General features: G+C 67.2%; 95 protein-coding genes (2 of these 95 cut by a window edge). 39 read left to right on the top strand and 56 right to left on the bottom strand.

The genetic code is table 11. From position 1 onward, the window contains the following. Together ACY34H_RS22090 and ACY34H_RS22085 are read left to right on the top strand one after the other, a co-directional pair. On the top strand, positions 1-465 hold the 3' portion of the coding sequence (locus tag ACY34H_RS22090; RefSeq protein ID WP_464979619.1) for an Lnb N-terminal periplasmic domain-containing protein. 573 nt of this gene lie to the left of the window's left edge; the window shows 465 of its 1038 coding nt (coding positions 574-1038); its start codon lies off the left edge, out of view; its stop codon occupies positions 463-465. 283 nt (positions 466-748) lie between these two features. Further along, complete coding sequence (locus tag ACY34H_RS22085) at positions 749-3499, top strand: sensor domain-containing protein (protein ID WP_464979618.1); 2751 nt, start codon at positions 749-751, stop codon at positions 3497-3499. Positions 3500-3583: 84 nt separating this feature from the next. Here the strand turns inward: ACY34H_RS22085 and ACY34H_RS22080 are convergent, their stop codons facing one another. The 8 genes from ACY34H_RS22080 to nhaR all read right to left on the bottom strand — a co-directional run bounded on the left by ACY34H_RS22080 (position 3584) and on the right by nhaR (position 10241). Next, a complete protein-coding gene (locus ACY34H_RS22080) occupies positions 3584-4276 on the bottom strand; it encodes a GNAT family N-acetyltransferase (RefSeq protein ID WP_464979617.1) in 693 nt (230 codons plus the stop codon). A gap of 12 nt (positions 4277-4288) precedes the next feature. Next, complete coding sequence (locus ACY34H_RS22075; RefSeq protein WP_464979616.1) at positions 4289-5533, bottom strand: sensor histidine kinase; 1245 nt, start codon at positions 5531-5533, stop codon at positions 4289-4291. Beyond that, on the bottom strand, positions 5530-7089 hold the full coding sequence (locus ACY34H_RS22070; RefSeq protein WP_464979615.1) for an ATPase domain-containing protein: 1560 nt from the start codon (positions 7087-7089) through the stop codon (positions 5530-5532). The genes ACY34H_RS22075 and ACY34H_RS22070 overlap by 4 nt, the downstream gene beginning before the upstream one ends. Positions 7090-7283: 194 nt before the next feature. Then, positions 7284-7823, bottom strand: a complete 540-nt coding sequence (locus ACY34H_RS22065; protein ID WP_464979614.1) for a hypothetical protein — start codon at positions 7821-7823, stop codon at positions 7284-7286. A gap of 102 nt (positions 7824-7925) precedes the next feature. Then, entirely contained in the window at positions 7926-8180 is a 255-nt protein-coding gene (locus ACY34H_RS22060; RefSeq protein WP_464979613.1) for a helix-turn-helix transcriptional regulator, read from the bottom strand. Next, positions 8177-8779, bottom strand: coding sequence for a hypothetical protein (locus ACY34H_RS22055; RefSeq protein WP_464979612.1), 603 nt, complete (start codon positions 8777-8779; stop codon positions 8177-8179). The genes ACY34H_RS22060 and ACY34H_RS22055 overlap by 4 nt, the downstream gene beginning before the upstream one ends. 91 nt (positions 8780-8870) lie before the next feature. Beyond that, entirely contained in the window at positions 8871-9221 is a 351-nt protein-coding gene (locus tag ACY34H_RS22050) for a hypothetical protein (protein ID WP_464979611.1), read from the bottom strand. 123 nt (positions 9222-9344) lie between these two features. Beyond that, positions 9345-10241 (bottom strand): transcriptional activator NhaR, encoded by an 897-nt coding sequence (nhaR, locus tag ACY34H_RS22045; RefSeq protein ID WP_464979610.1) that lies wholly within the window; start codon positions 10239-10241, stop codon positions 9345-9347. A 155-nt stretch (positions 10242-10396) separates the two neighbouring features. Between nhaR and ACY34H_RS22040 the strand changes: the two genes are divergently transcribed. From ACY34H_RS22040 to ACY34H_RS22025, 4 genes are all read left to right on the top strand, one after another. Further along, a complete protein-coding gene (locus tag ACY34H_RS22040; protein ID WP_464979609.1) occupies positions 10397-11362 on the top strand; it encodes a TerC family protein in 966 nt (321 codons plus the stop codon). 46 nt (positions 11363-11408) lie between these two features. Then, on the top strand, positions 11409-11816 hold the full coding sequence (locus tag ACY34H_RS22035; protein ID WP_464979608.1) for a tellurite resistance TerB family protein: 408 nt from the start codon (positions 11409-11411) through the stop codon (positions 11814-11816). A 213-nt stretch (positions 11817-12029) separates the two neighbouring features. Then, positions 12030-13361 carry a TrkH family potassium uptake protein gene (locus tag ACY34H_RS22030; protein WP_464979607.1) on the top strand — a complete coding sequence of 444 codons (1332 nt, stop codon included), beginning with the start codon at positions 12030-12032 and terminating at the stop codon, positions 13359-13361. Then, complete coding sequence (locus tag ACY34H_RS22025; protein ID WP_464979606.1) at positions 13351-14067, top strand: potassium channel family protein; 717 nt, start codon at positions 13351-13353, stop codon at positions 14065-14067. The genes ACY34H_RS22030 and ACY34H_RS22025 overlap by 11 nt, the downstream gene beginning before the upstream one ends. Before the next feature lie 84 nt (positions 14068-14151). Here the strand turns inward: ACY34H_RS22025 and ACY34H_RS22020 are convergent, their stop codons facing one another. Next, entirely contained in the window at positions 14152-14952 is an 801-nt protein-coding gene (locus ACY34H_RS22020) for a hypothetical protein (protein ID WP_464979605.1), read from the bottom strand. 131 nt (positions 14953-15083) lie between these two features. Here ACY34H_RS22020 and ACY34H_RS22015 point away from each other — a divergent pair, with 131 nt between their 5' ends. After that, positions 15084-15794 (top strand): hypothetical protein, encoded by a 711-nt coding sequence (locus tag ACY34H_RS22015; RefSeq protein ID WP_464979604.1) that lies wholly within the window; start codon positions 15084-15086, stop codon positions 15792-15794. Position 15795: 1 nt separating this feature from the next. On the opposite strand, the gene ACY34H_RS22010 is transcribed toward ACY34H_RS22015, so the two are convergent. Beyond that, on the bottom strand, positions 15796-17181 hold the full coding sequence (locus ACY34H_RS22010; RefSeq protein WP_464979603.1) for an MBL fold metallo-hydrolase: 1386 nt from the start codon (positions 17179-17181) through the stop codon (positions 15796-15798). 124 nt (positions 17182-17305) lie between these two features. Here ACY34H_RS22010 and ACY34H_RS22005 point away from each other — a divergent pair, with 124 nt between their 5' ends. Beyond that, a complete protein-coding gene (locus tag ACY34H_RS22005; RefSeq protein WP_464979602.1) occupies positions 17306-18484 on the top strand; it encodes a pyridoxal phosphate-dependent aminotransferase in 1179 nt (392 codons plus the stop codon). 200 nt (positions 18485-18684) lie between these two features. Further along, the gene (gene gudD / locus ACY34H_RS22000) at positions 18685-20025 is read left to right on the top strand and encodes a glucarate dehydratase (protein ID WP_464979601.1); all 1341 of its coding nucleotides are present in this window, start codon (positions 18685-18687) and stop codon (positions 20023-20025) included. A gap of 12 nt (positions 20026-20037) precedes the next feature. Here gudD and ACY34H_RS21995 read toward each other — a convergent pair whose 3' ends face one another. From ACY34H_RS21995 to ACY34H_RS21965, 7 genes are all read right to left on the bottom strand, one after another. Beyond that, the gene (locus ACY34H_RS21995; protein WP_464979600.1) at positions 20038-21513 is read right to left on the bottom strand and encodes an acetate kinase; all 1476 of its coding nucleotides are present in this window, start codon (positions 21511-21513) and stop codon (positions 20038-20040) included. Positions 21514-21537: 24 nt separating this feature from the next. Further along, positions 21538-22008, bottom strand: coding sequence for a hypothetical protein (locus tag ACY34H_RS21990; protein ID WP_464979599.1), 471 nt, complete (start codon positions 22006-22008; stop codon positions 21538-21540). Positions 22009-22039: 31 nt separating this feature from the next. Beyond that, positions 22040-22717, bottom strand: coding sequence for a C39 family peptidase (locus ACY34H_RS21985; protein WP_464979598.1), 678 nt, complete (start codon positions 22715-22717; stop codon positions 22040-22042). A 14-nt stretch (positions 22718-22731) separates the two neighbouring features. Then, complete coding sequence (locus tag ACY34H_RS21980; RefSeq protein WP_464979597.1) at positions 22732-23190, bottom strand: hypothetical protein; 459 nt, start codon at positions 23188-23190, stop codon at positions 22732-22734. A gap of 89 nt (positions 23191-23279) precedes the next feature. Next, complete coding sequence (locus ACY34H_RS21975) at positions 23280-25442, bottom strand: hypothetical protein (protein ID WP_464979596.1); 2163 nt, start codon at positions 25440-25442, stop codon at positions 23280-23282. A 294-nt stretch (positions 25443-25736) separates the two neighbouring features. Beyond that, complete coding sequence (locus ACY34H_RS21970) at positions 25737-27089, bottom strand: sigma-54 dependent transcriptional regulator (protein WP_464979595.1); 1353 nt, start codon at positions 27087-27089, stop codon at positions 25737-25739. A gap of 377 nt (positions 27090-27466) precedes the next feature. Further along, positions 27467-29074, bottom strand: coding sequence for a methyl-accepting chemotaxis protein (locus tag ACY34H_RS21965; protein ID WP_464979594.1), 1608 nt, complete (start codon positions 29072-29074; stop codon positions 27467-27469). 379 nt (positions 29075-29453) lie between these two features. Between ACY34H_RS21965 and ACY34H_RS21960 the strand changes: the two genes are divergently transcribed. The 4 genes from ACY34H_RS21960 to pulA all read left to right on the top strand — a co-directional run bounded on the left by ACY34H_RS21960 (position 29454) and on the right by pulA (position 36447). Next, positions 29454-30503, top strand: a complete 1050-nt coding sequence (locus tag ACY34H_RS21960) for a glycosyltransferase family 9 protein (RefSeq protein ID WP_464979593.1) — start codon at positions 29454-29456, stop codon at positions 30501-30503. Beyond that, positions 30500-31558, top strand: a complete 1059-nt coding sequence (locus ACY34H_RS21955) for a glycosyltransferase family 4 protein (RefSeq protein ID WP_464979592.1) — start codon at positions 30500-30502, stop codon at positions 31556-31558. The genes ACY34H_RS21960 and ACY34H_RS21955 overlap by 4 nt, the downstream gene beginning before the upstream one ends. Positions 31559-31719: 161 nt before the next feature. Continuing rightward, positions 31720-32853: an FMN-dependent L-lactate dehydrogenase LldD gene (gene lldD, locus ACY34H_RS21950; protein WP_464979591.1), complete on the top strand. Its 1134-nt coding sequence runs from the start codon at positions 31720-31722 to the stop codon at positions 32851-32853. Positions 32854-33291: 438 nt separating this feature from the next. After that, a complete protein-coding gene (gene pulA / locus ACY34H_RS21945; RefSeq protein WP_464979590.1) occupies positions 33292-36447 on the top strand; it encodes a pullulanase-type alpha-1,6-glucosidase in 3156 nt (1051 codons plus the stop codon). Here the strand turns inward: pulA and ACY34H_RS21940 are convergent. From ACY34H_RS21940 to ACY34H_RS21930, 3 genes are all read right to left on the bottom strand, one after another. Further along, positions 36441-37376 carry an MBL fold metallo-hydrolase gene (locus ACY34H_RS21940; protein WP_464979589.1) on the bottom strand — a complete coding sequence of 312 codons (936 nt, stop codon included), beginning with the start codon at positions 37374-37376 and terminating at the stop codon, positions 36441-36443. The genes pulA and ACY34H_RS21940 overlap by 7 nt on opposite strands. Positions 37377-37468: 92 nt before the next feature. Next, positions 37469-37654, bottom strand: coding sequence for a hypothetical protein (locus ACY34H_RS21935; RefSeq protein WP_464979588.1), 186 nt, complete (start codon positions 37652-37654; stop codon positions 37469-37471). A 14-nt stretch (positions 37655-37668) separates the two neighbouring features. Then, on the bottom strand, positions 37669-37896 hold the full coding sequence (locus ACY34H_RS21930; protein ID WP_464979587.1) for a hypothetical protein: 228 nt from the start codon (positions 37894-37896) through the stop codon (positions 37669-37671). Positions 37897-38400: 504 nt separating this feature from the next. Between ACY34H_RS21930 and ppc the strand changes: the two genes are divergently transcribed. Together ppc and ACY34H_RS21920 are read left to right on the top strand one after the other, a co-directional pair. Continuing rightward, positions 38401-41238, top strand: a complete 2838-nt coding sequence (ppc, locus tag ACY34H_RS21925; protein ID WP_464979586.1) for a phosphoenolpyruvate carboxylase — start codon at positions 38401-38403, stop codon at positions 41236-41238. A gap of 150 nt (positions 41239-41388) precedes the next feature. Further along, entirely contained in the window at positions 41389-42594 is a 1206-nt protein-coding gene (locus ACY34H_RS21920; RefSeq protein ID WP_464979585.1) for an extracellular catalytic domain type 2 short-chain-length polyhydroxyalkanoate depolymerase, read from the top strand. Here the strand turns inward: ACY34H_RS21920 and ACY34H_RS21915 are convergent. From ACY34H_RS21915 to ACY34H_RS21905, 3 genes are read right to left on the bottom strand one after another with little or no spacing between them, the layout of a single operon-like run. After that, the gene (locus tag ACY34H_RS21915) at positions 42591-43253 is read right to left on the bottom strand and encodes an FMN-dependent NADH-azoreductase (protein WP_464979584.1); all 663 of its coding nucleotides are present in this window, start codon (positions 43251-43253) and stop codon (positions 42591-42593) included. The genes ACY34H_RS21920 and ACY34H_RS21915 overlap by 4 nt on opposite strands. Beyond that, positions 43250-43684 carry a carboxymuconolactone decarboxylase family protein gene (locus ACY34H_RS21910; RefSeq protein WP_464979583.1) on the bottom strand — a complete coding sequence of 145 codons (435 nt, stop codon included), beginning with the start codon at positions 43682-43684 and terminating at the stop codon, positions 43250-43252. Before ACY34H_RS21910 ends, ACY34H_RS21915 begins: the two co-directional genes overlap by 4 nt. 58 nt (positions 43685-43742) lie before the next feature. Then, positions 43743-44177: a GNAT family N-acetyltransferase gene (locus ACY34H_RS21905; RefSeq protein WP_464979582.1), complete on the bottom strand. Its 435-nt coding sequence runs from the start codon at positions 44175-44177 to the stop codon at positions 43743-43745. A gap of 99 nt (positions 44178-44276) precedes the next feature. Here ACY34H_RS21905 and pdxR point away from each other — a divergent pair, with 99 nt between their 5' ends. Continuing rightward, positions 44277-45704: a MocR-like pyridoxine biosynthesis transcription factor PdxR gene (gene pdxR, locus ACY34H_RS21900; protein WP_464979581.1), complete on the top strand. Its 1428-nt coding sequence runs from the start codon at positions 44277-44279 to the stop codon at positions 45702-45704. Positions 45705-45737: 33 nt separating this feature from the next. Here the strand turns inward: pdxR and ACY34H_RS21895 are convergent, their stop codons facing one another. Beyond that, on the bottom strand, positions 45738-46625 hold the full coding sequence (locus ACY34H_RS21895; protein WP_464979580.1) for a serine hydrolase: 888 nt from the start codon (positions 46623-46625) through the stop codon (positions 45738-45740). Between the two features lie 301 nt (positions 46626-46926). Between ACY34H_RS21895 and ACY34H_RS21890 the strand changes: the two genes are divergently transcribed. Then, positions 46927-47802 carry an NmrA family NAD(P)-binding protein gene (locus ACY34H_RS21890; RefSeq protein WP_464979579.1) on the top strand — a complete coding sequence of 292 codons (876 nt, stop codon included), beginning with the start codon at positions 46927-46929 and terminating at the stop codon, positions 47800-47802. Between the two features lie 213 nt (positions 47803-48015). Further along, positions 48016-48561 (top strand): hypothetical protein, encoded by a 546-nt coding sequence (locus ACY34H_RS21885; protein ID WP_464979578.1) that lies wholly within the window; start codon positions 48016-48018, stop codon positions 48559-48561. Between the two features lie 94 nt (positions 48562-48655). Here the strand turns inward: ACY34H_RS21885 and ACY34H_RS21880 are convergent, their stop codons facing one another. The 8 genes from ACY34H_RS21880 to ACY34H_RS21845 form a co-directional block, all read right to left on the bottom strand. After that, entirely contained in the window at positions 48656-49993 is a 1338-nt protein-coding gene (locus ACY34H_RS21880; RefSeq protein WP_464979577.1) for an acyltransferase family protein, read from the bottom strand. 48 nt (positions 49994-50041) lie between these two features. Continuing rightward, a complete protein-coding gene (locus tag ACY34H_RS21875; protein WP_464979576.1) occupies positions 50042-51085 on the bottom strand; it encodes a cation diffusion facilitator family transporter in 1044 nt (347 codons plus the stop codon). A gap of 108 nt (positions 51086-51193) precedes the next feature. Next, positions 51194-52174, bottom strand: a complete 981-nt coding sequence (locus ACY34H_RS21870) for an extracellular catalytic domain type 1 short-chain-length polyhydroxyalkanoate depolymerase (RefSeq protein ID WP_464979575.1) — start codon at positions 52172-52174, stop codon at positions 51194-51196. Positions 52175-52267: 93 nt separating this feature from the next. Next, positions 52268-52621 carry a hypothetical protein gene (locus tag ACY34H_RS21865; RefSeq protein WP_464979574.1) on the bottom strand — a complete coding sequence of 118 codons (354 nt, stop codon included), beginning with the start codon at positions 52619-52621 and terminating at the stop codon, positions 52268-52270. Between the two features lie 207 nt (positions 52622-52828). Further along, positions 52829-55003: a TonB-dependent receptor gene (locus ACY34H_RS21860; RefSeq protein ID WP_464979573.1), complete on the bottom strand. Its 2175-nt coding sequence runs from the start codon at positions 55001-55003 to the stop codon at positions 52829-52831. 34 nt (positions 55004-55037) lie between these two features. Beyond that, entirely contained in the window at positions 55038-56504 is a 1467-nt protein-coding gene (locus ACY34H_RS21855; RefSeq protein WP_464979572.1) for an ABC transporter permease subunit, read from the bottom strand. Position 56505: 1 nt separating this feature from the next. Then, a complete protein-coding gene (locus tag ACY34H_RS21850; RefSeq protein WP_464979571.1) occupies positions 56506-57903 on the bottom strand; it encodes an ABC transporter permease subunit in 1398 nt (465 codons plus the stop codon). 4 nt (positions 57904-57907) lie between these two features. Then, positions 57908-58612: an ABC transporter ATP-binding protein gene (locus tag ACY34H_RS21845; RefSeq protein WP_464979570.1), complete on the bottom strand. Its 705-nt coding sequence runs from the start codon at positions 58610-58612 to the stop codon at positions 57908-57910. Between the two features lie 177 nt (positions 58613-58789). Here ACY34H_RS21845 and ACY34H_RS21840 point away from each other — a divergent pair, with 177 nt between their 5' ends. Both ACY34H_RS21840 and ACY34H_RS21835 read left to right on the top strand, forming a co-directional pair. Further along, positions 58790-59242, top strand: a complete 453-nt coding sequence (locus tag ACY34H_RS21840) for a Fur family transcriptional regulator (protein WP_464979569.1) — start codon at positions 58790-58792, stop codon at positions 59240-59242. A gap of 30 nt (positions 59243-59272) precedes the next feature. Further along, positions 59273-59881, top strand: coding sequence for a cyclase family protein (locus tag ACY34H_RS21835; protein ID WP_464979568.1), 609 nt, complete (start codon positions 59273-59275; stop codon positions 59879-59881). Here the strand turns inward: ACY34H_RS21835 and ACY34H_RS21830 are convergent. From ACY34H_RS21830 to ACY34H_RS21800, 7 genes are all read right to left on the bottom strand, one after another. Beyond that, positions 59857-62316 (bottom strand): glycoside hydrolase family 95 protein, encoded by a 2460-nt coding sequence (locus tag ACY34H_RS21830; protein WP_464979567.1) that lies wholly within the window; start codon positions 62314-62316, stop codon positions 59857-59859. The genes ACY34H_RS21835 and ACY34H_RS21830 overlap by 25 nt on opposite strands. Before the next feature lie 94 nt (positions 62317-62410). Continuing rightward, positions 62411-63535, bottom strand: coding sequence for a mannitol dehydrogenase family protein (locus ACY34H_RS21825; RefSeq protein ID WP_464979566.1), 1125 nt, complete (start codon positions 63533-63535; stop codon positions 62411-62413). Next, positions 63536-64546: a zinc-binding alcohol dehydrogenase family protein gene (locus ACY34H_RS21820; RefSeq protein WP_464979565.1), complete on the bottom strand. Its 1011-nt coding sequence runs from the start codon at positions 64544-64546 to the stop codon at positions 63536-63538. Between the two features lie 162 nt (positions 64547-64708). Then, positions 64709-65173: a GMC family oxidoreductase N-terminal domain-containing protein gene (locus ACY34H_RS21815; protein WP_464979564.1), complete on the bottom strand. Its 465-nt coding sequence runs from the start codon at positions 65171-65173 to the stop codon at positions 64709-64711. 14 nt (positions 65174-65187) lie between these two features. Beyond that, positions 65188-66162 (bottom strand): LysR family transcriptional regulator, encoded by a 975-nt coding sequence (locus ACY34H_RS21810; RefSeq protein ID WP_464979563.1) that lies wholly within the window; start codon positions 66160-66162, stop codon positions 65188-65190. A 44-nt stretch (positions 66163-66206) separates the two neighbouring features. Beyond that, complete coding sequence (locus tag ACY34H_RS21805; protein WP_464979562.1) at positions 66207-66986, bottom strand: SDR family oxidoreductase; 780 nt, start codon at positions 66984-66986, stop codon at positions 66207-66209. Further along, on the bottom strand, positions 66983-67309 hold the full coding sequence (locus tag ACY34H_RS21800) for a nuclear transport factor 2 family protein (protein WP_464979561.1): 327 nt from the start codon (positions 67307-67309) through the stop codon (positions 66983-66985). The genes ACY34H_RS21805 and ACY34H_RS21800 overlap by 4 nt, the downstream gene beginning before the upstream one ends. 111 nt (positions 67310-67420) lie before the next feature. Here ACY34H_RS21800 and ACY34H_RS21795 point away from each other — a divergent pair, with 111 nt between their 5' ends. Next, a complete protein-coding gene (locus ACY34H_RS21795; protein ID WP_464979560.1) occupies positions 67421-68347 on the top strand; it encodes a LysR family transcriptional regulator in 927 nt (308 codons plus the stop codon). Between the two features lie 22 nt (positions 68348-68369). Here the strand turns inward: ACY34H_RS21795 and ACY34H_RS21790 are convergent, their stop codons facing one another. After that, positions 68370-69143 carry an alpha/beta fold hydrolase gene (locus tag ACY34H_RS21790; RefSeq protein WP_464979559.1) on the bottom strand — a complete coding sequence of 258 codons (774 nt, stop codon included), beginning with the start codon at positions 69141-69143 and terminating at the stop codon, positions 68370-68372. A 359-nt stretch (positions 69144-69502) separates the two neighbouring features. Between ACY34H_RS21790 and ACY34H_RS21785 the strand changes: the two genes are divergently transcribed. The 5 genes from ACY34H_RS21785 (at position 69503) to ACY34H_RS21765 (ending at position 73426) form a co-directional block, all read left to right on the top strand. Beyond that, a complete protein-coding gene (locus ACY34H_RS21785) occupies positions 69503-70597 on the top strand; it encodes a GAF domain-containing protein (protein WP_464979558.1) in 1095 nt (364 codons plus the stop codon). 148 nt (positions 70598-70745) lie between these two features. After that, positions 70746-71567: an alpha/beta fold hydrolase gene (locus ACY34H_RS21780; RefSeq protein ID WP_464979557.1), complete on the top strand. Its 822-nt coding sequence runs from the start codon at positions 70746-70748 to the stop codon at positions 71565-71567. After that, positions 71524-72039 (top strand): sigma factor-like helix-turn-helix DNA-binding protein, encoded by a 516-nt coding sequence (locus ACY34H_RS21775; RefSeq protein ID WP_464979556.1) that lies wholly within the window; start codon positions 71524-71526, stop codon positions 72037-72039. The genes ACY34H_RS21780 and ACY34H_RS21775 overlap by 44 nt, the downstream gene beginning before the upstream one ends. An 8-nt stretch (positions 72040-72047) precedes the next feature. Continuing rightward, the gene (locus tag ACY34H_RS21770) at positions 72048-72434 is read left to right on the top strand and encodes a DoxX family protein (RefSeq protein WP_464979555.1); all 387 of its coding nucleotides are present in this window, start codon (positions 72048-72050) and stop codon (positions 72432-72434) included. 335 nt (positions 72435-72769) lie between these two features. After that, entirely contained in the window at positions 72770-73426 is a 657-nt protein-coding gene (locus tag ACY34H_RS21765) for a PEP-CTERM sorting domain-containing protein (RefSeq protein WP_464979554.1), read from the top strand. 50 nt (positions 73427-73476) lie between these two features. Here ACY34H_RS21765 and proX read toward each other — a convergent pair whose 3' ends face one another. The 5 genes from proX to ACY34H_RS21740 form a co-directional block, all read right to left on the bottom strand. Then, the gene (proX, locus tag ACY34H_RS21760) at positions 73477-74526 is read right to left on the bottom strand and encodes a glycine betaine/L-proline ABC transporter substrate-binding protein ProX (protein ID WP_464979553.1); all 1050 of its coding nucleotides are present in this window, start codon (positions 74524-74526) and stop codon (positions 73477-73479) included. Positions 74527-74540: 14 nt separating this feature from the next. Then, positions 74541-75665 carry a glycine betaine/L-proline ABC transporter permease ProW gene (gene proW / locus ACY34H_RS21755; RefSeq protein WP_464979552.1) on the bottom strand — a complete coding sequence of 375 codons (1125 nt, stop codon included), beginning with the start codon at positions 75663-75665 and terminating at the stop codon, positions 74541-74543. Next, positions 75662-76927 (bottom strand): glycine betaine/L-proline ABC transporter ATP-binding protein ProV, encoded by a 1266-nt coding sequence (gene proV, locus ACY34H_RS21750; protein WP_464979551.1) that lies wholly within the window; start codon positions 76925-76927, stop codon positions 75662-75664. Before proV ends, proW begins: the two co-directional genes overlap by 4 nt. Before the next feature lie 584 nt (positions 76928-77511). After that, positions 77512-78270: a 3-hydroxyacyl-CoA dehydrogenase NAD-binding domain-containing protein gene (locus ACY34H_RS21745; protein WP_464979550.1), complete on the bottom strand. Its 759-nt coding sequence runs from the start codon at positions 78268-78270 to the stop codon at positions 77512-77514. A 335-nt stretch (positions 78271-78605) separates the two neighbouring features. Continuing rightward, on the bottom strand, positions 78606-79037 hold the full coding sequence (locus ACY34H_RS21740; protein ID WP_464979549.1) for a PACE efflux transporter: 432 nt from the start codon (positions 79035-79037) through the stop codon (positions 78606-78608). Positions 79038-79154: 117 nt separating this feature from the next. On the opposite strand from ACY34H_RS21740, the gene ACY34H_RS21735 reads away from it, so the two are divergent. Continuing rightward, on the top strand, positions 79155-80048 hold the full coding sequence (locus ACY34H_RS21735) for a LysR family transcriptional regulator (protein WP_464979548.1): 894 nt from the start codon (positions 79155-79157) through the stop codon (positions 80046-80048). A gap of 28 nt (positions 80049-80076) precedes the next feature. On the opposite strand, the gene ACY34H_RS21730 is transcribed toward ACY34H_RS21735, so the two are convergent. Beyond that, positions 80077-81864 (bottom strand): PLL family lectin, encoded by a 1788-nt coding sequence (locus ACY34H_RS21730; RefSeq protein WP_464979547.1) that lies wholly within the window; start codon positions 81862-81864, stop codon positions 80077-80079. Positions 81865-82200: 336 nt separating this feature from the next. Between ACY34H_RS21730 and ACY34H_RS21725 the strand changes: the two genes are divergently transcribed. Further along, positions 82201-83808 (top strand): EAL domain-containing protein, encoded by a 1608-nt coding sequence (locus tag ACY34H_RS21725; protein ID WP_464979546.1) that lies wholly within the window; start codon positions 82201-82203, stop codon positions 83806-83808. Between the two features lie 81 nt (positions 83809-83889). Here the strand turns inward: ACY34H_RS21725 and ACY34H_RS21720 are convergent, their stop codons facing one another. Then, the gene (locus ACY34H_RS21720) at positions 83890-85641 is read right to left on the bottom strand and encodes a glycoside hydrolase family 43 protein (protein ID WP_464979545.1); all 1752 of its coding nucleotides are present in this window, start codon (positions 85639-85641) and stop codon (positions 83890-83892) included. A 388-nt stretch (positions 85642-86029) separates the two neighbouring features. On the opposite strand from ACY34H_RS21720, the gene ACY34H_RS21715 reads away from it, so the two are divergent. Beyond that, positions 86030-86878 carry a hypothetical protein gene (locus ACY34H_RS21715; protein WP_464979544.1) on the top strand — a complete coding sequence of 283 codons (849 nt, stop codon included), beginning with the start codon at positions 86030-86032 and terminating at the stop codon, positions 86876-86878. Between the two features lie 66 nt (positions 86879-86944). Here ACY34H_RS21715 and ACY34H_RS21710 read toward each other — a convergent pair whose 3' ends face one another. Next, positions 86945-88369, bottom strand: coding sequence for a glycosyl hydrolase family 28 protein (locus tag ACY34H_RS21710; protein ID WP_464979651.1), 1425 nt, complete (start codon positions 88367-88369; stop codon positions 86945-86947). A 265-nt stretch (positions 88370-88634) separates the two neighbouring features. On the opposite strand from ACY34H_RS21710, the gene kduI reads away from it, so the two are divergent. The 9 genes from kduI to ACY34H_RS21665 all read left to right on the top strand — a co-directional run bounded on the left by kduI (position 88635) and on the right by ACY34H_RS21665 (position 98895). After that, a complete protein-coding gene (kduI, locus tag ACY34H_RS21705) occupies positions 88635-89483 on the top strand; it encodes a 5-dehydro-4-deoxy-D-glucuronate isomerase (RefSeq protein ID WP_464979543.1) in 849 nt (282 codons plus the stop codon). A 9-nt stretch (positions 89484-89492) separates the two neighbouring features. Then, positions 89493-90248: a 2-dehydro-3-deoxy-D-gluconate 5-dehydrogenase KduD gene (gene kduD / locus ACY34H_RS21700; protein WP_464979542.1), complete on the top strand. Its 756-nt coding sequence runs from the start codon at positions 89493-89495 to the stop codon at positions 90246-90248. A 36-nt stretch (positions 90249-90284) separates the two neighbouring features. Further along, entirely contained in the window at positions 90285-91379 is a 1095-nt protein-coding gene (locus ACY34H_RS21695; RefSeq protein WP_464979541.1) for a hypothetical protein, read from the top strand. Then, entirely contained in the window at positions 91369-92580 is a 1212-nt protein-coding gene (locus tag ACY34H_RS21690; protein ID WP_464979540.1) for an AGE family epimerase/isomerase, read from the top strand. Before ACY34H_RS21695 ends, ACY34H_RS21690 begins: the two co-directional genes overlap by 11 nt. Further along, positions 92577-93503 carry a carbohydrate kinase family protein gene (locus tag ACY34H_RS21685; RefSeq protein ID WP_464979539.1) on the top strand — a complete coding sequence of 309 codons (927 nt, stop codon included), beginning with the start codon at positions 92577-92579 and terminating at the stop codon, positions 93501-93503. The genes ACY34H_RS21690 and ACY34H_RS21685 overlap by 4 nt, the downstream gene beginning before the upstream one ends. A gap of 16 nt (positions 93504-93519) precedes the next feature. Then, positions 93520-95421, top strand: a complete 1902-nt coding sequence (locus ACY34H_RS21680) for a glycoside hydrolase family 97 protein (protein WP_464979538.1) — start codon at positions 93520-93522, stop codon at positions 95419-95421. A 139-nt stretch (positions 95422-95560) separates the two neighbouring features. Continuing rightward, positions 95561-96829, top strand: a complete 1269-nt coding sequence (locus tag ACY34H_RS21675) for an oligosaccharide MFS transporter (RefSeq protein WP_464979537.1) — start codon at positions 95561-95563, stop codon at positions 96827-96829. 16 nt (positions 96830-96845) lie between these two features. Next, a complete protein-coding gene (locus tag ACY34H_RS21670) occupies positions 96846-98045 on the top strand; it encodes a glycoside hydrolase family 88 protein (RefSeq protein ID WP_464979536.1) in 1200 nt (399 codons plus the stop codon). A 7-nt stretch (positions 98046-98052) separates the two neighbouring features. Continuing rightward, positions 98053-98895, top strand: coding sequence for a hypothetical protein (locus tag ACY34H_RS21665; protein ID WP_464979535.1), 843 nt, complete (start codon positions 98053-98055; stop codon positions 98893-98895). A gap of 25 nt (positions 98896-98920) precedes the next feature. On the opposite strand, the gene ACY34H_RS21660 is transcribed toward ACY34H_RS21665, so the two are convergent. From ACY34H_RS21660 to ACY34H_RS21645, 4 genes are all read right to left on the bottom strand, one after another. After that, positions 98921-99970 carry a LacI family DNA-binding transcriptional regulator gene (locus tag ACY34H_RS21660; RefSeq protein WP_464979534.1) on the bottom strand — a complete coding sequence of 350 codons (1050 nt, stop codon included), beginning with the start codon at positions 99968-99970 and terminating at the stop codon, positions 98921-98923. 232 nt (positions 99971-100202) lie between these two features. Beyond that, positions 100203-103175: a TonB-dependent receptor gene (locus tag ACY34H_RS21655; RefSeq protein WP_464979533.1), complete on the bottom strand. Its 2973-nt coding sequence runs from the start codon at positions 103173-103175 to the stop codon at positions 100203-100205. Between the two features lie 379 nt (positions 103176-103554). Then, positions 103555-104148: an NF038129 family PEP-CTERM protein gene (locus ACY34H_RS21650; protein ID WP_464979532.1), complete on the bottom strand. Its 594-nt coding sequence runs from the start codon at positions 104146-104148 to the stop codon at positions 103555-103557. 9 nt (positions 104149-104157) lie between these two features. Beyond that, positions 104158-107226 (bottom strand): putative Ig domain-containing protein, encoded by a 3069-nt coding sequence (locus ACY34H_RS21645; RefSeq protein WP_464979531.1) that lies wholly within the window; start codon positions 107224-107226, stop codon positions 104158-104160. A gap of 93 nt (positions 107227-107319) precedes the next feature. On the opposite strand from ACY34H_RS21645, the gene ACY34H_RS21640 reads away from it, so the two are divergent. Further along, positions 107320-107637: a hypothetical protein gene (locus ACY34H_RS21640; protein WP_464979530.1), complete on the top strand. Its 318-nt coding sequence runs from the start codon at positions 107320-107322 to the stop codon at positions 107635-107637. Positions 107638-107728: 91 nt separating this feature from the next. On the opposite strand, the gene ACY34H_RS21635 is transcribed toward ACY34H_RS21640, so the two are convergent. From ACY34H_RS21635 to ACY34H_RS21620, 4 genes are all read right to left on the bottom strand, one after another. Beyond that, positions 107729-110758: a TonB-dependent receptor plug domain-containing protein gene (locus ACY34H_RS21635; RefSeq protein ID WP_464979529.1), complete on the bottom strand. Its 3030-nt coding sequence runs from the start codon at positions 110756-110758 to the stop codon at positions 107729-107731. Positions 110759-111374: 616 nt separating this feature from the next. Continuing rightward, positions 111375-112406, bottom strand: coding sequence for a glucokinase (locus ACY34H_RS21630; protein ID WP_464979528.1), 1032 nt, complete (start codon positions 112404-112406; stop codon positions 111375-111377). Between the two features lie 123 nt (positions 112407-112529). Further along, positions 112530-113801 (bottom strand): glycoside hydrolase family 6 protein, encoded by a 1272-nt coding sequence (locus tag ACY34H_RS21625; protein ID WP_464979527.1) that lies wholly within the window; start codon positions 113799-113801, stop codon positions 112530-112532. Between the two features lie 76 nt (positions 113802-113877). Continuing rightward, positions 113878-115343, bottom strand: the end of a protein-coding gene (locus tag ACY34H_RS21620) for a TonB-dependent receptor (protein WP_464979526.1). 1558 nt of this gene lie beyond the right edge of the window; only the last 1466 of its 3024 coding nucleotides appear in the window; its start codon lies off the right edge, out of view; the stop codon is at positions 113878-113880.

Below are 115343 nucleotides of genomic sequence, written 5' to 3'. Positions count from 1 at the left end.
TTCTTCCGGCAATTCGAAGAGGTACTGGTCGCGTCGGACGAACGCGACATCGTGCGCACCCGCAGCAACGCGCGCGGCGAACAGGTCTACCTGTACCGGCTGCGCGCCACGCCGACGCAACTGCGCGCCGTCTTCCTTGCCTACCTGGCCGAAGCGGCGCAACTGCGCCACACGCCGGCGTTCTACAACACGCTGACCAGCAACTGCACCACCGTCGTCTTCGACCTGGCCCGGCAGATCGCCCCCGCCCTGCCGATCGACTACCGGCTGCTGGCTTCCGGCCATTTCGCCGAATACGCCTACGACCAGGGCGCGCTGGTGCCGGGCTATCCGTACCACGAGCTGCAGCGGCGCGGCTTCATCAACCCGCGCGCACTGCGGGCCGATACCGATGGCAGCGATTTCTCGCGGGCGATCCGGGCCGGCGTGCCGGGCATGCAGGCCGGCGAAAAAGCTGGACAATAAGCCGCGCCGGAGCGCGCCCGCTACACCTGGACAGGCAAGAGTTGCCCCGGCGCCACAAGCACGCCGCCAGCAAGCCGCAAGTCTGCGAGTATGTTGCCGCATGGAACTATTTGTGGTACAGTCGCGATTCTGCTCCCGCCGCGGCCCTACTCCCTGCCCGCCCGCCATCCAGGCACCGTGAGCTGCCGGCCCCATCTTTCACTGGCCTGGCCATTCTTCCGATCGAACATCCAGCATGTGAGCGAGGCCCGGCGCCCGGTTCACGAGACGAGGCCGCCCCACCATGATTCGCGAACCCAGCACGATCCGAGAACCGCTTCTCCACCTGGCATGGTCCACCGATGCCGAAGGTGTGTGCGCGGCCCCGCTGGCGTGGTGCCCCGGACTGCTGCCGGAAATGGCCGGCATGCCGCTGGCGGACTGGATGGCGGCGGTCGCGGTGCGCGACGGCGCGGCCATGGCGCGCGAGCTCGCCGGCGTGCTGGCCCGGCAGCAGCCTTTCGAATGCGAGCTGGAGGTCGCCTGCAGCGACGGCCGGCGCCGCCACGTGCTGGTCACCGGCCTGCCCCGGCCACAGGGCGGCGGCTTCGCGGGCGCGCTGGTGGACGTGACGGCACGGCGCGATGCGCTGGACGATGCCGTGCGCGGTGCGGCAACGCTGCGGCTCATGGTCGACAACGCAACCGACCTGGTGGCGTTCTGCGGCCTGGACGGGCGCTATATCGACATTTCATCGTCCTTCACGCGCAGCCTCGGCTGGACAAGGGAACAGTTGATCGGACAACCGGCGATCGACTTCGTGCATCCGGACGACCACGCCCATGCCAACGACGACATGCGGCGCATCCTGGCCGGCGAAGCGCGCCCGAACGCCATCGAAATCCGCAAGCGCGATACCGCCGGCCGCTATCTCGAACTGGCATCGAAAACACGCATGGTCATCGATCCGGAGACGGGCGACTGCCTGGGCGCGGTATTCGTGTCGCGCCAGATCGCGCGGGAAAAGGAAATGCTGGGGCGCCTGGAACACATGGCCGAGCAAAACCGTACCCTGCTCGAGAGCATCAACGACGGCTTTTTCTCGGTCAACACGGATTGGGAAATCGTGTACGCGAACAATCGCGCGGCGGCGTTCGTCGGCGTGGAGCGCGACGAGGCGATCGGCAAGGTGGTGTGGGACGTGGCGGCGGGACTGGCGGAATCGGTCGTCGGCCAGCACCTGCGCACGGCCATGGCACGCCGCCAAAGCGACAGTTTCGAAGCGTTCTACGAACCGGTGGGGGTCTGGGTCAGCGAGCGCATCTATGCACACGAGGAAGGCCTGTCGGTGTTCTTCCACGATATCTCCGAGCGTGTGGCGCACGAACAGCGGATCCGCGACAGCGAGCGGCGCTTCCGCGAAACGATCCGCATCACGCCGGCCGGCTATCTGCTGGTCAACGGCGACGGCATCATCGAGGACCTCAATCCCGCACTGTGCCAGCTGTCCGGCTACTCGCGCGACGAACTGGTCGGCAAGCCGGTGGCGGCGATCCTGGTCGACGGCGATGCCAGCGCGGCGCTGAACGTTCGCCACACCGGTCACCGCGAACATGCACTGGAAACGGTGCTGCTGCACCGCCGGGGTCGGCAGGTGGTGGCCCTCGTGAACCAGACCATCGAGCTGGACGCGCACGGCCGGGCACGCTCGCTGACGGCCTTCATCACCGACATCACCGAGCGCAAGCGCGCCGAGGCGCGGCTGGAAGAACTGGCCAACCGGGACGCGCTGACAGGCTTGCCGAACCGCAGCTGGATCAACCGGCGCGTGTCGGACATGCTGGTCCAGGGCCACGGCACGACGACGGTGTTCTTCATCGACCTGAACCGCTTCAAGGAGGTCAACGATTCGATGGGGCATGCCACCGGCGACCGCCTGCTCCGGCAGGTGGGCAAGCGCCTGCAATCGTGCATGCGGCCGGGCGACGCGGTGGCCCGGCTGGGCGGCGACGAATTCGTCGTCGCGGCGAACTGCGCGGGCCGCGATGCGGCGGCCGCCATCGCCCGGCGCCTGCTGGCCACGATAACGCGGCCATTCGAGGCCGACGGCATCGAGATGCGCGTGGGCGCATCGATCGGCATCAGCCTGGCCGGGATCGGCGTGACGTCGACCGAGGAGCTGTTCCAGAAGGCGGATACGGCAATGTACAAGGCCAAGGCGCTGGGCGATGGCGCGTTCCAGTTCTTCGAACCGGAAATGTGCCTGGAAGCCAGGCGCCGCCTGCAGCTTGAAGCAGCACTGCACCGTGCGCTGGAGCACCGCCAGTTCTCGCTGCACTACCAGCCGCGCGTCGACCTGCGCTCGCTGCGCACGCTGGGCGTCGAAGCGCTGCTGCGCTGGGACCATCCGGAGTTCGGCCGCGTGCCGCCGCTGGAGTTCATTCCGCTGGCCGAGGAACGGGGCCAGATCGGCACCATCGGCCGCTGGGTGCTGGGCCAGGCATGCCGCGACGTGAAGGACATCAATGAACGGCTAGGCCTGGCGCTGCACGTATCGGTCAATGTCTCGGCGCGCCAGCTGCGCTCGCCCGACCTGATCGGCCAGGTGCGCACCGTGCTTGCCGAGTCGGGCCTGGCGGCAGGATCTCTGGAACTGGAACTGACGGAGAGCGCGCTGATCGAGGATCTCGACCAGTCCGTGCAGGTGCTGCAAGGCCTGAAGGCGCTCGGCGTGCGGCTGTCGATCGACGATTTCGGCACCGGCTATTCCAGCCTCTCCTACCTGAAGCGCCTGCCGATCGACGTGCTGAAGCTGGACCGCTCGTTCGTGGCCGGCAACCCGGCCGGCGATGGCTTCGTGCGGGCGCTGATCGACATGGCGCACGTGCTCGACCTGTCGGTGGTGGCGGAAGGCATCGAGTGCGGCACGGCGATGGAGGCATTGCGCGACGCCTCGTGCGACGAGGGCCAGGGCTACCTGTTCGCGCGGCCGATGCCGCTGGCCGAGCTGGAGGCGTTCCTGGTGCATGAAAATGAACGGTGCGCCAGCAGCTAGCCGGTATCCGGAAGTGGCGCCCCTGCAGGGTCTACCGGCCGTGCCAGCGCTTCGGTGTCATCCGGTACTCAACAGCGCCCGGGTTCAGCCTTGACGCGTACGGGAATAGCTTCCGACAGGTTTGCCGTACAGCTCAGTGTCCATTTCATGCGCCATCCCCAGGCGCTCGGCGACACGGCGCGACGATTCGTTGGCGGGAGCAATCAGCGCATACACCTTCGGCTCGCCCCGAATGTCGAATGCGTAACGCAAGACGGCCGCCGCCGCTTCATTGGCGATTCCCTGCCCCCAGAAAGCCCGATAAGTGTTCCAGCCCAGTTCCATCACTGTCGATTGCTCGCGAAAGAACGCGCCGACACTGCCGACGAGCTGGCCGGTCTGCCTGTTCTCCACAGCCCACCAGCCAGCGCCGTGCAGCAGCCAGAGCCCGGCCTGTGAACTGAAGAGCCGCCAGGCCGTCTGGCGATCGCACGTCCCCAGGTGGACCGAACTTTCGGGATGTGCCAGATGCGCCGCAAAGGCGTCGAAGTCTTCGCGCCGGTATTCACGGAGCCTGAATCGCTGCGTCAGCAGGTGAGGAATGGAAGTGCTGAATGTGTCACTCATAAAACGATTCATCCCTTTGATGTAATGATGGCGACGGTCGCTCCGGCAGCCGGGAGCCTCGCGGAAGCCGGTTTGATCGCTGGTGGCAGTCGCCTTGCAGTATTGTGCCTGTCCCGGCATCGCCGAGGACAGGTTCAGCCCGGCGCCGGTACCGCTGAGCGGGTGCACCACATCGCAATGCGCTTATGCCGGCAGTTCCTGGCCCGCCGCCACCGGCAGCCGGATCGAAAAGGTGGCGCCCTGCCCCCGCCCGGCGCTGCTGACGCTCAGCGTACCCTGGTGCAGCTCGACGATGCGGCGGGCGATGTACAGGCCCAGCCCCAGCCCCGTGGCGTTATTGTCCTGCTGCAGCGTGAAGGCACTGAACACATGCGGCAGATCGTCCGCTTCGATGCCCTGGCCCGAGTCGGCGATATCGATGGCCACCATGCCGCCGGTGCAGCCGACCTTGATGCGGATGACGCCGCCGTCCGGCGTGAACTTGGTGGCATTGAACAACAGGTTCCAGATGACCTGCTGCAGCCGTCGGCCGTCCGCCCGCAGGCGGATCGCGTCGCCATGATCGGCGGGCGTGACCTGCATGACGATATGTTTGGTGTGCGCGAACGTTTCCACGGTCGAGATCGCATCGCGCAGCACCTGCCCCAGCATGATCGGCGTGCGGGTGATCGACATCTGCCCGGTTAGCGTGCGTGCGGCGTCGATCAGGTCGTCGACCATGCCGGCTTCCTGGCGTACATGGACGCGCATCGATTCCAGCCCGCTGACGACAGCTGGCGGCAGGTCGGGAATGGTGCGCAGCATCACCTCGATACGCAGCGACAGGGCCGACAGCGGCGTGCGCATCTCATGCGATACCGTGGCCAGGAACAGTTCGCGCGTGCGGCTCACGCGCGTCAGGTCGTCGATGATCTCGCGCTGCCGGTCGAGCGTGCGCGACAGCGTGCCCAGCAGCGCTGCGTAGGTCGCCATGCGCTGGCTGGATACGGGCGCATCCAGGCGTACCTCGTTCCACAGCTGGTGGCCCGGCAGGCCGATCTGCCGGGCGATGCGCTCGCATTCAAGGGGCGAACTGAAGTCCGCGAAGCGCCAGCCGAACACCACCACGCCGTAGAGTTCGCCGCCCAGCAGCAGTGGCTGCGTGCACACGCGCAACCCGCCGAACTGTGCCGATGCAGGCTGGCCATCGGCGCAGACCGACTGCACCAGCGTGCGCTCGAGCGCCGTGCCCGGGCCGTCGTCGGCCCACAGGGTCGAACGGGCCAGCAAGGCGGACAGGCGCGAGCCGGTCTTCGGGCCAATGCGCCGCACGCCGGCAAGATCGAATGCGGACGTGACGAGGCCGGTCGCCTCGGCAAACTGGAGCAGCGGGGTTTCCCAGTCGTCCCAGTTGACCGGCGTCTTGCCCGGCAGGTTGACCGTAATCACTTTGGCTGGTCGGTCGGCAGGTCCGCCGATTCCGGCATGGGTTCGCCCTTGACGACGGCGCCTTCGATTAGCGGACTCTGGCGTGATGGGGAGCGCGACAGCAAGCCGTAATACGAGGAGAACGGCAGCTGCGGCACGGCGCCGGCCTGGGTTTCATCGTCGCTCTCGTCGAGCAGCAGCAGGCCGCCTACGCCGATGCTGTATTCGCGTGTCACCTGGGTATTGCGGCTGCCGCGCACTTTTGGCACGGCAATCGCCCGCCGCAGCACGGTGGACACCTCCACGTAGTTGAGCAGGATGATGTTGTCGACTAGGTGCGAGCCCTTGAGCTCTTCGCTGATCTGCGACACGCCGAGCAGTTCCGGGCTTTCATAATTGAACAGCGTGGTGGCGAGGCGGTTCTTGAAGAACGTTGCCAGCGCATACAGGTAGTCGGCCACTTCGCTGCGGCTGGTCATCTCGTACACGGCGATGGAGTCGAACACGACGCAGTCGATCTGCTGTTCCTCGACGAGCCGGACGATGCGCTCGAAGTGCACGTCCAGCTCCAGTTCCAGCGGCGACTCGTAGTGGATGAACAGGTCGCCCGCGTCGACCAGTGCCTGCAGGTCGAAGCCGAGCGAGCGCGCGTTGCGCATCAGCTGGGCCGGGTGCTCGTCGAGACTGACCAGCATCGCCTTGTGGCCATCCCTGATCGCATTGGCGAGGAACTGCACGCTCAGGACGGTCTTGCCGGTGCCGGAAATGCCGCTCACCAGCGTGACGGAACCTTTATAGATGCCGCCATCCATCATCTTGTCGATCGCCGCCGAACCGGTCGACAGGCGCTCTTCCGACGTCGGCTGGTCGACCGAGGCAATGGGGCGCGACTGGGCGCGGCGATAGACGTGAACGCCCACGGCGGGCTCGATGCGCATCGTGTGGCTGCCGCCGATGAAATCCTGGCCGCGCGACTTCATCACCGCGAGGCGCCGGTGCACGCGGCGGCGCATTTCTTCCCGCGTCAGCGAAATGATGGTGTCGAAGACAAACCGCTCGTGGGCCGACACGCCGGTGAGCGACTCGTCCTTCTCGGCCGTGACCATGGCCGTCACGCCCAGCCGCGTCAGGCCTTCGATCAGCAGGTGCACATCCTCGCGGAACGGCATGTCGTTGACTTCGGCATACAGGCGCATCGGCGTCAGGCCGTCGATGAGCAGGCGCCTGGCGCCCATGGCCACCAGCGCTTCCGTGAAGGCACCGTCGGCACTGCGGAATTCGCTCAGCAGCACAGCCGGGCTGGTCTGGATGATCTTGATCTTGCCCTGGTCGATCATGCCCTGCAGGTCCCAGTCGAAGCCGGCCGCGTCGCGCAGCAGCTTGGCCGGATCGAGCTCGAACGAAACAATGGCGCCCGGTTCGTCGTAATCCCGCGCGCCATGGTAGATGAAGCCCAGGCCCAGCGTGGTCTTGCCGGAGCCCGGCGGTCCCTCGACCAGCAGGTTGTTGTTGCGCGGAATACCGCCATGCAATATTTCGTCAAGACCCATGATTCCGGTCTTCACCCAATCGTTCATTGACTTGCCCTTTTCATATGTTTCTTCCAGCTTAACATGCCCGTGCGCAACGCACACGCGACAGCCGTTCGCGCGCTGTTGCGTCGCATCTGCATGGCGTGCACCTGGATTCCCCCTCGACAAGCCGCGGTAGTGGAGTCGTGCAGGGACGGATCGGGAATCGCAGCGCGAAGGAAGTCGCCGCCCGGTTCCCTCTACCTGAATCCCCGCGGCCTTCGGGCTTTCAGCGCCAGTACCGCGAAGTACACTCCCGCAACCAGGGAAAAGGCCAGCACCCAGCGTGCCCATGCATTGTCGGCACGCCAGGCATCCCTGCATTCCGCAAACGACCGGACGGTGTTTCCACCGATGGAAACCTGCCAGACAGGATAGCGGGAATTGGCATCCCCTGGCCGCTTGCCGGGGGCCCCGGGATCGTAAAGCACCGCAACGTCCCTGCGGCCGGCTGCACGAAGCGCGGAGTCGACAAGGGCACTCGCGCCGGCTTTCGCCGGGTATTCGAATGACCCGGCTAGCCCGCCGAGCAAGAACGTCACGCTGCTTCTTTCTGCCGTGACGCTCGTCACATGTCCATGTGCGATGCGCAACGCCGACCTGTCGGGGATGTCGGAATCGCCATTCAGTGCGGGCTTCAGCGCAAAGGCGGCAATCGCGAGGCACAGAGCGGCGGAGGCCGACAACCTGCCGGCGCCATGGCTGCGTGGCAGCGAGAAAAAATCAGTAATGATGCCCATCGTCCAATCTACTCATCGAGAATTCCTCTCCGCATTTGCGGAGGCAGCCGGTGCATCCGTGATTCCCGCTGTGGATGTACCCAGCCAATGCCTGTCCGACCGTCAACGCGTCCGTACCGAAGCCGGAGGCATGCCTGTTTCCTGCTCGCGCCAGAAAAACACCCCGTCGACCGGCTTGCCGAAGACGTCGGCGATTTTCATCGCCAGCGCGAGCGATGGCGCGTAGCGCAGGCTTTCCAGGGCAATCACGGTCTGCCGGGTAATACCGACGGTCTGCGCCAGTGCCTCCTGCGACATTTCGCCATGCTCGAAACGAAGACGCCGTATGTGGTTGCCGATCGGCGATTCCTTGCTCATGAAATCTTGCCCTGCGCAGCCCGCAGGCTTGTATAAGCCTGCACGCGGTAGAGACCATGGAAGACGTGCGCCAGCATCCAGCTGCCGATGAACAGGTGCGCCAGCAGGTCGACGGAACGAAGGGCGTCGCCAGCGTTGACGAGCAGGCCGAACATCACGATGAGGATGGCCTGCAGCGCCAGCAGGAAGTAACACGACGCGGACAGGGCGCCGGCCGCAATGCTGGCATCGAGCTCGTCCTGTGTCGCTGTCGGTGCCCGGGCAATCCATTGCGCCACGAGCGAGGCGGCGATGAGAATCCACAGCTCGGTTGCCATCCTGCGGGTGACACGTGCATGCACGTCCAGCTCCGGTGCAATCTGATAGAGCATGGCAAGGAAGTAGCCCAGGCACACCAGGGTGCCTGCAATCGACAGCAGTGCCGAGCGTTCGGCAGCCTCGGGCGCGGCACTGTCGCCGTGCCATCGCGCGCGCTGCCAGCGGGCAGCCAGGATGATGGCCGCCGCGCCGGCAAGGCCGGCTCCGACAGGCAGCCAATGTTGTGCCAGCAGCGCACCGAACAACGCGCAGGCAACGAGCTTCAGGACAATCACGGCCATGTCGACCTCCAGGTACGCTGAACATTACAGCATGTAATGCAAACATTACATCCGGATGCCGGTCAATACAAGTGGTTTGGCACGTCGATCCTCAAATGCACGGCTCCTCGACCACCTTGCCATCGACCAGATGTTTCGGACACCCGCCCGGCAGGGGCAAGGTCGGCGCGCAGACACCGGGCAGCGCGGCCTCGTGTTCCGCCGGAACGCAGTCGCCCTGGCATTGACCATCGTCGGAACATGCTTTTCCGCTGTCGCTCGTCCCGATGACACAGAAATGGAACTGGCCCATCGGGTAGAGGATCCACTCCCCTCCTTGTGCGCGGCATTCTTCCTGCGTATCCGGACGTTCCGGCTTTTCCGGCCCGATCCCGCGGCCGGCATCGCCGCAGCCCGCGAGCAGCGCGGCACACCCCAGCAACCATGCGAATCGCCTCACCATCGTTCTTGTTCTCCGCTCGATACCGGACTGGCTTGCCTCGCAGTCCGCTTCGCGCTGCGCATACCCTCCGGCAGGTGCAGTGTAAGGGCCGGGTTGTCGCAACGGCAAGCAGCGTACCGGGTCCTACGTCCGGAACAGGTGCTTCTTCGCCTCCTGGCTGATCGCCACCGTGGCCGGGTGGCTCAGCCGGCGCTCCGTGGTGATCGCATACACCTGGTCGACCACGTCGCCGGCTTCGCCGATCTGCTCCACCTGGTATTGCTGGCAGATGTAGTCGGCCAGCACGCCGGGCGCGAAGAACAGGCCGGCGCCGGCGCGGCCGAAGGCCTTCATCATCGCGCTGTCGTCGAACTCGCCGACGATGCGCGGCCGCACGCCGTTTTCTTCCAGCCACTTCAGCACGCGCGGCCGTGTGGCGAAATCCTCCCCCGGCAGCAGCATCGGCATCTTGTCCAGGCATTGCGGGAACGGCCCTTTCAGCCGTGCCAGCAGCGCCGGCGCGGCAAATATCTTCAGCACGCTTTCACCCAGCAGATGGGAAAAACCGCGCACGGACAGGTGCGGCGGCATCGGACGGTCGGCGATGATCAGGTCGAGGCGGTGCACGGCCAGCTCGCCCAGCAGCGTTGCCAGCCGCCCTTCCCGGCACACCAGGCGCACCGGCTCGGCCAGCGCCAGCGCCGGCGCCAGCACCTGGCTGGCCACCATCTTCGACACCGAGTCGGCGCAGCCGACCAGGAAACGGGTGGCGTGCACCGACTCGTCGTGCAGCGCCTCGACCAGTTCGTCGCCCGTACGGAAGATGGTGTCGGCGTAGCTCACCACGCGCGTGCCGGCCTCGGTCAGCTCGAGCGTGCGCCCGGAGCGCCGGAATAGTTCGACACCCAGCGCGTCGGCGAACTCGCTCAGCTGTCCGGAAATCGACTGCGGCGTCAGGTGCAGCTGCTCGGCCGCCTTCGCAATCGTTCCGGTGCGCGCCACCATCCAGAAATATCGTAGATGCTTGTAGTTGAGGCTCATTGGGCGATGCCGTCCGTCAGCGTGCGGTTACAGAATGTGAGCATGGATGCAATTACTCGAGTTTTTCGATGTATTAGCCAAGTATATTCGATTTGTCCAATGAATCGCGCGCCGGTATCCTGCGCATGTTGATACTCCATAAGAAGGTGGTCGAAATGACTGGACTTGAAAATATTGCCACGCCCGGGATGTGGGCCGGATTCGTGGCCTTCGTGCTGGTGATGCTGGCACTGGACCTGTTTGTATTCGGCGGCAACAAGGCGCACAAGGTGAGCGTCAAGGAAGCCGCGGCCTGGTCCGGCGTGTGGGTGACGCTGGCGCTGCTGTTCAACGCCGGCCTGTGGTGGCACCTGAAGGGCACAGTCGGCGAAGTGGTCGCCGACCAGAAGGCGCTGGAATTCCTGTCCGGCTACCTGATCGAGAAGGCGCTGTCGGTCGACAACGTGTTCGTGTTCCTGCTGATCTTCGGCGCATTCCAGGTACCGCCGCAATACCAGCGCCGCGTGCTGATCTACGGCGTGCTGGGCGCGATCGTGATGCGTGCCGTGATGATCCTGGCCGGTGCCTGGGTGGTGAAGGAATTCTCGTGGGTGCTGTACCTGTTCGGCGCGTTCCTGCTGTTCACCGGTATCAAGATGCTGATGGCCTCCGAGCAGGAGCCCGACGTGACGCAGAACCCGATCCTGAAGTTCGCCAAGCGCCACCTGCGCGTGGCCGAGGACGAGCATGGCGAGAAATTCATGGTGCGCCGTAACGGCCTGCTGTACGTGACGCCGCTGTTCCTGGTGCTGCTGCTGATCGAGGTGACGGACCTGGTGTTCGCGGTGGACTCGATCCCGGCGATCTTCGCGATCACGACCGATCCGTTCATCGTGTTCACGTCGAACCTGTTCGCGATCCTGGGCCTGCGTGCACTGTATTTCCTGCTGGCCGACATCGCCGACCGCTTCCACCTGCTCAAGTATGGCCTGGCGCTGGTGCTGGCGTTCATCGGTACCAAGATGCTGATCATGCCGTGGTACCACATGCCGGTCGAGGCTTCGCTGGTCACGGTGGCCTTCCTGATCGGTGCCAGCGTGGTGGCCAGCCTGCTGCTGCCGCCGAAGAAAACCGACAAGTAATCACCGGAGCGGCCCCGCGGGGCCGCTTCACCCGACAAAGGATGCAATGATGCGAAACTACGAAACCAATAGCCCGCGGGCCCGTGCCCGCCTCCTGGCCCTGTCGATGGTGGTCGATGGCCACCTCGACCCGGCCGAACTGCAGGTGCTGGAAGATGCGCCGGTGCTGCAGGAACTCGGCATCGACTGGACCCTGTTCAGCGAAGTGCTCGATGAGCTGTGCAGCGACATGCTGGGCGGCACCGTGCGCAACGGCGCGGTGGAAATCGGCCCCGACCTGCTGGACAGCCTGCTGGCCGACATCACCGAACCCGGCCTGCAGCGCCAGTTGCTGGTGGCGATGCTGAACATCGTCGAGGCCGACGCCCGGCTGGCCCATGCCGAGCGCCTGCTGGTGACGCGCGCCGGCCAGCGCTGGGTTCCGGACGGCGAAGTGGAAGCGCTGCCGGCATAAGCACGACGCCGCCTGCGCGCCGGGCGGTTCCACGCAAGACCCTGTGGCGGGCGGGCGCGCGCAGCCTCCGGTTCCTGGAAATGTTGCAAGAAAACCGGAGCCTGTCACCGGTTTTCGGGTGTGGGCGGTGCCATCGTTTACCATGTCGGTCTTTGCCACCATGCCTGCCCCTGTCCGAGCCCCCCGGCGCCCGGACGGCCCGCCCAGCGAACCTTGAAACAGACAGTCCTCCACCCTGCCCGCACGGTCATCCTCGGCTTCGCCCTGGCGATCGCGGTCGGCACGCTGCTGCTGATGCTGCCCATGGCGCGCGCCGCCGGCGAGGCGGCGCCGCCGATGGTGGCGTTCTTCACGGCCGTATCGGCTATCTGCGTGACGGGACTGGTGCTGGTCGACACGGGCACCTACTGGTCGACCTTCGGCCAGTCGGCGATCATGGTGATGTTCCAGCTGGGCGGCTTCGGCATGATGACGGCGGCCACCCTGCTCGGCCTGATGGTGAACCGCTCGCCGCGCCTGCGCACGCGGCTGGTGACGCAGACCGAGACACGTTCGCTGTGGGTCGGCGATATTTCCAGCGTGGCGAAGCTGGTGCTGGGCGTGACGATCATGTCGCAGCTCGTCATCGGCACCGTGCTCACGCTGCGCCTGCGCTTCGGCCACGACATGGCCTGGGGCGACGCCACGTGGAGCGGCTTTTTCCATGCCGTGTCGGCATTCAACAACGCCGGCTTCTCGATCCATCCGGACGGCTTCATCCGCTACGCCGGCGATGCGCTGATCCTGCTGCCGGTGATGATCGCCGCCGTGGTCGGCGGTATCGGCTTCCCCATCCTGAACGACCTGCGCGAGCGCTGCCGCGACCCGCGCCACTGGTCGCTGCATACCAAGCTGACACTGGCCGGCACGGTGATACTGGTCGCCGGTGGCTTTTTCGCCATCCTGCTGTTCGAGTGGAACAATGCGCAGACCTTCGGCCCCCTGTCCGTCGCCGACAAGCTGCTGAACGGCCTGTTCATGTCGGCGTCGGCGCGTACCGTCGGCTTCAATACGGTGGACGTCGCCGCGCTGACCCGGGAAACCTGGGCCCTGCACTACCTGCTGATGTTCATCGGCGGCGGCAGCGCCGGCACCGCCGGCGGCGTGAAGGTCGGCACGATGATGATCCTCGTGCTGCTGGTGATCGCCGAAGCAAAGGGCCACGCGGACACCGAAGCCTTCGGGCGGCGCGTCGGCGCGTCGGCGCAGCGGCAGGCCATCACGGTGATGGTGGTGGGCAGCGTGATCGTGGCCGCTGGCACCATGGTTCTGCTGCGCATTTCGCATTTCCCCACCGACCAGGTCATCTTCGAAGTGATCGCCGCTTTCGGCAGCGCCGGCCTGTCCACCGGCATCACCGCCGACCTGCCGCCGGCCGGCCAGTTCGTGCTGACGCTGCTGATGTTCTTCGGCCGGGTCGGTACCATCACGCTTGCGACGTCGCTGGTCATCGGCGAACGGCGCATGCCTTATCGTTATCCTGAGGAGCATCCAATTGTGGGGTAGGATTTTTACGGAACAGTTCGCGTTTTCCGCCAGCGACAGCGTCGTCGTCATCGGCCTGGGCCGCTTTGGCGGCGCCGTCGCGCAGTCGCTGATGCACCTGGGCCACGACGTGATGGGCGTCGACATGAAGGAAGACCTGGTGCAGGTGTGGGGCGACCGCCTGACCCATGCCGTGCAGGCCGATTCGACCAACGAGAACGTGATGCTGCAGCTGGGCGTGGCCGATTTCTCGCACGCGATCGTGGCGATCGGCTCGGATCTGGCGGCCAGCCTGATGACGCTGATGGTGCTGACGGAACTGGGCATCAAGGATATCTGGGTCAAGGCCATGACGCCGGAGCACGGCCAGATCGCCACCCGCATCGGCGCGCACCACGTGGTCTACCCGGAAGCGGACATGGGCGCCCGCGTGGCCCACCTGATGACCGGCCGGATGATGGACTTCATCGAATTCGAGGATGGCTTTGCGATCGCCAAGATCCACGCGCCGGCCGACACCCATCACATGACGCTGGCCGAGTCGCACGTGCGCTCGCGGCACGGCGTGACCGTGGTGGGCGTCAAGCGCCTGAACGAGGACTTCCGGCATGCGCAGCCGGAAACGCGCATCCTGCCGGCGGACCTGCTGATCGTGTCCGGGCCGACCAGCAAGATCGAACTGTTTGCCGGCGGCGACAAGGGCAAGGACAAGGCCGGCAAGAAATAAGCGGCCGCCGGTTCAGCCGGCGCGGCACGCAGCGTGACTGCCGGTGCCGCCGCGCCGTCGTCGGCGCCTCCTTCAGCGCATCCTTCAGCGCGGCGGCAGCACGTGACGGAAGGTCGGCTCGATGTTTTTCGCATGCAGGAAGCGCACGATGTCTTCCAGCGTCGCATCCTTGAGCAGCAGGTCCGGCGGAACGGCACCGCCAGGTCGATCATCCCCGGCCCGCGCCGCCGGAAGGCCGCGGGGCGCCTCGCCGGTGGACGGCGCCGCCTGCTCCGCCTGCTCGCCGGGCGCCGGCCGGAGCACGTCCAGCGCATGCCGCAGCTGCTCTTCGCCGATCGGTTGAAGGCCCTGCAGGAACGCTGCCTGCGCGGCGGACGGCGGCGCCATCTCCAGCGCCGGCTCGTCGGCAAACGACGCGCCCATGCCGGGGTGGATGAAGGCCGCCCACTTGCCGCTGGCCGCGTTCCGGCACGGCGGCAGTGCAACCGGCGCCGTCACGCCACGATCGGGCACGCCTGCCTCGGGGCAGTACGCTGCGCACAGCAGGTCGACGAATTCGCGCGCCGTGGCAACCGGTACCGGCACGTCGAACGACAGCCACAGCGCGAAACCGCTGCCGCCGGAAATGCTCACCGCCGGCGCCGGCAACCCCAGCTCGCCCTGCAGCGCATTGGCCACAGCGCAGAGCCGTTCCCATTGCCCGGCGCCGTCGCCGGCGCCGATATCGAACGGGATGACGATGGCGCGCACCGCGCCGTCCCTGGCGAGATCGAAGGTGTGCGTCACGCTTCCCTCCAGGTGCTGTTCCAGCCCCTCCGGCAACGGTGCCCCCTCGGGCAGCACGGGCAAATACAGGCGCAGCAGCTGCGCGATCAACTCTTGCATGGCGTTTCCTCGTGTGCCGGCGGCCGCCGGCCGCATGGCTGATATTGTCGGGGCGCTATTATCGCGCAACGGCCGGTTTTCCGGCGGTACACTACAATGGCGGCCCGCGATCCTGCCCAGCCGAGAACATCATGAACAACGCCGACCTGCCCTTCCGCGCCACCATTGCCGAAGCCTGCGCCTGGCTGGAGGCGCGGACCGCCGCGCCGTGGACGCTGGCACGGCTGCTCGAACAGGGCGTGACGCCGTACGTGTGGCTGGACTACGACCCGGCATACCCGGAGCTGTTCGGCGACGCCAACGGCGGCTACGCCGCGCCGATCTTCTATGAAGGCGACATCGCCCGCCTGGCGGCCGGCAGCGAAGACGTGCTGATCACGATGACGAAGGACGCCTATAAGATCGTCGCGCGCCTGCCGGAACCGGGGTTCCGCAGGCCGCTCGACGCGCTGCGCTTCCAGAAAAAAGACCTGGAACGCCTGGCGGGCAAACTGAAACACGAAGCGGAGGCGGCGGCCCGGCCGCCGGCAGCGGCCAGCGAGTCGCCCTACGGCATCGGCAAGGCCGACGTCCTGGCGGCGTTCGGCCGGCTGGCACGGCTCGACATGGACAAGGCGCTCGACGATGCGATCGGCATCTTCGGCGACGACGGCGCGCGCGTAAAGGCCAGCGCGAAAAAATCGAAGCGCAACGCCGTGTGGAATCCCGTCACGCTGGCGCTGGGCCTGCACGACGTGTACGGCGTGCCGCTTGGCCCCCTGAAGCGCGCATTCGCGTCGCATGAGTTCCTGCACGCCTGGCAGGACGACTGGAACCGGTCCCTGTACCTGCTGGGAAAGTGATCTAGCCGCGCGCCAGCAGCCGGCGCAGCTGCGCGGCCTGGTAGGCGCCGAAGGTATCGCTGAACAGGCAGCGGATCAGCGGATCGTCGACCACGTCGGCCTCCGCGAGCTCGCGTTCGGCCGCGGCATCGAACGCCCCATCGCCGATCGAATCACTTACTGGATCGATTGGATCATTCACGCGCAGGTACACCGACGTCAGCGACTCGCCCTCTTCCAGCGCGGCCCACAGCTTCGCGGCGGGAATCGCGGTAGTCCAGCCCGGCGGCCCGGCACCGTCGTCCAGGGTCGCCGGCCCGCCGGGCTCCAGCCGGTAGCGGAAATGCGTGGCCGCGCCCGCGTGGTCGTAGAGTGTGAGCAGCCAGATGCGCGGCTGGTCGAAATATTCCGATGCCGCGTCGACCGCGCCATATTTCGCCGGCAGCTCCACGCGGCAGTAGTCGAGCACGCGTGCAAGCTGCGGCGCCGTCAGCGCTGCGAAGTGGCGCGCGATCTCGCCGGTATGCGGCGCGGCCGCGTTGCCTTCATAGCCGTAATCGACGTCCTGCGCACCGACGGGGATCACCCAGTCGAGCGGCGCCGCGGGCCGCAGCCACACGGGATCGAGCGTCACCGAGACCGATGGATCGAGCCGCACCACGCAGGCCGCCGGCAGCGCCCTGCTCACTTCTTCCGCGAACCGCGCATAGGAAATCGGGAAGAACGCGCGGTTGTACCACGACCACGGCTCCTGCACGAACTGGCAGGAACTGGGCACGACGTAACGGGGCGCCAGGGCACGCAGCTGGCCGATCCACTCCTCCGGCAGCGCCGGCGGCGCGGCGGCAAAGCGCGACGGCGCCAGCACCTCGAGCTCGCGCATGGTCTGGAACGGCCACAGCACCATGTCCCATGGGCCGTCTTCGACCAGTTGGGCGAGCGTGCCGTCGTCGATCCACGAGTCGACCACATTGAGCACGTTCAGCCCGGCCGCGCGAACCTGGAACATCGAGTCCACGTCCGCGTCCATCGCTTCGCGCGGGATCACCTGGAACGTGCCGACGTCCACCGGCACGTCCAGCGCCAGCGGCGTGACGCTGGTGAAACCCAGCTGCCGCACCATGTCGAACAGTTCGTCGAACTGGCAGTAGATATGCAGCGGCGTGGCGCGGTCCAGCAGGTCCAGGCTGTCGAGCGAGCAGTGGTCGTCGTGGAAATGCGAGATGAAGACCGCATCGAAACGCTGGCGGCGGATCTGTTCGGGATCGAAGCGCACGGCCGGGAAGGCATGGCAGTTGCGGCTGAACGGGTTCTCGAAGATGGGATCGAACGCGATGCGCGTGCCGCCGCAGGCGAACACGTAGCCGGCGTGCAGGATGCGGGAGATCGTCAGGGCGGGCTGGGTCATGGTCGGGCTGGCGGTTAGGCCGGGTTGCAGGGTGACGGAAAGCGCCAGTGTACCGGCAACTTCAATAACGCCGCCATCCCCGGTAGACTAGCGGGTTCCCCACCGCACCGCAGGCATGCACACCATGAAGATTTCCCAACGCGCCCAGGCCATCGACCCGTTCTTCGCGATGGAGTTCGGCAAGCGCGCCGCCGCCCTCGCCGAACTCGGGCATGACGTCATCCGGCTCAGCCTGGGCGAACCCGATTTCGGCGCGCCGCCCGCCGTGCTGGAAGCGGCCGCCGCGGCCGCGCAGGCAGGCGCACTGCCCTACACGTCGGCCCTGGGCCTGCCCGCGCTGCGCGACGCCATTGCCGGCTTCTACCTGCGCGAGCACGGTGTAACGATCGCGCCGCAGCGCATCGTCGTCACGGCCGGCGCGTCGGCCGCGCTGCTGCTGGTCACGGCCGCGCTGGTCGATCCGGGCGACGAAGTCATCGTCGGCGACCCGTCCTACCCCTGCAACCGGCAATTCCTCGGCAGCTTCGGTGCCGACGTCAGGCTCGTCGCCACCGGCCCGGCATCGCGCTTCCAGCTGGACGCGGCGAGCGTGCGGTCGCACTGGACGGCGCGCACGCGCGGCGTGATGGTGGCAACGCCGTCGAACCCCACGGGTACCTCGGTGCCGCCGGACGAACTGGCCGCGATCTGCGCGCTGGCGCGCAGCCACGATGCCTGGCGCATCGTCGACGAGATCTACCTGAACCTGGGCGACCGTGACAGCGCAGGCAGGCCGCCGCAGACCGTGCTGGCCTGCGATGACGGTGCCATCGTCATCAACAGTTTTTCCAAGTACTTCGGCATGACGGGCTGGCGCCTGGGCTGGTGCGTGGTACCGGAAGCGCTGGTGCCGACGCTGGAACGGCTGGCGCAGAATTACTACATCTGCCCGTCCACCATTGCCCAGCAGGCGGCCCTGGCCTGTTTTACGCACGACTCGCTGGCGGTGTGCGAGGCGCGCCGCGTGGAATTCACGCAGCGCCGCAAGCTGGTGCTCGATGGCCTGGCGCGCATCGGCCTGCCGGTGCCGGTGCCGCCGGACGGCGCTTTCTACGTCTATTTCGACGTCCGCGATACTGGGCTCACGTCATGGCAGTTCTGCGAACGCGTGCTGCAGGAAGTCCACGTGGCGCTCACGCCCGGCAAGGATTTCGGCCACTGCGGCGCCGATACCTACGTGCGGCTGTCGTATGCGGCCGGCCGCGGGCACCTGGAGGAAGCGATCCGGCGGCTGGGCGGGTTCATGGAGCGCCTGCGGCACTAGCAAGCGGGTCAATCGATTCAATTCATGACTTGATGCAGTCAGTATTTGGTTTGTTCCTGAATTCATGAAGGTCTAAGATCGTCTGCCACCACCAGCAGTGCCGGGAGACGCCATCGCATCGGCGTGCTTCTTCCTGCTGGTCCGGATGCTCCGGTTCGCTGGAGCTTTCTCCGGGTACGACCAACCACTACAGGAACAATATGACCACCTACGTTTCCGGCGCTCCCACCGTCACCGACATGCGCGTCGTGCCCGTCGCGGGCCAGGACAGCATGCTGCTCAACCTCTCCGGCGCGCACGGCGCCTGGTTCACCCGCAACATCGTGATCCTGACCGACAGCGCCGGCAACACGGGCCTGGGCGAAGTGCCGGGCGGCGAGAAGATCCGGCAAACGCTGGAGGATGCGCGCGCGCTGGTGATCGGCAAGAGCCTGGGCGAGTACAACAACATCCTCAACGCGATGCGCGCCACGTTCGCGGAACGCGATTCCGGCGGCCGCGGGCTGCAGACCTTCGACCTGCGCATCACGATCCACGCCGTGACGGCGATGGAATCGGCGCTGCTCGACCTGCTGGGCCAGTTCATGAACGTGCCGGTCGCCGATCTGCTGGGCGAGGGCCGGCAGCGCGACAAGGTGGAAATGCTCGGCTACCTGTTCTATGTCGGCGACCGGAAGAAAACCAGCCTGGATTACCGCGCCGAACCCGATGCGGACAATGCCTGGTTCCGCCTGCGCAACGAGGAAGCGCTGACGCCGGAAGCCGTGGTGCGCCTGGCCGAAGCCACGCGCGAGCGCTACGGCTTCAACGACTTCAAGCTGAAGGGCGGCGTGCTCGGTGCCGATGCGGAAATGGAAGCGATCGTCGCGCTGCACGAACGCTTCCCGGAAGCGCGCGTGACGCTGGACCCGAACGGCGCCTGGTCGCTGCAGGAAGCCGTCCGAGTGTGCCGCGACAAGCACGGCATCCTGGCCTACGCGGAAGATCCGTGCGGCGCCGAAAACGGCTTCTCGGGCCGCGAAGTGATGGCCGAGTTTCGCCGCGCCACCGGCCTGCCGACGGCCACCAACATGATCGCCACCGACTGGCGCCAGATGGCCCATTCGATCCAGCTGCAGTCGGTCGACATCCCGCTGGCCGACCCGCACTTCTGGACCATGCAGGGCTCGGTGCGCGTGGCGCAGCTGTGCCAGATGTTCGGCCTGACGTGGGGCTCGCACTCGAACAACCACTTCGACATTTCGCTGGCGATGTTCACCCACGTGGGCGCCGCCGCACCGGGCAAGGTGACGGCGATCGACACGCACTGGATCTGGCAGGACGGCCAACGCCTGACGAAGGAGCCGATGAAGATCGAGGGCGGCTTCATCCGCATTCCGCAAAAGCCGGGCCTGGGCATCGAGATCGACGAGGCGGAACTGGAAAAGGCGCACCAGGCCTACAGGAACATGGGCCTGGGCGCGCGCGACGACGCCGCCGCGATGCAGTTCCTGGTACCGGGCTGGAAGTTCGACAACAAGAAGCCCTGCCTGGTGCGCTGAGCGCGGGCGCCCTCAGAACGCCAGCGGCAGGCGCAGCGACAGCGACACATCCGGCGTATCCTGCGTCAGCCCCGCGCCGACCGTCACGTTGACGGTGCGCTTCTCGCTGAGCCGGTAGGAAAAGCCCATCAGCAGCGTGCCCAGCTGGGTGCGCACCGAACCGGGCACGTTGACGCCGTTCTGCCGGGTGCGCCCCATCGAGCTGTGGTCGTAGCCGAGGCTCAGCGAAGCCTTGTCGTTCAAAGCCAGGCCGATGCCGAAGTTGAAGCCGATCACGCCGCCCGGCTTCACTTCGCCCAGCGGTTCCACCTCGCCGTTCAGCACCATCCGCATCACGTCGCTGCGCTTGACGTTGTGCAGGTAGCTGATGCTGCCGAAGAAGATCGCCGGGTCCGACGGGAACAGCCACGTCAGGCTGGGCTGGATGCCGTAGAAGCCGGAACCGGTCGGCAGGTCGAGCGGCAGGCCGGTGCCGGTGGCGTTCTCGCCCACGCAGCGCATGGTGCAGTCGGTGACCACCTCGAACGGATCGCGGCCGGTGCGCGTCTTGACGCGCAGGCCGGCCACATAATAAGCCTTGTCGACGCCGCCATCGTTCAGCTGGTGCCGCAGCGACAGCTCGATATCGCCGAGCGCCTTGCCGCTGGTCTCGAACACGCGCTCGACGGCGGTGCCGGTGAACAGCTCGCGGCTCACCGTCGAATCGGAACGGTACACATACGGTACGCGCAGCTCCAGCTCGGTGCGGTTGGTCAGTCCATAGCGGCCGGAAATGGCGGCCGTGAACGTATTGCGCTTGACTTCGCGCACGTCCACCAGCCCGATCAGCAGTGCCGGGATAATGGTGTAGCCGACCAGCGCCACCCGGTTGCTCGACGAATAGCCGAACTGGAACGACGGTTCCAGCACGTAGTGGCCGCGCTGCGTCAGCACGCCGGGCGCCTCGAACAGCGGCGCCACCTCGGGCGGGCGCGAGTCGCGCGCCGGTGCCTGGCCCACCGCCGGCGCCGCGGCGGCCTGCGGGCCGGGAGCCTGCCGGCCGGGCCCCTGCTGGCCAGGCCCCTGCGGAGCGGCCGGCCCCTGCCCCGGCGGCTGCAACGGCGGCTGCGGCTGCGATTGCATCGCCCCGCTCGCGCCACCCGCGCCGCGCAGGGTTTCCAGCGTTGCCGCCGCCAGCGGCCGCCGGACCGGCTGCGCCGATGGCGCGGCCGCCGGCTCCAGCCATTGCGTCACATCCGGCCACTGCGCCACCTCCTGCCGCTGCCCGGCCGCGGCGCCGTCGCGCTGGGCCCCGAGTTCCGCGCGCAACTGCTGCAGCATGGCACGCTGCTCGGCAAGTTCCTGCTTCAACTGGCGCAGCTCGGCGGCCATGTCGGCCGCCGAACGTGCTTCCGGAGGTTCGGGCGGCGGGGCCTGCTGCGCCAGCGCGCCGAACGTCAAGAGGGACATGCCGGCACAGCCGGCACGCAGGGTCGGGGCAAACGGCATAAGCATCCTTTCAAGCGGTGCCGCTCAGCGCGGCACGATGGCGGTCGACAGCGCCTGGCGCAGGCTGTCGCTGAAATTCATGTCCTTCAATACGGTGAGGCTGTTCACGGTCGCATCGATCGTGGTCTGGGCGCGGATCAGCTGGTCGTTCGCGCTGTTCTGCAGGACCAGCCCGGCCAGCGGCTGGTTGACGATGGCCAGCGCGTTGCCCGCGCCTGCCTGCGCCGTGTGGAACGACGACATGCCGGCGCCGGAAGCCGCGGCCTGCGCCACGTCCGGCACGGCCAGCTGGCTGCTGGCAACGACATTGCCGTTCATGCTCAGCAGCCGGTCGACCGACAGCGACACCAGCAATCCATTTCCTGTATCGAAGCCGCCGCGGGCATCGGCCAGCACGGCATCGCCGACGGCACCCCAGCCGCCCGGCACTTCGCCGGCCAGCGCGGCAGGCCCGCACAGCGATAACATCAGCATCGGCCAGATCATCATTTTCATCGCATCCCCTTGCGCCGGCTGGTCGCGAGGCCTAGTAATCGCCGGCATCGAATTTCGGCAGCGTGACCCGCTGCAGGCTGTCGCGGTCGAGCCCCGCGCCGGGCTGCAAGCGGGGCGCCGCCGCCCAGTCGCTTGCTTCGTTGAAGCGCGGCTTGCCGCTGCGGCCATGGATGACGAACAGCAGCTGGTTCAGCCAGATCGCCTCGAACCGTGCACGCGGCAGCGCCCGCGTGCCGCCGGACGGATCGCCCACCAGCACGCGGCCGTCGCGTACGCCCTTGACCACGACGAAATGGTGATAGCCATGCTCGGCCACCAGCACGATGGCGGGGAAGCCGGCCTTCGCCAGCTCGTCCAGTGGCTGCTGGAAACCATCGGCCGTAAAACCGTGCGCGGCCAGGAAATTCTTCATGTCCAGCAGCGAAAAACCTTCGCGCCGGATACGCGCCTGGTCGCCCCGCGCGAACATCTCGGCAAAGGCCTGCTGTTCGTTGACGGGGTAGCCATAGTGATAGGTCAGCAGCGTGGCCAGCGCCGCCGAACCGCAGCTGAAATCGAACTGCTGGCGCACCGTCGCCAGGAAACGCGCTTCCTTCAGGCTCGTGACGCGCAGCGATACCGGCCCGGCCGCACCGAACGGCAGGTCGGCCGCGCGCGCCGGCATGGCCAGCGCCAGCACGGCAAGCCACGCGGCCGCCCAGGTTGTCATGCAACGCCCCGCCATCACTTGAACTGCACGTTGACGATGGTGGCGTTCTGGATCAGCACGTTGGCGCCGGAATTCTGGATCACCATCGGCATTCCCGATGCGTTGCTGAACGCGCCATCGGTGATGATGTTGGACCCGGTGACCACGTTGCTGGCGGCATTGTTGCCTACCGTGCCGTTCAGCTTCATGTCGCTCCACGGCGTATCGGTACCGCCGCGCAGCTGGGCCAGGCGCTCGTCGCTGAGCGCCGCGCCTGGCGGTGCCGGCGCCTGCAATACCGGCGCCGGCAGCACCGGCATTGCCAGGGCTGCCGCGTTCACCGCGAATTCGCGCGGCGCATCACCCGCGTCCGTGCCGGCTGGCTGGGCATGGACACCCGTCCAGGCCATTGCCAGCAGCGCAGCGGCACATGCCTGCGCCCACTCCCGGCCCCTTGCGGGAACCGGGCGCTTCACGCTTGCTCGATCGTGCATGGTTCCTCCGTCAGGTTCGCCATGCCACCGCCCGGCAGGCCGCGCGGTGGCCATGCGGCGCCGCCGGTGAAGGCCGGCGCCGGCGCACATCAACGGCCCACGCCGAGGTTGGCCTGCACGTTGATGCTCTGCTGCACCAGCGAACTGACGCCGCTGCTCTGGCTGATGACGGAGATACCCGCCGCCGATTGCGCCACGTTGCTCATCGTGTTCGACATGCTGAACGAGCCGGCGTTGACGGCGTTGCTGCCGCCCGCGCCACCCGTGCCGCCGGCACCCGCGCCACCGGTGGCCGAAGCCGTGGTGGTGCCTGCCGAACCGCCCATGCCGCCGGTACCGGCACCGCCGGCACCGCCCGCACCGCCGTCGCCCGCCGTGGCGCTGCCGTTGGTGGCCTCGCCGCCGGAACCCGCACCGCCGGTGGCCGTGCCGGCCGTGGCGGTACCGCCCGTGGCCGCGCCACCCGCGGCACCCGCGCCCGCGGTATTCGATGCCGCGCCGCTCGACGCGCCGGCACCGCCCGCCGCACCGGCCGCGCCCGCACCGGCCACGCTCGAACCGGCACCGCCGGCGGCGCCATTACCGCCCGTGCCGCCCGTGCCGGCCGCACCCGCGCCGCCCGTCGTGCTGGCCGTCGCGCCGGCACCGCCAGCGCCCGTGGTGTTGGTACCGCCTGCCGCACCGGCGCCGGCCGTGTTGCTGCCTGCCGCACCCGCGCCGCCCGCTGCGCCGGCGCCTGCCGTGTTGCTGCCTGCCGCACCGGCACCGCCGGCCGCGCCGGAGCCGCCCGCCGCACCGGCACCGCCCGCGGCACCGGCACCGCCCGCGCCTGCCGTGTTGGTACCGGCCGTGGCCGTGGTGGCGCCCGTGGTGGCTGCGCCGCCCGTGCCCTCGCCGCCCGCGCCGGCGCCGCCGGTGCCGGTGGCGCCCGTGCCCGCGCCGCCGGAACCGGCACCGCCGGTACCGGTGGCACCCGTACCGGCACCGCCCGTGCCGGCGCCGCTACCGGCGCTTGCCGTCTGGTCGCCGGACGTGCCCGGGGTATCTCCGCCGCCCGGCACCGCGTTCGTGTTGCCCGCGCTGGCCGAACCGGTGGCCACGTAGCCGCCGGTACCCGTGCCGCCGGTGCCCATGCCGCCAGGGCCGTTGCCGCCGCTGCCAGCGCCACCGGTACCCATGCCGCCAGGACCGTTGCCGCCGCTGCCGGCGCCGGCCGTGGCGGTGCTGCCCGCGCCCGTGTCGCCCGACGTCGCGCCGCCGCCCGCTGCGCCGTTGCCGCCCACGCCGCCGCTGCCGCCCGCTGCGCCATTGCCGCCCGTGCCACCCGCGCCGCCCGTGGCCGCGCCCGTGTAACCGCCGCTGCCGCCCATGCCGCCCGAGCCGCCGGTGGCCGAACCGGTGGAGCCGCCGCTGCCGCCCTGGCCGCCGCTGGCATTGCCGCTGCCGCCGCCGGCGCCGCCGGTAGCCGCGCCAGCCAGGCCGCCCGCACCGCCGGTGCCGGCACCGCCCGCCGCGGCACTGCCGCCCGCGCCGCCGTAACCGTCGGAACTGCTGCCGCCGGTACCGCCTGCACCGCCTGCACCGCCCGTGCCGCCGGCGCCCGAGGTGGCCCCGGTCGCCGCACCGCCCGCGCCGCCGGTGCCGGCATAGGCCGCGCCGGTGTTGGCCGTGCCGCCGGTGGCGCTGCCGCCGTTGGCGGCGCCGCCCGTCGCGTTGCCATTGGTGGCGACGCCGCCGATGCTGCCCGAAGCGCCCGCGCCGCCGTTGCCGGCAGCGCCGTTGCCGCCAGTGGAGTTGGCATTGCCGCCGCCGGCCGCGCCGCCCACGCCGCCATTGCCGGCGCCGCCATTGGCGTTGCCGCTGTTGGTGGCCATGTTGCCGATGTTTCGCACGTCGTTGCCGCTGACGGTGCCGGTCAGCGTGCTGATGGCGGTCGCCGTCGACGTGTTGAAGGCGTTGGCGACGCTCGACGTGGCGGTGGCGCCGTTGTTGGCGGCGGCTGCGCCGATCGCCGCAGCGCGTGCCGCGCCGCTGCTGTTGTTGTTGTCGTTGGCCTGGCTATAGTCGTTGTCGCGGTTGGTGCTCGAATCATTGTTCCGGTTCGTGCTGCTGTCCTGCACCGCCGAAGCATTATCGGTGGCATGCGCTCCCGCGCCGCTCTGCGTGACATCGTTCCTCGGTTCGGTCGTCTGCGCCTGTGCGCCGACGCTGAACGCGAGCGCGATCGCCGCGGCAATCATGGTTTTTTTCATTTTGAGTCTCCACTGAAATAGTTTGGCCGATTCACCCCGCTGGGAAAAATCCTCAGCAGGCTCGTCTATGCAAGGTTGATGCCATCGGCCTCAGCCATCAGTAAGAGCTTGAAATTGCTGGCTATATGCTAAGCCAGGCCGTAGTCAATGCGACTGACTTAAGCGTTTTGTAACTTCGGTGTTACAACGATCCGCAGCGGCCTGCTACCGCGGCGGCGAGTTTTCATTGGGAAATCGGGGAGAAATACTGTTTGTAACAAGCCTGTTACAACCGGTCGGGTTCGACCTCAGGTGTTACGAACGCTTGCGCGCGGCGGTCTCGATGCCATGCTTGGCCATCAGGCGATACAGCGTCATCCTGGAAATGCCGAGATCGCGCGCGACGTCGGTCAGGCTCTTGCCCGCGCCCAGGCCGGCTTCGATCGCCGCCCGTTCGGCCTGGACACGGGCGCCGTTCAAGGCGACGCAGGTGCCGGCGGCGGCATCGGCAAGGCCCAGGTCCTGCGGTGTGATCAGGCGCCCTTCGGCCATCACCGAGGCGCGCCGCACGCGGTTCAGCAACTCGCGCACGTTGCCGGGCCAGTCATGCGCGCACAGCGACGCCAGCGCGGCACGGGAAAAACCCTTGACATGGGGCGAGCGCTCGCGGGCGTAATCCTGGAAAAAGGTTTCCGCCAGCGCCTGCACGTCGTCGCCCCGTTCGCGCAGCGGCGGCACTTCCAGCGACAGCACGTTCAAACGGTAGAACAGGTCTTCGCGGAACGCGCCCCGCGCCACCGCTTCATGCAGCCGCACATGCGACGCGGCGACGATGCGCACGTCGACCTCGACCTGGCGCGTGCCGCCGACCCGGGCGATGGTTTTCTCCTGCAGGAAGCGCAGCAGGTTGGCCTGCAGGTCGAGCGGCAGGTCGGCGATTTCATCGAGAAACACCGTGCCGCCGCAGGCCGATTCGATCAGGCCCGCGCGCGCCTTGCCGGCGCCGGTGAAGGCGCCCTTCTCGTGGCCGAACAGTTCGGACTGGACCAGGCCGGCCGGGATGGCGCCGCAGTTGATCGGCACGAACGGCCCGGCACGCCGCGACGATCCCTCGTGCACGGCACGCGCCACCAGTTCCTTGCCCGTGCCGCTCTCGCCCCAGATGAGCACCGGCGCCTCCGCGCATGCCACCTTGTGCAGGCGCTGGCGCAGCGCCGTGATCGGCTGGCTGTTGCCGGTCAGGCGCATGCCGCTCGCCCCGGTCAGCCGCGGCGCGGGATCGGCCAGCGTGGCGAAACCATAGGCGTGCCCCAGCGTATGGCTGAGCCGCGCCAGGTCGACCGGCAGCGTGTGGAAATCGATGCAGTGGTCGTGGATCAGCCTGCGGTAGCGCTCGTCCTGCAACGCTTCGGGGCTGCACACCGCCACCCATTTGACCCGCCAGTGCGCACGCAGGAAATGCTCGACCCGGTCCAGCATGCCGGGCGACCCGAGCTCGATAATGCCGACCAGGAACTGCAGGCTTGCCAGCACGACGTTCGCCTCGTCGAGATCGGCCACCGCGCGCAGTTCGAAATCGCGCGCCACGGCCAGTGCCGACCCCGCGTCCCAATGGTCGCCCGCAATGCTCAGCAGTCTCTTGGTTGTCATTTTAATATTTTTTTGCACAACGTAATGGATGCTCGCCCTGGGTGGAACAGCGCCTGCGGCCGATACGGGAACAAAGCAGTACGGAAAACAGCGGTACGGAAAAGCAGCGGTACGGAAGCAGCGATACAGGAAAGCAGCGATACCGGAAACGGCCCGTTTGCGGTCGGTGCGGATCTGCCGCCCGCCGCATTGCTGCAAGCAGCCGACCCAGCGCGTGGCATGCCGGCTTTTTAATTTAGAAGTGAATTAGCCGGAGTAGCATCGAGATCGTGCGAATTGCAGCTTCGAGACACTATAGGCCTGTGCTGGACGGAACGCCAACACTGAAGAATTGCTAAGTTGTTTCCCCGCCATTGGCGGCGACCGATTTGCCGTCACGCCGCCATGACATCGATTCAGACTGCGCCGTGCTCGCGCGGCAGCAGCGCCGCCGGCGCACGCGCCGGCAGTCCGGGCGCCGCGACCCGGAACTGCTGCATCAGCGTACTGAGCACCTGCGCCTGCCGCCGCAACGACTCGGAAGCGGCCGCCACCTCCTCGACCAGCGCGGCATTGTGCTGCGTATCCTGCTCCAGGTCGGCCACCGCGTCGTTCATCTGGGCGATGCCATCCGTCTGGGCATGCGCAGCCGCGCCGATGCGCGCCATCAGCGCGCTGACGCCGCCCACCCGATCCAGCATGCCGCCCATGGTGGCCTGCGCGCCGGCGGCCAGACCAGCGCCCTGGCCAATGGTGGCCACCGATTCGGTGATCAGCGCCTTGATCTCGCGTGCCGCCGTGGCCGAGCGCTGGGCCAGCGCCCGCACCTCGCCCGCCACCACGGCGAAGCCGCGGCCCTGCTCGCCGGCCCGGGCCGCCTCCACGGCGGCATTCAGCGCCAGGATATTGGTCTGGAACGCGATGCCGTCGATGACGGCGATGATGTCGACGATCTTGGCCGCCGAGCGGCTGATGCCATCCATTGTGGAGCTCACCTGTGCGATGGCGCTGCCGCCCTGCCCGGCCACGTCGGCCGCTCCCTGCGCCAGCCGCGCCGCATCGATCGCCTGGGCGCCGTTGACGCGCACGGTGGTCGCCAGCTGGTCCAGCGCGGCCGAGGTTTCCTGCAGCGTGGCCGCCTGGTGTTCGGTGCGCCTCGACAGGTCGAGATTGCCGTGCGCAACCTCGACGGATGCCGCATCGATCGCGGCCGCCGCATCGCGCACGCCGCTGACGGTGCGTGCCAGCCGCCGCGCCATCTCGTTCAGCGCGTCGAGCAGCTGGCCTACCTCGTCATGCCGGCCATGGCGCAATTCCCCGGTCAGGTCGCCTCCGGCAGCGCGCTCGGCAAACGCGACGGCATCGCGCAGCGGCCGCACGATGCTGCGTGTGAGCGCCAGCGCCAGCACGCCGCCGGCCAGCAGCGCCAGCAGGCCGAGGCCGCCCAGCAGGAAACGCATCAGCTGCAGCGTGGCATGCGAATCGTCCGAGACCTTGCGCGCCGCCTGCGCCTGGTACTCGAGCAGCGCATCGAGCGCGCCCATGTAGTCGGCCAGCCGCGGGTCGAACCCTGCGCCGATCAGTTCATCGACCTGCTGGATACGGCCCATTTCCTTCTGCCGGAAAATGTCGTCGCGCACCGTCTGGAAGCGCCGCTGCTGCCGGCGCATCGCAGCGTCCAGCACCTGTTCGCGGGCATCGCCGCCCAGGGCCGCCAGTTGCTGCTGCAGCCGCTTCGTCACTTTCTCGCCGGCGGCCAGCTGCGCCATGAAGACGTCGCCCACTTCCAGGCTGTCGCTGCGCGCCACCGACAACGCACGCAGGGCGTTGAGCTGCTCGCTGGCGCGCAGTTCGATCGCCAGGCGCTGCCGCGCGAGCTTGTCCTCGACGAGCACTTCGGCATTGCCGGCCACCTTCTGCAGCGACCACAGGGAAGTCAGCGTGACCATCGCCAGCATGGCGAGGATGGCGGCAAAGGCGGCGACGACGCGGGTACCGGTTCGGCGGCGGAGGAGGTTCTGCATGAAGGCATCGATATCGGGTTGCGGACAGCGCGCATTGTAGGGAGCGGGTATGACGGCGATATGACAACAAGGAAATAATAATTTCCCTGAGGAACCTAAAAGCAGCATTGCGCCGGCTCGCCGCAGGTAATGGCGCTGACATATTCGCCCGGTAATCTGTCGGATCCGGCCCTTCATCGCGGCGTCCCGAGGCGGGGCAAAGGGTCCGGAGACCGCGTAAAGCCGGTAATGCCATGTAAAGATGGCGGTAGCACGGTGACGGGAGCGCTCCTTGGCCCTACAATACCGTTTGCGCCGTCCGTGAAGTCCGCGCACGCCGCTCAGCCGTCGCTCCGTCATTCAACCACTGCCCGAACAACGACATTCCAGAATTCCGGTAATGCCTCCCGACTCATCACGCATCCTCATCTGCCGCACCGACAACATCGGCGACGTCGTGCTGACGCTGCCGCTGGCCGGCTACCTCAAGCAGCGCTTTCCCGGCGTCGCGGTCGACATGCTGTGCCGTGCCTATGCCGCGCCGGTGGCGCGCTGCAGCCGCTTCATCGACGACGCGCTTGCACTGGAGGAGCAGGACATCGACCGGCTGTTCGAGGGCGGGCGGTACGAGACCGTCATTTTCGCGTTCCCGCACCGTGCGCTGGGCCGCGCCGCGCGCCGCGCCGGCGTGCCGAACCGCGCGGGCAGCAGCCACCGGCTGCATCACTGGTGGACCTGCAACCGGCTGGCGCATTTCAGCCGGGCGCGCTCGAGCCTGCACGAAGCCCAGCTCAACTTCGCTCTGCTGAAGCCGCTGGGCATCGATCACATACCGGCGCTGGCGGAGATCGCGCCCCTGTATGGCTTGCAGGCGCCGCGCTCGCCGGAGATCGCCGCGCTGTTCCGGGCGGCGCCGTTCAACCTGGTCCTGCACCCCAAGTCCAACGGCAACGGCCGCGAATGGCCGCTGGAGCGCTACACCGAACTGGCCGCCAGGCTGGCCGCCGATCCCGGCATCGCGATCTGGATCACCGGCAGCCGCGCCGAGGGCGAGCTGCTGGCGCGCGACGCCCGGGCGCTGCTGGACAGCCCGAACGTGCACAACCTGTGCGGCCGCCACGACCTGGGCGGCCTGGTGTCCCTGATCGGCATGGCGGACGGACTGATCGCCAGCGGCACCGGCCCGCTGCACATCGCCGCGGCGCTGGGACGCAACACCCTCGGCCTGTTCCCACCGGTCCAGCCGATCGATATCGCCCGCTGGGGTGCGCTCGGCGCGAATGCCACGTCGCTGAGCGGTGCGCAGCGCTGCGACACGTGCACCGGCGCGCAGGCCTGCACCTGCATGGCGGCGATCGGCGCCGCGCAGGTTGCCGACACGGTTTTCCAATGGCGCGGCCGTGCCGCGGCGCAGGACGCCGACAGCCGCCGGACCGCGGCGCGACCATGACGCCGCGGCTGCTCGTCACGCTGGACGCCATGCGCTTCGAGAACACCGGCCTGCATACCTTCGGCCGCAGCCTCGGGCGCGAACTGGCCAGGCAGGGCGCGGGCGCTTTCGACATGAGCGCGTACACGTATCCGGGGCAGGACGGCGTGCTCGGCGAGCGGGTGTCACATGTCCGGCATCGCAGGTATCACCGCTGGCATTTCCCGCGCGGCGGCGATTTCGACGTGGTCCACTTCGCCGACCAGTATTGCCGCTTCGGCCCGGCCCGGGTGCGCGGCCGCACGGTGATGACGGTGCACGACCTGAACCAGGTGCACGAACAGCCGCCCGGCAGCCGCAGGGCCGAGAAGCACCTGCGCCGCATGGCGCCCAGGATCGCCGGTGTCGACCGGGTGGTGGCGATCTCGGAATTCGTCAAATCCGACATCCTGCGCTTCTTCCCGGCCGCCCGGGACAAGATCTCGGTGATCCATAACGGCGCCGATTTCAGCTGCGCGCCCGCCGGGCACCAGCCGCGTTTCATGCCGCCGGGCCGCTTCCTGTTTGCCGTCGGGATGGTCTGTCCGAAGAAGAATTTCCACGTGCTCGTGCCGCTGCTGTGCGGCAGCGACCGCACGCTGGTCATCGCCGGCGTGATCAAGGAAGACTACCGGCAAAGGATCCTCGAGGAAGCGGCCCGCTTCGGCGTTGCCGGCCAGGTGGCGGTCACCGGCCCGGTCAGCCAGCACGACAAGGACTGGTACTACGCGCACTGCGACGCCTTCCTGTTTCCCTCGCTGGCCGAAGGTTTCGGCTTGCCGGCGCTCGAAGCGATGCACCACGGCCGCCCTGTGTTCCTGTCGCGCCTGACCAGCCTGCCGGAAGTCGGCGGCGCGGCGGCCTGCTACTTCGACCACTTCGATCCGGACCACATGCGCGAGGTCTTCGCGGCCGGCCTGGCGCGCTTCGGCGAGAATGGCGGCCCGCAGCGGGTCCGCGCGCATGCGATGGGATACACGTGGGAGAAGGCGGCACAGGGCTATCTGCGCCTGTACCGCGACTGCCTGGCGGCCTGACCGGGCCGGTCGCCGCACCCGGGCCACTGCTTGCGGCACGTTCTCTCATCAATTTGACTACACAAGAGCAGTTGCGGCACTACAATTGATCGTTTCGTGAAAACGCCGCGCGTACCGGCTTGCCGGCGGCATGGCATGGCGATCAACTTTTTACCGACCACATGATCATTTCATCCGCGACCGATTTCCGGGCTGCCGCGCGCCGCAGGCTGCCGCCGTTCCTGTTCCACTATCTCGATGGCGGTGCCGGCGCCGAACAGACGATGAGCGCCAACATCGCCGACCTGCAGCAGGTCAAGCTGCGCCAGCGCGTGCTGAAAGGATCGGAGCAGCTCGACCTGTCGACGGAATGGTTCGGCAGCCGCCACGAGTTGCCGATCGCGCTGGCCCCGGTGGGCCTGACCGGCATGTACGCCCGGCGCGGCGAAGTGCAGGCGGTGCGTGCCGCCTGCAAGCGCGGCATCCCGTTCATCCAGTCCACGGTGTCGGTGTGCCCGCTGGCGGAGGTGGCTGCCGCGGCCGACCGGCCGATCTGGTTCCAGCTGTACGTGCTGAAGGACCGCAGCTTCATGCGCGACGTGCTGCAGCGCGCCAGGGCGCTGGGTGCGTCGACGCTGGTGTTTACGGTCGACATGCCGGTGCCCGGTGCCCGCTACCGCGATGCGCACAGCGGCATGAGCGGGCCGAACGGGCCGCTGCGGCGCATGCTGCAGGCGATGACGCATCCGCGCTGGGCCTGGGACGTGGGCCTGTTCGGCCGGCCGCACGACCTGGGCAACATCTCGGCCTACCGCGGCGCCGCGACCGGCCTGGCCGACTATATCGGCTGGCTCGGCGCCAACTTCGACCCGGCCATCGGCTGGCAGGACCTGCAGTGGATCCGCGACGAGTGGCAGGGCCCGATGGTCATCAAGGGCATCCTGGAAGCGGACGACGCGCGCGACGCCGTGGCCTTCGGCGCCGACGGCATCGTCGTCTCGAACCATGGCGGGCGCCAGCTCGACGGCGCGCTGTCGACCGCCGCCGCGCTGCCGGCGATCGCCGACGCGGTCAAGGGCAAGACCACCATCTTCGCCGACGGCGGCGCGCGCACCGGCACCGACGTGTTCCGCCTGCTCGCCCTGGGCGCCGACGGCGTGCTGCTGGGCCGCGCCTTCGTGTACGCGCTGGCCGCGCAGGGCGAGGCCGGCATCGCCAAGCTGCTGGCGATCATGGAAAAGGATATCCGGACCAATATGGTGCTGACCGGCGTGAAGTCGGTCAGCGAGATCGGCCCGCACCTGCTGGCACGCTGACCCACGGTTGCATTACGACCAGCTCAGCCATACAGGAATCGTCGTAACACGCTGATTTCAAAGATGTTGCTAAAATTCGGGGACAGTCCCCGAATTTTAGCAACACCGCCCCCTCCCCCGCTGCCTCCCCGTCGTTTTACGACCAGCCCAGCCATGCAGCTGGTACTGCAACCCGTTGATTTCACTCATGTTGCAAAAAATCGGGGACTGTCCCCGATTTTTTGCAACACTGCCCCCCGCAGTTGCATCTTTGCCTGGCGCGCGAGTGGCCTGTTACGGTTGCTCGCAAAAAAAACGGCTCTGTAGTGAAAATAAAACAACGCACAGAAACTCCCGAGCTGAACCCTAGAAGTCAGTAGTATTATTACAACCACGACGCCCGTGCAGCGCAGAACCCCCGTCAACGCCCAAGGCGTCCATAAAAACGAAGGGAGACATATGAACATCGGAAGTAGTCTGATTTCACGCTGGAGCCTGGCGCTGACCATTGCCAGCCTGCTGGCTGCCTGCGGCGGCGATTCCGCCAATACCGGTGACACCGGCGATGCCGGCAATACGCGGCAAAGCGCCGCCGCCCCGCTGCGCCTGGCCGGCGCGGCCACGGCCGCCAGCGCCGCGACGCCGGTGGCACCCGGCACCATCCGCATGCACTTCCACCGCACCCAGGGCGACGAAGCCCAGTGGGGCGTGTATTCGTGGGACGGCCCGCTGGTGCCCAGCCCGGCCTGGATCACGGGCCGCTTCATGTTCACCGCCAGGGATGGATTCGGCGGCTATGTCGACATCCCGCTGGCTGCGGGAAAAAGCGCCATCCACTTCCTCGTCACCGACGGCAGCGGCACCAAGAACTGCGCCGCCGACCAGCATGCCGACCTGCAGCCGGACGTGATGACGGCGGGCCAGGAAGTGTGGATGCTGGAAGGCGACTGCACGGTCTACGCGGACCAGCCCGCGCTCAGTTTCGGCAACCTGGCCAGCGCCAGGGCGCACTGGCTGTCCGCCACCACGCTGGCCTGGCCCGGCGCGCCGGCGAACGCCACCTACAAGCTGTACTACGCGATGAATGGCGGCATGGCGGCCACGCCGGATGCGGCCAGCGGCCTGGCCGGCGCCGAAGGCAGCCTGGCGCTGCAGCCCGCCGCGCTGCCGGACGCGATCCGGCAGCAATACCCGCACCTGGCAAGCGCCACCGGCCTGCGCCTGGCCGATACCGACGCCGCCGGCATTGCCCGGCTCGCCACGGCGCAGTTCGCCATCGCCCAGTACGGCGCGGATGGCGCTCTGGTGCAGGTGACCTCGCTGCAGCAGGCCGGCATGCTCGACGACCTGTTCGCGGCGCGCGCCAGCGCCGCGCAACTGGGCCTGACCTTCGACCGCCTGGGCGTGCCGACCTTCCGCGTCTGGGCGCCGACCGCGAAAGCCGTCCGGCTCGACGTCTACGCCAGCGCCGGCGCGGCGGGCGCCACCACCATGGCCATGACGCGCGATGCCGCCAGCGGCGTCTGGTCGTACACCGCGCCGGATGCCTCCTGGACCAACCGCGCCTACTACACCTACACGGTGCAGGTGCTGTCGCGCTGGGCCAACAACACGGTGGTGACGAACACGGTGACCGATCCGTATTCGCTGAGCGTGTCCGCCAACAGCACGCGCAGCTTCGTCGCCAACCTGGACAGCCCGCAGCTGAAACCGGCGGGCTGGGACGGCCAGCGCATTCCCAAGCTGGCCGCGCCGACCGACATCGCGCTGTACGAACTGCATATCCGCGACTTCTCCGCATCGGATACCACGGTGCCCGCCGCCCACCGCGGCAAGTACCTGGCCTTCACGGACAGCGAGGCGGCGCCGATGCGCCACCTGAAGTCGCTGCAGAAGGCTGGCCTGACCCACGTCCACCTGCTGCCCAGCTATGATTTTTCCAGTGTCGACGAAACCGGCTGCGTGACGCCCGCCATCCCCGGCGCGGCGGCCGATGCCACCACCCAGCAGGCCGCGGTAGCGGCGACGCGCGACAGCGACTGCTTCAACTGGGGCTACGACCCGGTGCACTACAACACGCCGGAAGGCAGCTACGCCACCGATGCGCGGGACGGCGCCGTGCGCGTGCGCGAATTCCGCGCGATGGTGCAGGCCCTGCACGAAGCGGGGCTGCGCGTGACGCTGGACGTGGTGTACAACCACACCAGCCAGTCGCAGCAGGGCCCGCTGTCGGTGCTGGACCGCATCGTGCCGGCCTATTACTACCGGCTGGGCGCCGAAGGCAATATCCTCAACGACAGCTGCTGCGCCGACACGGCCCAGGAAAACGCCATGATGGCCAAGCTGATGGTCGACTCGGTGGCGCTGTGGACGAAGCAGTACAAGATCGACAGCTTCCGCTTCGACATCATGGGGTTCACGCCGCTGGCCCTGATGAAGCGCCTGCAGGCTGCCGCCGACGAGGCGGCCGGCCGGCCGATCTACCTGTACGGCGAAGCCTGGAACTTCGGCGCGGTCGGCAACGATGCGCGTTTCGTGCAGGCGCGCCAGGCCAATATGTTCGGCAGCGGCATCGGCTCGTTCAACGACCGCATCCGCGACACGGTGCGCGGCGGCGGCTGCTGCGACACCGGCAGTTCGCTGGTCGACCAGCAGGGCTTCGTCAATGGCGTGTGGTTCGATCCAAACGGCCAGTCGGCGCAGACGCGCGACGATGCGCTGCGCCTGGCGGACCTGGTGCGGGTGGCGCTGTCCGGCACGCTGCGCGACTACCGCTTCACCGACCGCTTCGGCAACGTGCGCAGCAATGCCGAGATCGATTACTTCGGCCAGCAGGCGGGCTTCGCCGGCAGCCCGGCGGAAACCATCAACTACGTCGAGGCGCACGATAACCAGACCCTGTTCGACGTCAACGCGCTGAAACTGCCGCAGGGCACCAGCCTGGCCGACCGGGTGCGCGCCCAGGCCCTGGGCAATGCGATCAACATCCTGGCGCAGGGCGTGCCGTTCATCCATGCCGGCCAGGAAATCCTGCGCTCGAAGTCGCTGGACCGCGACAGCTACAACGCGGGCGACTGGTTCAACCGCCTCGACTACGGCTACACGACGAACAACTTCGGCGTCGGCCTGCCGCTGGCCGAGAAGAACCAGGAAAGCTGGCCGATCATGGCGCCGGTGCTGGCCAACCCGCTGATCAAGCCGGATACCCAGGCCATCCTGGCGGCAAAGGCCGGCTTCGAGGAGTTGCTGGCGATCCGCCAGGGCAGCACGCTGTTCCGCCTGCGCACCGCGCAGGACGTGATCGACCGGCTGAAGTTCCACAACACCGGCCCGGCGCAGGTGCCGGGCGTGGTGGCCATGAGCATCTCGGGTGCCGAGCCTTACCCGTACCCGGGTGCGAAGTACCAGCAGGTCGTCGTGCTGTTCAACGTGGACAAGGCGGCCAATACCGTCACCATCCCCGAACTGCGCGGCCGCAAGCTGAAGCTGCACGATATCCAGCGCTTCGGCAGCGATCCGGTGGTGCGCACGTCCCGCCATGACGCCGCGACGGGCAGCTTCACGATCCCGGCGCGCACCACGGCGGTGTTCGTGCAGATGGCGCCAGGTCAGTAGTCCCAGATCACCGGCACCCAGCGGAACCTTTCGCCGTCGGCCGCCACCCGGCCGACGGACGGGAACGGCAGGTGGGAAGCCACCAGCAGTCCGCCGTTTTCCGCCAGCTCGCGGAACAGCCCGAAGCGCACGCGGGCCGACTCCGCGGGATCGTGCTCGAAGCCGTTGTGCCACTCGGGGTGGTCGAACGCGACCGGGAACATGGCGTCGCCGGCGAACAGCAGCCGCTCGCCGCCGGACACCAGGTCGACCACGCTGTGCCCCGGCGTGTGGCCGCCGGTGAGGCGCACGGTGACGCCCGGCGCCACCTCATGGCGGTCCCTGAACAGGCGCAGGTTGTCGCCGTAGGCTTCCAGGAAGGCCGTCGCGGTGGTGCGCAGTACGGCCGGCACCGGTTTCGGCATGACCGTATGGGAAAAATCAGGCATTGCCCAGAAAGCGACTTCCTCGGCGGCCACGTGGATGCGCACGTCCGGGCGCAGGCGTTCCTTCACGCCGGCGACGAGCAGGCCGCCGACATGGTCCATGTGCATGTGGGTGACCACGATGTCGGTCACGAACGCGAGATCGATGCCGGCGGCCGCCAGGCGCTGGGGGAATTGCCCGGCCCGCGGGAAGCCGGGGAACTGGCCGCCCAGCCCCGCATCGACGAGGATGGTCTGCTCGCCGCTGCGCGCCACCAGCACGTTCAGCGGCCAGTCGAACATGTCGTGGGGCAGGAACATGTCGTCCAGCCACGTCGCCAGGTCGGCCGCTGGCGCGTTCGTGGCCATCGTGGCGGACGGCAGCGGCAGCACGCCATCGCTGACGACCAGCACGTCGATGTCGCCAACCTGCAGCGCATAGCGTGACGGCACCAGCTCCTGGGGCGCTACGGGGTTCTCGTTGACCCGGCTGGCGGGGCGGACGGCGGGGGATGCGGTGATCATGATGAACTCTCCTGGATGATGGACCGCAGCGAAAGGCTGCATGTCCGCATCGTAGGCAGGGAGAGCCCGCGGCGGTAGGCCCGCGGGATGACTCACGGTGGTGCCTGGAAGGCACCAAACGATGAGGCATTGCTACGCCGCTCCAGCTGCCCGGACGGCGCCGGCGGGAGCGGGGCCAGGATCAGAATCAGGATCGGGATCAGGATCGGGATCGGGATCAGGATCGGGATCGGGAGTGAAGTCTCTGCCGCCGCATGCCGCGCGAACGGCGCCGTCATGCGGAAGGCCTGCCTCAGTCCAGGCGCTTGAGCCGCTGGCCGTGGATGCCCCACTGGCAATCGGTGCCATCGACGTTGCCGCACAAAACCCAGCCGGTGCCGACTTTCGCCACCGTGACCTTGCTGCCGAGTTCGGCGGCGAGCTTCTCGGCCCACACGCCGGCGGCTCCCTGTCCCTTGAACAGCTCCTTGCCCTCGTAGATCACGGTGGCATCGAATACGGGCATGGCGAAGACGGTCATTGCTACCTCGGCGATTTTTCTGGTTGGGGCGCTATCGTATCACCCGCCACGCCGGGCGTGCCTGCAGCCGGCGTGCACGCTCCCCGCGATTCGCCGAACCCGCGTCATCATTTTCACCAGACTCATTGCGAAAAACGCGGAATCTGGCCGAAGTTACAAGCTTTTCGGCAAACACGTCAAGTGATTTACAAGGTAGTTTGACTACATGTAGTGATTTTACGAAAAAAGACCATAATTTATGGAGCTTGCTACAAATTCGTTGACACGCCATTCATCGCTGATGCATATTTTGAATAATCGCTGGGCGCTTACCAGCGCGTGGAGAATCGACCAGTTCTCGAAATAAAGTTCGCACTCCACAAAGGGGCTAGCAGGGCTTTCCTGTCAGATCCGGCGCGCCGCAAAGGATCGCTTCATCGCCAGCTCGTTGAGCAGTGGTGTAGTTTTATTAGCCCCGGCCGGCACGACACCGGGACAACGTTTCCAACTTTCAACACTGACCATATGCAAAATCGCGCTCTCCACGAACCCGACCACCCTGCTTTCACTGTTTCCGCCGATCTGCCGAACCACGACAAGGACGCGCCGTTGAAAGAGGACATCCGCCTGCTCGGCCGGCTGCTCGGCAATGTGATCCGCGAACAGGAAGGCGAAGCGGTGTTCGACGTTGTCGAAGCGATCCGCCAGAGCGCCGTGCGTTTTCGCCGCGAAGACGACCGCGCCGCCGGTGCGGAACTGTCCGCGCTGCTCGCCGGGCTCGCGCCGGAGCAGACCAATGCCGTGGTGCGGGCGTTTTCCTATTTCTCGCACCTGGCCAACATTGCCGAGGACCGGCACCACATCCGCCGCCGTCGCGCCCACCTGCTGGGCGGCTCGGCGCCTCAGCCATCGTCGGTGGCATTCGCGGTGACGCGGCTGAAGGAAGCCGGCGTGGGCCGCGACGCGATTGCCGCGTTCCTGCGCGACGCCCTCATTTCGCCGGTGCTGACCGCGCACCCCACGGAGGCGCAGCGCAAGAGCATCCTCGACGCCGGCCATGCGATCGCGCGGCTGCTGGCCGAACGCGACCTGCCGCTGACGCCGCGCGAGCGCGAGCGCAATGTGCAGCTGCTGCAGGCGCGCATCGCCACGCTGTGGCAGACCCGCATGCTGCGCTATGAAAAGCTGACGGTCGCCGACGAAATCGGCAATGCCCTGTCCTATTACCGCACCACGTTCCTGCGCGAGCTGCCGGCGCTGTACGACGACGTCGAGCGGGAAATCGCGCATGGTTTCGGCGGCGGCGCCCTGGACCTGGCCGACGCGGATTACCTGCAGATGGGCAGCTGGATCGGCGGCGACCGCGACGGCAATCCGAACGTCAACGCCGGTACGATGCGGCACGCATTGCTGCGCCAGTCCGGCACCATCGTCGAGTTCTACCTCGATGAAGTGCATGCGCTGGGCGCCGAGCTGTCCACCTCGACCCTGCTGGTGCCGGCAAGCGAAGAACTGCTCGCGCTGACCCGCCAGTCGCCGGACGACTCGCCGCATCGCAGCGACGAGCCGTACCGCCGCGCGCTGATCGGCATCCATGCGCGGCTTGCCGCCACGGCCGGCGAGCTCGGTGTCGCGGATATCCTGCGCAAGGACGCCGGCCGTTCCCTGCCCTACCGCGATGCCGCGGAACTGCATGCGGAACTGTCGGTGCTGGCGGCATCGCTGGCGGCCAACAACGGCGCGATCCTTGCCGAACCGCGCCTGAACGGCCTGCTGCGGGCGGTCAGGATCTTCGGCTTCCACCTGGCGTCGCTCGACATGCGGCAAGGTTCGGACGTCCACGAGGCGGTGCTGGCCGAACTGTTTGCCCGAGGCGGCGTCGAACCTGCCTACGCGGGGCTCGACGAGGATGCCAAGGTGGCGCTGCTGCTCGGCGAGCTGGCCAGGCCGCGCCTGCTGTTCTCGCCGTTCCTCGATTATTCCGACACCACCAGCTCGGAGCTGGAAGTGTTCCGCACCGCGCGCGAACTGCAGCGCCGCTTCGGCACGCGGGCCATCCGCCATTACATCATCTCGCACACCGAGACCGTGTCCGACCTGCTCGAAGTGCTGGTGCTGCAGAAGGAAACCGGACTGCTGCATCCGGAAGGGATGCGCGGCGCGGTGATGGTGGTGCCGCTGTTCGAGACCATTCCCGACCTGCAGAGGGCCGCCGGCATCATGGCGCAGTGGATGGCGCTGCCTCCGGTGGCACAGCTGATCGGACACCAGGGCCACCTGCAGGAAGTCATGCTGGGCTACTCGGATTCCAACAAGGATGGCGGCTTCCTCACCTCGAACTGGGAGCTGTACCAGGCCGAGCTGAAACTGGTGGAGGTGTTTGCCGGCGCCGGCGTGCGGCTGCGCCTGTTCCATGGCCGCGGCGGCACCGTCGGCCGCGGCGGCGGCCCCAGCTACGAAGCGATCCTGGCCCAGCCGCCGGGTACCGTCAACGGCCAGATCCGCCTGACCGAGCAGGGCGAGATCATCTCGTCGAAATTCTCGAACGCCGAAATCGGCCGCCGCAACCTCGAACTGCTGGTGGCGGCCACCCTCGAAGCGGGCCTGCTGCCGGCCGGCACCGATGCGCCGCAGGCGTCGCGCCTGGCCCGGTTCGAGGAGGTGATGGCCGACCTGTCGCAGCGCGCTTACCAGGCCTATCGCGGCCTGGTCTATGAAACGCCCGGCTTCACCGACTATTTTTTTGCATCGACGCCGATCGCCGAGATCGCCGAACTGAACCTGGGATCGCGCCCGGCCTCGCGCAAGTCGACCCGGCGCATCGAGGACCTGCGCGCCATCCCGTGGGGCTTCTCGTGGGGCCAGTGCCGCGTGCTGCTGCCCGGCTGGTACGGCTTCGGCAGCGCGGTATCCCAATGGCTCGACGAGGGCGACCGCGTGACGCGCCTGGCCACCCTGCAGGACATGTCGCTGCACTGGCCGTTCTTCGCCACGCTGCTGTCGAACATGGACATGGTGCTGGCCAAGACCGACCTGGCGATCGCCTCCCGCTATGCGGCCCTGGTGCCCGACGAAGCGTTGCGGCAGCGGATCTTCGAGCGCATCGCGGCCGAACATGCCGCCACCGTGCGCTGCCTGGAGCACATCACCGGCAACGGCGACCGGCTGGTCCACAATCCGACCCTGGCGCGCTCCATCCGGAACCGCTTCCCGTACCTGGATCCGCTGAACCACCTGCAGGTGGAACTGATCGGCCGCCACCGTGCGCAGCCCGCCGCCCCGGAAGACCGCCACAACCGGGTGCATCGCGGCATCCACCTGTCGATCAACGGCGTGGCCGCCGGCCTGCGCAACACCGGCTGACATCACCGCCAGCCGCAAGAAGTTGCCGTAAAAACAGGGACGGACCCTGTTTTTCAGGCAACTTTCCGGGGAACCGGGCTGGCCGGCGACCACTGGCCAATCCTGCAGTCCTGTCCTATAGTGGATGAGCGCTTCAACAGGAGCCTTGCCATGACCGCCAGAGCCGCACCTCCCTTTGCAACTCCGCTCCTGTGTTTGCTTGCTCTACTGCTTTCGGCGGGCCCTGCCCTTGCCGACGACGGCAAGGGTTTGCGGCGCGGGGCGAAATCCGACGACGTCACCATCTCCGGCGTGTCCGCCGGCGCGGCCATGGCGCTGCAGTACGCGGTCGCGCACTCCGCCTCGGTCACCGGCGTCGGCGCGATCGCCGGGCCGCCCTGGGGCTGCGCCGAGGGCCTGCTGACAAAGTCGATCAATGCCTGCATGTGCGGCAGGCAGCCGATCGTGCCGAAGGCGGGCGCGGCGCGCAAACTGGCGCAGGACGGCGAGATCGATGGGCTGGATCCATCCGGCCGGCCCAGGGCGCTGAAACGGGCTTATGTCTTTCAAAGCGCCGCCGATGAAACCGTCGTCCGGCAGTCCGGCGACGCCAGCATCGCCTTCCTGCGCGAATTCGTCGGCCCGCAGACCGTCGTCGATACCGGCAATGCCGCCAACCGCAGCAATGCGGCCCGGCATGGCATCATTTCTCCCGCCGGACCGGACGCGTGCGAAGTCGAACGCGACACCGATATCTACATCCGGCAATGCGGGAACGAAGACAATGCCGGCAAACTGCTGCGGGCACTGAAGGCGCCCGGCACCCGCCATGACGCGCGCCAGCGCCAGCCGGACATACCGGAAAGCGAAATCTGGGAATTCAGCCAGCAGCCGATGATCGATGCGGTGAAAAGCGGCGCCGGAGCGGTTTCCGGCGACCTGCCGGGCGGACTTGCCAGCCCCCGGCGCGCCAGTTTCGACATGGCGGACAAGGGCTATCTCTACGTGCCGCCCGCCTGCCGCATGGCCGGCAGTCGCTGCGACGTGCATGTCGCCCTGCATGGCTGCAAGCAGGATGCCAGGAAGTTCGCCGTCCTTTCCGGCTACAACAATTGGGCGGAGCATTACCGGACGGTGATCGTCTATCCGGCCATGAAAGCAGGCCTCGATGCGGTGGCCGGCAACATCTGCCGCGTCGAAGGTTTCCGGCACTTCGTTCCCGTGGAACTCGAAGAGCGCAATCCGAACGGTTGCTGGGACTGGTGGGGCTACCTTGAAAATGGCTGGCCCAGCCCCCCGAAGTACATCACCAGGAACGCGCCGCAGATGCAGGTCATCGAACGCATCGTTGTCGACGTCACCAGGCCGCTTCCCTAGCGCGGCGTTCCCGCGCTCGCCTGCCGGGCGCGGCCGGGATCGAGCGCCGCCAGGTCCATGCCGGCGACCAGGACATCCCGGTCGGCCGCCAGCCGGGCTTCGTCCGCGAACGCGGTGGCCTGCAACGGCAGGAACTGCAGCGATACCAGTCCCACGCAGCCCAGCGCCGCGGTGAGATAGGGAATCATGAAGTCTGGCTGCTTCGCGCGTTCGCCGGTAAATACGCCGCCGGAGGCGATACCGATGTAGACCGGCTTGTCGCGCAGGAGACCGAATTTGCGCCCGTCGGATGCCGCCCCGATGGTCCGCCCCATCCTGAGCACGTGGTCGATCCAGGCCTTCAGTACCGACGGCACGGTGAAATTGTTCATCGGCGTGCCGATCAGCACGACATCGGCCGATTCGATCTCGCCGATCAGTTCCTCGGACAGGCGCGTGGCCGCAACGGCCTGGCCGGACGCCAGCGCCGAGGGCGACGACAGCGCGGCCGCGTAAGCCTCTTCCGGATGCGGTACCGGATCGCGTCCCAGATCACGCCGGGTTACCGAGACACTCACCTGGCCGGCTGACAGCCGGGCGAGCATGGCGGCGGACAGTTGCCGGCTGTATGACGCTTCGCGCGGACTGCAATCGATGTGCAGGATGTGCATGGTCTTCATTGCCGCATGCCGATCGCGAGCCGGTTGAACGCGCTCATCAGGGCGATGGCAAAGCTCAGGTCGGAAATCTCCGCATCGCTGAAATGCAGCTTGAGCGGTTCGTAGTCCGCATCCGGCGCGTGCGTCCGGTCGACGTGCGTCAGGGCCTCGGTCCAGGCCAGCGCGGCGCGCTCGCGTTGCGTGAAGCGTTCCGACACGCGCCATCCGGCGAGGCTGTCCAGCCTGGCGTCCGGCGTGCCGCCGGCACGCAGGGCGGCGGCGTGCATCTCGAGGCAGAAGGCGCAGCCGTTGATCTGCGACATGCGCAGCCAGGCCAGTTCGATCAGCTCCTTGCCAAGGCTGCTCTTTTCAAGTGCCAGTTTGGTGGCGCCGAGGCCGCGGTACGCTTCGGGGGAAAGGGTGTGGTAAGGCAAACGTTGTGGTGTGCTCATGAGGTCTTCTTAAATGCCAGGTGGGTTCATCGGTAAAAAACGGGGGAACAAGCGAGAATCAAAGGAGGCCAAGGCGGAAATGCAGGCCGGCCGCCAGCAGGCCTTGGCGGTAATAAAAGCGCTGGCCCAGCGCATTCGCCAAGGCGGTATCGAGGACCAGGTTGGCACATGCGTGCCCGCGCGCCGCCTCGCGCAGCGCATCGATCAACGCGGCGCCCACGCCACGGCCACGGCTGCCGGCGGACGCCGCCAGGTCGTCGACGTAGAGGAAACGCCCGTACAGCAGGTTTTCCTGGATGCGGTAACCCGCCAGGGCAACCACACGGCCGGCCTGCCAGGCCAGCAGCAAGCGGTATCCCTGCCCGGCCTGGCGCCGCGCCTGCGCGACATATGCGGCGGCGTCGGCCAGGTGCGGACGCAACTCGCGCATGACGGCGAAGCTGGCGTGATGGTCCTCGTCCGTGACGGCGAGGCTGAGGCGAAGATCGTTCATGGGCTTTTCCTTGCGGTGAAGCCCATAATTTAAGACAATCTTGGCATATGAGGCAGGTGCAAGAATTGCGTGAATGACTGGGACATCAACGGGTACCGAATGGATCTACAGCTATTGAAGCCGAGCCCTGGGCGGGACGACCCGGTCTACCTGCAGATCTACCGGCGCTACTGCGAAGCGATCGCGGCGGGAAAACTCAAGCCCGGCGACAGGGTCCCGTCGATACGCAGCCTGGCCAGCGAACTGAACCTGGCACGCGGCACGGTCGAACTGGCGTACCAGCTGCTGGCGAGCGAAGGGTATTTCGTCGCGCGCGGTGCCGCGGGTACCGTCGTGTCTCCCCGCCTTGCCCGCCTGCCCGAACGGGCGGAAGCGAATGCCGCTGACAAGCGCGTCGACGCGGCGCCGCGCCAGGACGCGGCATCGGCGGAAGTCCTGCCCTTCCAGCTGGGCTTGCCCGCACTCGATGCGTTCCCGCGCAAGACCTGGGCGCGCCTGGCCGGCCGCACCCTGCGCATGCTGGACACTGCCGCCATGACCTACCCCGATCCTGCCGGATACGAACCGCTGCGCCGCGCCGTGGCGGCGTACCTGGGCATTTCCCGTGGCATCGCGTGCTCGCACGAGCAGGTCTTCATCACCGGCGGCTACCGCGGCGCGCTCGGCCTGGCCTGCCGCACACTGCTGCAACCGGGCGACACGGGCTGGTACGAGGATCCCGGATACCTGTTCGCCCGGCAGTACCTGGAGCAGGCCGGCATGCGCCTGGCGCCCATACCGGTCGACGCGGAAGGACTGGATGTCGGCCTGGGTATCCGCCATGCCGGCGCGGCCCGCTTCGCCGTCGTCACGCCCACGCACCAGAGCCCGATGGGCATGGCGCTGTCACTGCCACGGCGCCTGGAACTGCTGGAGTGGGCGAAGGATCGCCAGGCCTGGATCGTCGAGGATGACTACGACAGCGAATTCCGCTATCACGGGCGCCCGCTGCCAGCATTGAAGAGCCTCGATGCCCATGGCAGGGTGCTCTACACCGGCACCTTCAGCAAGGTGCTGTTCCCCGGCCTGCGGCTGGCCTATCTCGTGGTGCCCGCATCCCAGGTTGGCAGGTTCAGGCGGACGATCGATCACGCATCCGGTCCCGGCTCGATCCTGCCGCAGGCAATGGTCGCGGATTTCATGGAACAAGGCCATTTCGCCCGGCACCTGCGCAAAATGCGGGCGCTGTATGCAGCGCGGCGCGGCTACCTCGTCGACGCGCTGGCGCAGACGATGGGCGAGCGCCTGCATGTCCAGCCGCAGGCGGGCGGCATCCATGTGCTGGCGCATTTGCACACCCGGCAGGACGACCGGGCAGTGGCCAGGGCCGCGGCAGCGGCAGGGCTCGCGGTCGGCGCGCTGGGCGACTGGCGGTTCGGCACGGCGCCGCCCGGCCCGGCCCATGGCGGCCTGTTGATGGGTTTCGCCAACTTTGCGACCGCGGCGGCAGCGCTGGCAGCGGTGCGCCGGCTGGAGGCATGCATGTAGGGCAGGTGCTGACTGTGCAGCGTCACCGCGCCGTCAGCGCCGCCTTTTCTTCCGCACCGCGCTCTTGCGGCGCACCACTTTCCTGGCCTTTGCTTTTGGCGCGTCACGCCCGGCGACCATGCGCCGGATCTTCAGCGCATCGGCGATCCTGACGGCCGAGGTGCCCGCGTTCAGCAGCACCATCGTCGCACTCTTGCCGGCCGCCCTGATCCGCATGATCAGGCAGCGGCCCGCCTCGGCCGTGTAACCCGTCTTGGACAGGCGGATGTTCCAGCCCTTTGCGCCGACCAGGCGGTTGGTGTTGTGGTACTCGACCTGGCGCCCCTTGATGCGCATGATGTCGCGCTTGTCGGTGGTCAGCCGGGCGATGGCCGGGTAGCCTGCCGCGGCGGTCGCCATCTTGACCAGGTCTTCCGCGGTGGACGTGTTGGCGGGCGACAGCCCGGTCGGCTCGTGGATCCGGGTCTGGTCCATGCCCAGCGCGCGCAGCTTGGCGTCGACCGCCGCCTGGAATGCCGTGGGGCCGCCCGGGAACGTGCGCGCCAGCGATGCCGCCGCGCGGTTATCCGACGACATCAGCGCCAAATGCAGCACGTCGGCGCGCGACAGCGTGGCACCGACCGGCACGCGCGACCTGCTGAACTTCAGCCGGTCGACATCGTCGCTGTCGATTTTGATCTTCTCGTCCATGTCGAGCTTCGCATCGAGCACGACCATGGCCGTGATCAGCTTCGTCAGCGAGGCGATCGGCACAACCTTGTCGGCGTTTTTCTCGAGCAGGATCTTGCCGGTACGGTTTTCGACGACCAGCACGGATTGGGATCCCAGGGGTACCGCGGCGGCGGCCGCAGTGGAAACGGAAACGGACATTGCAGCGGCGGAAACCGCGAACAGCAAGGCGGCAGCGAACTTCTTGATCATGTGATGTGAAGACGGATGGGCGGACAGGGCAAAAACCGGCAACCGCAATAATACATTTGCGGGAATGTATTCGATGATACCACCGCAATCCGTCACCGGTCGATTGCTTTCAGACATTCCGTGGCGCCGCCCGGCTCCCGCCCTGGAGTGCGCCGTCTGCCGCGGCAGTTATCTACACTCGCCAGACTTGCCAGACCCGGCTGTCAGACCCGGCTGCCAGACTCGGCTGCCAGACTCAGGCGCCGGCCAGCCGATCCAGATGCCGCCGGCCAGCGCGCCGCTCCCGTGAAGGAGGATATCCATGCACATCATCGTTGGCGGCACCGGCCGCGTTGGCTCGGCGACCGCGCGGGCACTGCTGGAGCGTGGCGAGCCGGTCACGATCGTGACGCGCGACGCCGCGCATGCCGGCAGCCTTGCCGAAGCCGGGGCACGCATCGCCGTCGCGGACATCCACGATACCGGCAGGCTGCACGACATCCTCCGCGCCGGCACGACGGCGTTCCTGCTCAATCCCCCGGCGGCGCCGTCGACGGACACTGACGCCGTGGAGCACGCGAATCTCGATGCGATCGTCGCCGCGGCCAGGGGATCGGGCCTGCGCAAGATCGTCGCGGCGTCGACCTACGGTGCGCGTCCCGGTCCGCCGTGCGGCGACCTGACGGTGCTGTTCGACTTCGAGGAAAAGCTGCGCGCCCTGGGCATCCCGCTGGCCGTCAACCGCGCCGCCTACTACATGAGCAACTGGGCCGACATGCTCGACATGGTGCGCGAGCGGCGCACGCTGCCGAGCTTTTTCCCGCAAGACCTGGCGCTACCCATGGTCGCCCCGGCGGACCTGGGCGTTGAAGCGGCGCGCAGGCTCATGGCGCCGCCGGACGACACCGGCGTGCAATACGTTGAAGGGCCGGCCCTGTACACGCCGCGCGACGTCGCCGACGCCTTTTCCGCCGCCCTTGGCGTGGCCATCGCGGTCGAGGTCACGTTCCGCCAGGAATGGGAAGCGGCATTCAGGCAGCTGGGTTTCTCGGAACGGGCGGCGCGCACCTATGCATGCATGACCGGCACCGTCGTCGATGATGCCGGCAAGTGGCCCGCCACGCCGGTTCGGGGCTCCACTACCCTGCAGGCGTTTATCCGCGGCTCCGTCGCCCTGGCCGGTTCCGCCCAGGGCTGACGCCGACCAGTCCCGACCTAACCTGTATCCGCTGCATAGTTCAGCTCCCAGGCGCCGTGCCACCGCGGCTGGGAAAGAAAACGGTAGGCCACGCCCTACCACCATCAGCCAGTTACCAGGCCCGGACCGCGTTGTTATCCTGAAAAAGCTGATCGATCGATCATGCAGCCCGTCCCATCCGGCGACCAGGGCAATTCATTCAAGGAGAAAACCATGACAGTCATTCGCAACGACCTGGTGTTGTCGCAATCGGCCTTCAGCCATGTCATCGATGTGCCGTTCGAGAAGGTCGATATCGCCAGATGGCTGTTCACCCTGCCGGACGCGGAATATCAGCGCTGCGCCCCACCGGACCACATTGCCGCCGGCGCGACCTTTACCGACGACGGCCGCCGCATGTCCATTAATGTCGAGATGATCGGCTCGGGCCTGGTGGTGCAGCACTACGTCGGTGAAATCACCGAAGCATCGCACTGCCGGATGGTGTCCACGTCCGACGTGTTCACGCCGACGGGCCGTACGAAAGTACAGGTGATCTGGGATCTGAGCGTCCGCAAAATCGACGATACCCGCACCGAATACACCAATTCAGTGATCTCCCATCCGACCGAGGAATTCCTTGGCTTCATCAAGGAGCACGGCATCACATGGGAAAAGGCAAGCAGCGACCGGCAGCAATCGTCGGGCGACCACAACCGCCGTGAAACGCCGCTTTTTGCTGAAAGCATCGCACGTGCGGCGCGTCGAGCCGACGCCTGACAGTCCATTGCCGCATCCGCCATGGTCCAAGGCCGAGGTCCAAGGCCGAGATTCAGGGCCGTGGTCGAAGGCTGTGTCCGGCGCCGCGCCGGTTTCAGGGCGGCCCTGCCACCGGGCCCGCCGAACCTGGAGCCGCGATATCCGGCACCGCCTGGCGAGGATGCCGGCGCCCGTTCAGGAAGACGCCGAGAAAGGTCCGGCGCACCAGGAAATGGTAGGAAGCCAGCAGGATGACCGCCGTGATCGCGAGGACCAGGAACAGCTTGACCATCCAGTGCAGCGGCCACGCCAGCATCCACGCCTGCAGCAGCATGACGATGGGAAGATGGATCAGGTACATCCAGTACGACGCATCGGCCAGATAGCGCCAGCGCGGGCTCGGGGTCGCGAGATGGCGAAGGGCCAGCCCGATCACGCAGAACGTGGCGCACCATTGAGCGACAAGGTAGGCGCCGAGATACAGCACGCGCTCCAAGCTGCCCTGCGGAATGACGGTCAGCCTGGGCGCGGTGCCCGCCAGATAAAGGGCGCCCGCGATACCGAGAACCGCGCCTGCCAGGTACAGCGGCCAGCGCGCCGCCAGTACGTCCAATGCCTGCTGTTGCCGGTGCAGGAACCAGCCGACCAGGAAGGCTCCGCCGTAGGAGATCAGGCTGGGCAGGTTCGGTACCAGCCCCGCGATCGGCGACGGGATACCCTGCCATTGCACCCACCACGGCGCGCCATACAGCGAGGCGGCGACCGGGACCCCAAGCAGGACCGGCGCGACGCAGCGTCGAATGGAGCGTTCGAGCAGGCGGCCGGTCGCCTGGCGCAGCGCCCCGCCGGCATCGATGCGCACCACGACGGCGCGCAGCAGCAGGACCAGCACATACAACACCAGCAGCATGTACAGGAACCACAGGTGTCCCCACGGGACCTGCGGCCCGATGACCGGCATCGGGTACGCCATCGTCTCCATACCCCTGACGCCGAGCTGGCGCACGCCCCAGATCATGGCCACGACGATCAACGGCATCGTCAACGGATAGAACACGATCAGCGGCAAGGCGATGCGGCGCAGCCGGTTCTTCAACAGCCCGCGGCTGCCAAGCCGCGCGTGCAGCAGGCGTGCAAAGAACCCGGCGACCAGGAAGTACAGCGACATCCTGAACAGGTGGATGACGAAATACACGATTCCCAGTCCGGTACTCGTGGAAGCATCCGCCAGCGGCCAGCCTGCTTCCCGATAGCCCGGCAGGAATGACATGAGCGCATGGAGCAGGATGCCGGCCAGCAGCGCCCCGCCGCGGACCGCATCGAGATGATGAAACCGTTGCTGGTCCGACTGGATGTCCATGGATCCGCCGATGTGGTGGCTGCGCGCAGCATGGCTGCGAAGTGACGGCTTGCGTTCCCGCCGGTCCGACGAGATTACGACCGGGATGCGCATGCTGTCCAGCGAAGCTCGCCGGGTCCGCCATAAGGAAGAGGCAAGGCATCAATGCAGGGCGGCGCGCAAGGCGGATGCCTCGAAATAGATCTGGCGGATGGCGGGATGTCCGGCTGCCACCGCGGCTTCGAGCCGGGCGATGGCCTGCTCCACCTCGTCGATCGGCATGCCGCGCCGGAACTGGACGGACGCCGCCAGCAGCACGTCGCCGGGGCCCATCTGCATCGTGCGCAGGCTGGCGACGGATTCCAGCGCGTTCTCGCGCGCGAACAGCGCGTGCAGGGCAGCCAGTTCGTCACGGTCGATGCTTTCGCCCACCAGCAGGCCGCCGGTTTCCCGGGCCAGCATCGCGGCCGCGCCGATCAGCAGAAGGCCGATCAGGATAGAGGCGGCCGGGTCCGCATACGGATTGTCGAAGTAGTGGCCCAGCGCGATGCCGCCCGCCGCGATCGCGATGCCGAGCAGCGCGGCCGAGTCCTCGATGAAAACCGTGAATACCGAAGCATCCTTGCTAGCGCGGACCGCCTGCCACAGCGTGGTGCCCGGCTTGCGCATGGCATTCAGGGCCTTGCGCGACACGTTCCAGCTGTAGCCCTCGAACACGGCGGCCGCCGCCAGCACGACATAGTTCCACAGTGGGTCTTCCAGCGGCGGCGGCGCCTTCAGCGCGGCGACGCCATGGTAGATCGACAGCCCGCCGCCCAGCGAGAACACCGACAGCGCAACGATCAGCGCCCAGAAGTACAGCGACTTGCCATAGCCGAACGGATGCTGGCGGTCGGCTGGACGCGCACTGCGGCGCTCGCCCAGCAGCAACAGGAATTCGTTGCCCGTGTCCACCGCCGAGTGGATGCCTTCGGCCACCATCGCCGCGCTGCCGGTGATCCCCGCCACGATGAACTTGGCGGCCGCGATGCCCAGGTTCGCGGCGATCGCGGCGTAGATCACTTTTTGCGAACCCTGACGCGATGCGGGTTCCACCGCGGCACCGGCGTCCGGCCGATCCATGGCAACCCCGGCATGGTTCCCGCGCTCGTGCGGCGGTACGCTCTTCGATGTATTGGCGTGGCTATCGGTGCTGGCGTCTTTCATGGGCTTCCTCTCCGGATCGAGATGAAAGCGTGCGCAATTGCCATGAATGCGTCTGTTCGGCCGCGCACTTGCGCTGGCAAGGCATGCCGGCGCACGTGCGCCGGGGTATCAGACCTGGAGGAAGAAGCGCAGCATTTCCGCGCTGGCCGGCGGTCCTTTCGGATCCGTGAAGCTGCCGCGGCCATTTCCGCCGGACCACGCATGGCCGGCGCCGTGGATGACCCAGTGTTCGGCGACAACGATGCCATCGGCCTTCCTGTGCACCGCACGGGTAAACGATCGTCCCGCACCCGCTGCGGTTTTTTCAAGCCGCACCGGCGGCCGTGCGGGCCCCGCGGCGGCCAGCGATTCCTCGACCACGGACGCGCCATTGGCCAGGTGCACGGTCGAGTCGTCATCGCCATGGAAGACGATGACCGGAACGGCGCCGCCGGCCGGCGCCACCGTGCCGGCGGTCGACTCCGCACCGTGGCGCATCACATGCAGCGCACTGGCCGGGTCGGTCGCGCACGCATGCGGCAGGCCCGAATGGCAGCCGACCGCGGCAAAGAGATCGGGATACGTCCGGCCCATGACGACCGCCATCGCTCCGCCGGCCGACATGCCCGCGATGAACACGCGTCCAGGCGCGATGGCATAGCTGTCCATGACCGCGCGGGTCGTGGCGGCGATCAGCGCCGGGTCGCCGCTGCCGCGCTGCTGGTGTGCCCTGTCGAACCAGTTCCAGCAGGCGCCGTAGCCAAAACCCGTCCTTTCCGGATACAGAACGAAACAGCCGAGTTGTTCGGCAAGGACATTCATGCCGGTACCGTCGGCGAAATCGTCCGCGCTTTGCCCCCAGCCATGGAGCATGACCAGCAAGGGCATCGGCTCCCCCGCATACGCGCCGGGGATGAAGAGCTTGTAGCGCAATTCGTCGTGGCCGGACTGGCAGCTGCCGGCGATGAATGCCGGCTGGCCGGCAAGCGGGTCCCGCACGTCACCGCCGCCGGCCGGGATCGGCAGGACGCCAGGCAGGACACCAGGCAGGACGCCAGGCAGGACACCAGGCAGGAACGCAAACCATTGTTCCAGTACGGTATGGATCATCTGAAGTTCCTGATGTGCATCGAGCCCCCGGGGCACGCCGCTAGAAGCGGCGGCTGCCGGACTGTCATGTGATGAATGTCGCTTTGACGCGGATTATTGGGTACCGCCCGGCTTGAAACCTTCCGTCATCGCCTTGGTGAAGGCCGACGTCATCGCCGACGCCACTTGCTGGTTCGCGTTGAGCAGCTGGCCGTACGACTGCTGCTGCGCCTGCGCGGCGATCTCGGCCATGGCCGCCATGCTTTCCTGCGTAAAGGTACTCATCACGCGGGTCGCGTGTTCCTGGATGATGCGCGCCGAGCTCATCCATGACTGCTGGAAATTTGCCTGCAGCGCATCCGCATAGGTCTTGCCAAGTTCAGTCATCAGGTTCACCGCCGGGTTATCGCCGCTGGACGGCATGGCGGTGGGGAAGCCGGGAAAAGTTGGAAACGGAAGAGCGTTCATGGGATTTCCTCGAAGTGAGAGATGCAGACCATTGCCACGAATTTGTGCAATGCAGCATGAGTATATGCTCAAATTGTCCTCGACAAGGCGTTTTTCGCATACTGCCCCGACGGCTGCACCGCATCCTGCTGGCCATGGCTACAGGAAGCGGCAGCAAAGCGGCCGTGGTATCGGACTTGCGTGCTCTCTACCTGCCCGAGACCGCGATCACATGTCGAACCGGGCCGATACTTCGAAGGTGCGCCGCGGCGCCAGCAACACCTGCGTGGCGGCGCGGCCGCCATGTGTGGCGTACAGCTTGTCGCCGAGATTGCGCACCCGGAAGGCCAGCGTCGCGGGAGCCAGGCGCCAGGTGAGCGCCGCGTCGGCTGTCGTGTGGTCGTTGATCCGGATCCGGTTGGCCGTATCGGTATACATCGCCCCCGTGCGATTCAGGCCGACGAACAGGTCGAGCGGCAGTCCGGCCAGCCGATAGGTGGAGAAAAGGTTGTACACGCGTTCCGGCACGTTTGCCGGCACGTTGCCCACCCTCGACGCACCCCCTGCTTCGACCAGCGTATCGTAGCGCGCGCGCAGCAGCGCCGCATTGCCTGACAGCGTCCACTGCCGCACGGGGCTCCAGGCAGCGGTGAACTCGATGCCGCGCGACGACTGGCGGCCGTTGTTGACCGTCAGCGCCGGATTCGCCGGATCGCGGGAGAGCACGTCCGCAAGGGCGATATCGTAGGCCGCCGCCGTCCATTCCAGTCCCCCGGATGGCACGGCCTGCTTGATGCCCACCTCCGCCTGCCGTCCCTTCGACAGCGGGAACGCGGTGTTCGCCGACGAATACAGGAACAACGTATTGACCGGCACCGCGGCCGTGGTGTACTGCGCATACACGGTGGTGTCGCTGGTGAGATTCGCCACGGCGCCGATCCGGGCGGAGTTGATGCTGTAGCGGGTGCCGAATGCGCCGGACGTGTCCGCATTCAGGTCGCGCGTGGCCCGGTCGATATCGATGCGGTCATGGCGCAGCCCGGCGACCAGCGTCAGGCGTTCCGAGAGCTGGAGCGCATCCTCGCCGAAGACAGCCAGCGTGGTGACGTCGGTGGTGTTGTCGACGCGATTGCCGCCGCCCGTCGACAGCGCCGCCGAGTCGTTGAAATACTCGGCCGCCGGGTCGAACGCATCGGCCAGCAGCACAGCCTTCGTCGTGGCGGAACCGTCGGAGAAGCGCCGCTGGCTGTCGAAACCCGTCTTGCCCGCCTCGACGCCCGCCACGAAGCGATTGCGCATGCCGGCGAGCGTTCCCGCATGGCTGACATCGAAGCGATCGGCCACGTAGTCCTGGTCATGGGTGATCAGGGTCTGGTCGCGCACGATGCTGGCCGGGGCCGCGAACACGGCGCTTTCCGAATTTCTGAACATGCGGGTGGCCCGGTTGACCGCCAGCTCGTTGCGCCACGACCAGCCGCCGGCCAGCGTGCCGCTGATCTTCCCGCGCAGCCACCATGTCTCGGAACTGTTGTCGTTGTCGAGCACATTGTAGTTCTGCGTCGCGATCCGGCCATCGACGACCTGCCCGTCGGCGGTCGAGACCACGGAGGTCGGCCGGGCCGACAACGCCGCCGGCACCAGCGGAGTTCCGAAGTAACCCTGGTTGTCGTCCTTCAGGTAGTCGATCGACAGCTCGAGTTTCGTGGCGCGGCCAAGGTCGAACGCGACGCCGCCGGTCAAATGGTCGATCCGCTCGCCGTTGCGGTCGATCGTGCCGACCCGGCTGTCGTTGTGGCTGACGTCGAGCCGGTAGGCACCCGTTGCACCCAGCGCGCCGCCGACACCGAGCCCGGCACGCACCGAACCGTAGCTGCCGTACGACACCATTGCCTCGGCGCCCGGACGGTCGCGGTCCGGCTTCTTCGTCACCAGGTTGATGATGCCGCCGATGGCCGAATCGCCGTTCAGCACCGAAGCCGGTCCCTTCAGGATTTCAATGCGCTCGTAGTTCCACGTGTCTTCGATCCGGTTGGTGGTGCCGGCCCCCGAGCTGCGCATGCCGTCATAGAGGAACAGGACGCTGTTGAAGCCGCGGCTTGTCACGCTGGCCGGGGCGGATGGCGGATTGCCCGCGTTCAGCCCGGCCGCGCCGCGCAGCGCTTCGGTCAGCGTGCGATCGCCGCGCTGGCGCATCGTTTCCTGGGTCAGGATCTCGACCGAGGCCGGTGTTTCCCGGATTGTCAGGCCCAGGCGCGTAGCAGCGCCGGCAACGCCGGCCAGGGCGCCCCCGCTTTCCTGCCTGCCAGTGATCGTGACGACATTGGCGGCCGCTTCTTCCTGGGCCTGCACGGTACCGGCCACGCCGGCCACCAGGGCCACGGTGGAGCATATGTGAATCTTCATCTTGGTCTTTCTCGGGGGGTGTTGTGCGGGGAAATCAGACGATCGCGTAGCGCCGCAGGCGCCATGCGGCAAACAGGAGCAGCAGCAGGGTCGGGATCGACAGCTGCATCACGGCGGCCCAGCCCTGCCGCTGCACCACGTGCGCCGGTTCTTCCTGCCAGGCGAACGCCGGAATGCGCCGGAAGTCCACGGGACCGATGGCCCTGTCGGCATCGACGCGCGTGAAGAAGAACTGCTTCCATGCGCCGTGGTATGCAGCGACCTGCCGCATGAACCAGGCATGCCTGCGCTGCCCGGTGCCGGCAAGGGCGCTCATGCCTTCGAAGGTCACCGCGGCGGGCGACAGCACGCTGAAGCGGTTGACCAGTTCTTGCCGCCGCGCCTGCTGGACATCGAAGCGGTCGAGTTCCGGCTGCATCAGGTCGTCGACTTCGCGCTCGATGCGGTACATGCCGCGCAGGCGGCCGGCCATGCGCAGCTTCTCGCCATCGGGGACCAGGACGTCCGGCTTGCCGACGTGCTCGTAGTCGGTGCTCAGGAGATCGTTGTGCCGCGCCATGGCCTCGGCGGTCACGACCCGGGTCCGGGTCGCCAGTTCCGCGCGCGATGGCGACGGCACGGCCGCCGACACGGCCAGATTGAGCACCGAGGGTACGACCAGGACGAGCACGACCCACGCCACGACCAGGATCATCGCGTTGGTCGAGGAGGCCTTGCCCAGTGCATTGACGACGAGCACCAGTGCGAACCAGAACAGCGCATACGCACACACCATGGCGGCCCACAGCGCAGCCGGCAGCATGCCGTCGCGCACGGTCTCCGGCCGGGCCAGCAGCAGTGCCACGACCGGGACAAGCAAGGCCAGCGCCAGCAGCACGACGGCACGGGTGAACACCTTGCCGGCGAGGAGCGTCGCCAGCGCCAGCGGCTGCGACAGCAGCAGCCGCAAGGTGCCGCTTTCCCGCTCGCCCGACAGCAGGTTGTAGCCCAGCGCGAAGATGAGGAAAGGCAGCAGGTACACCACCACGAACGCCAGGTCGAAGTTGCCGCTCAACAGATGCCAGGGATTCTCGATGTCGTTGTTGCCGACGAAGCTGATCTTGCTCTGGTAAGTGACCTTGTACTGGGTCGGGAACAGGTCGTCCTGGCCAAGCGCGATCGGCGCCAGCGGCGCCGGCGGCATCAGTGCATGATGCGCGCCGTAGCCGCCGCCCATGTGGGTCGGGTCGGCTGGATTGTCGAAGGGCCCCGGCGTTTCCGCACCGGCGAGGATGCGCTCGAGCCGCACATATTGCTGGGCACGGCGTTGCGCATCGTCCTTGACGATCGCTTCCTGTGCCGCGCCGCGCTGCGACGCCTGGTGCATGCCGTTGGACAGCGCGTACAGGATCAGCGCCAGGAAGACCGCGCCGACGACCCAGAAGCCGCGGTCCGCCAGCAGGAGACGCAGCTCATTGGCGACGACGAGCCGCAAACGGTAGATGGAAGACTGTTTGTTCATGTCAGATGGCCCGCTGCCGTGTCACTGCCAGCCAGGCGAAGTTAAGGGAAAGGAGCAGCGCCGCGCCGAGCGCGCACAGGCTGCGCCAGCTGTGTTCGAGCGCCCAGCCCGGCGGCGGCGCGCGGTACGCGAAGGCCGGCACCTTGCGCCACAGCTCCGGTCCGGATTGATAGGCGAAATGCTGGCCGTCGAGCCGGTCGGCGTGTGCCACCAGGTCGGCACTGACGACGTCCTGGATGGTCCGGCGGTGCCGCTCCGCGGCCGTGGTGAAATCGCGATGATGGGTAAAGTCGGTGCCGGCGGCGCCCATCGAGAATGCACGCACGGCCAGCAGTGGCAGCAGCACGCCGCTCCATTCCTGCACGGCCTGCTGCCGCTGCCAGGTATCCCACAGGAGCCCGAAGTGCCGGTCATACACAGGGTAGCTGGACTGGTCGTCGAGGCGCAGCGCGAGGCCCCATTTGTTGAGCGGCACGTCGCGCCCCCAGCGTTCGGTGGTGCCGAAATTGGCCATCCACAGCCTGTCCGAGATCGCTTTCAGGTCGGCGCCAAGGCTGGCGTTGAATTCCAGCCGGGTCGGCGTGGGATACCACTGGCGCGAGAACTCGGACATCACGCGGGGAGCCACCACCACGTTGACGATCCATAGCGAGAGCAGCACGGTGATGGCCACTTTCGACGTCGACGAGAGCGCCGAGACGCCCAGCGCGATGAAGACGAACAGGCCAAGATACATGGCATATCCCAGCGCGAGCAGTCCGAAACGCGCCAGTGCGTCACGCCCTGTCCCGGGATCCGCGCCCGCGAATACCGCGCCGGCCGCCAGCAGCGCCGCCGGCAGCAGCAGCAGGGCCAGGCCGGCGCCGATCGCCAGGGCCTTGCCGCACAGGAGCCGCCACCCCGGGACGCCAAGGCTCATGGTCTGCTTCAGGATGCCCTGCTCGCGCTCCCCGGCGAACGCATTGAATCCAAGGACGATGACGAGCAGCGGCCCGAGCACCTGCAGTACCCAACCGACCGACAGGTCGCCGAAACGCTGCAGGCCCGTCGTGTCCTGGGCGGGCCGGAACATCACTTCGCTCTGCTTGTGCGCCTGCAGCCAGATCGTGCTGCCGATATATGGATTGATGCCGGGATCCAGGATCGCCAGCGCCGGGTCGGGCTTGAACGCATGCATGCCCTGGTGGGCGGCATCGTGCGGGTGCCGGCGCGGCTGCTTGAGCCAGTCGGCGTAGTCGGCGGTCTGCGCGGCCTGCTGCTCCGCCCTCGCTTCCTGCCGGTGCCCATAGCCGACCGCCAGTGCCGTCAGCAGCAGCAGCAGGACGACACCTCCGGCCCAGGCCAGCCGGCCATCGCGCCAGCGCTCGAGCAGGTCGCGCTTTGCAATCAGGAGAATCATCGCCTTATTCCCCCATGTGGGCGAGATACAGCCGCTGCAGGTCGACGTCGCTGATATCGCCGCTGGCCATGCCGTCGACCAGGCGGCCGCGCTTCATGATGCCGATGCGGGTGCCCGTATGCTTCGCATGGAACAGGTCGTGCGTCGTCGTCAGGATCGCGACGCCGGCCTGGCTGGCACGTGTGAGCAGCATCGAGAATTCGTTGGCCGCGTGCGGGTCGAGGCCGGATGTCGGTTCATCGAGAAGCAGCGCCTTGACATCCTTCGCCAGTGCCACGGCAATCCAGACCTTCTGTCGCATGCCTTTCGAATAGGTGGCGACGCGCCGGTCGGCCGCGTTCAGGTCGAGGCCGACCTGCTCCAGCAGCTCCAGCAGGCGTTCGCGCGGCAGCTGGCGGTTCAGCGCCAGCGCGGAGAAATAACGCAGGTTCTCCAGCCCGCTCAGCGTGCCGTACAGCGATACCTGTTCCGGGATGTAGGCGACGTGGTGCTTCGTGCCGAGCGGATCGGCCACGACGTCCATGCCGTTGATCCGCGCGGCGCCGCCACTGGGCGCGATGAAGTTCAGGAACAGGTTGATGGTGGTGGTCTTGCCGGCACCATTCGCCCCGAGGAGGCAGTAGATTTCCCCCGGATCGACGCGCAGGTTCAGCGCATCCAGGGCGGTATGGTCGCCATAACGTTTGGTGAGTCCGATCGCTTCGAGCATGTTGGCCTTTGGAGTTGAGCGACCGGAGTGTATACTACTGATAATGCTCTATCAATATCATTTTGACGTGTCACATGTGACCACGCGGCAGCCGGCACAGGGCCGCCCGTTCCGGACGCCCGATCACCGGAGACGGCGTCGATGCCGCATGCCCTATCGATGAAGGCGAATCCTTGCATGAATGACGTGATGCGGCGTACCAGCCGGCAGCTCGAAGCGATAAGATCGGCCATCGAACGTGCCGGCCGGCCACTCGGTTTCAATGAAATCCATGCCGTCGTACGGAGCTCCCTGCCGGGGATCGGCATCGCCACGATCTACCGGAACCTGAAACACCTGCTTGCCATCGGGCAGATCCATACGGTCATGCTGCCCGGCGAGCATCTCCGCTACAGCACAGTCCGTGCTGCCCGCCAGCAACCCTGCCACTTCCACTGCAACGGCTGCGGAAAGGTATTCGACATGGGGAACTGTCCAGTACGCACGGTGGACCTGGCTCCCGCCGGGTTCCGGGCCAGCAGGTGCGAACTGACCCTGTACGGCCACTGTGCGGAATGCAATGCCGGCAGGCGCCTGTCGATGGAACCGGCCGCCGCGGACAAACGGATCGGGCCAGACATGGCGCGGTAGTATGTGCGCTTGTCCCTGGGAGGAAGCGGCATGAACGACTGGATCGACCTGACCCGCAAGCTGGACCAGAACCTGTGCATCTACCAGGATGGCGACTATGCCGATCCGCCGCTCGCGATCGATCGCTGGGCGGAACGCGGCACCGAGGGCTTCGAGGTGTGGCGGCTGGCACTGGGCACGCAGACCGGCACCCATATCGATGCGCCCTGCCACTTCGCCGATGGCGGTGCGACACTGGACGAGCTGCCTGCCGGCGCCTGCATCGGCACTTACCGCCTCGTCACGGCCGGGGACCTGGCGGACCCGGGCTTCCGCCTGGACTGGGCCGGCGAGACCCACATTCTGCTGGACGCCCGCGCGCCGCTACGCGCATCCACCGGGGCCATCGATGCGCTGCTGGCCTTGCCGCCGCTGATCGTCGCCATGGTCGGCAACCTGCAGCTCGCGCACGACGACCCGTTGTGGTTTCACCGGCGGCTGGCGCAGACGGGGAGGTTCCTCGCCGAAGATACGCTGGAAGACATCGGCGAGCTGCCGCCCTTCGGCGACATCATCACCCTGCCCCTGCGGCTGGTGGGAGTCAGCGGCTCGCCGGCCCGGGTGATGGTGCGAGGTCAGCGTGCCGGGCGCACCACATAACTGCGGCCTTTGACGGCATCGAACGACAGCACATGGCCGATCGATGACGGCCTGCTGCGCGCGCCAGTTCCCTCGATGGTAACCGGCAGCGCCGTGCGGATGACGCAGGGGCCGTCCTGGCGCGCGGTGATGCGTGCCTCGGTCAACTGTCCGGCGGCCCAGGCGATGTCGACGACGTAATTGCCGCGCCCGACCAGTCCCGCCACCTTGCCGTCGGCCCAGGCATCCGGCAGCGCCGGCAGCAGGTGCAGTTCGCTGTTCTGGCTTTGCAGCAGCATCTCGATGACGCCGGCCGTGCCGGCGAAGTTGCCGTCGATCTGGAACGGCGGATGCGCATCGAACAGGTTGGCATAGGCTCCGCCATGCCTGTCGCCGGGCTTCGTCAGCCGCAGCAGGTTGCGGAACAGCGTGTGGGCGTGGTTGCCATCCAGCAGGCGTGCCCAGAAGTTGACTTTCCACGCCAGGCTCCATCCCGTGCCGCCGTCGCCGCGCAGCTCCAGCGTGCGGCGCGCGGCCGCGGCGAGATCCGGCGTCGCCAGCGGAGAGATCACCCGCGCCGGATGCAGCGCATACAGCTGCGACACATGGCGGTGCTCCGGGTCGACATCCTCGAAGTCCCTGTACCACTCCTGCAGCTGTCCCTTCGCACCGACCTGGAACGGGAACAGCTTCGATCGGGCCGCGCGCACCGTGTCGCGGAACTGCGCATCCACGCCGAGCACGCCGGCCGCCGCGTCCACGTTGTCAAACAGGTCGTGCGCGATCCCCATGTCCATCGTCGAGGCCACGCTGATGACGCCCTTGCGCTTGTCGCCGTAGTAGAAATCGTTCTCCGGCGAGGTGGACGGCGACGTGACCAGGCGCCCGTTCGCATCCTCCTGCAGCCACGCCAGCAGGAAGCGGGCGGCTTCCTTCATGACCGGATAGGCCGTGCGCAGGTAGTCCCTGTCGCCGGTGAACTGGTAGTGTTCCCACAGGTGCCGCGCCAGCCACGGGCTGCCCATCGACCAGTTGGCCCATTTCGGATCACCCTTGCCCAGGTCGCCCACCGGGTTGCTGGCGGCCCAGATGTCCGAGTTGTGGTGGACGGCCCAGCCGGGCGCGCGGTAGAACGACGACGCGGTTTCCTTGCCGGTCACGGCGAGATTGCGGATCAGGTCGTCCATCGGCGTGAACAGTTCGGACAGGTTCGCGCTTTCCACCGGCCAGTAGTTCATCTGCACGTTGATGTTGGTGGTGTAGTTGCTGCTCCACGGCGGGCGCACGTCCTTGTTCCAGATGCCCTGCAGGTTCGCCGGCGCGCCGCGCGTGCGGGACGACGAGATCAGCAGGTAACGCCCGAACTGCACGTACAGCCCTTCCAGCCCCGGGTCGGCCTGGCCCGCGGTGTAGGCCTCGAGCCGCCTGTCGGTCGCCATGCCGCTGCGGTCCGGCGCATTCGCGTTCAGCACTAGCGACATGCGGTCGAACAGGCGGCGGAAATCGGCCACGTGCGCGCTGCGCAGCGCGGCATAGTCGCGCGCCGCGGCGCGGTCCAGGCTTGCCTGCGCCAGCGCGTGCGGGTCCTTGCCGGCGCTGTCCGGGCAGCGGTCGAAGCCGTTGAAGCTGGTCGCGGCGGACAGCAGCAGCGTTACTTCCGACGCATTGCGGATGCTGATCCGCGCGCCATCGGTCGTCACTTCGCCGTCGCGCACCACGGGCTTGACGATCAGCTCGAAGCGCATGCCCTTGCAACCGGCGGGATCGTCCTGCACCACCGGTTCGGGATTGTCATTCACGTAGTTCGGGTCGACGTGCGCCGGCGCCTTGCCGGTCAACACCAGCGCACCGCGCGCCGCCGCGCTCGCCGACCGCAGCGGGCTCCGCGTTTCGAGATCCAGCGTCAGCTGGCGTGCCCTGTCGGCCGTCAGGCGCACCACGATCACCTGGTCGGGCGCGGAGGCAAAGACCTCGCGCCGGTGGCGCACGCCGTTGACGGTGAACGTGGTGGCCTGGATGCCGTCACGGATATCGAGGCTGCGGCGGTAGCCGGTCACCTCGGCGCCGCCCGGGTCCTGGCGCAGCAGCAGGTCGCCGAGCGGCAGGAAACTTTCCGTGTAACGGCCCTGCACCTGGCGTGCCAGCGCGTAGGCCGCGTCGTAGTCTTCCTGCGCCAGCGCCTCGCGCACCTTGCCCAGCGCGTCGAATGCGCCGGGATTGATATTGGTGGCCACCGGGCCGCCGCTCCACAGCGTGGCCTCGTTCAACTGCAGGAGCTCAGCCCCCGGACGGCCGAACACCATCGCGCCAAGGCGGCCGTTGCCGACCGGGAGCGCTTCGGTCCAGGCTTCGGCGGGCTTGTCGTAGTGGAGGGTCAGCGCCTGTCCGGGCTGCGCCTGTGCCGCGAACGCAAGGCCGGCGGCAATCGTGAACATCAGGGAACGAAGATGCGGCATGAATATGTCCTGGATTGTGGAGTCATGCGAGTGTAGTGCGTCGACCGACATGGCAGTTGACGGGCGAAGCGCTGGGTTCTTCATCGCCATGCCTTCATGCCGGCCCATCCTCCAGCGCGGCACGCAGGCGCGGCTGGGGCAGGTCCAGCTTCAGTTCCTCGGCCAGGGCCACGACAGGCTGCAGCCGCCGGCGCTTCTTCTCGCCGTGGTTCTGCGCGATGTCCGCCAGCCGGTGCGCCAGGAAGGGGTTGGCAAAGCGGTCGCGCACCTGCGCCAGGTAGACGCGGCTTTCGGCGCCCTCGCCCAGCGCGTCGAAGACCGGCAGTACTTCGTTCTCCCATACGCCGTCCAGTTCGCCGCGCAGGCGCGCATCGCCCATCGCCTGCAGCACGGTGCGGCCGGGATCCGCCCCCTCCCGCAGCCAGCACTCGGCCAGGAATGTGTGGCCAAGGTTCAGCAGGAACAGCTTGCGGCGCTCGTAAGGTTCGAGCCGGTCGGTGACGACGATGTCCGGGTGGCGGCACGGCAGCACCATGCCCGGCTGCGCCTCGACGACCCAGATCGCGTAAGGCTCGGCAACCGCGCCCACCGGGTCGATGGCTTCGGACACGATGCGATCGACCAGCGAATTGACCCAGATGCAGTGGCTGCGCAGCCAGCCAATGAAACCTTCATCGCACTGCCACGCAACGGCCAGGCCGATCACCAGGTCGCGCAGCACGCTGCCGTTGCCGGCGACCAGTTCACATGGACAGATCGTCAGCGGCTGGCCGCCGGACCGGTAGCGGTGGCTGAGAAGGACCAGCAGCTTGGCAGGGTAGCTCGATGGCGGCGTAGTCGCCACGAGCTGGTGCGGGCCGTCGCCGGGGTCCAGCGCATAACCGCGGTCGCCGGTGTTGGAGACGAGGACCCGCGCCGGGCCGGCCGCCAGTTCGCGGACCGCCGCCCAGTCGCTCGCCGCGTCCAGTGCGGCAGCGACGGCCGTGACGCGGCGTTCCCGGTCCACCACCGCGCCGTCGATCATGCCGCGGATGCGCACCGGATAACCGCCCGGCGTGTTGAACGCGGCAGTGCGGCGGGTGCTTTGCGGATTGCCGGTGGTCTGCACCACCGTGATGTGGCCCAGCGCCTGTCCCTGTTCGAGCGCCTCGTCGACGAACAGGTCGACATGCGCCTGCAGGAAGCGGCTGGTGCCGAACTGGAGGATCGGCGTCGCCATTCAGACCTCGACGATGGCCTTGATCACGCCGCTGGCGGGGTCCATCCACGCCGGCAGCACGCCAATGAAATCGTCCAGCGTGGTGCGATGCGTGTTGAGCATCCTGGTCGGCACCAGGCCCGCCTTCATGGCGGCCAGCACGGTGCGGAAATCGTCGGCCGTCGCGTTGCGGCTGCCCAGCAAGGTGGTCTCGCGCTTGTGGAATTCCGGATCGGCGAACGAGATCCTGTCCAGCACGATCGAGACCAGCACATAGGTGCCGCCATGGGCGACGAAGTCCAGGCCACGCTCCATGGCCTTCACATTGCCGGTCGCGTCGAACACCACGTCGAAGAAATCGCCGTCCGTGATGTCCGCCAACTGCTGCCTGTCCCCTTCCCCGACGACGACGGTACGCCCGATGCCGATCGCGTCGCGGCAGAACGCCAGGCGGTCAGCGCGCGTGTCGAGCACCGTGACGCTGGCCCCGGCCAGCCGGGAGAACAGCGCGGCGGCGATGCCGATCGGTCCGGCGCCGACCACCAGCACCTTCAGGCCGGCGCCGACGGCACCGCGCCGCACAGCATGGGCACCGATGGCGAGGAATTCCAGCATCGCCGCGTCGTCGAGCGAGATGCCGTCGGTCCTGAACACGAACTGCGCGGGGATAGCCAGGTACTCGGCCATGCCGCCATCCCGGTGCACGCCCAGCACCTGGAGTTGCGTGCAGCAGTTGGTCTTGCCGCGGCGGCAGGCAACGCAGCGGCCGCAGGAAAGATAAGGCATCACATACACCGGATCGCCTTCGGCCAGGCCGCTGCCTTCGGGTGCCGTGACCACCTCGCCGGACAGTTCGTGCCCCATCACGCGCGGATAGGCCAGGTAAGGCTGCGTGCCTCGGAAGATGTGCATGTCCGTTCCGCAAAGGCCGATGCGGCGAACGCGCAGCAGCACTTCACCGGGCCCGGCCTGCGGCACGGGCCGGTCGACGAATTGCAGCTCACCTGGCGACTGGCAAACGACGGTTTTCATGGGGCCCCCGGGATCTGGTTGAGAGCCCACATTGTACCTAATATATAGCAGACAGCCGAGCCATCTTTGCTCAAGGCCATGAGCAATCTCCGCGGTATCTCCTGCGGCACCCCGGCTGGATGCGTACGCCGCGTGTTCGTCAGATCCGGTACTTCGCCTTGATCACCTCTGCCGCGCGCTCCCCGATGACGACGCAGGGCGCCATGGTATTGCCCGTGGTGATACGCGGCATGATCGACGCATCGGCGATGCGCAGCCGAACGACACGTGATCCTGGTGGTTCCGGCCGACGCCGGGCAGGTGCTGGCGCACCGCGATCCCGTGCCGCGCCAGTTCGTCTTCCGGGCCGATGCCGGACTGCATCAAGACCTTCGGCGTGTTGACGGCCCCTAGCGACAGCACCACTTCCCGTTCGGCATGGAACGAGCGCAGACGGCCTTCGTGCACGACATCGACACCGGTCACCCGCTTGCCGTCGAAGACCAGCCGGGACACCAGCGCGCCGGTCAGCACCGTGAGGTTCGGCTGGGCCATGCGCTGGTAGGCATAGGAACGGAAGATGGACAGTCGCTTGCCGTCGCGGATCCGCAGGCCGGCGATCGCCGCGCCGCCATCGCATTCCATCATGGCGCCGTTCGGGCTCACGCCATCCGCGGCCCGGACGATGCCTTCGGGCTGCCCCGGGTGCTGGCCAGGATCTGCCCGCGCAGCCACGCCAGGCCCGGCTCGTCATCGCTGCCCGGATGCCAGGCCATGCACAGCGTGTACGTCAGGAAGGGGAAGCCCAGGTCGATGACGTCGACCGAGGCCGGCATCGACGGTGCGAGGAACGCGGGCACCGTGCACACCAGGTCGCTGGCGCCGACGACCGCGCCGGCTGCGCTGGCATCGCGCACCGCCAACGCCGTGTGGCGCGCGTGTCCCAGCCGGTACAGCTGCTCGTCCAGCGCGCCGTGCAGGCCGCCGTCGCGGCAAATGTTGACGTGATCCAGCGTGCAGTATTCGTCCAGCGTCACGGTCGCGCAGCCGCGCGCATGCGCCTTGCGCTGGATGAGTACATAGGGCGTGGTCATCAGTTCGCTGCTCAGCAGGCCCGGCGGCAGCATGCATGCGGCGCCGAAGCACAGGTCCACCTCTCCTCGTTCCAGCCTGCTGGCCAGTTCCGCGCCGCCGGACTCGGCGAGCGTCAGCCGCAGCTGCCGGTTGCCATGAAGCTGCACCTGCCGCGCCAGGCCGGGCAGGATCGCGGCAGCACCGGTGCTGTTGGCAACGAGGTTGAAGGTACGGTCGGCAAGCGCGGGGTCGAAATCGTCATTCTTCGGGCGCAGCGCCGCCGTCAGCGCCGCCAGCGCCGGTTGCAGCCGGCGGTGCAGCTTCCGGGCGAAAGACGACGGCGCCAGGCCGCGCCCGCTCTCGGCCGGCACCAGCAGCGGGTCGCCGAACAGCACGCGCAGGCGCGACAGCTGGGCCGACAGCGCGGGCTGGCTGACGTGGAGGCGCGCCGCGGCCCTCGTCACATTGCATTCCTCCAGCAGCACGTTCAGGGAGATCAGCAGCGGCAGGTCGGCGCCGCGCAGGGGCGCCGGCGAGCGCGGAAAGGACAGTGGCCTGGTCATGATCGTGGTGGTTTGCTGTTGGGGACCGCGTTGCCGCGGCATGGTCAGACCGTCGGGATCGTGCCCCCGTCGATCACGAGTTCGGCCCCGTGGATCGACGCGGCAAGTGGGGACAGCAGGAAGGCAACCAGTTCGGCCACTTCCTCCGGTTTGCCGGGGCGGCCGATGGGTATGCCGCCCAGCGAGTCCATCAGCACCTGGCGCGCCTCGTCCTCGCTGCCCTGGCGGTGCGCCGCCATGCGCCCGATCAGGGCCTGGGCGGCGCTGGTCTCGATGAATCCGGGCGCGACGGCGTTGACGCGGATGCCGTGCGGACCGAACTCGTTGGCCAGCGACTTGCTGTAGTTGCCGAGCGCGGCCTTGGCCGCGGCATAGGCCACGGTGGACTCGTACAGCGGCAGGCGCCGCTGGATCGACGTGATATGGATGATCGCGCCGGCGCGCCTTTCCATCATGGCGGGCAGGAAGGCGCGGTCGAGCCGCACGGCCGCCATCAGGTTCGACTGGATCGCGTCGTTCCACGCTTCGTCGGTCAGCGCCAGCGCCCCGCCACTCGGCGCGGACGAGCCGCCGACGTTATTGACCAGGAAGTCCAGGTGGCCGCATTCCCGCTGGACGGCCTCGGCGACATGCGCCGCGCCCTGCGCGGTGCCGACGTCGGCCTCCAGGTAGCGCACCGTGGCGACCGGATCGGCGGGGCGGTTGCGGGCCGTGGCGAACACCGTCGCGCCCCGTTCGACCAGCGCCCGCACGATCGCCTCGCCCATCCCTTTCGTGCCACCGGTGACGAGGGCATGCCTGCCATGGAAGGAGTAGCTGTTCATGCGGTGATCTCCAGCGATTCGATGCGGTCGGAACGCAGTGTGAAATGGAATGCGAGGGTGGCCGGGCTGCCCGGGAAATTGCCGGAAACGGTGGCCGTCAGCCTGCACCGCCCGTCCGCCTCCTCGATGGCGACGGGTGCGATGGCCGACTGGTAGCGCGTGGCGGTGTCGCGTGCCCAGGCGGCGATGTCCCCGGCGCCGCGCCGGCTCGTGCCTTCGTCGCGCACGGTGCCATCCGGTGTGAAGCAGGCGGCGACGCGCTCCGCGTCCTGGTCATTCGCGGCGCCGACATAGGCGGCGATCGCGGGGGGTAGCTTGATCATCTGGTTTCTCCTCGTGGTTGGCTTGCAGTCCTTGCAGTGTAGGCCGGTGCGGTGTAGCGAAAAAGTATGCAAACCGCTATGCTCGATGAACCTAAAGTTCATAATGAGAAGATGAGTTCCCTTGAATTGATCCGCTTGTTCCTCGCCGTCGCAGAACATCGCAGCTTCACGCTGGCCGCCAGGCGGCTCAACGTCAGCCCCACGGCGGTCAGCAAGGGCGTGCGGGCGCTGGAGCGCCGGCATGGCGTGACGCTATTGACGCGCAATACCCGCAGCGTGTCGCTGACGGATGCCGGGGCGGCACTGCTGGCGGTGCTGAAACCGGCGGTCGGCCAGATCGACGATGCCTTCACCGAACTGGCGCAGTTCCAGCAGCGCCCTTCCGGCCACCTGCGCGTCACCGCGCCGCGCGCGTTCGGCTTCCTGCTGGCGCAGCACCTGGTGCCGCGCATGCGCGCGAAATACCCCGACATCACGTTCGACCTGTCGCTCGACGACGGCCTGGTCGACCTGGTGGCGGCCGGCTACGATGCGGGCGTGCGCCTGGGCCAGTCGATCGCGCAGGACATGGTGGCGATCCGCCTCAGCCGGGCGCTGTCCTGGTCCATCGTGGCGTCGCCGCATTATTTCAGCCAGCACGGCGAGCCGGCCACGCCGCACGACCTGCTGCGGCATGCCACGATCCGCTATCGCTTTTCAACGTCCGGCGTGTTGCCGCCGTGGCGCTTCCACGGCAGCGAAGGCGAGATCCTGCTCGATACCGATGCCGCGCTGTGCGCCAACGACACCGCGATGATCGCCGAACTGGCGCGCAAGGGGCTCGGCATCGCCTGGCTGCCCGATATCGAGATCGCCGACGACGTGCGGCACGGGCGCCTGGTGCGCACGCTGGTGGGCCAGGTGCCGGAGACTTCCGGCCTGTACCTGTACTTCCCGATGCGCAGCCAGAACCAGCCGAAGATGCGCGCGCTGATCGAGCAGGCAACGCTGCTCGCCAGCGAGGGATTGCTCGACGTGGCGTTCCCCGGGCCCGCCTGAGCCGCGCTCCCGGTGCCCGGCCTTATTTCGTGGCCGCCACCGCTTCAAGGATCACCGCGGCCACTTCGGCCGGGCGCGACTGCTGGGGCACGTGGCTGGCCGCCAGTTCCGTCGTCCTGGCGCCGGCCTTCTTCGCCATGGCACGCTGCAGGCCCGGATCGATCATGCGGTCCTGGGTGCTGACGATGAACCACGATGGCCGGGTCTTCCATGCGGGGACGGAGACTTTCTCCGTAAAGGCCTTGGCCTGGATCGGCCCCTGCGTCGCCGTCATGACCGCCGCCTGCGCCGCGGGCACGTCCTGCGCGAAATCTTCGCGCATCGCCGCTTCCGGCAGGCTCAGGAATCCTTCTCGGTCGGCGACAAAACGCTTGCTGCCGGGCGCGGCGGGGTAGCCTTCGCCCGTCTCGGCGGTCGATTTGCCGGCGTCGGGGGCGAAGGCCGCCACGTAGACCAGGCTGGCCACCTTGTCGTGCTGCCCCGCTTCCGTGATCACCGTGCCGCCCCAGGAATGACCGACCAGCACCACCTTGCCCGGCTGGCTGTCGATGGCACGGCGGGCAGCGGCGGCATCGTCGGCCAGCGAAGTCAGCGGATTCTGCACCGCGGTCACCTTGATGCCCTTCGCCTGCAGCAGCGGAATGACCTTGGCCCAGTCGGAGCCGTCCGCGAATGCGCCGTGCACGATCACGACCGACGGCCTGGTCCCGCCGGGCTCCGCGGCGATGGCATGCAGGCCGGTGGCGGCCAGGGTGGCGGTAATGGCGGCGCTGCGGAGGTGCGAAGCGATGGTCATCAGATTCTCCTTTGAGTGACAGTGGTGGTCCGGCAGCAAGGTGGCCGCCCCTGGCCGGTGCCGGTCATGATGGATGGGGCAAGCTGCGATTCCTGACATACGCCGGCCAGCCGGATCCGGATGCGCCACCGCCGTCTTTTTTTCCCGCCGGCATCCGGGCCGGGCCGCATGGCATATGTCACAGCATGCCTGTCGTTGCGGCCCGGCGAATCATTCCAATGGAAGAGATGACAGGATGCGCGGGGGATTTCCGCGGACCGGCCGTGGCCGGGCTGGAACCTGCCACATGGCGGGCCCATCGGGTGCACGGGGGGGGGGGGTGCCGATTCGAAGCCGGGCCATCGGCTATACTGCCAGCCATGAACAGTCCCATCATCACCACGGCACAGGCAGCGAAAATCCTTGGCGTATCGGCCCGTACGGCGCAGCTGTGGATCGAAAGCGGTGTCATCCCGTCGTGGAAGACGCCCGGCGGCCATCGGCGCATGTACGAGACCGACGTGCTGGCCACGCTGGCACAGGGCAACGACATCAAGTCGCCCGGCTGGGAAGTGCTGGTGCTGGCCCCGGCGCGCCATCACGCGAGCTGGACCAGTGCTTTCGCGCGCATGAACGTGGCCGGTCTCACCTGCCTCGACAATCCGGTTGCGGCCGCGGTAACGCTCGGCACCAACTTGCCCGACATGCTGGTGGTGCACGTGGAAACGGCGGAAGACCTGATGCCGGGTTTCCTCTCGTCGCTGCGCGAGATTCCCGTCCTGAACCGGCTGCGGATCGTCATCGCCACGTCCCTGCCCGCCGAACAGATCGACGCGCTGCTCGGGCCGGACCTGCATTACAAAGTGGTCCGGCTGCACGGCGCGCCGGACGGCTTGCCCGAGGAGCTGGCGAAGCACGGGTCGTTCAAGCCCGCCGTCCTGGCGCCGCTGCCGCCCGCCCTGCTCGATGCGCCCTTCCCGGTCGGCGCCGATGAACCGCGCCGCCTGGCGGCCGTGCACCGTTCCGGCCTGCTCTACAGCGCGCAAGAGGAAACGCTGGACAATATCGCCCAGCTTGCGGCGCTGAGCCTGTCGATGCCGGTCGCGCTGATCAGCATCATCAGCGAGGACAAGCAGTGGTTCAAGGCCAGGGTCGGGCTCGACCTGAGCGAAACCCCGCGCAGCTGGGCATTCTGCAACTACACGCTGCTGCAGACCGGGGTACAGGAATTCTCCGAACTGGACAACGACCCGCGCTTTGCCGACAACCCTGCCGTCGCCGATGCGCCGCATTTCCGCTACTACGCTGGCGCGCCGATCACGGACGACCGGGGTACGGCGCTGGGCTCGCTATGCGTCATCGACACCAGGCCGCGCCAGCTTGGCGACAGCGGCCGGCAGATCCTCGATCGCCTGGCCCGCCAGGCATCGCAGGAAATCAGCCGGACGATACGCTCCGCCACACGGCGCAAATAAGGCGCAAATAAGGCGCGCAAACAAGGCGCGCGCCGCGGGAACGCTGCCGATAACCCGTCCTGATAGTCATCCATACGCAGCTTCGATTGGCCAGTCGCCGGCGCTTGCCGCACGATGCCCGTTCTTCCACGAATGGAGTATCCAGGCAATGGCTCGACAGATGTACGCATACCAGGTGCCCACCTCGCACGGCATGATCGCGGTAAGGGATTCGGGCAGCGGCGCGACCAGCGTCTTCATGATTCACGGTAACTCTTCCAGCTCGGCGGTATTCCAGCACCAGATCGACAGTGCGGCGCTGGAGCACCATCGGCTGATCGCCATCGACCTGCCCGGCCATGGGGCCTCCGGCGATGCGGCGCATCCGGAACGCACCTATACGCGACCGGGCTTCGCGGACACGCTCGCCGAAGTGATCGCGCATATCGGCCTGGCCGATCCGGTCCTCTTCGGCTGGTCGCTGGGCGGCCATATCGCGCTGGAACTGGCGTCCCGCCTGGCATCGGTGCGCGGCCTGGTGATCTGCGGCGCTCCGCCAGTCGGCAATACGATGTCGGAAGGATTCCGGCCCGGCTCGGCCATCCGGTACGGCTCGCGCGAGAACCTGTCCGCCGAGGACCTGGAGGCATTCGGGCTCGCCATCTTCGGCCACACGTTCGACGCGCCGCTGCGCGCGGCCATGGCGCGCGCCGACGGCCGCGCCCGCAGGATCATGTTCGAAGCCGCGCGTGCCGGCGCGGGCGTCAACCAGCGCCTGCTGGTAGAGCATTTCAGGCAGCCGCTCGCTGTCGTCAATGGCGCCGGCGACGCCATTATCAACCTCGATTACATCGACGGCATCGGCTATGGGAACCTGTGGTCGGGAAAATGCCACCGGATTCCACGCGCCGGCCACGCGCCCTTTCGCGACGATCCCGCAGCATTCAATGCACTGCTGGCCCGCTTCCTGGCGGACATCGACGCGCCCTGACCGCCATGGATGCCGGGCACTGGCGCCCCGGCGCTCCACACCTCCCGTCCATGCCACGCGGGCTTCCAGAAGGTGGGGCCCGACGGCGCAGCGTCCGCTCCGCCCTGCTCGCTTCGTCGGCTTCACCGACGCACGCCTGCGCAGCCGCAAGCTCGAACAGCAGCGCGCCGAGGCCGCGGCGCAGGCGGCCTGGCTCGAGGAACTCGCGATGGACGATGGCGACGCCTGCGATCCGATACGGCAGGCATTCAATGACACGCTGCGCAGGCGCCTGCCCGTGGCGCAGGCCCGGCTCGAGCCGGCGCAGCGGCAGAGCATCGCCCTCACCTACGGCCACGGCATGCCGCATGCCGAACTGTCGGCGCACATGAACGCACCGCTCGGCACGGTGAAAAGCTGGCTGCGGCGCGGCATGACGCGCCTGCGCCAGAACCTGGTGCAGGACAGCACGACCACCCACACACTGACATGAGGCCACCCATGCATCACGCCATTCCCGCCCTCGGCCGGCTGCTGCTCGCCGTCATCTTCATCTTCAGCGGCCTGCACAAGATCGCAGCGCCCGACGCCACGGCCGAAGCAATCGCGTCGGTCGGCCTGCCCTTCGCCGGCCTGGGGCTCGTCGTGTCCATCGCGGTCACGCTGGGTGGCGGCTTGATGCTGGCAGCCGGCTATCGCACGCGCACCGCCGCAGCCGGCCTCGCCGTCTTCACGCTGGTCGCGGGCCTGCTGTTCCACAACGCCATCGACGACCGGAACCAGATGAGCCACCTGCTGAAGAACCTGGCGCTGACGGGCGGCCTGCTGCAGGTCCTCGCCTTCGGCGCAGGTGCATGGAGCATCGACGCGCGCCGGCGGGTACCTTGAACAGGCCCCCCGCACCGCCTCATGCCATTTGTCAGGGTGCGGCCGGAATACGCACATCGAGGCCATCGCTGCAAACAGTGCATCACAGGACAAGCGTGTCGATCGGGTCTTCACAAGTGCGATATTTACAACGCCAGGCATGCATGGGCGTCACGGCACTGCTGAGCTGGCGAGCCGCAACTGATGGGTATCCGATTGAAATCCCGCTGCCCACGGGAACGACAGGTCTTAAGTTAATTTTAAGTAGTTGTTGCCACGGCAAATCGCAGGAGTACAGTAGAGCTGCACCCGCCACAAGCGGCGTGTCTTTCCCAACCTCTCCAAAGGAGTTCATCGTGCGTGTTTCCAGCCTTGTTTCGACCGCAATTGCTTCCGCAATCCTGCTATGCGCCGCCGGCGCCGCGCAGGCAGAAATCACGACATACACCAGCCAGACTGCCTACCTGGCTGCGGTGGGCAATACTGGCGTCGATACATTTGATGACCTGGATCTGGACGAATACGAGGGGCCGCTGGAGAGAACGGCGGGTGACTATGGCTACACGGTTTCCGCGGCCCCGAATTCAACGTCGATCTGGGGGGCGACCGATGATTTCTCCGATATGTGGCTGACGGGCGGCAATCGCCTGGACATTGTAACGTTCGCCACTGCCACCCCGGTAGCCGGCGCGGGTGGCTTCTTCTTTGGTTCCGACCTCTTCGGCTCGTCGACGCCGGCTGAATTCATCACGCTGACCGCTACCGACAGCACCGGCGCGACGACGAGCTACACGCTTGAAACGCCGGACTTCAATTCCTTTGTCGGTTTCGTGTCCAGCGCCGATCTCGTGTCGCTGACGATGGCAACGGGCGACCAGCCGGGCGTCTGGGCGACCGTGAACGACCTGCACCTGTCCGTGTCGGCCGTGCCGGAGCCAAGCACGTACGGCATGCTGCTGGGCGGCCTGGGCCTGGTCGGCTACCTGGCACGCCGCAAGGCCCGCAAGGCCTGAATCACGAACATGGCATGACACCCGCGGCTCGCACCGCGGGTGTCATGCCATCACGGTTTCGCCGCCGCCAGCGCCTGCGCGATCCAGTCATCGAACAGCTGCTGGTGGTACTTGATCCAGCCTGCGGTATGCCGTGCGATATCGGCCTGCGTGTTCTCGCCAGTGCGCATGCGCTCGTTCTGCGCATTGATATCGGCGATCGGCAGCCGCATGACTTCAAACAGTTTGACGGCCGCCGGATTCTTCTCGGCCCAGGCCCGGTTCACGACGATACGCGTCGTGTTGACGGAAAAGCCGTAGTCGCTGCCATCGTCCAGACGGGTATTGGCCTTTGCCGGGTTCGACGAGAACGGCACCTGCAGCCATACCACGTCCTTGCCCGGCACCAGCACCCCGCTGACCCAGTACGGCGTCCACGTGTAGTACAGGATCGGTTCGCCGCGTTTGTAGCGGCCGATGGTATCGGCGATCAGCGCCGCATAGCTGCCCTGCACGTGCCTGACCGAATCGCGCAGCTGGTACGCGTCCATATGGTTTTCAATCATCGCCTCGCAGCCCCAGCCGGGATCGCAGCCGGTCAGGTCGGCCTTGCCATCGCCGTCATGGTCGAACAGCTTTGCCAGGCCCGGATCGCGCAGCTGCTCGATGTTGGTGATGTTGTACTTCTCGGCGGTGGCCTTGTCGATCAGGTAGCCCTGCGCGGCGGGACCGGCATACTGGCCCGTGCGCAGCAGCTTGGCATCGCCGCCGGCATTGTTGTAATAGTCCTGGTGCAGGGGATCCCAGTGCACGGCGAGATAGGTGGCGTCGCCATTGGCGATGGCGATATGCGCGGCCGGGTAGCCGACTTCCTTGACCGGCTGCGGCTCGTAGCCCAGCCGTTCCAGGGCGCGATCGACCAGCATGGTCTGGAAGGTTTCCTCGGCGATCGAGCTTTGCAGCGCCTGCACCTTGACGCCCTTGCCGGGCAGGCCGGCAGCGGGTGCCTGGGCCATGGCCAGGCTGGTGCTCAGGGTGAGCGCGGCCAGCGCCAGCGCGGAAAACCATCGGAACCTGCGCTGCGCCCTGGATGTGACTTTGAAATGTTCAATATGCTGCATGAGGATCTTTCTCCTTACTGTGCGCTGAGCGATTGGTGATCGGGCGTGGCCGGCGCGGCCGCTTCGCCGCGCGCTGGACCGCCCCGTCCGTGGCTGCCGCCTGCCAGGCGCAGGATGAAACCGGCCGGGCCCGTCTGGTACCAGTGCCGCACGCCACGGCGCGGCTGCCCCATCGCCTGTGTCAGGCGGTCCAGCGTGATGGCCAGCAGCACGATACCGAGGCCGCCCACGGTGGCCAGGCCCATGTCCAGGCGGCCGATGCCGCGCAACACCATCTGGCCCAGGCCGCCGACCGCGATCATCGAGGCGATCACCACCATCGACAGCGACAGCATCAGCGACTGGTTGATGCCGGCCATGATGGATGGCATGGCCAGCGGGAACTGCACACGGGTCAGCAACTGCCACGGCGATGCGCCATAGGCGCGTGCTGCTTCGATCAGGTCCGGACGCACCTGGCGGATGCCGAGATTGGTCAGGCGCACCAGCGGCGGCAGCGCGAAGATGATGGTGACGATCACGCCGGGCGCATTGCCGATACCGAACAGCATGACCACCGGTACCAGGTAGACAAACGCCGGCGTGGTCTGCATGGCATCGAGCAGCGGGCGCAGGGTATTCTGCGCGCGGTCGCTGCTGGCCAGGAAGATCCCCAGCGGCAATCCGATCGCCAGGCAGAAGGCCAGCGATGTCAGTACCAGCGACAGCGTGATCATCGCTTCCGGCCAGACGCCCAGCATCGACACCACCAGCAGCGCCAGCACGGTGCCGATGGCCAGCGTGCGGCTGGTGAATTGCCAGGCCAGCAAGCCGACGATGGCGATCACCACCGCCGACGGCACCGCCAGCAGCGCGTCTCCCACGCCGGACAGCATGGCGTCGATCGGCACGCGCACTACCTGGAAGAACGGGCGGAAATGCTCGACGATCCAGCCCAGGCCGTCGTTGATCCAGGATTGCAGCGGCAGCGAACCGTCGACGAGTTGCGCAAGGAGCGATCCATCGGCTTGCTCGGGCGTCGCAGCCGGCCCCGCGGCGTCAAGCCAGGAGGTGTCGCCCGGCGGAGTCGGCAGCCAGGGGTTGGGCTGGGATGCCGGCACGACGCCCGGCTCCAGCGACGAGGTGATATCGGAAATCATGCTTGTCCTTTCTGTATGGGTGACGCGGCAAGGTCGGACGCGACAGGTCGGGGCTCGGCAATGGGCGGCGTATCGCGGTCGAGGAACTTCAGCAGGGTGGTCTTGCTGATGGCACCGCGGAAGCTGCCATCGGCGGCCACCACCGGGACGGCGTACGGCAGCTGCGCCACCTGGCCGACCAGACCGGCAACCGGTTCGTCCGCATCGATGCACTGCACATCGGGCAGGTACGCATGCTGCAGGCCCAGTGGCCCGGTATGGCCGTCGAGCGCGCTGCGCAGCGAATCGGCCGACACGAGGCCGAGGAATTCGCGCTTCGGGCTGACGACATAGGCGTATGCCCGATCCTGCTCTTCCAGCATCGACAGCGCGGCACGGGAACCGCGGTTGGGCGATTCCGACACCACGATCTGGCTCTTGCGGGCGATATCGCCGGCCTTGAAGACGGCCGCCGCATCGACACCGCGCACGAAGTTGCGCACCCAGTCGTTGGCCGGCCTGCGCAGGATCTCTTCCGGCGTGCCCACCTGCACCACGTGCCCATCCTTCATCAGGGCGATGCGGTCGCCGATGCGCATGGCTTCATCGAGGTCGTGCGAAATGAACACGACGGTGCGGCGCTTGATCTGCTGCAGGCGCAGCAGTTCCGATTGCATTTCCGTGCGCATGATCGGGTCGAGCGCGGAAAACGCCTCGTCCATCAGCAGGATCGATGGATCGGACGCCAGCGCGCGGGCCAGTCCCACGCGCTGCTGCATGCCACCGGACAGTTCGTCGGGATAGCTCGCCGCATAGCCGGCGAGGCCGACCTGGTCCAGCGCCTGCCGGGCCAGCGCATGGCGCTCGGACCTGGGCACGCCGGCCAGTTCCATGCCGAAGGCCGTGTTATCGAGCACGCTGATATGCGGCAGCAGCGCGAACGACTGGAACACCATGCTGATGTCCTTGCGGCGCAAGGCGCGCAATTGCGCGTCGGGCAAGGCATTGATATCGTCGCCGTCCACCAGGATGCGGCCCGCGGTCGGCTCGATCAGGCGATTGAGCATGCGCACCAGGGTCGACTTGCCCGAACCGGACAGCCCCATGATGACGAAGATCTCGCCTGCTTCGATGGTCAGGGTGGCGTCGAACACGCCGATCGTGCAGCCGGTCCTGGCCAGGATATCCTGCTTGCCGGCGCCTTCGCGCACCAGCGCCAGTGCCGCTTCGGGCTGGTCGCCGAAGACTTTGAAAACATGGTCGATGATGATTTGTTTTGCCACGTTGTGGTTCTCCTTCGATTTCGCGAATGAAATGAAACCCTGCGGCCAGTGGCCTCGAACGGGAATCGGCGAGCCCCGGGCCGACAGCGATGCAACGGCGCAAGAAGGCGCACGGACGCGGCGGAACAGGGCGGGACACGCGTAAGCGGCAGGACTGAAGCCTGTGCGCCGGAAGTGTCGGGTGCGTGCCGGAAGAAGCTGGGGTTCAGGACTTTCGACCACGCGGGCACCATGCAATGGCATGGCACCGGGTATCTGACGATCAAGCGTCAGACGATGTACGGATGCGGGCACCGGGCCCGGGATTGGCTTTCCATCGCTTTCCAGCGTATGGCATGGAAAGCTGAGCGGCAGAGACGCTGCTGCGACGTTCTGTTGTAAATATACGTCAATTATACGTGCAAATTGCCGCCAAGTCCAGTTACTTTCCAGCTTGGAATGTGCTAGTAATGTGCGCCAGCGTACGTACTGCGCTTGAAAGGCAGCAAAATTCTTCCCATCCGGCTGTACCGGCGACTGCCGCCCGGCAGTGCGGGCGCTGCCGGGCCAGGCGACCACGGTCGCCCGGTCGCATGCTCATCGGATCAGGTCATTATCCGCGCAGCCGGCGCCTCCAGCGTCCTGTGCAATGCCTGGACAAGCGCGGCGGCGGTTGCAAGCGTGCGTTCCGATGTGGCCCTGCCTGCCGCGAATTCCCAGACCAGGGTGGCGTCGGGGCCCTCCGCCAGATGGAAGCCCAGCACGTTCTCCGGATGCCTCGCCAGGCTGGCGACATCGTCGATATCGCACGCCGCAATCCGGGCTACCAGGATGACGTCCTGCCGGGCGACTTCGTTCAGCCGGCGTACCAGGACGCCCGTGGCCTCCCTGCCGGCCCCGGTGACCTCCACGATGACGTCGCAGTCTTTCAGGTGGTGCAGGTTGACGGTGCCGGCCAGCAGTGCCACGCGCCTGTCGCGCTGGGCGGCAGTGATCTCGCCGGCCGTGCAGGCATCTTCGTAGCCCGACCGCAGCGATGACGTCGCCCGGTCGAGCAATTCACGTGCGGGTTCGAACAGGGCGACGGGAATATCGGCATCAAGCACGGCCATGGCAACGCCCATGCCGATACTGTTGGCGCCAATGATGCCCACGCGCGCCACGCGCCGCGCGATGTGTTTCGCTGCCAGCGGGGCCGCATCGTCCCTGCCCCGCTGCGGCGAAGCGAAAACCGTATGGATCCTGCGATGCCGGTCCTGCGTCACCGCGCGCCGGTGCGCCTGCAGGCGGGATTCATCGGCCATCGCCGTGTTCATGTTCGCTTGCGCGGGATGGGACGGGATATCGGTGTGGTACTGGGACATGTGAGACTCCTCGGGATGAACTGAAACCTGCGCGCCGGCGAATCCGCGGGGATGGCAGACCGCTCGCTGTAGCGTTCATCATAAGGGTTACCTGCCTCGAACTCTTATATCTTATAAACGAGGTTCGAGTTAATTCCTTCAATAAAATCAGTGTGTTGCAAGCTTACTTTTACAATGTGGAATTAAATCCTGTGCATCGGGAAGCAAGCGTGACGATAGCCGGCAGCGACTTCCCACCTGATGAAACGTGTTTCGATGTGGTGAAAATGGCGTCGCCAGTATCGGCGGCGTTACCCGCTGCATGCGGGCCGGGCCGGCAGGTGACGGTGTCCCGCTCAGGCCGCGCGCACCGCCGGTGCGGCAATGGGGAACATGCGGTCGTAGGCAAGGTTGAAAAGGAAGCCGTATCCCAGGTAAAAGATCACGATCGCCATGTCCATCAGCAGCGCCTGCCACAAGCCGGTGTCCAGGTACCAGGCGATGAGGGGGATCAGCATGATGACGAGGCCGGCCTCGAACAGCAGCGTGTGCACGACCCGGATCGCCAGGGTCTTGTGCACGCTGCCGCGCAGGCGGCGCATGGCGCGGTCGAAACCCACGTTGAACGCGAAGTTCCACAGCGTGGCGATGGTGGCCGACGCGATACCGATCACCCCCATGGATTGCATGGGCTGGTCGAATAGCACCGCCGACCCGGGAATGAAAATGGCCAGGGCCACGGCTTCGAACAGCAGGGCGTGCCGTACGCGGTCGCCGAATGTACGCATCGATTTCCTTTCATTTGACGTATCGGCAGCATGATCGCATACTCCATAAATGAATGCATACAGGCAAACTCGATGCGTCATGCTTCAAATTTGAATCACCCGACGGAAAATCGCACCATGAAGAACCTGAACTGGGATGACCTGCGGCTGCTGCTGCTGATCGCGCAGGAAGGTACCTTGCGGGGTGCATCCAGGAAGGCGGGGTTGAGCGCGGCAACGCTGGCACGCCGGCTCGATGAACTGGAAGATGCGGTCGGGCAGAAACTGGTCGAGCGGTTCCAGGGCGGCTGCGTTGCGACGGCGTTCGGTGCCGACATGATCGCGCTGGCCGGCCAGATGGGCGAGATTGCGCTGGAAGTCGAGCGCACGCGGGACCGGCAGGATGCCCACGCCGCGTCTGGCCTGGTGCGGATCAATACCGACGAATGGCTTTCCTACTTCCTCACGACCCGTTTCGCGCGCTTCCACGACACCTTCCCGAACGTCGAGGTGGAAATCGTCACATCGCACCGACCCTACAGCCTGGCGCGGCGTGAAGCCGATATCGCGATCCGTCCTTACCGCCCGGAACAGCTCGATCTCGTCGCACGCCGTATCGGCACCCTGTCGTTCGGCCTGTATTGCAGCCGGGAAGTCGCGGTGCGCCATGCCGCCGCGCTGGCAGGCCGGGACTGGGCCAGCCTGCCGTTCGTGGGATTCGACGAACCCCGTGCGGAATTCCAGTCCGACCGGTGGCTGCGTGCCCTGCCCGGCGCCCCGGCGCCGTGGATGCGCTGCAGCTACGGGCTCGGGATCCTCGACGGCGTTTCCCATGGTGCCGGGCTGGGCGTGCTGGCGACTTTCCTTGCCAGCGACCAGCCCGGCCTCGTTGCCGCGGTCCCCCATATCCCCGAGCTGGACCAGGAAATCTGGCTGTCGATGCATAGCGGGCTGCGCACGAGCGCGCGCATCAGGGCAGTGGTGGACTTCATGGAACAGGTATTCACGGACTACCGCGAGACGGGCTGTTGAGAGGCCGGCGAACCGACCTCCTCGCCTGTCACCCCGCCGGCGCCAGCGAGCGAACCTGGAAGTCGACCCGCACGACGTTGCTCCATAGAAAATCGCCATTGGCCTGCCGGCCATCGGTGGCGGAAATGGCCACCGTGCCGATGCCCGCGGCATTGACGACCAGGCCTGACAGGTCGCCCCGGATGACGTGGTCGATCCTGCCGTCGCCCGACGATGGCGTGAACTCGCGGCGCGTTTCGATCAGGACGGCGGCGTCGACGACACGCAGCGCCACGCCCTGGCTGCTATTCGGCATGTTCGGCAGGAATCCCGAGCCGGTCACGTGGAACCGGGCGTCCGTGACGGAGCCGGAGAATTCGACCCTGATGACCGGCGTGGCGACCGGAGCCGGCGGCGGCGTGGGTGGTGCCGGTGGTGCCGGCAGGTTGGCCGCGATGTTGAACTGCCGCGTCAGCGTGGTGGGCCCTTCCGGCCCGGCGAGCCCGGTGCGCTGGACAATGATCTCGAAGGCGCCGGGCTGGTTGACCGCGATGATCCGGTCGAATGCCACGCCCGCCGGAATGATGTCGCCGATCCCCGGCACGACGGTACCGCCTTTGACCACGTGCCAGCGCGTGTCGGACACGATGCCGTCGCTCGCGCGCACATGCAGGCCGACCTGCAGCGGTATCGTCGTCGAGGTCTGATCGATATCGACATCGAGCGTCATCGGCGCGCGCGGTCCCCAGAAGGTGCTCCAGGCACGGTTGTCGAAGCCCAGCACGAACACGTCGAGATTGAGGTCGGCACGCGAGACGGCGGCAAGCCGCTGGCGTTCGCGATCGAACACCGCCTGCCCCGGCAGCGGGAACCAGTCGCCGCTCCAGCCCGCCTGGTCGTTCCAGAATGTGCTCCAGATGCGGTTGTCGAAACCGATCAGGAACAGGTCGAGATTGCCCGCCGCGCGGGAGACGGCGGCGACCTGCTGGCGCTCGCGATCGAACACCGCCTGCCCCGGCAATGGGAACCAGTCGCCGTTCCAGCCCGCCTGGTCGTTCCAGAACGTGCTCCAGACGTGGTTGTCGAACCCGATCACGAACAGGTCGAGATTGCCCGCGGCGCGGGAGACGGCGGCAACCTGCTGGCGTTCGCGGTCGAACACGGCCTGCCCCGGCAGCGGGAACCAGTCGCCGTTCCAGCCCACCTGGTCATTCCAGAACGTGCTCCAGACGTGGTTGTCGAACCCGATCACGAACAGGTCGAGGTTGCCCGCGGCGCGGGAGACCGCGGCGACCTGCTGGCGTTCGCGGTCGAACACCGCCTGTCCGGGAAGCGGGAACCAGTCGCCGTTCCAGCCCGCCTGGGCGTTCCAGAAGGTGGTCCAGACGCGGTTGTCGAAACCGAGCACGAACAGGTCGAGGTTACCGTGACCGCGCGACACGGCGGCGATCTTCTGCTTGTCGCGATCGAACACGGCCTGTCCCGGCAGCGGGGCCCAGTCGTTCTTCCAGCCGCTCTCGGTATGCCAGGCGGTGGTCCACACGCGGTTGTCGAAACCGATCACGAACAGGTCGAGATTGCCGTGCCCCCGCGACACGGCAGCGATCTGCTGCCTGTCGCGGTCGAACACGGCCTGCCCGGGCAGCGGAAACCAGTCGTTGCTCCAGCCGGTCTGGTCGTTCCAGAACGTGGTCCAGACGCGGTTGTCGAATCCGATGACGAACAGGTCGAGGTTGCCGGGGCCACGCGACACGGACGCGATATGCTGCCTGTCGCGGTCGAACACGGCTTGCCCGGGAAGCGGAAATGCATCGGGGTTCCAGATATTGAAGGTCATGCTTGCTCTCCTGTACTGCATGGCAGCCCTGAGTCCGTCAGGGGCGGAAGGAAGCGGTCGCTTCCCTGGTCAGGGACCGTACGGCCTGAAAACGCGGCTGTGCAGGCAGGTTTCGGGGCTCGCAAGGTTTCAGGTCGAAGCCGTGCCGTGGCGCGGAATGTCAAGGGGCCATGCTGCGCCGGGGGCGGCAACGCAGGTGTCATCGTTTGTAGGTGTTTTGTCGCCGTCTGTAGCGGGCTGTCCGCGCCGGCAAATCGTTCACGGCAGCGCTTGCCATGGCAAGGCGGCGGTATACTCCGGTACCATCCATCGAATGCCGACGAGAGATCCTGCTTGATGCCACGAAGGTTCATCAGTAGAAACGCCCTGTATACACTGATCCTGGCGGCCGCATTGGCACAGGCCATGCTCTTGCCCTGGCTTGCATGGAACGAGGCACAGCGCCAGGCACTCGCTGCGGAAGCCGAACTGGCCCTGGCTTTCGCGCGCGACGTGCGCTACCGCGCGGACCAGATCGTGCGCCAGGTCGACGACGGCATCGCACGGCTGGCCCGGTCGGGGTACCCGCCCTGCTCCGGTCCGGCACGTGCGCTGATGCGCGAGATCGACCTGACATCCACGCACCTCCAGGCCATCGGCTACAGTCGCGATGGCGTGATGATCTGTTCGTCGCTTGGCGACTCGCCGATCGACCTCGGTGACAATTCCTTCGTGACCGGAAAGGGCATGAGGCTGTTTCTCGATGTACCGGCCGGCAGCCGTACCGGCGGCGCACTGATGGCAGTGGAGCGGCATGGCTACACGGCCCTGGTCCACCGCAGCCTGCCGCTTGACACATGGACCGCTGTCAGCGGCGTTTCCGTTGCGGTCATCCAGCTCGACCGGCCCAGGGATGGCCGCCCGATCGTCTCGCGCGGCCATGTAAATCCTGCCTGGGTGGCACGCCTCGGCCAGCGCCGCGAGACCGCATTCGCGGACGGCGCCTACCTGGTCGCCATCGTGCGCTCGCCGCTCGCACCATCCGCCGCCATCGCCGCACTTCCGCTGTCGCGCGTCGAGGAACGTGCCGAGTCCATCGCCATCCGGCTGGTACCTGCCGGCATGGTCCTCGGCCTTGCTGTCGGGGCCGGGATCATGGCGTTTGCGCGGCAGCAGATGTCCGTTGCGGCTGCGCTGCGCCATGGCCTGGCGCATCACGAATTCTTCCTTGTCTACCAGCCCATCGTCGATCTGCGCACCAACCGGTGCACGGGAGCGGAAGCACTGTTGCGCATGCGCCGGGGTACCGGGGAACTCATTGGCCCGGACCTGTTCATTCCCATTGCCGAGCAAACCGGGTTGATCACCCGCCTGACGGAGCGGGTATTCGAACTGGTGGAGAAGGACGCCGGTCGATTCCTGGCGCAGCACCCGGCATTTCACATCGCGCTGAATATCTCCGCGGCGGACCTGCGCTCCGCCTCCTTGCTGCCTTCGATCGACCGCCTGCTCGAACGCACCGGCGCCAGGCCATCGAATTTTATTGTCGAGATCACCGAAAGAGGCTTCATCGATCTCGCCATCGCGCAGCGCGCGCTGGCCGCGCTGCGCGAACGGGGCATCGACATCGCCATCGACGATTTCGGCACGGGTTACTCGAGCCTGTCGTACCTCGAATCGCTGGACGTGGACCTGCTCAAGATCGACCGCTCCTTCATCGAAACGATCGGCACGGGCGCGCCGACCAGCCAGGTCGTCGGCCATATCATCGCCATGGCGCGCACCATCGGCTTGCAGATGATCGCGGAAGGCATCGAGACCGAGGAGCAGGCAGCCTTCGTGCGACAGCACGGGGTAGAGTACGCCCAGGGCTGGCTGTTCGGGAAACCGGTGGAGTTCAGCGCGATCGAGCGAATCGTCGCCGCCCAGCCCGGGATGCCATCGGACGAGACTTACCGTGCATGAAGGCGCAGTTGGCGAAAGGACGCGGCGCGCCCCGGTGTCCAGCCCATCAGCTCTTGCAGGGGTCTCGCGCGATACATCCGGTCACCTTGAAAAGCGCCAGTAGTCGAACTCCGCATATCCCGCCCGGGTCGCGGTGTTCGACGGCGACCCGCCCGGCGCCTGGGCGAACAGGCCAAGCTGCGTGCCGACCCAGCGCCCCGGCTGCGTCACGAACGGTGGGCCGAGCGCCGTAAAGGTGGCGCCATCCAGGCTGTAGCTGAAGGTCACCTTCGCATGGGTCGACCGCAGCATCGAATGCCAGTAATGGGGAAAGTCCGGCGCTGCGTCGGCCACTTCGACGGGACTGAACGTCATGCGCACGTGGACCGGCCCCTTCACCTCGACAGGCGCGGTCAGCACCGTTTCCGCGCTTTGCCGCACCTTGCCCTTGCTGATGCCGAGGTCCGCCCCCAGGCGGGTGACCTGCACGAGCCGCTGGCCGGCCGCGGTGTTTTCCAGGCCGATCCATGCATAGTCGTAGCCGTAGGCAATCAGGCCTGCCCGTTCGCCATGCTGCGACCCTGCTTTCAGTTCCACCGACGTGGTGACCGAAAACGCCATGCCCGGCAGCTTCTGCGTCAGCAGGTGGCCGGCCTCCCACAGGTTGGCCGGAGACGAGACCGCCTTCAGCCGCAGGCGCCCTTTGACGGACGCGTCGACCCAGTCCGCCATCGGATTGGCCATCCATTGCCACCCCAGGTGATAGCCGTTGTCGAACTCGTCGCTGGTGGCGGGGACGGCGGCCGGCTGCGCCGCAACGTTCGGCTTCCTGTACTGCGCGACGGGCTTGCCGTAATGCTCCCGGCCCTGCCGGATGCCGATGACGGGCCAGCCGTCCGTACCCCACCGCATCGGCTGCAGGAAGACACGGCGGCCGTACGAATCGCCGTCCGAGAAATGCACGAACCAGTCCTCGCCGGCCGGGGTGTCGACCCAGGCGCCCTGGTGCGGCCCGTTGATCGCCGTATCGCCCTGGTCCATCACGTTGCGCCCCTCGTACGGCCCCTCGATATGCCGGGAGCGGAACACGCCCTGCCAGCCGCCCTTCACGGACCCCGATGGCGCAAACACGTAGTACCAGCCGCCGCGCTTGTACAGCTTGGGGCCCTCGGTGGTAAACCATGGCGTGGGGCCCTGGGAAGTGGCAGCCTTCGGCAATGCCGCCCCGTCGATGATCCGCCTGCCCGGGCCCTCGGTGCGCGTGCCGTCCGGCGTCATTTTTTTCAGCGTGATCACGTTCTGGAAGCCGGCGCGCGATGCCGCATAGGCATGCGCCAGCCACGCCTGGCCGTCGTCGTCCCAGAAGGGCGCGGGGTCGATCGCGCCCTTCGTGTCGTCGACCCGCACCGGCGCGCTCCACGGGCCCCGTGGATCGGTGGCGGTCACGACGAAGATGCCGAAGTCCGGGTCCGGGTAGTAGATGTAGAACTTGCCGCCGTGATGCCGGATCGCCGGCGCCCACACGCCACCACCGTGGCGCGGTACGGCATGGTGTGCTTCGGGTACATTCCTGGCCAGCGCGTAGCCGATCAGCGTCCAGTTGACCAGGTCCTTCGAGTGCAGCACCGGCAGGCCGGGAACATTGGTGAAGCTGGATGCGGTGAGGTAGAAATCGTCGCCGACGCGTACCACGTCCGGGTCGGAATAATCGCCGTTCAGGATCGGGTTGATGTAGGTGCCGTCGCCCTGGTCGGCGACCCAGACCCCTGGAGGCATCGGTCCGGCTTGGGCGGCGTGCGCGGGGAATGCCATGCCGAGCGACAGCATGATCGTGGCGAGGGTAGTGGAACGCAAAATGAGGTGTCTCCTGTCACCGTTATCCGGACAGCCGGAAGCCGGCTGGCTGCGCCAGCGCCGGCCGGGCCGCATGCCCGGACAAGGCATGTAAGTTATCGATATCAAAGCGTAACACCAGTACGCCATATCGGGCAACCGGAGATAAAAACACTTGGATTCGCCAACCGCTGTGCTACGATTGTTATCGATAACCAAACTGGACGGAGACCGCGATGCACCTTTCAAGCATTGATCCTTCACTTGCCGGCAAACCGCGTGACGCGGCAAGTGCATTTCGCCAACGGCGCCCGCCCCTGGCGCCGCCCCGCCCATCGGCGGCAGGCTGCCGGGGGCGCTGATGGGCGCCCTTCTTCGGCCTGAAATGTTATCGATAACTGATCACCTGATGCTGCGGCGCCCGACGGATATTCTGCTGTCGCGCGCCGGCGCCCTGTATCGCGCGGCACGCTTCGACGCGGTGCGGGATCCCGCGTCAAGCCTGCTTTGCCATGCACTGGCATTGCGCCACCTGCACGGCGACGAATCGGACCAGGCGCAGGTACGCGCCGCGTTCGACGCGTTGCCGGCCGCCACTGCGGAGCAGGAACTGGTTGCCACGTTTCATCTCTGTACGCTTGCGCTGGCGGCGGGAGTGGAGGCTGCCGCCGTGGAACTCGAACGGGCCTGGAGCCGGATGGAGCGGTACGCCTGGCAGGAACGGCGCGAGCTGTACGGTGCCTGTGTCGACAATGCCGACGCCTGTGCGGCATTGCTGACGGCATTCGAGATCAATGGCGACCTGCGCTTCCTGCGCCGTGCCGAAACGCTGGCACGCACGGTGACCGCGCGCGCCAGGCCGGCGACCAGGGCGCAGTGCCAGTGGGCGTTGTCACTGCTGCGGCTGGCGCGTCATCCCGTCGCGCTGGCCCATCCTGGCAGCTGGATGGCGCCCCATGCGATGCGCCTGTTCGACGCCGCCTTTCCCGCCCTGGACAACACCGATTTCGCCCAGCTTGCCCAGGCGCTGGCGGTCGCCGGCGCGCTCGCGGCCCGGACGGGCTCGGCCCGCCAGTTGCAGCGCCACGAGCAACTCTGGGCCCTGTGCTGGCGCGCCTGCCTGGACCTGCCCGAAGGCAGCCCCGCCGCGGCCGCCGCCGTGCTGCGGGCCGTCGACCTGCTGTCGAGCCAGTGCCCGCAAGCGCAAGGATCCCGACAGAACGCCCGCCTTCCGGCAGCGCCGGCACGTCCCGGGTAACGTCGGCCAGCGATAGATGGCCGCGAGCGGGCGGCCATCCGCTGCCGTGCCGCTTGCCCGATGCGGCTACCGGAAGGTAACGCCTTCGACGAACGGCCCGATCTCCAGCACGTTCGGCTCGGCGCCTTTCAGCCTGCGGCCGCCGACCGTGACGTTGTCGAACGTGATGTTGCGGACCTTGCGCGCCGCATCGTGGCCGCGCAGCAGCGAGGCACTCGCCGCGCCCTTGCCCGAGTAGTGGATGTTGCGCAGGACGATGTTCTCGATGCCGCGGCCCGGGCTGGTGTTGTATTTCGCCGTATAGGCGATGTGGAAGTTGAACAGCTTGCCTTCTTCGATGCGCTCGACACGGATGTCCTCGAACGTCACGTCGCGCACCAGGTTGTCGTCGCCGGCCATGATGCCCAGTGCGCCGGCATAGACGGGATCGTCCTCGTCGTGCTCGAGGATGTCGATGTCGCTGAAGCGCACGCGCTCGATCACCTCCGGTTCCGGATGCGCCGGCGTCGGCGTATTGCCGTGGATGCCGATCATCACCGCATGCGCCACGTCGGCCCACAGCGTCGTGCGGGTCACGCTGACGTCGCGGGTATTGCCCCAGATGTCCCAGCGGTGGTTGTACAGGGTGATGCAGTCGTCCGACGTGCGGATGAAGCTGTCCGATATGCGGACCCGCTCGCAGGCGAAGTGGCCGAGGCCGTCGGACCACGGACGCGCGCCGATGGTGCGGATGCCGCGTTCTTCGACGTCCTGCGACTGGATGCAGCGCATCGTGCCTTCCGGCTGGTTGATGAAGATGGGGCCGTCGATCAGCACGTTCCTGGCATTGCGGATCCGCATCTGGTCGGCGCCGATGAACAGGCCGTCGCTGTGCACCTTGACGTTTTCCACGCCGTCGATGACGAGCGGGCGCTTCAGGATTGCCGAGCCGTCGATATACACCGTGGTATTCGAGCGCAGGTGGAACTCGCCGTCGTGGATGCCGGGACCGAAATAGACGACCGGCTGGGTGAAGTCCGGCGTCTTGCCGGTCGTGATCGGGCCATCCCGCGCCACACGGGGCATGTCCTTGCGGATCGCCTGGGTGAACAGATGCAGGTTGTGGTGGCGGTCGTCGTCGAACTCGATGCTGAGATTCTCCGGCTTCTTCAGCCGGAAATACACCGTGTTGTCGCGCACCTCGGTGCGCACGCCCTTGCTGGCCGGCCGTACCGCCACGCTGCCGAAGCGGCCATTGTTCTTCTGCACCGCCACCTCGACCTCGCCGTCGAAATTGAAATGCACCATCGACGCGTCCTTGGTCGGCTGGTCCAGGTCGACCTTCACGTTGTACTCATATACATCCTGCCATGCCCCGCCGGGAACGCGCACGCGCACCGTGAAGTCGTCGTTGTGGTGCGTGTAGCGCACCGGTTCCGGGAATGGAAATACCTGCACTCGGTTTTCCGCGCAGGCGAGCCCCGCCTGCAGCAGGGCGCACAGCGCCAGCATCGTCTTCAATATGGTCTCCTGGTCGTTATCGCGGCGCGGCCGATGCCGCGCCGGCATGATGACGGCGTGCGTTCCACCGCCGGGACGGATGCGCGCGCGCCGCCCCCATGTAAGTTATCGATAACACTAACCTCATCGACCCGCCTTGTCAACCGGCCGGGCCTGATTAATTTCACGCCCTGCGGGTTTCTTTTCCAGCCGACTCGCTGTATATTTCTGTTATCGATATCACGCCGCTGACGGCGCCGCACTACTGGAGACCGCGATGTTCGACAAGACTTACCATGCCACCCACCCGGACATGATGGAGCATGCCACCAGCGAGCAGCTGCGCCAGCGCCACCTGATCGGCGGCCTGTTCACGCCCGACGGCCTGCGCCTGAACTACTGCCACCACGAGCGCTTCGTCATCGGCGGCGCAGCCCCGGTGACGGGTCCGGTCGCCCTGCCCGTCCATACCGAGCCTGCATCGGCCGCGGGGCAGCCGTTCCTGGCCAGGCGCGAGCTGGCCGCGGTCAACGTGGCCGACGGCATGGGCCGGGTCACCGTGGATGGCGCCGTGTTCGAGCTGGCCCCGCGCGACTGCCTGTATGTGCCGATGGGCAGCACCGAAGTCGTGTTCGAGTCCGTCGATCCGGCCGATCCGGCACGCTTCTACCTGGCATCCACGCCGGCGCACGCCCGCTTCGAGGTGCGCAAGATCTGCCATGCGCAGGCCATCCCGCTCGAGCGCGGCAGCGCCGAATCGTCGAACGAGCGCACCATCTACCAGTACGTGGTGCCCGGCGTCTGCCAGTCCGCCCAGCTGCTGCTCGGGCTGACGATCCTGAAGACCGGCAGCGTGTGGAACACCATGCCGCCGCACCTGCACGAGCGCCGCTCGGAAGTGTATTTCTATTTCGGACTGAAGCAATCCGAACGCGTCTTCCATTTCATGGGCGAACCGGACGCGGCACGCCATATCGTCGTCGCCAACGACGAGGCGGTGGTGTCGCCGCCATGGTCGATCCACATGGGCTCGGGCACCGCCAGCTACGCGTTCATCTGGGCGATGGGCGGCGAGAACCTCGACTACACCGACATGCACGTGCTCGACATCTGCCAGCTGAAGTAAGGAATGCGCATGAATCCACTATTCGATCTCGGCGGCCGCGTGGCCGCCGTCACCGGTGCCAATACCGGGCTGGGCCAGGCAATCGCCGTCGCGCTGGCAGGCGCCGGCGCCGACATCGTGGCGATCGGCCGCAGTCCCTGTCCCGATACCGAAGCGCGGGTGCGCGGCTCGGGCCGCGATTTCCTGTTCGTGCATGCCGACCTGTCGACCGTCGCCGATGTGGCAGGCGCGGTCGACGCGGCGGTGGCCTTCCGGGGACGGATCGACATCCTGGTCAACAACGCCGGCATCATCCGGCGCGCCGACAGCCTCGATGTGACCGAGGAGGACTGGGATGCCGTCATGGATACCAACCTGAAATCGCTGTTCTTCCTGTCGCAGGCCGCCGCGCGCCACATGGCGGGCAATGGTGGCGGCAAGATCGTCAACGTGGCGTCGCTGCTGTCGTTCCAGGGCGGCATCCGCGTTCCCGCCTACGCGGCCAGCAAGAGCGCCGTGGCGGGCCTCACGCGGGCCCTTGCCAACGAATGGGCCGGCATGGGCATCAATGTCAATGCGATCGCGCCCGGCTACTTCGAAACGAACAATACCGCGGCGCTGCGCGCCGACCCGGTACGCGAACCGGCGATCCTGGCGCGCATCCCGGCGGGCCGCTGGGGGCGGCCGGACGACCTGGCCGGTGCCGCCGTCTTCCTGTCCGGCAGCGCCAGCGATTACGTCCACGGCGTGGTGCTGCCGGTCGACGGTGGATGGCTTGCGCGATGACCAGGCAGGGTATCGCCAGTCCCGGCGTACCACGGCATGTCGAAGACGACAGCGCCGTCCGGCAGAGAGGCGCCGATGCACGCGGCTGACCTGCCCGACACCTGGCAGCTGGCCTGGGAGCACGGCCGCGCCGAAGTGCAGGCACTGGGCGGCATGCTGGGACCGGTCTCGTTCCGGCTGTCGGCGCACCGCGAGCTCGACGTGATGCACGTGGCGCCCTGGTCCGGCATGACGGCGGCGGATGCCCTTCCCGGCGTGCTGCGCCGCCTGCGCGGGGAGTGGCCATGCGTACCGTTCGGCCGCACCGACCAGCCGCGCGACCTGCCCCACGGCTGGCGCACGCATGCGGCCGAGGACGACTGGGCGCACGGCTACGCGGCGAACCATCGCTGGCGATGCGTGGAAGCCGACGGCCGCCGCGTGCACCTGGCGATCGACTACCCGGAAGACGCCGCCGTGGCACGGGTCGAGCGCACCGTCGCCGTCGACCCGTCCGCCGCGGCGCTGGACATATCGCTGACGATCCATGCGCGCCGCGTCGCGCGGCTGCCGGCCGGGCTGCACCCGACGTTCCGGCTGCCGTCCAGGCCGGGCAGCGTGCGGATCGGACTGGGCCGGCACGACGGCATTCTCAGCTATCCCGCCAACGCGCCGGGTGCCATCTCGCGCCTGCAACCGGACAGCATGTCGCGCCGGCTGGACGCCATGAAAGGCCTCGACGGCCCGCTCGACCTGGCCTGCCTGCCGCTGCCGTTGCCCGGCGAAGAGCTGCTCCAGGTTACCGGCCTGCGCGGCATCGGCGGCGCCGCGCCGTTCACGCTGGATTACCTGGACTACGGAGCCAGCGTGGGCCTGTGGTGGGACAGCGGACAGTTGCCCGACCTGATGCTATGGATCAGCAACGGCGGCCGCATCAATTTTCCCTGGCTGGGCCGGCACCTGGCGATCGGCGCCGAACCGGTCAATAGCCTGTTCGACCTGGGCCGGATAGCGACTCCCCCGCCCGGCCATCCGCTGGCAGACCGGCTCGGCCTGCTGCTCGACCCTGCCCGGCCGCTGCACCTGCGCTACCGCATCGCAGGCTGGCTCACGCCCTCCACCATCCACCCGCGAGACAACCATGCAAACTGATTTCCGCAGCAGCGCCTTCCTGCTGGCGCACGTGGCGCATACGATGGCGTTCTACCGTCCGCGCTGCGTCGACCCCAGCGGCGGCTTCTACCACTTCTACAAGGACGACGGCACGGTCTACGATGCGCATGCGCGCCACCTGGTCAGCAGTACGCGCTTTGTCTTCAACCATGCGATGGCCTGTCGCCATTTCCACGACGAGGCGGACCTGCAGCGCGTGCGCCACGGCCTGTCCTTCCTGCGCGATGTGCACCGCGACCCGGTCAGCGGCGGCTATGCATGGCAGCTCGACTGGCGCGACGGCGTGAAGACCGTGACCGACGCCACCAACCACTGCTATGGCCTGGCCTTCGTGCTGCTGGCCTATGCGCACGCGCTGCAGGCCGGCGTCGAAGAGGCGCGCGGCTGGATCGACGAAACGCACGAGCTGATGGAGCAGCGCTTTTGGGAGCCGCAGCACGGCCTGTACGCGGACGAAGCAACGACCGGCTGGGAGCTGTCGCCGTATCGCGGCCAGAACGCCAACATGCACGCGTGCGAAGCGATGCTGGCCGCCTACGATGCCACTGGCAACCTGCGCTACCTGCAACGCGCCGAAACGCTGGCACGCAATATCGCAGTACGCCAGGCTGGCCTGGCGGACAACCTGGTGTGGGAACACTACCGGCAAGACTGGTCGGTCGACGGCGACTACAACCGCCACGACAGCAGCAACATCTTCCGTCCCTGGGGCTACCAGCCGGGCCACCTGACCGAGTGGACCAAGCTGCTGCTGATCCTGGAGCGGCATGCCGACAAGCTGGCCGGCCCGGCCGACTGGCTGCTGCCGCGCGCCGTGCGATTCTTCGATACCGCGCTGGCCAGGGCCTGGGACGAACGCCATGGCGGCATCCATTACGGCTTCGCACCGGATGGTTCGATCTGCGACGGCCATAAATACTTCTGGGTACAGGCCGAAAGCTTCGCCGCCGCCGCGCTGCTGGGCGCGCGCACCGGAGAGCAGCGCTACTGGGACTGGTACGACCGCATCTGGCAATACAGCTGGGAGCATTTCGTCGACCACGAACACGGCGCCTGGTACCGCATCCTGGGGCCGGACAATGCCAGGCTGACCGACGAGAAAAGCCCGGCCGGCAAGACCGACTACCACACGATGGGTGCCTGCTACGAAGTGCTGTCGGCGTTGCCGGGGGCCGCGTGAGCGCGCTGCCCGCGTTTGTTTCCGCCGGCGAGGCGCTGACCGACCTGCTGCGCACCGGCGACGCGGCCTGGCGCAGCCAGGTCGGCGGCTCGACGTGGAACGTGGCGCGCGTGGTGGCGCGCCTCGGGCTGCCGAGCGCTTTCGCCGGCGCGGTCAGCCGCGACACGTTCGGCGCCGCACTGGCCGCGGCAAGCGAGGTGGCGCAGCTCGACGGCCGTTTCCTGCAGCAGGTGGACCGGTCGCCGCTGCTGGCCATCGTGCACGAAATGGAACCGCCCCGCTATTTCTTCGTCGGCGACGACAGCGCCGACCTGCACTTCGATCCCGCCCTGCTGCCCGCCGGGTGGCCGCAGGCGGTGCGCCGGGTGCACTTCGGCGGCATCAGCCTGGCCCGCGAACCGCTGGCCGGCAGGCTGCTGGCGATGGCGGCCGAACTGAAGGAGCGCGGCGTGCCGGTCAGCTACGACCCGAACTTCCGCGCGCTGATGGACGAACGCTACGACGCCACGCTGGCGCGCATGACGCGGCTGGCCGACGTCATCAAGGTGTCCGACGAGGACCTGCGCGGCCTGTTCCGTACCGGCGACGCGGACGGCGCCTTTGCCCGGCTGCGCGACATGAACCCCAATGCGCTGTTCCTGTATACGCGCGGCGCGCAAGGCGCGAGCCTGTACCACGGCCCTCGGCACTGGCGTGCCGCCCCGCCGCCGATCGACGTGGTGGACACCGTGGGCGCCGGCGACGCCAGCATGGGCGCCCTGCTGTACAGTCTCGCCGCGCACCCCGGCGAGGACGGTTGCCTTCACCTGCGCTTCGCCATCGCGGCCGGCGCGGCGGCCTGCACCCATGCCGGCGCGGCGCCGCCGGCACGCGAACAGGTGCACGCACTCATGCAGCATTGCCCGGCACAGACCGTGGCCTGACAACAAGGAGACAAGGATGACGAAAAAATTCTGGACCGCGCTGGCGGCACTGCTGCTGCATGCGGCGCTGCACGCGCAAACCATCGTGCCGGGCAGCGAGGCCACGCTGGCATCGCCGGATCAGCGCCTGCAGCTGCGGGTCTACCAGAAAAGCCAGCCGGACGGCCGCCGCCAGCTGTTCTACCAGCTCAGCTACCGCGGCAAGGAAGTCATGCGCGAATCGCTGCTCGACCTGCAGCTCGATAACCACCTGACGGAAAGCGCGATGGCGCTGCCGGTGGACCGGCGCCGCGACTGGTTCGAGAACCTGGCGGTGACGAAGATCAGCACGGGCAGCCACGACAGCCGATGGAAGCCTGGCAACGGCGAACGCAGCGAGATCCGCGACCGCTACAACACGCTGACGGTGGACATGGTGAAGGACGACAATCCGATCTATCCGATGTCGCTGGAAGTGCGCGCCTATGACGAAGGCGTGGCGCTGCGCTACTTCTTCCCCGAGAACGTGAAGGGAACCTATTACAGGATCACGGGCGAGAACACCGAGTTCGCGCTGCCGGCCGGCACCAAAGCCTGGTTCCACGGCTGGGCGCAGGCACCCTACAGGCTGCTGCCGCTGAAGGACTGGCCCGACCAGTCCGAGCGCCCGCTGACGCTGCAACTGCCGAACGGGCTGCACGTCAGCCTGCTGGAAGCGCGGATGGTCGATTATTCGCGCACCAAGTTCAGGCTGAGCGCCACGAAGCCGGACACGATCGTGACGGCGATGCATGATCCGGCCGACCTGGTATCGCCGTTCGCCACGCCGTGGCGCGGCATCATGGTGGCGGAAACGCCGGGCAAGCTGGTGGAAAACAACCACTTCATCCTGAACCTGAACCCGCCGTCGAAGATCCGCGACGAAAGCTGGATCAAGCCCGGCAAGATCATGCGCGTGATGACGCAGACGACGAAGGATGCCAAAGAAAACATCGACTTCGCCGCGAAACACAGGCTGCAGTACATCCTGTTCGACTGGAAGTGGTACGGCCCGTCGTTCACGTTCGATTCCGATGCAACGAAGGTGGCGATCCCCGACTTCGACCTGCCGGAGATCATCCGCTACGGCAAGGAGCGCGGCATCGGCGTGTGGCTGTATGTCAACCAGCAGGCCCTGATGAAGCAGGGAGACACACTGTTCAGGACCTACCGCGACTGGGGCGTGAAAGGCGTGAAGTTTGGCTTCGTGCAGGTGGGCTCGCACCGCTGGACGACGTGGCTCGAGGAGTTGATCGGGAATGCGGCCGAGGCGCAGATCATGGTCAACGTGCACGACGACTGGCGCCCCACCGGCGAGCAGCGCACGTGGCCGAACCTGGTCACGGCCGAAGGCGTGCGCGGCAACGAGGAAATGCCGGACGCGACGCACAATACCGTGCTGCCGTTCACCCGCTACCTGGCCGGCACCGCCGACTACACGATCTGCTACTACGATCCCCGCATCAAGACCACCCACGCCCACCAGCTTGCCCTGGCGGCGATTTACTTCAGCCCCTTGCAGACGCTGTACTGGTACGACAAGCCGGCCATGTCGCGCGACGAGCCGGAGCTGGAATTCTGGGACCGCATCCCGACGACGTGGGACGATACCCGCGTGCTGCAGGGCGCACCCGGCGAATACGTCAGCATCGCGCGGCGCAGCGGCGACCAGTGGTTCGTCGGTACGATCACCGGCAACGACGCACGCAAGCTGAAGGTATCGCTGTCGTTCCTGCCGAAGGGTAAACAATACATCGCGCGCGTATATGGCGACGATCCGGCCGTGCCGACGGCCACGAAAGTCGGTATCCGCACGCTGACCGTGGATGCCGGCACCGTGCTCGACGCCGCGCTGCTGCCCTCTGGCGGCCAGGCGATCTGGCTGCGCCCGGCGCCCTGACCACTGATCCCCGGTGGTTGACCTCGGTCCACCGGCGGTTGACTTCGCGGCGGTTGACTTCGACCAGCCGCCGCTATATGTTATCGTTATCAGAGTGGCGCGGCAGTCGCCACCATCCATCGGCAGCACGGAGACAGGCATGACCAGCAAACAATCGCACTACCGCTTCCTCAGTACCTTCGTCTACGTGTACTTCTTCGCCCAGGCCATGAGCATCTCCCTGCTGGCGACCTGGCTGCGCACGGAGCTGAACCTGAACGGCACGGAAACCGGCATCGTGCTTGGCGCGAATTTCGTCGCCGCCATGATTTCGCAGCCCATCTACGGCTATGTCTCCGACCGGATCGGCATGCGCAAGCACATCCTGTTCACCGTCAGCATGCTGTGCTCGCTGTGCGGCCTGTTCCTGCTGTACGTCTACGCGCCGCTGCTGAAGACCAATATCTACCTGGGCGCCACGATGGGCGGCCTGTACCTCGGCATCACCTTCTATGCCGGCAGCTACGCGATCGAATCCTATGTCGACCGCGTGGGCCGCAAGTACGGCTTCGAATACAGCCGCGTCAGGCTGTGGGGTTCGCTGGGTTTCGCCAGCGCGGCCGCGTTCGCGGGCAAGATCTACAACATCGACCCGGGCATCAACTTCTTCCTGGCCTCGGCCTCCGGCGTCCTCATGCTGATCATGCTGCTGGCCTGGCGTACCCGCAGCGATGACGGCGACGTGGCCGCCACCGAGCGTGTCCACGTCAACGAAGCGCTGGCGCTGATGAAGGACCGGCATTTCTGGCGATTCATGGTGTTCATCCTCAGCGTGACCAACCTGTACCTGGTGTTCGACCAGCAGTTCCAGACCTATTTCCGCTCGCTGTTCCCGACGCCGGAAGAAGGCACCGCCATGTTCAGCTACCTGAACTCCGCGCAGATCTTCATCGAGGCAGGCGGCCTGTTCCTGGCGCCGCTGCTGGTCAGGCGCATCGGTGCAAAGAACGGCCTGCTGCTGGCCGGTTCCATCATGCTGTTCCGCATCGCCGGTTCCGGCCTGGCCGACGGGCCGCTCGCCATCTCCGCGCTGAAGATGCTGCATTCGGTCGAACTGCCGATCCTGGTGGTTTCCGTGTTCCGCTACATCGCCTGCCACTTCGACAACCGCCTTGCTTCCACCGTCTACATGGTGGGCTTCAGCTTCGGCCATTCGCTGGGCCTGGCCGTGCTGTCGCCGTTCGTCGGCATGAGCTACGACGCCATCGGCTTCCCGCACACCTACCTGGTGCTGGCCGCACTGGGACTGGCATTCCTGCTGCTTTCGGTCTGGGCACTGGAACCGACGCCACCCGAACACGGCAGGACCGGCAGCGCGGCGCTGCCATCCCGCCAGGACCCGCTGGCCACCGCACAGCGTTCCCGATAACACCAAGGAGTACTGCATGACCCCGAGCCTCAATCCGGCGCGCGCCGAACCGCTGCGCGTCCTGCCCCCACGCTGGAACGGCACGGCCGACCGCGCCCTGCTCGATGGCGCCATCGCCGCCACGCTGGCCGCCATCGACCGCAATCTCGAACACTTCGGCAGCGATGGCTTCCCGGCGCCGTCGACCACGAACGGCATCTACCCGGCGATCGGCAACGTCGAATGGACCAACGGCTTCTGGACCGGCATGCTGTGGCTCGCCCACGAGGTGACCGGCGCGGCGCGCTACCGCGACGCCGCCGAAGCGCATGTGCGCAGCTTCCACGCGCGCCAGGTGCAGCGCATCAACGTCAATCACCACGACCTGGGCTTTCTCTACAGCCTGTCCTGCGTGGCCGGCTTCAGGCTGACCGGCAGCGAACTGGCGGCCGAGGCGGCGATGGGCGCGGCGCGGCTGCTGATGGAACGCTGGCAGCCGCGTGCCGGCATCATCCAGGCCTGGGGCGACCTGAACGATCCCGAGCAGAGCGGCAGGATGATCATCGACTGCAACCTGAACCTGCCGCTGCTGTACTGGGCCAGCGCGCACAGCGGCGATCCGGCATTCCGCGAAGCGGCCGACCGGCATATCGCCGCGGCGGCACGCCATATCGTGCGCCCTGACGGTTCCACCTGTCACACCTTCTTCTTCGACGTGAACGACGGCTCGCCGCGCCATGGCAAGACGCACCAGGGCTTTGCCGACGATTCCTGCTGGGCGCGCGGCCAGGCCTGGGGCATCTCCGGCTTTCCCCTGGTGTACCGCCATAACGGCGACCCCGGACTGCTCGGGCTGTCGCAGGTGGTGGCGAACTACTTCCTGAACCGGCTGCCGGCGGATGGCATCTGCTACTGGGACCTGGTCTTCACGGAAGGCGCCGAGGAACGCGACAGCTCGGCGGCGGCGATCGCCGCCTGCGGCCTGCTGGAACTGGCGCGCAACCTGCCGCTGCTCGATCCGCTGCGGGCGCAGTACGAGCAAGCGGCGCTGGGCATGGTGCAGGAACTGTCGGCACATTACCTGGACCGCGATGCCGCGCCCGGCGGCGGGCTGCTCAAGCATGCGGTGTACCACAAGCCTCACCGGATCGGCATCGACGAAAGCTGCATCTGGGGCGACTACTTTTATTTCGAAGCCCTGGTGCGGCTCACGCGCACCTGGCAACCCTACTGGTAAGGAGCACATGGAACATCAATTACTTGCGGTCGACGAGGGCCGCCAGCGCCTGTCGCTGATCGATACGCGCGATCCCGGCGCCGGCTGGACGCTGTCGCTGGACGAACTGCCGCTGGCGCGCGACCTGCAGCGCCTGGGCCCGGACCGCGCGCTGATCGGCTACGACCGCGGCTTCTTCGAACTGGAGATCGGCACCGGCGCCGTCAGCAAGGTCTGCGACCGCTGGCGCGACGTCACCGCAGTGCGCCGCCTGCCCGACGGCAGCACGCTCGTTACCGGCACCAATCTGGATGGCACCGATGGCACCGACGACACGGATGGCACGCAGGGTAACGACGGCATCTTCGTCCTGACGCTGGACGGCGAGCTGCGCGAATCGGCACGCATCCGGCGCGACGGCGATTACGTGCGCCTGATGCGGCCGGTGCTGGACGGCTACCTGCTGTGCAGCAACGATCACATCCTGGAAACGGACCTGGCCCTGAACGAACGCCGGCGCCTGCAGGCACCGGGCTTCGAGCATGCGTGGATGGCGCAGCGCCAGCCGGACGGCACCACGCTGGTCTCGGCCGGCTATGGCGCCTTCATGGCGCGCTTCGACGTGCGCGGCGCGCTGATCGGCACGTTCGGGCGCAGCGGCGAAGTGGCGCCGGAAGTGTCGCCGTTCTTCTACGCCACGTTCCAGGTGCTGGCCGCTGGCCGCATCGTCGTCGCCAACTGGCAGGGACACGGGCCCGACAATGGCGGCAAGGGCCGCCAGTTGCTGGAATTCTCGCCTTCCGGCAAGCTGCTGGACAGCTGGTCCGATCCGGAAAAGATCTCCTCGCTGCAGGGCATCCTGGTCCTGTAGCCGTCGAAGCGGCGCGGCCCCGGAATTACTTCTGCCGCGCCGTCGATTCCCGCGTGATCAGGGTGTACGGCAGCAGCTTGTGCTGCGCCAGCGGCGCGTCGCCGTTGCGGCGGCGCCGGATCTGGTCGAGCAGCAGGTCCACCGCGGCCCGCGCCATGTCGCCGATGGGCTGGTGGATGGTGGTCAGTTCGGGCCACACCGCCGTGGCGACCGGCGTATCGTCGAAACCGCACACCGCCAGGTCTTCCGGCACCTGCAGGTGCAGCCCGTGCGCCACCGCCACCACGGCAGCCGCCATGTCGTCGTTGCTGGCGAATACCGCGGTTGGCCGGACACGTTGCGTCAGCAGCTGGCGCGCCGCCTCGAGACCGGAACGGTATGTGAACAGGCCGGGCGCCACGCGCTCGGCACGCACCGGCAAGCCCTGCTGGGCCATCGCATCGAGGTAGGCCTGGTAACGCAGCTGCGCCGGCGTGTGTTTCGGGTCGCCCTGGATGAAGGCGATGTCCTTGTGGCCGACGGAAAACAGGTAGCGCATCATCTCCAGTGCGCCCTGGTAGTCGTCGATGCGGACGGCGGACACGCCCGGCAGCGGACGGCCGGTGGCGATCGCCACGGTCGGCACGCCGATCTTGTCGAGCTGTTTCAGCGCCGCCTTGTTGTCGCACAGCGGCGGCGGCACGAGGATGCCGTCCGCGCCGGCCGCGATCAGGCGGTCGATGGCGGCGCGCTGGCTGCGCTGGTCGTCGCACTGCTCGAGGATCAGCTGGCCGCCGCGCTGGCTGCACTGGCCCATGGCGCCGACCAGGAACGCGCTCAGGTAGGCCGAGCTGGGGTTGCTGTACAGCAGCCCGACGCCCAGCGTGCCGATGCGCGCAGCGCGCGCCGCGGTATTGACCTGGTAGTTCAGCGATTCGATGGCCGCCACGACCTTCTCGCGCGTGGCGTCCGACACGTGCGCGTTACCGTTCAGCACGCGCGACACGGTCATCGCGGAAACGCCCGCCACTCCAGCCACGTCGTAGATGGTGGCGCCCGTGCCCTGCGCGCTGGTCTTTTTGCTTGCTGCTCCCATTGCCCCTTGCCGGGTGCGCGCATGTTCGTGCGACGCACCCTGTCCGTTTGTCCAGCTTCCCGTCCGTTGTTGTGCTCATGCCCGCAACGGCGCCGCAAGGCGCTGTTCCGGTATCGGTGTTATCAATAACGATAGTCTAGCAGGGAGTGTTCCGCTACAACAAACGGGCCGCGCGTGGCGGCCCGTGTTTAGTGATTCCGCGCGCAGCACACCGAAGTGTGCCGCGCCGGCATCACTGCCCGAACTTGTACCGCATGCTCAGGCTGAACGTGCGGCCGTTGGCATAGTGCTGCCGCTCCAGGCCGGTCTGGTAGGTGTCCGGCTCGCCGACGAAGCGGTTCAGTGCCTTGTCGAGGATGTTCGAGGCATTGAACGACAGGCTGACGTTCTCGGTCAGCTGGTAGTTCAGCGAACCGTCCAGGATGCCGAAGGCGTCGATGTAGCGCGCGTCGATCGGATTGGCCGAGGCGCCGAACAGGATCGACTCCGAACGCCACGAATACACGAGGCGGGCAGACAGCTTGGTGTCCTCGTAGATGCCGGTCAGGCTGTAACTGTGCTTCGACTGCATCGGCTGCGGCGTATCGACGATGCGCGGCGCCGCGGCGGAGCCGAAATTGACCGGGTTCGATGTCTTGACGTAGGTGTACGAGCCGGACATGCCGAAATGCTTCCAGATGCCGGGCGCCCGATCGAAGAAATACTGGCCGGCCAGTTCCAGCCCGCGCGCATAGCCCTTCTCGGAATTGACCGACTTGGTGATCTGGTACTGGCCGTTGCCGCAGCCGTTCGGCGCCGAGCCGCTGTAGGCCGGCGCCGTGGTAACCGTCTGGCATTCGACGATGCCGTTGAAGAAGCCGCTGATGTCCTTGTTGAAGATGCCGGCGGAGACGTAGTTGGTCTTGCTGAAGTAGCGCTCCAGCGACAGGTCGACGCTGTTGGCCAGTTGCGGGCGCAGGTCCGGGTTGCCGATCGAGCCGGTGCCGTTGGCGGTGTTGATCACCAGGCCGGGATTGAGCTGGTCGAGACCGGCGCGCGTCAAACCGCGGCCGTAGCCGAAGCGGGCCAGGAAGTCCGGCGTGATCGCATAGGTCGCGTTCAGCGACGGCAGCCAGTTGTTGTACGACGTCTCGCGCGTGGTTTCCGGATAGCTGACCGGGGTGGTCAGCGTATTGGCGCTGCGCGCGGTGGCGCGCCCTTCCGTGCGCACCACGCGCACGCCCAGGTTGCCGGTCAGCCTGTCGTCCAGCGCGGCGAACTCGCCCATCACATAGCCCGCCAGCGTGGTTTCGCGGATCACGCGGCGCGCCGCCTGGTCTTCCAGGTAGTCGTTGTCCTGGCGGATGCCCGCGTTCGGGAACAGGTCGGCCACCTGGCTGCCCGTCAGCCGGTCCGGCGCATACACCAGGAAGCCGCCGGCATAGCCGGCTTCGCCATCCATGAAGTTGGTCGGCGACTGCTCCACCTGGCCGATGGTGCCGGCGGAAATGCCGTTGCTGCGCGCCGCGTTCAGCGCCAGGCCGTTGCTGGTCAGCGGCCGGCCGCTGAAGGCGTAGCTCTTGTACAGGCTGTCCTTGCGGGCAAAGCGGGTGCCGGCCTTGATGCGGCGCAGGAAGCCCTCGCCCACCGTATACTCGCCGCTCAGGGCCGCGGCGTAGCCGTCGTCGTCCCACATCTGGTGCGTGCCGTTGTTGTAGTCGCGGTAGACGAAGTTGGCCGCGTCCGTCAGGCTCGGGCCGGAGAACGTCAGCTGGTGCGGCGCGCCGTCTGCCAGCCGGGTGGTCGCCCATTGCAGGCCTGCGGCGGAGTCGAGGTTGACGGAGCGGTTGTCCTGCGTCTGGTCGGCGCGGATGTAGCTGAGGTCCGCCTTCAGGAACAGGTCCGGCGTGACCTGCCATTCGGCGCCGCCGGCGGCGATCCACGTCTTGTACGGCCGCTCTTCGTCGCCGCCGATGGTGTTGACGGTGGAATTGAGGAAGGTGCCGCCCAGCACGCGCTGGCTGGCCAGCAAGGCGTTCTCGCCGCCGTTGATGTTGCGGTTGGCCAGCCCTTCGTCGAACGTGAACGGCGTGGCCTGCAGGTTCTGCACGTTGGCGCCGTCGACGGAATTGAGTCCGCGGTACTGCTGGTGATAGCGGTAGTACGTGTAGTTGAATTCGCCGTACACGCGCAAGGTATTGTCGTGCCGGTAGTCGGCCGCCAGGTTCAGGCCCTTGCGCTCGCGCTCGATGGTTTCCTGGAACACGTTGCTGGTCAGCGCCGGCGCCACCATCACGTTGCGGATCTGCTCGGGCGTCAGGCCGCGCAGGTCCGGCGTGTTCGGGCCGGTGCCGGCCGATACCGGCAGCGTGCCCAGGTTGGCGAGGTAGTTGACGTCGCCGCGGCCGACGTACTCGGCGCGCGGCAGGTTGGCGGCGTTGCCGGTGTTGGCCGCGGCCATCGCCGCGTACTCGGCGCTGTCGGCGCGGATGGCGCGCTTGTAGTTGGCGCCGCCGTTTGCCGGGTTGTTGTCGGAACGGCCGGTACTGCGCTGGTACACGCCCGCGGCCATCAGGCCGAGCCGGCGGCCGCCGGACAGATTCCAGCGGTTCGCCACCAGGCCGAACACCTCGGGATCGGTTTCCTTGGCCAGGTCGTTACGCCGTGCCGAGACGCCCAGCGACATTGTCGGCCCCTTGAAGTCGCTCGGGCTGCGCGTGCGCACGTTGACCAGGCCGCCGATGCCGCCCTCGATATGTTCGGCCGACGGGTTCTTGTAGACATCGATGCCGGCGATCATCGCGGGGATCGCGCCCTCGATGTTGTACTCCCGCCCGCCCGCGGTGAAGTACGAGCGGCCGTTGACCTGCGACGCGGTCTGGCCGGACAGGCCGCGGATCGTGACCCCGGAACCGGCGCCGACCGGCGATGCGCCCTCCCCGCCGTAACGATAACCCTGCACGCCCGGAATGCGCGTGAGCGTTTCGGCCACGTTCGGATCGGGCAGCTTGCCGATGTCTTCGGCCGTGATCGAATCGACGATTTCCGTCGCGTCTTTCTTCAGTGCGACCGAGGAACGGGCGCTGGCGCGGATGCCGGTGACGACCACCACTTCCGGTTCCTGCGCCAGTGCGCAAGGTGCTACCATCAATCCCTGGGCCACGGAGAGGGCCAGGATCGTGATTTTCGACGATGCGCCCGCGGATACGTTCGCAACTGCTTTCATTGCCTTCTTCATGCTTCTTGTCTCCAATGTATTGTTCTACTTGATCCATACCGCTGCCCCGATCGTCCGGGGTCCGGGACGCGCTGGCGGAAAAAAAATGCGCCCGCGGTATGGCGACATCGACGGCCAGGTGACAGGTTATCGATAACAGTGCCAGATTAGCACAAGCCGGGATGGCGGCAAGCACCATTTCAGATATCGATAACATTTTATGCCGGGGCGTGGCTCATTTGCTACACCCACGAGGGCCGGCGAAATCGCCGACGCTCGCCCGCGAGCGCTCCGTCATGGCGATACCGCAGTGCCGATCGTTCTTGCCGGCTGCCGTGCCGCGGCAGGGGCAAGCCGCCGATGCGGCGGCGCCCCCTGCCGGTGCGTGTCAGGCGCCGAGGCGGCGCCTGGTTGCCAGCAGCATGACGCCGAGGCCGGTCAGCAGCAGGAGGATGCTGTCCGGTTCGGGCACGGCGTTGACGCTGCTGAACGCATTGCCGGGCGTGACGGCGAACTGCTGGCCCGGCGCCGCGAACGGCCGCAGCTCGATGGTGCCCAGGTCGCCGTCGAGGCCGAGGTACTGCGTGTCGTCGAACAGTGCCCAGCTGAACGCCGAACCGATGTCGCCGGTGTCGAACGCAAAGCCGATGTCGAACGAGAACTTTCCGCCCAGCGCGATCTGCTGCACGAAGTCGCCGCCCCCATCCGCGTTGGTGAATACCAGGCTGTCGGCCAGCGAGCCCGTGACCGGGCCGCTGGCGGCACCGGCACCGGTGGTGGCGCCGGTGAACCCGCTCACGGTGGCGCTCGCAGGGGCGGCACCGCCAAGCGCCAGGAAGGACAGGCCCAGCCAGGCGTTGCCGGTGCCGAGCGAGGTGGTGTCGATGTCGACATGGTAGATCGGCCCCGCCGCCGACGGGCCTGCCGCGGCAAGCATCAGGACGGCCAGCACGGTGGCGAACAGTTTCTTGAAGTGATCCATGATGCCTCCTCAGTATTGCGCGGCGACGAGCCGCGGCGTGTACGAAATTGCCGTCCTGGCCGGGTTCGAGAACGTGGTGGTGACCGTCACCGACTGGCCCGGCGCGAGTGGCTGCGCGAGCGTGATGTATGGCACCCCATCCTTCAGGCCGGTGGCGTTGTCGAGACCGACGCCTTGCGCCAGGCCGTCGAGGCGCAGCTGCAGCGGCCCGTCCAGCACCGCACTGCCGGTGTTCGTCAGCGTGACCGTACCGGTGTACTTGCCGGTAAAGCGGTTGGCGGTCAGGCCGGAGCGCGCGATGGCGACGCTGCCGGTCACGTCGACGGGTGCCAGCAGGTCATGGCGCAGGCCGAAGAAATGCAGTTCGCCGTATGACGAGATGCCGGGATAGGCCGGATCCGTCGGCGGACCCGGGTTGTCGACCCTCACCATGAAGTAGCGGAAGCGCAGCTGCTCGGTGCCCGCCGCGGCCGGGATGATTTCCATCTCGAAGTTGCGGCCGCTCGTATCGGTCGTTTCGCGGCTGGACAGCAGCGTCCAGTTCACATTGTCGTTCGAGCCGTAGACATTGGCGCCCTGCGAGCGGTTGGCGAACATGTAGCGGGCCTGGATGCCGAACGCGTCGCTCGATACCCGGTAGCCGGCGCCGAAGTCGATAAAGATCGGCGCCCGCAGGTCGCCCGAGTACGTGTTGTAGTTGCCATCGACCAGCAAGGCCGGACGCTCGGCGCCGAAGCCCGTCGTGGTGACCATGTTGCGGCCCCAGTCGAGGCTCTGGTCCGACGCCAGGCGCGGGTTGAGCAGCTCCAGCTTCGCGGCGGCCGCCTGGACGGCCTTCAGCAATGCCGGGTACTCCGCATCCGTCGCCGTGGCAGCGGCCTGGCGCAAGGCGGCGATTTCCGTGGTGAACACGTTCATCGATGCCGTGGTGTAGACCGCGTCGGGGCGGTAGGCGGCCAGCGCGGCGTCGAACGCCGAGGCGCGGTCCGGCTGCACGTTCAGCTTCGCGATCATGGTGCCCACCGACACGCCATCCGTGGCGCCGATGACGAGATCGTGCGTACCGGCCTGCGCAGCGCCAGGCGTCCAGGTCAGGCGCCCCGTCGATGTGTCCAGCGCCGCGCCGGGCGGCAGGCTGATCGCTTCATACGTCAGCGTGTCGCCGGCATTGGCATCGGTGGCGGTGTAGGCCGCACTGAACGGCACGCCCTGCACGACGATCTCGGCCACCGGGAACACGGGCAGGCTGAAGCGCGGCGGCGTCAGCTGCGCCGGCGCGGCCATGTTGACGAAGTCCACGTCCACCGCCGCGCCGGCGGCACCGGCGAACTTGAAGAAGATGATGTTGTCGCCCAGCGTCTTGCCGGCGGTGGCGGCCGACGACGAATCCGGCACGATGTAGCGCCATTGCCCGCGCGTGTCGGGCACCGCGGTGACGGACCACGGCGGCGCGTCCCGGTCCGCGCTGGCCGACAGCGTCATCGGCGCGGTGGTGCGCACCATCAGGCCGACCGGCGCGTACCTGGACCGGTCGGCATACTGCACGTCGTGGAAGGCGACGGTGGCGCCATCGGGGGTCACGGCCGCATGGCCGAAGGTCCGGCCTTCGTCGCTCTGCGTGGTCCACTCCCCTGCCAGGTAGACGGCCTTGCGCTCGGTCTCGAGCATGCCGGTGCTGGCGGGCAGCGGCACCCCGGCCAGCGCCTCGGGCAAGGTCAGCAGCGCGGTCGGGCCCATGTCCTTGTTGGCCGGCGACGCCGTGCCCCAGGGGACCGCCGGGCCGTTGGCGTGGGCCGCGGCCGTGGCCAGGTAAGGCGCCACCGCGTCCACGTCGATCCCTTCCACGTAGCGGTAGGTATTGTAGATTTCGGCGATCGCGTCGACCTCGTAGAGCCGGCCCCGATAGGCCGTCGAGATCGTGGACGTGCCGCCGCTGGTATCGGCCCACGGCGTCTGGTGGCCCAGCATGTACTGGGCAAACGCATTCGCGCCCATCAGCAGCCGGTTCTCGCCGAAACGGTAGATGCTGACGGCGTCGCCGGAAGCCGACGGCTTGCCCGAGTATGGATCGACTTTCGTGCCCTGCGCATGCACCATGCGGAACAGCCCTGCCAGGATGTCGACATTGTCGCCGCCGTGCGCCTGGTCGCGCGACATTTCCTGGATCTGGTAGAAGGCCATGCCGTACTGGTTCAGCGGATCGTCGGCCTCGATGCGCGGCATCAGCGGCAGCACGGCGCCGTTGATCTCCTGGCGGCCCGACGAGGCGTTGACCGTCATCCACTCGACCGTCTCGTCGTAGCGTTCCCGGTTGTCGGTGAAGATCGCACCGGCCAGCCGGCCCACCAGCGAATAGTTATGCTGGTTCATGAAGCGCTCGTTACTGGAGAAGAAAGTGCGCGCCATCGGATCGATGAGGTTGTCCTTCAGCTTTTGCGTATCGGTCGCGGTCCACGCCAGCGGATAGGCCGTGTAGCTGGTGTCCGCCGTCGAGTAGCGCATGATTTCCGCCGCCAGCAGCATGCGGAACAGCGGAACGCCGGTGTGGATATGCGCGTCGGGATAGTAGGCATAGCCGTCGCGGTTCATGTTGCTCCACGTGCGCAGGATGCGCATCGCGTTGCGGCGATAGTCGTTCTGGCCCGTCACGTAGTACAGCAGCGCCTGGGTCAACGCCCCCTGCGAATCGTTGATGAGGCGAGTCTGGGCCGTGTTGCCGTTGAAGTTCGGCGTGTTCGGCGTATCGACCTTCGTTGCGTCGCGATTGGTCGGCTGCAGGTTGATGTTGGCGTAGCTGCAGCACACCGTCGCCAGCGCATTCCAGTAGCTCTTGTACGGCTCCACGTCTGCGCGGATCTGCTGGCGCGTGTAATCCAGCTGCGCCGGCGTGAAGCCCAGCGCGGGGTGCCTGAACCCGGCCGGGCTGACGACCGGCGCGACCGTCGGCGTGGCGACGTGGCTGACGGCGTACGCCCCGGGCGCGCCCAGCGCCAGCAATGCCCACGCCAGCGCGCATGCCAGCATGCCGTGCTGCCGCCGGCGCTGCCGCCGCGGTCCTGACTGCAGTTGAGTTTTCATGATGTCTCCATATCGTTATTGGATGCGGGTGAACATGCGTTCGCCCGTGTTTCCGGCAGCCGCCCGGGACCAGGGATCGCATGACGCGCTGTTTTGCTGCTGTCTCATGCGAGCGGCCGCCAGTTGCGCCGGCCGGGCTTCGGCGGCGTGCTGCCGGTTGTGCCGGGTCACTGCCGGGATGACAAGATATCGATAACAATTCTGGGCAAAAAAAATGGCCCGGACAGTATCCTTGCCTTTCGAGATACCCCACCGCCGATGGCCGCGCTGCCGGCCACCGACTTTCTGTTATCGATATCTGACGTGAATGTACCACCGTTCCGCGCGAAGGCATCACGCGGCCGGCGCACATCGCGGCATTTCGGGGAAACCGATGTTTTTATGTCACACGCTGATGTTACCGATAACTGAAATGGCCGTGCCGATAACGAAGCATGTATCGGGAGCAAGTAGCGGAGCGGCAAACAGGGCTGGCGTGCCCTGCCCTGTTTGCCGCAGCCGGTCAGAACGTCATGCGCACGCCTGCCCGGTAGGTGCGCCCGACCGCATCGTAGATGGCCGGATTGAGCGCCAGGCTGAGGTTCGTTTGCGGCACCAGCACCGGATCGCGGTCGGCCAGGTTGTCGACCTTGAAGTATGCGGTCACCTGCTTCGTCACGTTCCAGGTGCCGCCCAGGTCGAGGTAGACCGCGCCCGGCATGTGGTTGTCGTAGATGGTTGGGTGCGCGGCGGTCGGCAACGGGCAGTTGGTCCGGCATTCGATGTATTCGTTGTTGAATACACCGGAACTGATCCAGCGCTCGGTAAGCGTCAGGCCGAACACGCCGTCTTCCCACGACTGCGACAGCAGCGCCTTCCACTTGGGCGTGGCGCCCGTCATGTTGCCGGCCCCTTCGCTCGGCGTGGTGCCCGGCACGCCCGGATCGGACACCGAGTGGATCGTGCGCGTCGCCAGGCCGCGTAGCGTGACGGCGCCGGGCAGGCCCCAGTCGGCCAGGCTCCTGCGCCACGCCCCCTCGATATCCACGCCGCGGGTGTGCAGCGAGGCGAAGTTGAAGCTCTGCGCCAGCACGTAGTTGGTACCCGCCGGTCCGTCGATCGACACGGCGGCGCACACTTCCTGGTAGCCGGCGTAGCACAGGTCGACCTCCTGCTGCGGGTTCAGGGAGCTGATCACGTTCTTCACCTTGATGTCGTAGAAGTCGACCGACAGGTTGACGTTGCGCGCCCACGACGGCTGGCTCAGCACCACGCCGAACGAGTTGTTGCGCGCATTCTCCGGCTTCAGGTTCGGGTTGCCGACATTGCGCTGCTGGACCTGGACGGACGAGCCCTGCGAGTTGTTGACGGCCTGGTTGGTGACCGTCATCGCGGCATACAGTTCGGAGAGGTTCGGCGCGCGCACGTCCTTCGAGCTGACCGCGCGCAGCCGCAGGCCGTCGACGGGCGTCTTCCACGTGGCGCCGATCTTCCACGCCCTGGCGTGGCCGGCGGTACTGTATTTTTCCTCGCGGTCGGCGATGTTCAGGTTGGCCTCGCCCAGCGTGGCCGACTTCAGGAACGGGATATTGAATTCGACATAGGCTTCCTTCACGTTGAAACTGCCTTCGCCGTTGTGGTAATTGCCGGCGAACCAGTTGTCGCCCGTAACCGACAACGTCGGGTCGAGCGGCCAGGCCGCGCTGTAAGGCGACTCGTCGCTGACGCCGGCACCATAGGGGTCGCCCGCCACCGCGTATTTCTCGCGGCGGTATTCGGCGCCGAACGCCATCGACACGGGGCCGGCCCAGCCTTCCCACACTTCGCCGCTGACATTGACGCTGGCCACGTTCTGGCTGGAATCCGTATGCTGCCGCGGCCCGTTGCGCGGGGCGATGTAGTTCCAGCCCGCCGGGTCGATCGGCACGTCGCCGAAGATGTTGACCGGCTGGCAGCCGGCCGCGCGGGCCTCGGCGCTGCGGCAGACGATGGCGCCGCTGGCCGGGTCGCGCACCGCGTCGATGGCGAAGTTGTAGCGCCGGTTCAGCGTGATGTCGCGCACGTGGATGACCGTCGTGTTCTCGCCGTGCTCGGCGTAGGCGTCGTACGCCCAGTCCTTGCCGAACAGCGCGAACTTGCCGTTCGCACCGGCCACGAAGCGGCGCTGGGTGCGTGTCGGGTGCACGTTGATGTTGGCCGGGAACTGGGCGTTCGCGGTGCCGACGGACATGACGCCGGTCGGGTAGCCGGAGACGCAACCGGCGGCGACCGAGGCCGGCAGGAAGGCATTGTCGCAGCGGATCGACAGGTTGCCCTGCTTGGCCGCGCCCGGATTCGGCGAGAACTGCGACTTGACCTGCGCCCAGTTGGCCGTGACGTAGATCTCGTTGTCGGCATCGAGGTTCCACGACACGCGGCTATAGGCCACCTGGCGCTTGAAGTTCATCGCCAGGTTGGTGCCGGCGCCCACGCTGCCCGAACGGTCGCCGCCGATGCAGAAGTTGCCGACGCAATCGGTGCCGTACTCGAACGGGTACGGCGTGCCGCCGGGGCCGAACGCCGTGCCGCGCAGCGGGCCGTTCGTGATCAGGCCATATTTCGCGTACTGGATGTGCTGGGCATGCACGATGCTCCGGTAGCGCGGATGGCCGGCGGCCTGCATTTCCCTGGTCGACTCCTGCAGCGCGGGATTGTTGTACCAGTTGCGCCCGTTCGCGCCCACTTCGCCGAAGCCGGGCGAATCGATGCCGTTCTGTTTCGTGAATTCGCCGCTGACGGTCACGTGCAGCCGGTCGTCGAGGAAGCCCTTGCCCCATGCGGCCTGCAGGGTACCGCTCTTGTCGTCGTCGTACTTCGTCATGCCGCCCGAGAGATTGGTCTTGAAGCCGGCGAACTTCTTGTCGGTGATGAAGTTGACCACGCCGCCGATCGCGTCCGAGCCGTAGGACGCCGACGCGCCGCCGGTCACCACGTCGACGCGCTTGACCAGCAGTTGCGGGAACTGGCTGACGTCGGTCACGCCGGTGACGTTGGCGCCGACCACGCGCTGGCCGTCCAGCAGCGTCAGCGTGCGGATCGTGCCCAGGCCGCGCAGCGACAGCGACGACAGGCCCTGGATGCCGCTCGAGGTGCTGAACGTGTTGGTGGTGCGGCCCGTGCTGCCCTGCAGGGCCGGCAGTTCCACCAGCGTCTCGAACAGGTTCGGCTTGGCCGCCTTTTCGAGGTCGGCCGATGTCAGTGTCGTGGTGGGAATCGGCTGACTGAAGCCGCGCGCCGCGATGCGCGAACCCGACACGATCACGGTGTTCGAGGGGCCGGCGGGCTCGGGTGCCGCCGCGCTTGCGGACGGCGTGGCCGCCGGCGCCTGGCCCGGCATTGCCTGGGCCTGCCCGCCGTCGTCCGGCTTGATTTCGTCCGGCCTGGTTTCGTCCGGCCTGGTTTCGTCCGACCGTGCGCCCGCCTGCCCGTCCTGCGCATGGGCTGGCAGTGCCAGCACGCCGCAAGCGGCGGCCACGGCAAGATTGATCAGGGTGCGTTGGAATGGTGAATGCATAGTGTCTCCGTCTCTGGTGAATGGCGCCGTCTGAGCGGTTGGCCGTTATGCCGCGGCTGGTCTGTCCATCGGCGCGCCGCGGCTCCAGGGAGTCGTGGCGCAGCCATGGCATACCAGCCGCGGGTGCTGCTGCCGGCCATCAGCTACCGATGGCCGGCTCCTGCAAGATCACAAGTGCCGTCCGCGTCCACGGCGGCGCGGACAGCCGCGCCGGGAGCGGGCACGGCGGAAGAACGCGGAAAATGAAGACGAAGCGGGCCGGCGCGCGATGGCGCGGCCCGGCACGGGAGGCGTGGCCGGAGCGGCCGGTCGTGGGATAGTGCATGGCGGTACCCTCTGGCTGGTGGGCCGGTACCCGATGACATGTGAATTCTGGTGGACAGCGCTCTGCGGCGCGTTGGGCGCCCTTCCAGCGCCATGCGGGCGCGGAAGTGCGAAACCAATGTACGACAGCGACTACCGGTTAATCAATCACTTTTATGTTGGAATCGATACCACAATCGGTATCAGCCGGGTCTTCGCAGAGTGGCAGCGCGGTTGCGCGACCGGATCGGCACGAGGCACGCTCCGTGGAATTGTCGGGGAAAAGCAACGCCGCCCCGCCGGACCGCCGGGCCTACCGTCCGGCGAGGCGCTCCGCGAGGATTGCGGACACGCCGATGAACGCCGGATAGTCGGCCGTGATCACATACGTGGGGATCGCGCCGAGGTAGCCGTCGAAACGGCCCTTCTTTTCAAAGCGCGCGCGGAACGACGAGCGGTCGAAGCGTTCCCCCAGCTTCGGCACGATGCCGCCGCCGATATAGATACCGCCGCGCGCCCCCAGCGTGACGGCCAGGTTGCCGGCCACCGTGCCGAGCATGCCGCAGAACGCTTCGATGGTCTCGTCGCACAGCAGGCAGGTGCCGCGCAGCGCGCGCTCCGTCACCTCGGCGGCGGACAGCGCTTCGGCGGGCACCCCGCGCAGGTCCGCCAGGGCGCGGTAGACCAGCTCGATGCCGGTACCGGAAATCAGCCTTTCGGCCGACACGTGGCCGTATTCGCGCCTGGCGAAGCGAAAGATCTCGACCTCCGTTTCGTTGACGGGCGAGAAGCTCACGTGGCCGCCTTCGGATTGCAGCGCCGTCCAGCCGGCGGCCGTGGGAATCAGGCCCGACACCCCCAGGCCGGTACCGGCGCCGATCACGCCCAGCGGGGAATCCGCCACGGCGAGGCGGCCGCCGAGCTGCCGCTTGCGCTCGCCCAGAAAGGGCAGCGCGCGTGCCAGGGCAGTGAAATCGTTGACCACCACCAGCACCTCGAAGCCGCATTCGTCGCGCAGTTGCGCGATGGAAAACTGCCAGTGATGATTCGTCATCCGCACGAAATCGCCGGAGACCGGGTTGGCAATGGCGATCGCGCCATGCCGCACCGCCGGCGCGGCGGCGGCCACATCGGCGTGTGCCAGGTAGGCGCGCAGCGCCGCCGCCAGCGTCGGGTACGCCCGGCATGGCAGGACGTGCACATGGCTTGCCGCTCCCGGCGCCAGTTCCAGCGCGAAGCGGGCATTGGTGCCGCCGATGTCCGCCAGCAGGCGCGGACCGCCGGCAAAAGCGGCGAGGTGGTCGTTCGGGGCGGATGGGTCGATCGTGTGCAGCGGCATGGTCATCAGCTCGTCAGGCAGGCCGGGACGCACCCGGCCTTGATATGGAAGGAAACCCCTTGCGGGGGAAATCGCGGCGCGGCGGCGCATGCACCAGGCATGGCGCCGCCACGGGCTCACGACGCCGGATCAGTACCCGTGAATCATCTTGTAGGCCATCTCGGGAAGGAAGGTGCCGGCCGCTGCCGCGCAACCGTCCGCTTCACCGGGGGCCTTGACCCACAGCGTCATGGCCGGCTGGCTGCCCACCGCGTTCACGCGCGGCGGCACGCCGATCTTGCGGCCGGCCGGATCGCACCATTCCTTGCCGTCCGGCCCCGCGCCGTTGCGGCTGGTATCGACGACGAACGGCTTGCCCCAGCCGGTGCGCTGCTGCAGCGCGCTGCTCACGGCGATCCCGTATGGATTGCTTTCGCCGTCGGTACGGTAGTTCGACACGTTCAGCGCGAAACCCTCGGCGCTGGCGATGCCCGCATCGGCCAGACGGGCGGCCGCCTCGGCCGGCTCCAGCCAGTCGCTGTTGCCGATGTCGATGTACAGCGACGCACGTGGCGCCCGCTCGTTGAACTGCGCCACGGCATGGCGCAACAGTTGCAGGCGCGTGGCCTTGCCCGCGGCATCCAGGCAGTCGAGCTGCGGCAGCGCATCCGGTTCCAGTACCACCACCGCCTCGCGCGTGCCGATCGCATTGGCGAACGCGCCGATCCAGTCCCGGTAGGCGGCCGCCGATCCGGCGCCGCCGGCGCTGTGCTGGCCGCAATCGCGTGCCGGGATGTTGTAGGCGACCAGCACCGGCACGCGCCCCGCCGCCGCCGCCGCGGCGACGTAGCCGCCCACCGCGCTGCCGATGTCGCCGCTCCAGCCGCCGAACCACCGCGCGGCCGGCTGGCTGGCGATGCGCGGGCCGATCTCGGCGGCGCGGCCATCGCCCGGATTGTCGCGCACCCAGCGCGCCGCGGCCGACTGCGGGTCGCTGTACAGGTTCGGGTTGGGCGCCTGGACCACGCAATTGACGCCCGCTACCGTGATTTTCCCCGGCACCGGGCGGGCCCCGGAATACGACAGCGGCATGCCGAAGCTCACGCTGGCGCCCGGCGCAATCGTCGCCTGGCTGCCGTTACCGGTACCGGTCACCCGGCCACCGCTGACGGCGACCTGGGCGCCCCACGGCGCGTTGGCCAGCCCGACCGGGCTGCCGTAGTCCCAGCTGACGTTCCAGCCGCTGACGGTCGTCCTGCCGGTGTTGGCGACGACGATGTCGACGACGAAGCCATTGGCCCAGTCGTCGCGCGTGGCATAGGTTGCGGCGCAGGTCGGCGCCGCGCTGGCGGCACCGCTGGCAAGCAGTACCAGCGCGGCCAGTGCCGGGCGCAGCATGGTGTGCATCGGGATAATCCTCATGGTGTCCTCTTCTAATAAGGTACTGCGTCTCCATTCAGGCCGGCCGGGCGGCCGGCCTGTCGTGCAACACCCTGGCTCAGAAGTCGTAACGCAGCTGCGCCGTGTAGCGCGGCCCCGTCTTGAACCAGGTGTGGTTCATGTTGCCGATGTGTTGGTCCATCGTCTGGCGGAACTTCACGTCGGTCAGGTTCTGCGCCTCCAGGCCGATCGACAGCTTTTCCGTCAGCTTGTAGAAGATCGAGGCGTCGATCTGGCCATACGCCTCGGCCCACAGCGGCAGGCCCCAGGCCAGGTTCTCGGCGCCGTAGGTCGGGCTGGCCGGATTGGTGTCCTTGCCGTCGGTGCCGCGTGCGCCCCAGGCATTGACCGACTGCAGGTTGCGCGAGCGCCAGTTGTAGGCCACGCGCGCCGAGACCGGGCCGCGGTCGTACATCAGCGACAGGTTGGCGCTCTGGCGCGACAGGCCCTGCAGCGGCAGGTTGCCGAACACGCGGCCATCGGTATCGCAGCCGTTGATGTTCAGGTTCAGGTTGGCGGCACCGTCGGCGCTGCCGCTGCAGTACTCGGAATACACCGGGTTGTACAGGTCGCGCGCGCTGTCGACGAAGGTGAAGCTGGCCTGCACGCCGATGCCCTTCAGCCAGTCCGGCACATTGTCGTAGTACTGCTGGTAGGCCAGTTCAAAGCCGCGCGCATGCCCTTTCGCGCCGTTCACCGGCGACGTGGTGGCGAAGCTGTGCAGCGCGCCCGCCGAATCCGGCAGTTCGACGCTGACCATCTGGTCGACGACGATGTCCTTCAGGCGCTTGTTGAACAGCGCCACCGTGAAGGAGCCGCCCGGCGCGAAATACCACTCGGCGGTCACGTCCAGCTGGGTCGACATGGTCGGTTTCAGCATCGGGTTGCCGGAGGCTTCGCCGCTCAGGCTGACGCTGTCGATATTGACGGCGCCGGTGGCGGGATTGACGCTGCTGTTGACCTGCTGCGACAGCCGGTTATAGGCCTGCAGCCGGCCGAAATCCGGTCGCGACATCGCTTTCGCCAGCGCCAGGCGGAACTGCCAGCCGCCCGTACCCTTCAGGCGCAGGTTCAGGCTCGGCAGCACGTTGCTGTACGAATGTTCGAAATCGGCCTGCTGCGCGAACGCCTTGATGTCCGGGACCGGCACGCCGGTCACGGCGGCGCCCGGCGGAATCGACACCACGCTTGGCGTGAACACGGTGTAGCCGGCCGCGCGCATGTCGGTCTTCACGTAGCGCACGCCGATATTGCCGTCGACCGGATACTTCAGGTCGTCGAAGCCGAAGCGCAGCTGGGTGTAGAACGCCTTGGTCTTCTCGGCGACGTCGTTGATTTCGGCCGGATCGGTGCCGAAGGTGGCACGCTTCCACGGCTCGCAGGTGCCCCAGCCCTGCGCCGCGGCCTGCTGCTCGCACAGGATGGTGTGGTAGCTGTGCAGCGTGGCGTAGCTGTCGGGATAGCCGCGCGCCAGGCTGTCGCTCGGGAAGACCGCCGCCGGCACCGAAGCATCGCCGTTGAAGA

Source organism: Pseudoduganella sp. jia 9 (genome assembly GCF_055502615.1).
Note: the sequence above shows the minus strand (reverse complement) of the source record. Positions and strands in the feature narration are given on the sequence as shown.

Excerpts from the sequence above, each read along its gene's own strand:
- ACY34H_RS22085 (WP_464979618.1), top strand. The coding sequence starts at position 749 with ATGATTCGCGAACCCAGCACGATCCGAGAACCGCTTCTCCACCTGGCA.
- ACY34H_RS22070 (WP_464979615.1), bottom strand. The coding sequence starts at position 7,089 with ATGAACGATTGGGTGAAGACCGGAATCATGGGTCTTGACGAAATATTG.
- ACY34H_RS22065 (WP_464979614.1), bottom strand. The coding sequence starts at position 7,823 with ATGGGCATCATTACTGATTTTTTCTCGCTGCCACGCAGCCATGGCGCC.
- ACY34H_RS22060 (WP_464979613.1), bottom strand. The coding sequence starts at position 8,180 with ATGAGCAAGGAATCGCCGATCGGCAACCACATACGGCGTCTTCGTTTC.
- ACY34H_RS22055 (WP_464979612.1), bottom strand. The coding sequence starts at position 8,779 with ATGGCCGTGATTGTCCTGAAGCTCGTTGCCTGCGCGTTGTTCGGTGCG.
- ACY34H_RS22050 (WP_464979611.1), bottom strand. The coding sequence starts at position 9,221 with ATGGTGAGGCGATTCGCATGGTTGCTGGGGTGTGCCGCGCTGCTCGCG.
- nhaR (WP_464979610.1), bottom strand. The coding sequence starts at position 10,241 with ATGAGCCTCAACTACAAGCATCTACGATATTTCTGGATGGTGGCGCGC.
- ACY34H_RS22040 (WP_464979609.1), top strand. The coding sequence starts at position 10,397 with ATGACTGGACTTGAAAATATTGCCACGCCCGGGATGTGGGCCGGATTC.
- ACY34H_RS22035 (WP_464979608.1), top strand. The coding sequence starts at position 11,409 with ATGATGCGAAACTACGAAACCAATAGCCCGCGGGCCCGTGCCCGCCTC.
- ACY34H_RS22020 (WP_464979605.1), bottom strand. The coding sequence starts at position 14,952 with ATGCAAGAGTTGATCGCGCAGCTGCTGCGCCTGTATTTGCCCGTGCTG.
- ACY34H_RS22015 (WP_464979604.1), top strand. The coding sequence starts at position 15,084 with ATGAACAACGCCGACCTGCCCTTCCGCGCCACCATTGCCGAAGCCTGC.
- ACY34H_RS22010 (WP_464979603.1), bottom strand. The coding sequence starts at position 17,181 with ATGACCCAGCCCGCCCTGACGATCTCCCGCATCCTGCACGCCGGCTAC.
- ACY34H_RS22005 (WP_464979602.1), top strand. The coding sequence starts at position 17,306 with ATGAAGATTTCCCAACGCGCCCAGGCCATCGACCCGTTCTTCGCGATG.
- gudD (WP_464979601.1), top strand. The coding sequence starts at position 18,685 with ATGACCACCTACGTTTCCGGCGCTCCCACCGTCACCGACATGCGCGTC.
- ACY34H_RS21995 (WP_464979600.1), bottom strand. The coding sequence starts at position 21,513 with ATGCCGTTTGCCCCGACCCTGCGTGCCGGCTGTGCCGGCATGTCCCTC.
- ACY34H_RS21990 (WP_464979599.1), bottom strand. The coding sequence starts at position 22,008 with ATGAAAATGATGATCTGGCCGATGCTGATGTTATCGCTGTGCGGGCCT.
- ACY34H_RS21985 (WP_464979598.1), bottom strand. The coding sequence starts at position 22,717 with ATGACAACCTGGGCGGCCGCGTGGCTTGCCGTGCTGGCGCTGGCCATG.
- ACY34H_RS21980 (WP_464979597.1), bottom strand. The coding sequence starts at position 23,190 with ATGCACGATCGAGCAAGCGTGAAGCGCCCGGTTCCCGCAAGGGGCCGG.
- ACY34H_RS21975 (WP_464979596.1), bottom strand. The coding sequence starts at position 25,442 with ATGAAAAAAACCATGATTGCCGCGGCGATCGCGCTCGCGTTCAGCGTC.
- ACY34H_RS21965 (WP_464979594.1), bottom strand. The coding sequence starts at position 29,074 with ATGCAGAACCTCCTCCGCCGCCGAACCGGTACCCGCGTCGTCGCCGCC.
- ACY34H_RS21960 (WP_464979593.1), top strand. The coding sequence starts at position 29,454 with ATGCCTCCCGACTCATCACGCATCCTCATCTGCCGCACCGACAACATC.
- ACY34H_RS21955 (WP_464979592.1), top strand. The coding sequence starts at position 30,500 with ATGACGCCGCGGCTGCTCGTCACGCTGGACGCCATGCGCTTCGAGAAC.
- lldD (WP_464979591.1), top strand. The coding sequence starts at position 31,720 with ATGATCATTTCATCCGCGACCGATTTCCGGGCTGCCGCGCGCCGCAGG.
- pulA (WP_464979590.1), top strand. The coding sequence starts at position 33,292 with ATGAACATCGGAAGTAGTCTGATTTCACGCTGGAGCCTGGCGCTGACC.
- ACY34H_RS21940 (WP_464979589.1), bottom strand. The coding sequence starts at position 37,376 with ATGATCACCGCATCCCCCGCCGTCCGCCCCGCCAGCCGGGTCAACGAG.
- ACY34H_RS21935 (WP_464979588.1), bottom strand. The coding sequence starts at position 37,654 with ATGACGGCGCCGTTCGCGCGGCATGCGGCGGCAGAGACTTCACTCCCG.
- ACY34H_RS21930 (WP_464979587.1), bottom strand. The coding sequence starts at position 37,896 with ATGACCGTCTTCGCCATGCCCGTATTCGATGCCACCGTGATCTACGAG.
- ppc (WP_464979586.1), top strand. The coding sequence starts at position 38,401 with ATGCAAAATCGCGCTCTCCACGAACCCGACCACCCTGCTTTCACTGTT.
- ACY34H_RS21920 (WP_464979585.1), top strand. The coding sequence starts at position 41,389 with ATGACCGCCAGAGCCGCACCTCCCTTTGCAACTCCGCTCCTGTGTTTG.
- ACY34H_RS21915 (WP_464979584.1), bottom strand. The coding sequence starts at position 43,253 with ATGAAGACCATGCACATCCTGCACATCGATTGCAGTCCGCGCGAAGCG.
- ACY34H_RS21910 (WP_464979583.1), bottom strand. The coding sequence starts at position 43,684 with ATGAGCACACCACAACGTTTGCCTTACCACACCCTTTCCCCCGAAGCG.
- ACY34H_RS21905 (WP_464979582.1), bottom strand. The coding sequence starts at position 44,177 with ATGAACGATCTTCGCCTCAGCCTCGCCGTCACGGACGAGGACCATCAC.
- pdxR (WP_464979581.1), top strand. The coding sequence starts at position 44,277 with ATGGATCTACAGCTATTGAAGCCGAGCCCTGGGCGGGACGACCCGGTC.
- ACY34H_RS21895 (WP_464979580.1), bottom strand. The coding sequence starts at position 46,625 with ATGATCAAGAAGTTCGCTGCCGCCTTGCTGTTCGCGGTTTCCGCCGCT.
- ACY34H_RS21890 (WP_464979579.1), top strand. The coding sequence starts at position 46,927 with ATGCACATCATCGTTGGCGGCACCGGCCGCGTTGGCTCGGCGACCGCG.
- ACY34H_RS21885 (WP_464979578.1), top strand. The coding sequence starts at position 48,016 with ATGACAGTCATTCGCAACGACCTGGTGTTGTCGCAATCGGCCTTCAGC.
- ACY34H_RS21880 (WP_464979577.1), bottom strand. The coding sequence starts at position 49,993 with ATGCGCATCCCGGTCGTAATCTCGTCGGACCGGCGGGAACGCAAGCCG.
- ACY34H_RS21875 (WP_464979576.1), bottom strand. The coding sequence starts at position 51,085 with ATGAAAGACGCCAGCACCGATAGCCACGCCAATACATCGAAGAGCGTA.
- ACY34H_RS21870 (WP_464979575.1), bottom strand. The coding sequence starts at position 52,174 with ATGATCCATACCGTACTGGAACAATGGTTTGCGTTCCTGCCTGGTGTC.
- ACY34H_RS21865 (WP_464979574.1), bottom strand. The coding sequence starts at position 52,621 with ATGAACGCTCTTCCGTTTCCAACTTTTCCCGGCTTCCCCACCGCCATG.
- ACY34H_RS21860 (WP_464979573.1), bottom strand. The coding sequence starts at position 55,003 with ATGAAGATTCACATATGCTCCACCGTGGCCCTGGTGGCCGGCGTGGCC.
- ACY34H_RS21855 (WP_464979572.1), bottom strand. The coding sequence starts at position 56,504 with ATGAACAAACAGTCTTCCATCTACCGTTTGCGGCTCGTCGTCGCCAAT.
- ACY34H_RS21850 (WP_464979571.1), bottom strand. The coding sequence starts at position 57,903 with ATGATTCTCCTGATTGCAAAGCGCGACCTGCTCGAGCGCTGGCGCGAT.
- ACY34H_RS21845 (WP_464979570.1), bottom strand. The coding sequence starts at position 58,612 with ATGCTCGAAGCGATCGGACTCACCAAACGTTATGGCGACCATACCGCC.
- ACY34H_RS21840 (WP_464979569.1), top strand. The coding sequence starts at position 58,790 with ATGAATGACGTGATGCGGCGTACCAGCCGGCAGCTCGAAGCGATAAGA.
- ACY34H_RS21835 (WP_464979568.1), top strand. The coding sequence starts at position 59,273 with ATGAACGACTGGATCGACCTGACCCGCAAGCTGGACCAGAACCTGTGC.
- ACY34H_RS21830 (WP_464979567.1), bottom strand. The coding sequence starts at position 62,316 with ATGCCGCATCTTCGTTCCCTGATGTTCACGATTGCCGCCGGCCTTGCG.
- ACY34H_RS21825 (WP_464979566.1), bottom strand. The coding sequence starts at position 63,535 with ATGGCGACGCCGATCCTCCAGTTCGGCACCAGCCGCTTCCTGCAGGCG.
- ACY34H_RS21820 (WP_464979565.1), bottom strand. The coding sequence starts at position 64,546 with ATGAAAACCGTCGTTTGCCAGTCGCCAGGTGAGCTGCAATTCGTCGAC.
- ACY34H_RS21815 (WP_464979564.1), bottom strand. The coding sequence starts at position 65,173 with ATGATGGAATGCGATGGCGGCGCGGCGATCGCCGGCCTGCGGATCCGC.
- ACY34H_RS21810 (WP_464979563.1), bottom strand. The coding sequence starts at position 66,162 with ATGACCAGGCCACTGTCCTTTCCGCGCTCGCCGGCGCCCCTGCGCGGC.
- ACY34H_RS21805 (WP_464979562.1), bottom strand. The coding sequence starts at position 66,986 with ATGAACAGCTACTCCTTCCATGGCAGGCATGCCCTCGTCACCGGTGGC.
- ACY34H_RS21800 (WP_464979561.1), bottom strand. The coding sequence starts at position 67,309 with ATGATCAAGCTACCCCCCGCGATCGCCGCCTATGTCGGCGCCGCGAAT.
- ACY34H_RS21795 (WP_464979560.1), top strand. The coding sequence starts at position 67,421 with ATGAGTTCCCTTGAATTGATCCGCTTGTTCCTCGCCGTCGCAGAACAT.
- ACY34H_RS21790 (WP_464979559.1), bottom strand. The coding sequence starts at position 69,143 with ATGACCATCGCTTCGCACCTCCGCAGCGCCGCCATTACCGCCACCCTG.
- ACY34H_RS21785 (WP_464979558.1), top strand. The coding sequence starts at position 69,503 with ATGAACAGTCCCATCATCACCACGGCACAGGCAGCGAAAATCCTTGGC.
- ACY34H_RS21780 (WP_464979557.1), top strand. The coding sequence starts at position 70,746 with ATGGCTCGACAGATGTACGCATACCAGGTGCCCACCTCGCACGGCATG.
- ACY34H_RS21775 (WP_464979556.1), top strand. The coding sequence starts at position 71,524 with ATGCACTGCTGGCCCGCTTCCTGGCGGACATCGACGCGCCCTGACCGC.
- ACY34H_RS21770 (WP_464979555.1), top strand. The coding sequence starts at position 72,048 with ATGCATCACGCCATTCCCGCCCTCGGCCGGCTGCTGCTCGCCGTCATC.
- proX (WP_464979553.1), bottom strand. The coding sequence starts at position 74,526 with ATGCAGCATATTGAACATTTCAAAGTCACATCCAGGGCGCAGCGCAGG.
- proW (WP_464979552.1), bottom strand. The coding sequence starts at position 75,665 with ATGATTTCCGATATCACCTCGTCGCTGGAGCCGGGCGTCGTGCCGGCA.
- ACY34H_RS21745 (WP_464979550.1), bottom strand. The coding sequence starts at position 78,270 with ATGTCCCAGTACCACACCGATATCCCGTCCCATCCCGCGCAAGCGAAC.
- ACY34H_RS21740 (WP_464979549.1), bottom strand. The coding sequence starts at position 79,037 with ATGCGTACATTCGGCGACCGCGTACGGCACGCCCTGCTGTTCGAAGCC.
- ACY34H_RS21735 (WP_464979548.1), top strand. The coding sequence starts at position 79,155 with ATGAAGAACCTGAACTGGGATGACCTGCGGCTGCTGCTGCTGATCGCG.
- ACY34H_RS21730 (WP_464979547.1), bottom strand. The coding sequence starts at position 81,864 with ATGACCTTCAATATCTGGAACCCCGATGCATTTCCGCTTCCCGGGCAA.
- ACY34H_RS21725 (WP_464979546.1), top strand. The coding sequence starts at position 82,201 with ATGCCACGAAGGTTCATCAGTAGAAACGCCCTGTATACACTGATCCTG.
- ACY34H_RS21715 (WP_464979544.1), top strand. The coding sequence starts at position 86,030 with ATGCTGCGGCGCCCGACGGATATTCTGCTGTCGCGCGCCGGCGCCCTG.
- ACY34H_RS21710 (WP_464979651.1), bottom strand. The coding sequence starts at position 88,369 with ATGCTGGCGCTGTGCGCCCTGCTGCAGGCGGGGCTCGCCTGCGCGGAA.
- kduI (WP_464979543.1), top strand. The coding sequence starts at position 88,635 with ATGTTCGACAAGACTTACCATGCCACCCACCCGGACATGATGGAGCAT.
- kduD (WP_464979542.1), top strand. The coding sequence starts at position 89,493 with ATGAATCCACTATTCGATCTCGGCGGCCGCGTGGCCGCCGTCACCGGT.
- ACY34H_RS21695 (WP_464979541.1), top strand. The coding sequence starts at position 90,285 with ATGTCGAAGACGACAGCGCCGTCCGGCAGAGAGGCGCCGATGCACGCG.
- ACY34H_RS21690 (WP_464979540.1), top strand. The coding sequence starts at position 91,369 with ATGCAAACTGATTTCCGCAGCAGCGCCTTCCTGCTGGCGCACGTGGCG.
- ACY34H_RS21680 (WP_464979538.1), top strand. The coding sequence starts at position 93,520 with ATGACGAAAAAATTCTGGACCGCGCTGGCGGCACTGCTGCTGCATGCG.
- ACY34H_RS21675 (WP_464979537.1), top strand. The coding sequence starts at position 95,561 with ATGACCAGCAAACAATCGCACTACCGCTTCCTCAGTACCTTCGTCTAC.
- ACY34H_RS21670 (WP_464979536.1), top strand. The coding sequence starts at position 96,846 with ATGACCCCGAGCCTCAATCCGGCGCGCGCCGAACCGCTGCGCGTCCTG.
- ACY34H_RS21665 (WP_464979535.1), top strand. The coding sequence starts at position 98,053 with ATGGAACATCAATTACTTGCGGTCGACGAGGGCCGCCAGCGCCTGTCG.
- ACY34H_RS21660 (WP_464979534.1), bottom strand. The coding sequence starts at position 99,970 with ATGGGAGCAGCAAGCAAAAAGACCAGCGCGCAGGGCACGGGCGCCACC.
- ACY34H_RS21655 (WP_464979533.1), bottom strand. The coding sequence starts at position 103,175 with ATGAAAGCAGTTGCGAACGTATCCGCGGGCGCATCGTCGAAAATCACG.
- ACY34H_RS21650 (WP_464979532.1), bottom strand. The coding sequence starts at position 104,148 with ATGGATCACTTCAAGAAACTGTTCGCCACCGTGCTGGCCGTCCTGATG.
- ACY34H_RS21645 (WP_464979531.1), bottom strand. The coding sequence starts at position 107,226 with ATGAAAACTCAACTGCAGTCAGGACCGCGGCGGCAGCGCCGGCGGCAG.
- ACY34H_RS21635 (WP_464979529.1), bottom strand. The coding sequence starts at position 110,758 with ATGCATTCACCATTCCAACGCACCCTGATCAATCTTGCCGTGGCCGCC.
- ACY34H_RS21630 (WP_464979528.1), bottom strand. The coding sequence starts at position 112,406 with ATGACCATGCCGCTGCACACGATCGACCCATCCGCCCCGAACGACCAC.
- ACY34H_RS21625 (WP_464979527.1), bottom strand. The coding sequence starts at position 113,801 with ATGAGGATTATCCCGATGCACACCATGCTGCGCCCGGCACTGGCCGCG.